Source organism: Leclercia sp. UBA7405 (genome assembly GCF_037152215.1).
Classification (GTDB): Bacteria; Pseudomonadota; Gammaproteobacteria; order Enterobacterales; family Enterobacteriaceae; genus Enterobacter; species Enterobacter pneumoniae.
Window position 1 is genome coordinate 1,478,732 of record NZ_JBBCMR010000001.1, and the last position, 114,542, is coordinate 1,593,273.

The following is a 114,542-nucleotide window of genomic DNA, read 5'->3' on the forward strand; positions in this document are numbered from 1 at the left end:
GCCGATGCCACCGAGCCGGATCTGGAGCTGGTGATTGAAGCGGGCAGTTTCGGTATCTCCCCGCCGCAGAAGTGGCATCGCATTGAATTACTGACGGACGACACCTACTTTAATATCGACTTTTTCGCTGACCCGGCAGCGACTCTCGAAGGCGCAGGACTGGGTAAAGTGGTCAATACACATAAGGAGTAAGCCATGGGCAAGGCAACGTATACCGTCACCGTGACCAATAACAGCAACGGTGTGTCGGTGGACTACGAGACAGAAGCCCCAATGGAGCTATTGATTCCGGACGTCGCCGCCGACGTGGTGAAGGATCTGGTTAACACCGTTCGCGCCTACGACAGTGAGAATGAGCATAACGTCTGCGGATGGTAATTGTTGCGCAGCGGCGCCCTCGCCGCTGCGTGAGCCTTTATTTAAGCAGGTCGAGCACGGTTTGTGGGCTCTGGTTAGCGATTTTTAGCGCCGCATTCTGCCCCTGAGAGATGATCTGCGCCCGGGCTAAACGGCTGGCTTCGACAGCGTAGTCCGCATCCTGAATACGGCTCCGGCTGGCCTGCAACGCAATACCCTGCTGTGATAATACCGACTTGTGCGATTCAAAGCTGTTGATCAGCCCGCCGTACTGGCTGCGGTAACCGCTGACTTTTTCCAGCGCCGCATCCAGGGTCGCCATACAGCTCCTGGCCCCTGCCTGGGTCGTCATTTCGCTGTTTTCCAGCTTCAGCGTTTTGAGGTCGGTCGGCGTGGGTTCGATCGTCATCTGCTGGACCTCCTCGCCAAAATTGGCGCTGGTCACCACTTCGATCGCGCGACTCTGCTTTGGCGGCACCGTCGGGGGCATGGTCGGTGTCGGCAGATTCCCCCAGGTAATGGCGCTGGTGAAAGAGCCATTACCTACCACCACCACCAGCAGATCTTCCGTGACGTTATCAAGCGTGATGCGCTCGACCATATTGCTGCCATTGGTACCGTCGTTGAACCCGCCGTTAGTGCTGTCTTCATAGCGGTCACCGTCGCCGCTATAGGTGATGTTCATACCGTTATAGTTGAGGGTTGCACCGGTAGGATCCCAGCTTGCCCCCCCTTCGACTAACTGGGAGCCGTCATAGGTGGCCCCGGCGATAAAACCGTTTTCAGGCGTCATAAAGGCGTGGGTCGCCGTGGCGGCATCGCTTATGCCACGGCTGACCCAGGTGTAATCGGCATCGACCCCTTCTAGTGGCGTCCCGACCAGATGTTTACCGTCGCGAGTAAAGAGCTGGAGATCGTCATCCTGTCCTAACGAGTTAATATTTATCGCAATCGTAGTCGAGCCCGCCGGAATATAGGCCAGGGGAATAATGCCCGAGGAAAAAGCATAACTGTTACCCTGAATCGGGAATTTTGTATTTAACGGGCTGACATCGCCGATTAATTGCGGCGGAAAAGTGGGGTTATCCGTCGCCAGGGGATATTGACCAAATATTTCCGTCGTTTCAGCAATATGCGTAATACCGGCAAGAATATGTTGGTATTCATTATTAATGCTGATGCGATCGGTTTCGGAAAGCGTATCGGTTGCTGCCTGAACCGCCAGCGTTTTGGCCCGAATCAGCATATTGCTCACTTCGCTCAATGCCCCCTCAGCGGTCTGCGCCAGGCTTATCGCATCATCCATGCCCCGCGAGATCGCGCTGTCTGCGTTGATGGAGGAGAGCATACGGTTCGTAATGGACAGACCGGCCGCATCATCTTTAGCACCGTTAATACGTAACCCTGATGAGAGTCGCTCTACCGTCTGCGCGAGTAATGATTCGTTATTTTTCCGGGATTTAAGCAAGAGCCCGGTCATTTCATTATGATTAATAGCCAGCATGATGTTGGATCGCAGAAAAGGTAATTAATGACATTATCGGCGAGGACGCAGTTTAATTTAGGGCGCGGATTGTAAAGGCATGACGATATATTCTTCAAAGAATATATAAAATATTCATAATAAAAAGCGACCGCCAGAAGGGTCACTCCTGGCGGCAAGGCAAATTAATGTTTAAACATGACGTGGCGCACCACGGTATAATCCTCCAGCCCGTAGACCGACATATCCTTGCCGTAGCCCGACATTTTCATTCCGCCGTGCGGCATCTCGCTCACCAGCATAAAGTGGGTATTGACCCAGGTGCAGCCGTATTGCAAACGCGCGCTGACGCGATGCGCCCGTCCTACGTCCTGCGTCCAGACGGACGAGGCCAGCCCGTACTGCGAGTCGTTGGCCCAGGCCAGGACCTGCGCTTCGTCCTCAAACGCCGTGACGCTGACCACCGGGCCAAAAACTTCGCGCTGGACGATAGCGTCCTCCTGTTTTGCTCCCGCCAACAGCGTGGGCTGGAAATAGTAACCCTTGCCATCATGCTTGCTGCCGCCGGTAATCACCTGCACATGGGCCAGCGCTTTCGCCTCCTCCACCGCGTGGCTTACGCGGTCAAGATGCGCCTGTGAACTGAGCGGCCCCAGCTCGGTTGTCTCCTCGTCCGGTGCGCCCATTTTCAGGCTGGCGACAGCGGCGCCCAGCTTTTCGACCAGCGCGGCGTAGATCCCCTGCTGAGCATAGATACGGCAGGCGGCGGTACAGTCCTGCCCGGCGTTGTAGAAGCCAAAAGTGCGTACCCCTTCCACGACGGCGTCGAGATCGGCATCGTCAAACACAATGACGGGCGCTTTGCCGCCCAGTTCCATATGGGTGCGTTTTATCGACGACGCGGTATGACCAATTATATGCTCCCCGGTCGCGATGGAGCCCGTGAGCGACACCATGCGTACTTTTTCGTGCCCGGTCAGGGGATCACCCACCGTTTTTCCGCGCCCGAACAGTACGTTAAGGACGCCTGCCGGGAAGATGGTTTTAGCCAGTTCGCCGAGCTTCAGGGCCGTGAGCGGCGTGATTTCAGAGGGTTTGAGTACCACACAGTTGCCCGCCGCCAGCGCCGGTGCCAGCTTCCAGGCCGCCATCATCAGTGGATAGTTCCAGGGGGCGATAGACGCCACAACCCCGACCGGATCGCGGCGAATCATTGAGGTATGCCCTTCAAGATATTCGCCTGCGGCCTGGCCGTTCAGACAGCGGGCGGCACCGGCAAAGAAGCGAAACACATCGGCCACCGCCGGGATCTCATCGCTCTTGACGCAGTGCAGCGGTTTGCCGCAGTTGAGAGACTCCAGTTCGGCGAACGTTCCGGCATTCTGCTCAATGACCTCCGCCAGTTTCAGTAACGCGTCGGCGCGCGTTTTCGGCGTGGCTTGCCCCCAGAGGGCAAAGGCGGCATCGGCGGCCTGCACGGCGGCATCGACCTGCGCCGGGCTGGCCTCGGCAATTTCTACCAGCACCTCGCCGGTGGCAGGATTGTAGACCGGCTGTTTTTCCCCAGCGCCATTTACCAGTTCACCCTTGATCAACAATTGAGTTTGCATAGCATTGTCCCGTTGAATAAACGTTATTTTCCGCTACCGGCCACGCTATCGCCGTCGCGGGTGAGCCACCAGGCTCCCAGAATGGGGATGGTTGTTACCAGCATGACCAGCAGTGCCACCACGTTAGTCACCGGCACGTCGCGCGGGCGACCCAGCTGATTCAACAACCACAGCGGTAATGTCCGTTCGTGTCCTGCGGTAAAGGTGGTGACGATGATCTCATCGAATGAGAGAGCAAAGGCCAGCATTCCGCCGGCCAGCAGCGCCGTGCCGAGGTTGGGCAACACGACATAGCGGAAGGTTTGCCAGCCGTTGGCCCCTAAATCCATCGAGGCCTCGACCAGGCTCCATGAAGTCCGCCTGAAGCGGGCAATTACATTATTGAACACCACCACCACGCAGAAGGTGGCGTGGCCAACCACAATGGTGAAGAAACCCGGTTCAAGATTGACGGTTTTAAAGGCAGTGAGCAGTGCCAGGCCGGTGATGATTCCCGGCAGTGCGATGGGCAGTAGCAGCAATAGTGAGATCGCATTTTTGCCAAAGAAGTCACTGCGCCATAGCGCCGCGGCCGCCAGCGTACCCAGCACCAGCGCAATCACGGTGGAGAGCGCAGCAATTTTAAGTGACAACGTCACGGATTCAATGATATCGCCCCGCGCTGCCGCGACGCTAAACCACTTAAGCGTTAGCCCCTGCGGTGGAAAACTGAAGGCGGCATCCTCGGTATTAAACGCATAGATAGCAATGATCAATAGCGGGAAGTGAAGGAAGATCACCCCGCCCCAGGTGGCAATTTTGAGAAACAGCGGTGCGCGTTCAGAGTGCATCAAAGGCTCCCAGGCGTTTCACGAACGCCAGGTAGACCGCGATCAGAATGATGGGCACCAGCGTAAACGCGGCTGCCATCGGCATGTTGCCAATCGCCCCCTGCTGGGAGTAGACCATCTGACCAATAAAATAGCCCGGTGGCCCCACTAGCTGCGGCACGATAAAGTCGCCCAGCGTCAATGAAAAGGTGAAGATAGACCCGGCAGCAATACCCGGGATCGCCAGCGGCAACACGATATAACGGAAGGTCTGACGCGGGCGGGCCCCGAGATCGCCGGAGGCCTGTAGCAGCGAGGCTGGCAGACGCTCCAGCGCGGCCTGCACCGGCAGGATCATAAAGGGCAACCAGATGTAGACGAAGACCAGGAAACGCCCCAGCCCGGAGGTGGACAGCGTATTGCCGCCAATGGCGGGTAACGTCAGCAGTGAGGTGAGCAGCGGCTCAAGCCCCATATGGCCCAGAAACCATTGCGCCACGCCATCTTTGGCCAGCAACAGCGTCCAGGCGTAGGCTTTAACAATGTAGCTGGCCCACATCGGCAGCATTACCGCAATATAGAAAAACGCTTTCCATTTGCCGTGGGTATAGCGTGCCATATACCACGCCATCGGAAACGCCAGCACCGCGCTGGCGAGCGTTACCGCCACTGCCATCACCAGCGTGCGGATGATGATGTCGTAGTTCGCCGGGTTAAAGAGCGCGTAAAGATTCGCCAGGGTCAGTTCCGGCGTTACCGACATGGTGAAATCGTCGAAGGTATAGAACCCCTGCCACAACAGGGTGAGCAGCGACCCTAAATAGACAATGCCAAACCACATCAGCGGCCCTAACAACAGCAGGAAGAGTCCCAGCGATGGCCTGCGCCAGAACAGGCCGGAGAGCCGATTGACCATCCCCTGCGATGCGATTCCCGGTGAGGTACTCATCGCCATCTCATCCCTCCCCATGGAGCGGCACCATCGCCGCCCGCGCCCAGGAGGCGGTGACCGGCTGGCCAATCTCCAGCCCGGCGGGTAAGTACGCATCGCTGAGATTGGCCTGGCTCACCAGCAATTTTGCCCCATCGGCCAGCCGCAGCTCAAAGCGGGTCGCGGCCCCCTGATACTGTACCGCCTGCACCACCCCCTGCACCTGGACTTCACCGCCCACGTTCAGGCGGATATGCTCCGGGCGCAGAGCGAAGAGGCCCGGCATGCCACAGACCCGCTGGGCTTGCTCGTCATTAAACAGGTTCGAGGTGCCAACAAATCCGGCGACAAACGGCGTGCGTGGGCGCATATAGAGCGCCTGGGGTGTGTCAATTTGCTCGATGCGGCCGTTATTAAATACCGCGACCCGGTCCGACATCGAGAGCGCTTCGCCCTGATCGTGGGTCACGAAGATAAAGGTTATCCCCAGCTCTTGCTGGAGCTTTTTAAGTTCGAACTGCATCTGCTCGCGCAGTTTTAGATCCAGCGCTCCCAGCGGCTCGTCCAGCAGCAATACCCGGGGCTGATTGACCAGCGCGCGGGCAATCGCCACTCGCTGACGCTGGCCGCCCGAAAGCTGAGAAGGTTTCCGGGCCACGGCGAAGCCCAGACTGACCTTTTCCAGCGCCTCATGCGCCCGGGCATGACGCGTTTTTTTGTCGATGCCCTTTACCATCAGCCCGTAGGCGACGTTATCGAGAATCGACATATGGGGGAAGAGCGCATAGTCCTGAAAGACGGTATTCACATCCCGCTCCCAGGGAGGGAGTTCGCTAGCCTCTTTACCGAAAAGGGTAATGGCCCCACCGCTCAGCTGTTCAAACCCGGCAATCAGGCGCAGACAGGTGGTTTTGCCGGAGCCCGAAGGCCCCAGCATGGAGAAGAACTCCCCGTCACGGATCCCCATGGTGACGCGATCCACCGCGCGCACCTCACCATAGCGTCGGGAGACGTCGTTAAACTCTACCGCGTACGTCATCTTCTGCTCCCGGGCGATTAACGGCCGCCCATAATGGCGATGTAATCTTGCGTCCAGCGGCTGTAAGGGACGAACTTGCCGCCCTGGGCTATCGGGGTTTTCCAGAACATGATTTTGTCGAAGTAGGTGTAACCGTTGGTCTCACACCCTTTTTCACCCAGCAGGGTGCTGGCTTTGCATCCCTCCGCCACCACCGGCAGCGAGCCGAACCACGCGGCCAGATCGCCCTGCACTTTTGGCGTGAGCGACCAGTTCATCCACTTATAGGCACACACTGGATGTTTGGCATCGCTGTGCAGCATGGTGGTATCCGCCCAGCCGGTCACCCCCTCCTTCGGAAAGACGGTAGCGACGGGCTGGTTGTCGGCTTTCAGGGCGTTAGCCTGATACGGCCAGGCGCTGGAGGCCACCACCCCTTCGTTTTTGAAATCACTCATCTGCACGGTGGTATCGTGCCAGTAACGGTGGATCAGGGCGTGCTGGTCGCGAAGCACTTTCAGCACGGCGGCATACTGTGCTTCGGTGAGTTGATACGGGTCGGTAATACCGAGATCGGGCTGAGTGGCTTTGACGAACAGTGCCGCATCGGCGATGTAAATCGGGCCGTCATAGGCCTGCACGCGACCCTGATTGGTTTTGCCGTCGGGTAGATTTTGCTTAACGAAGATCACGCTCCAGCTATCGGGCGGCGTCGGGAAGGTTTTGGTGTTATACATCAGCAGGTTTGGTCCCCACTGATACGGGGTGCCGTAGACTTTACCGCCGACGTTAAACCACTCCCCCTTCACCATACGCGGATCAACGGTTTTCCAGTTGGGGATTAAATCAGGGTTTATTGGCTGCACGCGCTTACCCATGATTAAGCGCAGGGAGGCGTCGCCGGAGGCGGTGACCAGGTCATAGCCGCCCTTCGCCATCAGGCTGACCATCTCATCCGAGGTGGCGGCAGTCTTCACGTTGACTTTACAGCCCGTCTCCTGTTCAAACGGCGTAACCCAGTCGTAGGCTTTATCGGTCTGGCCGCGCTCGATATAGCCAGGCCAGGCAATAATATCCAGCCGCCCTTCGCCTTTTCCGATCTCTTTGGGTGGCTCGGCCGCTTGTGCAGTCAGAATCGTCATGCCGAGCGCACACAGGCTGCTACGGGCAAATTTTTTGCTCATACACGTTACTCCTGTCGCAATGCAATCTGGCGGCGGCCGTGCCGTTTAAAATATCTCCTGTATTAAACGTAGACCGCGCGAATGCGGCGCACCCGGCACGCTGTAGATATTTCATCAGGTTGTGACCGAGGGCGCATTCCCCGTTAACTGGATTATAGACAAGGAGTTAGCACTGACGGGCGGTATGCAAATTTCCTATGACAGCGAAAAGAAAAACGCCGCGAATTTATCGCGGCGAGGAGAGATGAAGATGAATAAACCCGGCAGTGCGGAGAGAGAATTAATTCGGGGACAGCATGGAGCGGATTAATTTCGCCAGCTGAATAACTGCCTGCTCTTCGCGCTCCCCCCATGCCCACGAGGTGTTAAACCGGAAAAACGGGGTCCAGGCATCGGAGGTCGAAAACATTTTGCCTGGCGCAATGCTGATGTGGTGGCGCAGGGCCTGCTCACTGAGTTTACCGGCATCCAGCGTCGGGGGCAGTTCCAGCCATAAAAAGTAACCGCTGTCGCTGTGGTGAATAACCACCTCGGCAGGCAGATGACGTAATAGCGATTGCCAGGCCTGCTGTTTGCGTTCAGCCAGGGTGCGGCGAAGCCGGCGCAGATGGGCGTCGTAACGCCGGGTCGCCAGGTAATCTACCAGCGCCAGCTGCATGGGCGAGCTGGTCGACAAGGTGCTCATTAACTGCAATTGCTGAATGCGGCGGGCATGTTTGCCTGCCGCCACCCAGCCAAGACGAAACCCGGCCACCAGACATTTCGAAAATGACGAACAGTGCAGCGTCATGTCGTTGCTGTCCCACGCCTTCGCCGGTAGCGGTTTTTCCCGACCGTAGTACAGCTCGCTATAGACGTCGTCTTCGATCAGGGTGACGTTATGCTGGGTTAGTAGCGCCACCAGCCGCGCTTTTTTTTCTGCGCTGAGCGTAAATCCCAGCGGATTCTGGCTATTGGTCATTAACCAGCAGGCTTTCACCGGATAGTCGTTCAGCGCCTGTTCCAGCGCCTGAAGATCTATCCCATCGCGCACATCCGTCGCCACCGACAGTGCTTTAAGTTTTAACCGCTCCAGTGCCTGGAGGGCACCGTAAAAACAGGGATTTTCAACAATGACCCAGTCGCCCGGCTCGGTCACGGCCTGCAGACTGAGGTTGAGCGCCTCCAGCGCCCCGGCGGTGATCACTATCTCCTCCGGGGAGATGTTCATCCCCTGCTGGGCATAGCGGCGGGCAATGGCATGGCGCAGATCGCTGTTTCCGGGGGGGAGGTTTTCGATCACGCTCATGGCGGTGGCCGTTTTGCTGACGTTCGCCAGCGAGCGGTTGAGCTGTTGCAGTGGAAAGAGTCGCGGATCGGGAAAGGCAGAGGCGAAGGGAACGACGGACGGGTCGCGGCTGGCCTGCAACACATCGAAAATATAGGTATTAATGTCCACGGCTTCGTCGCGCATCACTTGCGCAGGGGGCGCAGGCTGCTGGCCCATCGGCCGTGCGGCGACGTAATAACCTGATTGCGGACGGGCAACGATGCGGCCCTGACTTTCCAGCATCTGGTAGGCATGGCCAACGGTCATAAAGCTCATGCCGCTGCTGACCACTTGCTCTCGCAGCGAGGGCAATTTATCGCCGGGTTGCCAGACACCCAACTCGATCTGCGAAATGATTTGCTGCGCCAGGCGCTGATATTTTTTCATCGTTCTCTCCTTGCTGCGAAACACTCTATATCAGCAGGAGAAAAAAGGAAGAATTAATGAACTGTTATGGTTACGAGAGGGGGAAAAGCCGGGCGTGACGGCGCCGCGGGCAATTACTTACGCAGTTCAAAAGGGACGCGCTGCGCGTGCTGTGATACGGCAATATGGTCAAACGTCATCATGGCCGACTTGCAGAAGATGCACTTGGCACCCATCGGGTTTTTTGATGAGACGTCGAAAACCGACGTGCGGTATTGCGAACCATGGCAGCATGGGCAACGAAAATGAATGTTAGTCATGAAAATCTCCAGAACGTTAAACGTTATAAACTAATGGGCCTTTAAGGCAATAAGGGTCTGAGACAAAACTAATCAGAGCGTAAAGAAAAAACCCAGGAGAGGCTGTGGAGAGGCACAACGTGATGAGAGATGCTTTAAGAAACTGCTACGATATCTTTTGGATTTCAAACCGAAGAGCCATTAACGCATGGTTGCAGTAATGTTGCAAGCTATTTTTTTAACTAAAGAAATTCCCTCCAGCAGCGCAGCCACGCTCGTCATGTTAATCGTCTCCCGCCTGGCCTTATTCAAATTATTTGAAAAGTTATGTTAAACAAATGGCATTTATTCTCATCTACTTAGGGGTAAAGTAAAGATCAATTCCGGCGGGTAGTCGCCTGTCGATGACACCTCTAACCAGGATACCCCTGTCATGAAAAAGATTGGATTTTTGTCTTTTGGTCACTGGACTCCCTCTCCGCAGTCCGGTACCCGCTCTGCCGCCGACGCGCTGTTGCAGTCCATCGATCTGGCTGTCGCCGCGGAGGAGCTGGGAGCCGATGGTGCCTATTTCCGGGTGCATCATTTTGCCCGTCAGCTCGCCTCCCCCTTCCCGCTGCTGGCTGCAATTGGCGCAAAGACCCAGCGAATCGAGATAGGTACCGGCGTTATCGACATGCGCTATGAAAATCCCCTTTATATGGCGGAGGATGCGGGTGCGGCCGATCTCATTTCGGGTGGGCGGCTTCAGTTAGGTATCAGCCGTGGATCTCCGGAACAGGTCATAGATGGCTGGCGCTACTTTGGCTATGTCCCTGCCGAAGGCGAGAACGAGTCAGACATGGCGCGTCGTCATACCGAGGTGCTGCTGGATGTCCTGCGTGGAGAGGGCTTTGCGAAGCCAAATCCGCAGCCGATGTTCCCTAACCCACCTGGCCTGCTGCGCCTGGAACCCCATTCCGAAGGGTTGCGCGAGCGAATCTGGTGGGGCGCAGGATCGAATGCGACGGCGGAGTGGGCAGCGAAGCTGGGAATGAATCTGCAAAGTTCAACGTTAAAAGACGACGAGACCGGCGAGCCATTCCATATTCAACAGGCAAAACAGATTCGTGCCTACCGCGAGGCCTGGGCTGCGGCCGGCCATACTCGCACGCCGCGCGTCTCGGTTAGCCGCAGTATATTTGCCCTGATGAATCAGCAGGATCGCGCCTATTTCGGTGCCAGCCGCAACGAAAGCGACAGCGTGGGCTATCTGGATGAGAAAACCCGCGCTATTTTCGGACGCAGCTACGCCGCTGAGCCGGATAAGCTGATCGAACAGCTTAAACAGGACGAAGCCATCGCTGAAGCGGATACGTTATTACTGACCGTACCGAATCAGCTGGGCGTGGAATACAACGTGCATGTTATAGAGTCAATACTGAAGCATGTTGCGCCGGGGATGGGCTGGCGGGATTAAGTCTCTAACGGGGCGAGAGCCCCGTTACTTGACCTATAACAGAACCATAAAAAGCGTTAACGGCATCAACTGTTATAGGTAAATTTCCCTTTTCTGCGTCTGATACTTCTCATCATCCCGCTATACCCTGTCTGCACAACGATTGACTTTGAGGTTGTGCATGTTTGGTTTAGATGCGTTTCACCTGGCAAGGATCCAGTTTGCTTTTACGGTCTCCTTCCACATTATATTCCCGGCGATCACCATCGGGCTCGCCAGCTATCTGGCGGTTCTGGAGGGATTATGGCTAAAAACCAAAAATCCGGTCTGGCGCTCGCTTTATCATTTCTGGTCGAAGATCTTTGCCGTTAATTTTGGCATGGGCGTGGTCTCCGGCCTGGTCATGGCTTATCAGTTTGGCACTAACTGGAGCGGTTTTTCGCAGTTCGCTGGCAGTATTACCGGCCCCCTGCTCACCTATGAAGTGCTGACCGCCTTCTTCCTCGAAGCCGGTTTCCTCGGGGTGATGCTCTTTGGCTGGAAGAAAGTCGGGCCTGGACTACACTTTTTCTCAACCTGTATGGTGGCGCTGGGCACGCTGATCTCCACCTTCTGGATCCTCGCCTCCAACAGCTGGATGCAGACGCCGCAAGGCCATGAAATCATCAACGGCGTGGTCGTTCCGGTAGACTGGTTCGCCGTCGTATTTAACCCCTCTTTCCCCTATCGCCTGCTACACATGTCGATTGCTGCCTTCCTGAGCAGCGCGCTATTCGTGGGTGCTTCGGCGGCATGGCATCTGCTACGCGGCAATAACACGCCGGCGATCCGCAAAATGTTCTCCATGGCACTGTGGATGACGCTCATTGTCGCTCCGCTGCAGGCCATGATTGGCGATATGCACGGCCTCAACACCCTGAAATATCAGCCTGCGAAAATAGCCGCTATCGAAGGACACTGGGAAAACCTGCCTGGCGAGCCGACGCCGCTGCTGCTGTTTGGTCTGCCCGATATGGAGCAAGAGCGCACCCGCTATGGTCTGGCGATCCCAGCCCTGGGCAGCCTGATCCTGACCCACAGTCTGGATAAGCAAGTTCCGGCTCTGAAAGAGTTCCCGAAAGCGGATCGTCCTAATTCCACCCTGGTGTTCTGGTCATTTCGCATCATGGCCGGGCTGGGCATGTTAATGCTCACCCTCGGTGCCATCGCCCTGTGGCTGCGCTACCGAAAACGGCTATATCAATCCCGGCCATTCCTGTGGTTTGCCTTGCTGATGGGGCCGTCAGGCCTGATCGCCATCCTGGCCGGTTGGGTGACGACTGAGGTTGGCCGTCAACCCTGGGTGGTGTATGGCCTGCAGCGCACCGAAGATGCGGTCTCTGCACATGGCGACCTGCATATGAGCGTCAGCCTGCTGGCCTTTATCCTCGTCTACACCTCGGTGTTTGGCGTGGGTTACAGCTACATGGTACGCCTGATCAAAAAAGGGCCGCAGGATGACGAAACCTTCCCGAGCGAAACCGATGGCCGCCCCGCGCGTCCGCTTTCAGCCGCCAGTACAGCATTTGATACAAAGGAGACACCATAATGGGTATCGATCTCTCCCTGATCTGGTTTGTCATTATCGTCTTTGCCACCCTGATGTATATCGTGATGGATGGCTTTGACCTGGGGATTGGCATTCTTTTTCCCGCCGTGCGCGATCCGGACGATCGCGACGTGATGGTCAACACCGTCGCCCCGGTCTGGGATGGCAATGAAACCTGGCTGGTCCTCGGCGGTGCTGCGCTGTTTGGCGCTTTCCCCCTGGCCTACGCGGTCATCATCGATGCGCTCACCATTCCTTTGACGCTGATGCTGATCGGGTTGATTTTTCGCGGTGTGGCCTTTGAGTTTCGGTTTAAAGCGACCCCTGCCCACCGGCCGTTCTGGGATAAAGCCTTTATCGGCGGTTCGCTGCTTGCCACTTTCACCCAGGGGATTGTGGTCGGCGCGGTAATCAATGGCTTTTCGGTTACCCATCGCGCCTACAGCGGCGGCCCCTTTGACTGGTTCACCCCTTTCAATCTTTTCTGCGGTCTGGGACTGATAGTGGCGTATGCGTTGTTAGGTGCCAGCTGGCTGGTGATGAAAAGTGAAAACCCGCTGCAGCAACGAATGCGGCAGCTCTCCAGACGCCTGCTGATGGCGCTGCTGGGGGGGATCGCTATCATCAGTCTCTGGACCCCGCTGGCACACGCGGCCATTGCTGACCGCTGGTTTACGCTACCGAATCTTTTCTTCCTGCTGCCCGTGCCGGTGTTGGTGGCGGCGCTGAGTCTCTGGCAATGGCGCTGCCTGCATAATCCGCGCAGCCACACGCTGCCGTTCGTCCTGACCCTAGGGCTGGTCTTTCTCGGCTTCAGTGGGCTTGGGATCAGCATCTGGCCACATCTCATTCCGCCTTCCATCACCCTCTGGCAGGCCGCCGCGCCGGCGCAAAGCCAGGGCTTTATGCTGGTGGGGGCGCTCCTCATTATCCCGATAATCCTTGTCTACACTTTCTGGAGCTACTACGTATTTCGTGGGAAGGTACAACCCGGGGAGGGATATCACTGATGCAGCAATCTGTCTGGAAACGCCTGTTCTGGCTGGCCGTGATCTGGGGTGGCAGCGTACTGGCACTGGCGCTGGTGGGGATGTTTTTCCGCCTGCTGATGACTGCCGCCGGATTCAAATCGCACTGAAAAAAGCCCTCTGCGGAGGGCTTTGCACGAATCCTGACAAATCCTTGCCTGGATTTGAAGAGTTGAATAATAACCTGAAGGAACTATCGGCATCATAGCCCGGAAACGTAAACCGATGGTGGCCTGATGTATACAAAAACGTTATCGATTGTGATGCTGACCTGCGCCCTCTTCTCCGGCCAGTTAATGGCCGGGCATAAAGGGCATGAGTATTATTGGGTAAAGAGTGTCGAACATCAGCTGCGTCATGAAGCCGACAGCGATGAGCTACGGGCCGTGGCACAAGAGTCTGCCGAGGGGCTGCGCGAACATCAACACTGGCAGAAGTCACGCAAACCCGACACCCATTTTCGCTAATTACACGCCCTTACGTTTCGGCAGGGTTTTCATCAACTCGTCCGGGCTGACTGAAGCCACAATGCTGCCCGGCTGCGGCATTTTGAAGATGTGATTCTTCATTTTGCCGATCACGTGCATCTCGCAGGGGCGGCAGTCGAACTTCAGGGTCAGAACCTCGTCACCATTCACCAGCTGCATCGGGGTCGCTTTCCAGCTCTTGATATTGCCCTTCGCCTGTTTCGGGCAGAGGTTAAAGGCAAAACGCAGGCAGTGCTTGGTGATCATCACCGGCACGTCGCCCTTCTCTTCATGCGCCTCATAGGCGGCGTCAATTAGCTCAACGCCATAGCGTTGATAAAATGCCCGCGCCTTGTGGTTATAGACGTTAGCCAGGAAGCTGAGATGGGTATCCGGATAGACCGGCGGCGGCACCGAGACGGGCTTACGGCTGCCGCGGGGGTAGTTTGCCAGACGCGCCGCGTCGAGCTTATCTGCCGTCTCACGGCGGAACTGGTTCAGCAAGCTGTTAGGGACAAAAAGGGCATCCGCCAGGTTGATCTCGATATTGCGCGCGTAGTAGATAGTCTGGCCCAGTTTCGCCACGCCATCCTTAAGGTTGCTCAGCGCCTTCTCGCGATGGGTTGCCACATCGAACTGTCCGTCCAGCGTATGGGTAACGGTCACCCCCTCTTCGCTGGTCATAGTCAGAATCAGCTGTTCTTCCCAGCCGCCCAGTTCAATATCCACCGCCACGCGGCGCTCGCTGGAGGTTTTCAGCAGCGCCTGCTGCCAGTTATGGTCCAGGTTACGGTTTAACGGGGTATTCGGGCGGATTTTGTGCAGATCGGCCGGCATCTCATTCGGCCAGACGCGATAGCGGTTTTCACCCGTTTTTTCCACCGTGTTGGCGCGAAAGCCCACGACTTCACGTTTGATCATCACATTCAGACCATCGCCGTTCGCCAGCGGCTCGGTCACTTCCACGTCCAGGTGTTGTTTGGACACCTTCAGCACTTCACCCACCGGCAGGCCGATAAATTTTGGCGAGTCAAACGCACCGATATCACCTTTACGCGCATTCACGAAGTAGTCTGTGCTACCGCGGTGGAAAGTCTTATCGGTAGAGGGAATGAAGAAGTGCTCGGTACGACCGGACGAGGCGCGCGCCAGATCGCCACGATCCTCAATAATGGCGTCGAGCATCTGACGATAGTGCGCGGTGATATTCTTTACGTAGCTCATGTCTTTGTAGCGCCCTTCAATTTTGAAGGAGCGCACCCCCGCGTCGATCAGCGCCGCCAGGTTTGCCGTCTGGTCGTTATCTTTCATCGACAGCAGGTGCTTTTCAAAGGCAACGACGCGCCCCTGATCGTCTTTCAGGGTATACGGCAGGCGGCAGGCTTGCGAGCAGTCACCCCGGTTGGCGCTGCGCCCGGTCTGCGCGTGGGAGATGTTGCACTGACCCGAATAGGCCACGCAGAGGGCACCGTGAATAAAGAATTCAATGGTGGCGTCGGTGGCCTGGTGGATCTCACGGATCTGATTCAGGTTCAGCTCGCGCGCCAGGACAATCTGGCTAAAGCCGGCATCAGAGAGAAATTTCGCTTTTTCGACGCTACGGATGTCGCACTGGGTACTGGCATGCAGTTCAATCGGCGGGATATCCAGTTCCATTACGCCCATATCCTGCACAATCAGCGCATCCACGCCGGTCTGGTACAGGTCGGCGATCATGCGTTGCGCCGGCTCCAGTTCATCATCATGAAGTATGGTGTTCAGGGTCACAAACACCTTCGCCCCGTAGCGATGGGCGAATGGCACCAGCTCGGCGATATCGCGCAGGCTGTTGCTGGCATTATGGCGAGCGCCAAAACCCGGGCCGCCGATATAGACCGCATCGGCACCGTGAAGAATCGCTTCACGGGCAATAGCGGCGTCACGAGCCGGGCTCAAAAGTTCAAGATGATGGGATTGCAGGCGCATACTTCGTCGTTATCCGTTATGGTCAAAATGGCGGCTATTGTAGTCAGAAGTCTGCGGCAACGGAATCGTTTTGCGTAGGTTTAGCGGGGATAATGGATAAGCGAGTGAAAGTGCACCCGCTGCTCGCTGCTGTTGCGGTAGGCGTGCGGTTTATCACCTGCAAAACGGACGCCGGTATCCGGGAGAATACGCCGCCATTCGCCGTCGATTTTCATCTCCAGCTCGCCGCTGATCACCACAACATGCTCCACTACGCCCGCCTCATGCGGCGTGGATTCACTGCAGGCGCCCGGGGCCAGGGTGATGGAAAAGTGGTCATATTTCAGTTCATCATCCCAGGGAAACAAGGGTTTAATCACCATCGCCTGCTGCTGAGGGTCGAATACCGGCTGCGCTTCGGCCTCCGGGCTAATAAAAGTCGAAAACGGGACATTCAGGCCGGTGGCGATTTTCCACAGGGTCGAGACCGTCGGACTGGATTCGTTGCGCTCCACCTGACCGAGCATCGCCTTCGACACGCCGGTCTCTTCCGCCAGCCTGGAGAGACTCCAGCCTCGCGCCTGGCGTAATGTTTTCAGTGTTGTAGCAAGATGTTGCATGATGTCCATAACCCCTCCCGTTGGCCCGAGTGTATCACTTGTATGCTATAGCGCACAGTGATACATTCCCCGTATGTTATAACGCACAAGGAGCCGTTATGCGGGCCGTTTCCCTCACTTTTCCCACGGTGTTATCCGGCTTCGTTGCCGTGCTGGTCGGCTATGCCAGCTCTGCCGCCATCATCTGGCAGGCAGCTGCTGCTGCGGGGGCGACGCCAACGCAAATCGCAGGCTGGATGACCGCACTGGGAATGGGGATGGGGATCAGCACCCTGCTCCTCTCGTGGTGGTATAAAGCCCCGGTGCTTACCGCCTGGTCGACTCCGGGCGCCGCGCTGCTGGCGACCAGCCTGCAGGGGGTGACCTTAGCGGAAACCATCGGCATATTTATCTTTGCCAATGCGCTCATCTTACTCTGCGGGGTCACCGGATTATTTGCCCGCCTGATGAAAATCATCCCCCACTCGCTGGCCGCCGCCATGCTAGCCGGGGTCTTGCTGCGCTTTGGCCTGCAGGCGTTCAGCAATATGGACGGGCATCTGGTGCTCTGTGGCAGCATGTTGCTGGCGTGGCTGGCGGCAAAGGCGGTGGCCCCACGCTATGCCATTGTCGCTACGCTGCTGGTGGGCGCAGCGGTGGCAGGTCTTAATGGTGACGTTGTCACAGAAAAGTTAACCCTGACGCTGGTGATGCCCCAGTTCATTGCCCCCTCTTTCACGTTGACAACCTTGATCAGCATCGGCATCCCTTTTTTCCTTGTGACCATGGCCTCGCAGAACGCGCCGGGGTTCGCCACCCTGAAAGCATCAGGATACCCGGTTGCCGTCTCGCCGCTCATCATCGCCACCGGCGGCCTGGCGTTGCTGCTCGCACCGTGGGGCGTCTACTCGATTTGCATTGCCGCGATCACCGCCGCGATCTGTCAAAGTCCGGATGCCCATCCCGATCCTGACAAACGCTGGCTGGCCGCCGCTGCCGCAGGCGTTTTTTATCTGCTGGCGGGGGTGTTCGGCGGGTCGATCACCGGCGTCATGGCGGCACTGCCGCTAAGCTGGATCCAGACGCTGGCCGGGCTGGCGCTGCTGGGCACCATTAGCGGGAGCCTCTGTCAGGCTCTGCACAACGAGCGGGAACGTGATGCGGCTATCGTGACCTTTCTGCTAACGGCAAGCGGCGTCACGCTGGGGGGTATAGGTTCGGCATTCTGGGGGCTGGTGGCAGGCGGGGTGTGTTATCTGGTGCTGTTACGCCCGCGCCGCGCGTAGCTGCGAGGGCGTCATTCCCATAACGCTGCGAAAGCGATTACTGAAGTGGCTGGCTGAGCTAAAACCGCAGGCCAGCGCAATCTCCGTCAGGGGAAGCTGGGTAGAGGTGACCAGCCTTCTGGCCTTATCCATCCGGCGCTGCATCACATACTGATGCGGTGCCATCTGCATCGACTGGCGGAACATGCGCGCGAAGTGGTACTCACTCAGGCTCGCCTGGGTAGCCAGATCCGCAAGGGTTAATGCGGCAGACAGGTTCTCTTCAATATAACTGAGTACATTGCGCAGCGTAAAAGGTGATAACCCCCCGGTGACGGTGGGGAGCCGCCACTGCACATTGCTGTAATGCTGTACCAGATGGGTGAGCAACAGCGTAGAGGCGCTGCTCAGGGTTAGCTGATTCGCCTTTTGCCCCCAGTCGCAGCCCAGAATGAAGTGGCGATAGAGCGCGGTAATTTTTTCGTCGTCACCAAACAGGTTTTCATCCAGGGTAAAGCCATACGGACTTTTGTCCCAGATCTTTTCACCCACCTCGCGTAGATGGGCATCGGTGCAATACAGATGCACAAAAGATAAGTCATCGCGAATATCCCAGCTCGACTCACTCTCTTTTGGCATCAGGCAAAAGCGGTCCGGCCCGCCGCCGTTTTTCCACCCGGCCGAGGTTTTATGGTAACTCTCGTAGCCGTCTGCCACGTACAAACTCAGAGTGTGGTGATCGCAATACTGGGTGATGGTATCGCGTTTGTTGGACCAGGCCGCCAGTTGGATCCCCGAATTGAGCGCAACAGCGTTATGCAGCACCGCTTTATGTCTGCGCAGATTTTCAAAGGCACCGTACATCTCAGCCATATCGCCCAACACTCCCGTTAACCAGAGCTCATCAGTTTAAAAAGAACGTTGTACCAGTGCCACCCCTCACTTCGCTATGGCGATAAAAAAGCGCAAGAATTTGCAAGTCCTGCGCAAGGCGGTGCAAGCCGCCCAGGACCGCAAGACGCATACTCAGGCCATTACAGACAACGAAGAGAGCCGTTGATGTCAGGCTCGGAGAGAGAATATGAACGCACTATTATACGGTCTGGTGGTCATCATTTGGGGAACAACCTGGATTGCGATCTATTTACAGCAAGGGCCCGTTGCGGCGCCCGTCTCTATTTTTTGGCGCTTTGCCGTCGCGACCGCTACCATCATGCTCGTTTTGCTGGCGCTGCGACGCCTGCGTAAAATTCACCTGCGCGACCACCTGTTCTGTCTATTACAGGGCTGCTGCGTCTTTTGTTTTAATTTCTGGTGTTTCTATACCGCCGCCTCCTATATCAATACCGGCCTGGAGTCGGTCATTTTCTCAATGGCGGTACTCTATAACGCGCTGAATAGTTTTCTGTTTTTTGGTCAGCGCCCGCCTGCACGCTTTTACCTGGCGGCGGCGATGGGCCTGCTCGGTATTATCACCCTCTTCTGGAGCGATCTCATCGCCAGCGGCTGGAATGCCGGTCTCCTCTTCGGTATCGCCTTGTCGGCGCTGGGTACCTACGGTTTCTCGCTGGGGAATATGATCAGCTTACGACATCAGCGTAACGGGCTCGAGACCATGACCACCAACGCCTGGGCGATGCTGTATGGCACACTGGTTATGGGCGCGATTGCACTCATTCGTGGGGATAGCTTCGCACCCGAGTGGACGCTGAGCTATATGGGCGCGCTGCTTTATCTGGCGCTGTTTGGCTCGGTGATTGCCTTTGGTGCCTATTTCACTCTGGTTGGGCGCATTGGCGCGGGCAAAGCGGCTTACAGCACCTTGCTGTTCCCGCTGGTGGCGTTGTCATTTTCAACGGTCTATGAGGGATATGTCTGGCATGCCAATGCGATTGCGGGCTTACTGTTGATCTTAACCGGAAACCTGGTGATGTTTGCGAAACCAGAAACCTGGTTCAGACGCCCACGGCTGGCGTAAAAATTCCGGCCTGCGTGCAGGCCGGAAGAGAGGCATTATTTCATCGTTTTGTGGACATCAAACATGGTGGCGTCTGTCGCCATGTCGTCCACCACCTGTTTCAACGTCGCCAGCGTCATTGGCGACTTCTCATTATTGAGCTCTTTACCCTCGCCCATACGCACCACTTTAATGACCGGTTTATTGGTCTGCGCGTCAATCAGCTCGCCTTCAAAGAAGAGATGCGTATCCATGGTGCGGTGGCCGCTGGCCATTTGCGTACCGGCAATCACCAGCGCCACAGGGACCACTTCATAGAACTGCAGCCCCTCTTTCTGCGAGCTAACACCGGTAATGGCGCCGCGGAAGATCAGACTATGCGCGCCAGGCTTGGTCACAATAGGTTTCCGCTGACCAATTGCCGTTTTCATTTTGGTATTGGTATACGCCAGAATATCATCCAGCGCGCGTTGACCTACCTGCGTGGTAGGTTTTGGCGTTGGATAATAGGTGATTGGCGTCCAGATAATGCTGTCATATTTAGATTCGTCGTAAGCAGGATCGACCCAACGCAGGGTGGGTTTACCCGATGCGGAGGTGGTTTGCTGAAGGCCGGAGTAGTCTTTTAAAAAGCCTGAATATTGATTAGGTTCTGCCACTTTTGATGCACAACCCGTCAACATGAGCAGGCCAGAGAGCGCTGCAACTTTGAATAAAGTTTTGGTACGCATAATGGGTATGTCCCTGTGGATTGTAGATATGCAATTCAAGTTATAGCAAAACTATTAATCACGCGTTGTGACAAAAAAAGGGGACGGAATGTATTTCGGAAAAAAACTGCCCGCCAGGGCGACAGGCAGTTTGTTTGGGTTACTTAATATCTACTTGCCAGAATAAATGTTTGCCGAACGGATCAATTTCGTAACCTGTAACCTCTTTACGTACGGGTTCGAATATTGTTGAGTGGGCAATCATGACCGCAGGCATCTGGTCGTGCATCATCTGTTGCGCCTCTTGATACAGCGCCGCGCGTTTACCCTGATCGGTGATCGTTTTTGCTTCAGCAATGATTTTATCAAAGGGCTGATAACACCATTTCGCCGAGTTCGATCCCCCGTTTGCAGAGGTACAGGTAAAGAGTGGCCCGAAGAAGTTATCCGGATCGCCGGTCGCGGTGGTCCAGCCCATCAGCGCCGCCTGATGCTCTCCGCTCTTCACCCGCTTCAGGTATTCGCCCCATTCGTAAGTGACGATTTTGGTCTGCACGCCAATTTTCGCCCAGTCGGCCTGAATCATTTCGGCCATCCGTTTCGCATTCGGGTTATAGGGGCGCTGTACCGGCATAGCCCATAAATCGATAGTCACACCGTTAGCAAAACCGGCCTCTTTCAGGAGCGCTTTCGCTTTTTCAGGGTCGTAATCGTAATCTTTCAGTTCGCTATCTGCGCTCCAGACGCCCGGCGGCAGCAGGTTTTTCGCGGCGGTGCCGGTACCGTGGAAGACCGCGTCGATAATCGCCGGTTTGTTGATCGCCATGGCCAGCGCCTGACGCACCTTCAGATTATCCAGCGGCGCTTTTTGTGTATTGAAGGCCAGGAAGCCGGTATTCAGCCCCGCTTTACTCATCAGGTTAAGCTCTTTGTTGTCTTTCATTCGCGGCAGGTCGGCGGGGTTCGGGAAAGGCATCACCTGACATTCGCCCTTTTCCAGCTTAGCGAACCGCACCGAGGCATCCGGAGTGATGCTAAAGATCAGTCGGTCGAGCTTCGCTTTACCCTGCCAGTATTCCGGGAAGGCAGTGAACAGGATGCGGGAGTCTTTCTGGTACTGCGCCAGTTTAAACGGCCCGGTACCGATTGGATTCATATCGACCTTCTCAGGGGTACCGGCTTTTAACATCGCATCGGCATACTCTGCCGACAAGATTGAGGCGAAATACCAGGCCAGATCGGCTACAAACGGCGCTTCCGGGTGCGCCAGGGTAAAGCGTACCGTGTTATCGTCAACGCGATCGATGGCGGTAATCAGTGTGCCAAATTCCAGACTTTCAAAGTTGGAATAGCTGCCGTTAGAGACGTTGTGATAGGGATGTTTCGCATCTTTTTGCCGCATGAATGAAAAAATCACGTCATCCGCATTAAAGTCGCGCGTTGGGGTAAAGAATTTGTTGCTCTGGAATTTCACCCCTTTGCGTAAATGGAAGGTGTAGACCTTGCCATCATCGCTCACGTCCCAGCTTTCAGCGAGGCTCGGCACCAGCTCGGTGGTACCGGGTTTGAAATCGACCAGACGGTTATAGACCGGCACCGCGCTGGCGTCCACGCTGGTACCCGAGGTATAGAGTTGCGGATTAAAGTTCTCAGGAGAGCCTTCAGAACAGTAAACCAGCGTTTTGGCGGCAACGGTGGAACTGAACGTCAGCGCGGCCATGGCCAGAGCTAAAGTTGTGAGCTTGCTTTTCATCACGTTTTCCTGTCTTTTAATTCGACGGCTAATCATTCTTTTGCCATTTCATAAATAACATTAAAGTGACCATGCAAACACCTGATAATACGAATAAAGAAGGATTCACTATGGCTTCGACGCTATCCAGACAATTAACCCATCGCTTTTTTCGCTATCTCGCCATCACCAGCCAGAGCGATGCTCAAATAAAAACCCTCCCCTCTACGCCAGGCCAACATGACATGGCGCGCGAACTGGCGAAGGAGCTGGAATCACTGGGTCTGGATGAGATTGTGATCGATGAATTTGCTACCGTTACCGCGGTAAGAAAAGGGAATGTGCCCGGCGCTCCGCGCATTGGTTTTATTACCCATATTGATACTGTAGACGTCGGATTATCACCGGATATTCATCCACAAATATTAACCTTTAAAGGTGAAGATCTCTGTCTGAATAAAGAGAAAGATATTTGGCTGCGGGTCGATGAGCATCCTGAAATACGGGCTTACCCGAATGAAGAGATTATTTTTAGCGACGGCACCAGCGTGCTGGGGGCAGATAATAAAGCCGCCGTCACCGTGGTGATGACCCTGCTGGAGAACCTTACCGCTGAACATGCGCATGGCGATATCGTGGTCGCCTTCGTGCCGGATGAAGAGATTGGACTATTAGGGGCCAAAGCCCTGGATTTGAAACGCTTCGACGTGGATTTCGCCTGGACCATCGACTGCTGCGAGATCGGCGAGATCGTCTACGAGAACTTTAACGCCGCCACGGCGGAAATCCGCTTTACCGGCGTGACCGCGCATCCGATGTCGGCGAAGGGGGTGCTGGTGAACCCGCTGTTGATGGCCATGGATTACATCAACCATTTTGATCGCCAGCAAACGCCAGAGTGCACCGAAGGACGGGAAGGTTACATCTGGTTTCAGGGGATGCAGGCCGGACAGAACGAAGCCATTCTGAAGGCGAATATTCGCGACTTCGACCAGCAGAGCTTTGCTGCCCGTAAGGCGCAAATTGCCGACGTAGCCGAGAAAATTGCGGCTCAACACCCCACCGCACGGGTGAGCTGGCATATCGAAGAGACCTACAGCAATATCAGCAATGCGTTGGGTGACGACCGTCGCGCCATTGACCTGATGTTTGCGGCGATGGAGAGCCTGGGCATTACGCCGAAACCGACGCCAATGCGCGGCGGTACCGACGGTGCTGCACTCTCCGCCAAAGGGCTGCTGACCCCGAACTTCTTCACCGGTGCGCATAACTTCCACTCGAAGTTCGAGTTCTTGCCGCTGTCGTCGTTCGAGGCCTCTTACAACACGGCGCTGCAAATCTGCCTGATGGCGGCCCGTTAAGCCGCTTTGCGCGCCAGCATAGTAGCAAAACGCAATTTAATGCGATTCCCCTCGGCGTCGGTGCGGTGTAGCTCACCGACGTCTTCGTTATATTTCAGCAGATCCCAGCCGGCATAATACGCACTCAGCTCCCCGCTTTTAAAGGCAAACGGGAAACCCACCGTGCAGGGGAAATCGTCGGTGTCCATCGCGGCCACGATCAGGTTGTACCCACCCGGTTTGGTGCACTCCTGCATGTTGGCAATCAGACCCGGAATGGTCTTCGCTTCCAGGAACATCATTACCACGGTTGAGAGGATAAAATCGTATTCGCCGTCAAAGCGCAGGGTGTTGAGATCCTTGATGGCCGTCTGCAGCGTTGTGATGCCCTCTTTGGCTTTAATGCTTTCGATGTTGCTAATGCCGGCCGGATTTTTGTCCCAGGCGGTGACATCGAAACCGTTCGCAGCCAGATAAAGGCTATTGCGTCCGTTACCACAGCCGAGGTCGAGTGTTTTACCCGGTTTGACAATCCCGGCGCTGTACAGCACCTCTGAATGGGTGCGGGTCAGGCCATATTTTTCGGTGAAGTAGTTCTCATCAATCACAGTCATTTTTTTTCCTCAGTCTGCATCAGTAAGGCTTTGTCTGTACGAATTAACAGCTTGCCCTGCATCAGCAGAATAAATGTGCGAACCAGTAACAGCGCGATTATCGCGTTGGTGAAAATAAACAGCGGAATAGCAATAACGTGGAACAGTCCGGTACTACTGCTTTGCCCCAGATGCAGGCCGGTGGTGGCGAGCGCCGAGACGCCGAACGAGAAGCTCCAGAACGAGGCATTAAAGGGTTGCGACAAATACCAGGGCATCAGGCGCAGCATAAACAGCAGTTGCAGCAGGCCGTAGCCGAACAACATTTTGGCAAAGGTATCCGCTTCGCCGCCGTTCACGCTAAACCAGGCACTACAGGCTACCAGCGCGGGGGCAAGCTGGATGCCAAGCGAAGTGCGTAGCGCCTGGGGCAGCTCTCCGGCGCTGCGCAGGCGTTGCAAAATGACCGGCTCAAGACTCAGCCACGAGAAGACGCCCGCCCCCAAAAACAGCAGCCCGGCATCGTGAAAACCCAGGGCTCCGCAGCCCATCGCGCTGATGAAGTTGTTGGCCACCGTGGGCAGATACAGCCCCGGCGTGGTGGCCTCCTCCGGATGGCGCCCGCGCCACAACCCGGCGCTCTGCCAGGCGGCGTAGCTGAGTTGCACCACTACACCGATGCTAAACAGCACCAGCGCCAACGGGCGATACCAGGGTACCACGCCAATTGACACCAGTAGCGTAGTGGCAGGAAAGAGGCTGACGAAACTGCTCATCACCGGATGGCGCATCTCCGTCAGCACGCTTTGCGGGAAGCGCACCGCACGGGTCATAAACGCCACCGTCAGCAGCAGCCAGAGGGTTATCGCCAGCCCCACGAGGATCTCCCCCGGCCAGGGCGTTACAGGCCAGATTGTTCCGGCATAACGCCAGGCGAAACCCATGCCGATGATCCCCAGCACCATGCCGTAATAGCCGGAGGGTAAGTTAAGAACTTGTTCAGATTTGTTAGTTTTATACATTTATTTTAAATTATAAAGTATATTTGAAATGCTATTTTAAGGGGTTTCATTTGTGGATGCCACTCTTTCGATCAACGTAAAGTTTGCTACGTTTAGTAAAGAGAACAACTGCGGAAACCCTGATGAATAAATACCGACTTAGCGATGAAACGCGTCTGCACCATTGGCATGACGGCGACCACAAATCGTCCGTGGCGCTCCGCCAGCTGATCGCCACCCGGGATTTTGCCGACGTCCCCTGCGGCAGCCGTGGCGGCTGGGTTGAGGACGAGGCAGCCTTATCGCAAGAGGGAGATTGCTGGCTCTACGACCAGAACAGCGTGGTATTTGCCGGGGCACAAGTCACCGGCAATGCGCGGCTCACCCAGCCTTGTGTGATCAGCCATCACGCCCGTATTGGGGACAACGTCTGGGTTGATAGCGCAGAGGTCAGCCACGGTGCCCGCCTGTGTGACAACGTCACGGTTCAGGCATCCGTAGTGCGCGGCGAATGTCATCTCTACGGTAATGCGCGCATTCTGCATAACAGCGTCGTCATAGCCGCCAAAGGGTTAACTCCGGATCGGGATCTGATTCTGCAAATCTACGGCAACGCCACGGTCAGCGAGTCGCGCGTGGTACATCAGGCGCAGATCTACGGCAATGCTATTGTGAACTGGGCGTTTATTGAGCATCGCGCTGAGGTCTTCGACAATGCGCTGCTGGAAGGCAATGAGCTGAATAACGTCTGGGTATGTGACTGCGCCAAAGTCTACGGCAATGCGCGCCTGCGCGCCGGGCGCGAGGACGATGCCATCCCCACCCTGCGTTACAGCTCCCAGGTGGCGGAAAATGCGCTCGTGGAAGGCAACTGCGTCATTAAACATCATGTGCTGATTGGCGGCGAGGCGTGGCTAAGCGGCGGGCCAATTCTCATTGATGACAAGGTGGTGATTCAGGGACGCGCGCGTATCCGTGGCGAAGTGCTGATCGAGCATCATATTGATATTACCGACGATGCGGTGATCGAGGCCCTTGATGGCGAGGCTATTCATCTACGCGGCGCGAAGGTGATTAACGGCGCGCAGCGTATTATCCGCACACCGCTGCTGGGGGCCTTATAGTTCGACAATCCGGGCGTAGATATTCTGGTCGTCGTAGTGCCCGTTGAGAAACTCAGCCTGTTTCAGGCACCCTTCCAGCTCAAAGCCATTGGCCAGTGCCACGCGATTGCTGGCCGCGTTCGCCACGCGACATTTGATGACGAAACGGCGAATCTCTTTACGTTCAGCGTAATAGCGGATAAAGCCCTGCAACGCCTGCGAGAGGATCCCCTGCCCCTGATGCGCCTCATCCAGCCAGTAGCCGATATACCCGGTTTTGTTCAGCGGCTCGATGGCGTTAAACGACAGCACCCCCACCAGCACGTTATCGAGAAAGATCAGGAACATTTTGGCGTAACCGCGCTGATGCAGCATCTGGTTACTCTGGATATTTTTTAGCGAATCTTCTGCACTCCCCACATATTGCGGCCACTCCAGAAACTGCTGCAGCCAGTCGCGATTTTTAATCACCAGGTTGTACAGCTCAGCGGCGTGACTTTCCTCTACCGCGCGCAGTTCAAGCGAGGAGGAAATGGGGATAATTTCAGGGGGGATAGCGGTCATAGGGCCTACGTTTTGTGGATTTACGTGGCGTCAGTCTACTGAACCACGACCGCGGCGGCTACGCCCAGGATTGAGGGTTTACGGCCCCTCCCGGTCAGAGAGGGGCTTCATCCTTTAGCGCATTACGCGGTCATCCACGTAGTTACGCTTGTCCGGCGCCGGCGGGAAGTATTGATACAGCCAGGTTTCGCTGATTGCATCCCCCTGGCAGCGCAGGAACATGCGCATTTCAACCGGATCGGTAGAGTCGTCGGTGGGATACCAGTCGAACAGAATGCGGTAGCCATCGAAGGGCTCGACGTAGAGGATCTCAACCTGCTTCGCTTCGCCGTTAGAGAGGGTAATGACCGGCTCGATCCCCTTTGGCGCGGCCGCTTTCAGATCGCCGCCGATAAAGTCGATGGCGAAACGGCGGGCCCAGACTTTCGGGTAGTGCTCACCGGGTGCCCAGCCTTCCGGGAAGCCCCCCATGCCGGTACGGGTGGCAAACACGTTGGCCAGCGGTGAACGCACCGGAGGTTTGGCGCTCCAGTGCAGACGATACTGGAACTCCAGTTCATCCCCCGCCTTCACCGGTTTTTCGGGCTGCCAGAAGCAGACCACGTTATCCAGGGTCTCGCCGGTGGTGGGGATCTCCATCAGGCCTACGGCCCCTTTGCCCCACTTGTTCAGCGGCTCCACCCACAGACTTGGACGCTTGTTATACCAGCCCATAATGTCCTGATAATGCGAGAAGTCGCGATCCAACTGCAGTAGACCAAAACCTTTCGGGTTCTTATCCTGGAAGGCATTGAACTGCAGCTTTTGTGGGTTATTCAGCGGACGGCATACCCACTCACCGTTGCCGCGCCACATGGCCAGACGGTCGGAATCGTGGATCTGCGGATGGATGGTGTCGCACATGCGGCGCTCATTGTTGCCGCAGGCAAACATACTGGTCATCGGCGAAATACCGAGCTGTTTAATGTCTTTGCGGGCGAAGAGATGGTTATCCACCTCCATAACAACCCGATCGTTCTCGCAGTGGATCACGAACTTATAAGCGCCGGTTACGCTCGGGCTGTCGAGCAGCGTATAGACCGTAAAGGTGGTATCGCCCGGTTTGACCGTTTCGAACCAGAACGAGGTAAAGTCCGGGAACTCTTCCGGCGAATCGGTGAAGGTATCGATGGCGAGGCCACGGGCGGACAAACCGTACTGATAGGTGTCATCCACCGCGCGGAAGTAGCTCGCCCCCAGGAAGGAGACGATATCCCGACGTGCCAGCTCAGGCGCTTTAAAGGCACGGAAGCCCGCAAAGCCTAAATCGCTCTGCCCTTCCAGCTGCCGGGTGTCCACGCCCGCGTCGTGATAGTTAAAAAGTTCCGGACGGAAGTGGATTTCGCGCGCCTGGGAGGTGGCGGAGTCCAGAGAGAACATCCGCACGCGACGGCGGAAACCCATCCCGACGTGGAAAAACTGTACATCCAGTTCACGATTATCGATGTTATTCCACAGGGAGTGTTTTGCATCATACTGAATGCTGTTGTAGGCCTGCGGCGTGAGGGTCGCCAGGGTTTCAGGCAGCGCACGCGGTGCGCCTCCCCAGGGTTTTTGCGCCAGGTCGTGGGCCATAGACTGCAACACTGAGAAGTCGAAGCGACGGCTCAGACCGTCGGCAATATCCGATTCAGCTGCGTTAGCTGCGCGGGAAAATAGCGCCGCGAAACCCGATGTGCCGCTAAGCGCGGCGACCGCCAGTGAGCCTTGTAAAAAACGTCTGCGATTCATGCCTGGAAAAACGTCCTTATGGTCGTGGATGTGAGTTTCGCGTTGATCGAAACGACGGCAAAAAAGAGCACCCTTAGAGGGGCACAGCCTAAACAAAAACGGTTAATAATCCAATTGTTGGTCGGTGTTTATCTGAACAAAGCGAGAAATATTTTCTGTCGAGGGGAAAAGGCTGAATCGGAGGTAAAGTTACGTATAAAAAGGACCCCTGCCTGACATCATCAGCAGGGGCCAGTATGGCGCACTATTATTTTACGCTGACATCGATACCCGGGAAGTACTTCTGGGCCAGTTTATCGATCGTTCCATCAGCGCGGACTTTATCGATAGCGGCATCGAGCTGCTTTCTGGAAGCTTCATCCCCTTTTCGCAACCCAAAGCCGATACCACTGCCGAGGATCGTGTCGTCAGACACGGGTTTGCCAATAAAACCAAACCCTTTACCCTGCGGCTTGCTAAGGAAACCTGCCTGCCCGGCCGCCGACATCACCAACGAAGCGTCAATGCGGCCATTCAGCAGGTCACCCCATGCCATATTCTGATCTTTATAAGACACCACGGTGACACCGTGCTTCTCCCAGTGCTCTTTCGCGTAGGTTTCCTGAATAGAACCCTGCAGTACGCCAATGGTTTTTCCTTTCAGCCCGGCCGGGGTGGCATCCACCGCCATCCCCGATTTACCCACCAGCTGGGAGGGAATACGGTAGATGGGCTGCGTGAAGTCGATACTTTCACGACGCTTTTCAGTAATGTTCATTGCCGAGTTAATGGCATCAAACTTTTTCGCCACCAGCCCAGGGATGAGCGCGTCAAACGACGTTTCCACCCAGCTGCACTTCAGCGCAGCGGCGGCACAGATGGCGTTACCCAGATCAATATCAAACCCTTCCAGTTCGCCTGAGGCATTGCGGCTTTCAAACGGCGGATATTCCGCTTCGACCCCGTATCGTAACTCGGTGGCGGCAAAGGTGGAGAAAGAACAGAGCAATCCCAGGCCGACGACGAACGCATTTATTTTCATACCCGTACTCCTTAGCGTGGTTTAACCTGGCATAGCGCCTGCGCACCTGCCCGTAATGTGGCCTCATCTTTCGCGAAAGAGAGACGAATCAGTTTGTTATCTGTGCTATCCGTGTAAAACGCCGACAGGGGAATGGTCGCGACGCCACAATCGACAATCAGCCGTTTCACCATCTCGCTGTCGCGTTCATCGCTAAAGTGGCTGTAATCCGCCAGCAGGAAGAACGAACCGGCGCTCGGCAGCAGACGGAAAGGCGAGTCCGCCAGCAGACTCACCAGCAGGTCGCGCTTACGCTGATAGAAAGCCGCCAGCGACAGCCAGGTCTGCGGATCGGCCATGTGCTCGGCAAACGCATACTGCATAGGAGTATCGGCAGAAAACATTAAAAATTGATGGACCTTGCAGATCTCATCAATCACTTCTGCCGGGGCCACACAGTAGCCTACGCGCCAGCCGGTGACGTGGTAGGTCTTGCCAAATGACGAAATAATGACGCTCCGCTCCGCCAACTGCGGATGCGTCGCCATGCCATGATGCGGCACGCCGTCAAAGACCACATGCTCATACACCTCGTCGGAAAGAATGATGATATCGGTGTTGCGCGTCAGCGTTGCCAGCTGCGTCAGGTCATCTGCTGAGAAGACCTGCCCGCTCGGGTTGTGGGGTGTATTGATGATGATCATTCGGGTGCGGGGCGTAATGGCGGCCCGCACTTCATCCCAGTTGACGGCAAAATCTGGCACCGTCAGCTTGATGGCGACCGGTGTCGCCCCCTGCAAACGGACAATCGGCGCGTAACTGTCAAACGAGGGCTCGAAATAGATCACCTCATCCCCGGGATGCACCAGCCCGCTGATAGCAGAGTAAAGCCCTTCGCTGGCGCTGGCGGTGACCAGCACTTCCCTTTCGGCATCGTAGCGGGTGCCGTACAGACCTTCGATTTTATCGGCGATGCGCGTTTTCAGCGCCGCCAGGCCAGTCATCGCCGCATACTGATTGCGATCGGCCTCCATCGCGCGGGTTACGCCGGCGATCAGTTTAGGATCGCAGGAGAAGTTCGGGGCGCCCTGAGAGAGGTTGATGGCGTTATGCTGCGCCGAAAGCTGACCGATAACGGTAAAGATGGTGGTGCCCACATCCGGCAGTTTGGAACGGGTCTGGATTGGCGTGCGTAAAGTCATCGGTAGTCCTTTCTCGTGGAGAGTGCATAACTATTCAATCTGAAGCAGATTGCGGCGACAACCGAATTGTTGTCATAATAGCCATGAGAAAAAAACATACCTGGAGGCGCTATGGCGCGTCGTACTTTTCCGCTAAATGCCGTTGAGACCTTCCTGGTCACCGCCCGGCATCTCAATTTAACCCATGCGGCGAAAGAGTTATGTCTGACCCAGGGGGCGGTGAGTCGAAAGATTGCCGCCCTGGAAAACTGGTTTGGCTTTCCCCTCTTTGAGCGCCACGCCCGCGGCCTGCGACTCTCTTCCCAGGGCAGCGCTCTGCTGCCGGATCTGCGCAGCGCCTTCGAGCACTTCCTGACGGTGGCAGACCAGGCGCGCGCCCAGCAGACGGTGGTGCGTCTGAAGGCGCCGACCTGTGCCATGCGCTGGCTCATACCCCGCCTGATTGAGGTGGAGCACCAGCAGCCTGAGCTGCAAATCGCCCTGACCACGACCATCGATCACAGCGTGAACTTCAAAACAGAATCCTATGACGCAGCGATTGTCTTTGGTGCCCAGCTGAGCGCGGGCGATCTGCTGTTCGAAGAGGCGCTAACGCCGGTGGTCAGCCCGTTGCGAGGGGGTACCGACGTCGAAAACCTGACCTTTTTACACCCGACCCGGGATAACACCGACTGGTCATTGTGGCTGGAAAAACAGGGCATGCCGCCACCTGCCATGCACAAAAATCAACACTTCGACACCATGGACCTGGCGATCACCGCCGCGATTCAGGGGCTGGGAGTGGCGATTGCCGATGAGACGCTGGTGGCAGAAGATCTCCGCACCGGGCGGCTGCGGCGGCCCTACCCCAGCAGCGTCAAGACCGGTGCGAGTTATCGTCTGGTATTGCGAGAGTCACCTGACAAAGCGACGGCGCTGACGGCGTTTCGCGCCTGTCTGCTTAATCGAGGCTGACATGGTGTTTCATCACCCGCTTAAATAGCGCCAGTCGCGCGCGCATAAAGCGGGTCTCAAGCTTAAATCCTGCATTTTTATTCAAACCAATGCGTAACAAGACGTCCCGCCCTTTAATGCAGGCAGGCCAGCGGATGGCCCCATTCAGCGTGGCACAGTCCCGGCTGGCGTGGCGGGCAAAATTAACCCAGTAATCCGCGACCCTGGCCGAAAAGGCGAGATCGCGTTCATTAACATACTCCCGCGCCGGCTCGGCCAGCGTTAGGGTATCAAACACGTAAGGCACCTCATTACCGTGCCAGGCGCCGTTGGCGTAGGTGTCATGCTCTGCTTCCGCCACGTAATCAAACCAGTAGCGCCAGCAGGGCTCGCCGACCCGCTGCTGCGCCTGCATCACCACATAGCCCAGCGTAGTAAAGGCCATATCACGACAGACCTCGCGCCCCAGGGCTTCATCTCCCTTCACGCCCGGATAGAGCAGTTTAATCAGGCCCAGCCCCAGCCGCCGCTCTTGCCGCAGCTTCTGGATCTGCCCGGCGAGATCGACGCCAAAGACCGCCATCACGCTGGCCTCATCGCTGTTGGAACCAATTATCACCGGCATCGGATGCTGGCGGGCAGCATAGAAGCACTCCAGCATCGGCTCCGGCAGAACGCAATCGCCCACGATAGGCGCAGGTGCGACATTCAAGGGTGCCGTGAGCGGCCAGAAGGATTCGGCCGGGAGGGCCCTCAGCTGCTCTGCCGTTGCGTTTTCCAGACCAAAGTGGCGCGCCAGCGCGACGCCTTTTTCCAGCGCCTGCGTGCGAGGCGTATCGGGCAAGGTATAACCGCTCTGGATAATGGCTTTACGGAACAGCCCTTTCGCCAGCGGCGAGGCCATTAATGACAACACGCTGCGCGCCCCTGCGGATTCGCCAAACAACGTTACGTTTTGCGCATCGCCGCCAAATGCGGCGATGTTGTCACGCACCCATTCCAGCGCCGCTATTTGATCTAACAGCGCGAAATTGTGCACCACCTGCCCCTCTTCCCCCTCCAGAGCCGGATGGGCAAAAAACCCGAGATGGCCGAGGCGGTAGTTGAGCGTCACCAGAATCACATCCCGCCGGGCCAGAGCCTTACCGTTATAGGGCGGTAAGCCACCAGCACCAATGGTAAATCCCCCGCCGTGCAGCCAGACCATGACGGGGAGCGGTGTAGGACGTTTTACCGGTGCCCAGACGTTCAGATAGAGGCAATCTTCCGAGAAACGCCCCGGATCGCCGCCCCCCAGTTCCTGGCAATATTCACTGTTTTGCCAGCTGGACGGGGCCATTTCCTGCGCCGGACGTACGCCCGGCCAGCTCTCAACAGGCTGCGGCGATCGCCAGCGTAGCGCACCAACGGGCGGCGCGGCATAAGGAATGCCGAGCCAGACCTGAACATTATCGTCCGTCGCGCCAAGCAGCGCGCCATGACGGGTCGTCACTATTGGGGTGGAGAGGTTTTCCATTCACGCCTTCTCTTAACAAAACACCCCAGCAGAGTAACGGTTTCAGAGCAAACCGCAACGCCGTTTACTGCGTGATTCCGCCTCTTCATAGAGGGCAAACTCATCCAGTACCGGGCAGCCCAGCGCGGTTTCAAACGCCTCACGGCTGGCATTGCCATGGCTGCGCGCCTGGGTTTCATTGCCCAGATTTGACTGGAAAATCCCGGCGGCGCTCACCGGCAGAAAATCCTCGTAGGTAATAGGTTGTGCCACCACCCAACCGCGCTCAATCAGCGGCTGCGGATCGTCACCGGGACCAAAAGCGTGGCGATGTGCTTCACCGCTCGGCGTCAGACGATAGCGGAACCATGCCAGACCCTGACGGCGCAACATCATTTCACTGTCTGGGAAGGCGCGGAACACTTCCTGCAGATGCAGCTGGTGCGTAAGGTTATCTTTACCGGTACCCGCTTCAGCCAGCAGGCGATCGTAGAGTTCACGCCCTTTCGGCGTTAACGCCACGCCCCGCTGTTCAATTTCGCCAAAACGGGCAGTATGCGTGCCCAAATGTTCCCCGGCAAAATGGACGGGCTCCTCCAGCGCTTTAAAGCTGGTCTGACGCAGCAGCAGGGGGATCTCGCGGCGTGGCGGCCCTTCGATCAGGATCTTCGGCTCAATACCGTATTCCGGCATGAGCGCCTGTGCCCGATCGATATCCAGGGTTCGCGGAGTCAGATGGTTGATATGACAGCCGGGGAAGCAGACCACGTCGGCTATCAGACGGTGTTCGTTGTGCAGCGCCATATAAGTCTCTTGATCCACGGTGGCATGGCGGTGCCAGCGGAAGGTTTCCAGTGCCTCTTGCACAAACTCATGCGCCTGGGCTTCGGTAAATCCCCCTGCCGTCTCGTACAGATCGATCAATGCCAGGCAGCGCGGGGTGAAGATGTTGCGCTGGGCCAGAATTGCCGCCGCCTTCTCGCGCAGGGCCACATTTTCAATCAGCTCCAGGCGTAACAATGAGGTAAAGACCCGAAACGGGTTGCGGCATAATGCGGCGTCATCCACCGGGCGGAACGCCGTCGAGTGTACCGGCACCCCGGCCTGCGAAAGATCGTAATAGCTGACCGGGAACATCCCCATGATGGCAAACATCCGGCGCAGGGTCGCCAGTTCCTGGGCCGTGCCCACGCGGATGGCACCGTGGCGCTCCACGTTCAGTCGCGCCAGTTCGTCGGCATTCGCCAGTTGTTCATGTAAAAGTGGGTTATTTTCCAGAACGGCCAGATTCACATCCGCCACCAGCTCTAGCAAGGTGCCGTACTGCGGAACTTCCTGCTGGTACATCCCCGACATAGCTTGCGAAAAGTGTTCCCGAATATCATCTGCCGTGATGGTGTTCGCCATGATGTCATGCCTCCAGTGAATATTACCTGGAGTGTAGAGAAGGCTGCTGCGGACGTTTGAGAGAATTTCTGAAGTGTGATCCCGATTGCTGGACGGAGAATTTATGAGCGACTCCCCTTTAATATTTCCGGGAGAAATGAAATATGACATAACAATATAAAATGTAATATTTTTTATTTCGACATTGCATCCGTGAAAAACGGTTTACGCTATCACTCACCTGAATAATACAAGACTTTTTCAGCCGTTTTTTACGCCGTTTTAATTGCTAACAATTATCATTTAAATGAGGATGTTATATTCCCTCCTCCCCCCTTGATTAATATCAATTACCCCCTTCGGGCTATAAGACAAAATACGCGCTCTTTAAAAGAGGAACAATTATGTCTGCACCTGAAAACAATGACGACAGCCTCCCGCTTGGCGTCTCCCGACGGGGATTCCTGAAAGCGAGTTCGGCCGCTGTAGCCCTCCCTTTTTTGTTCAACCAGCGAGCAAATGCCACGGGGAGTGATGCCGGTACGGTCATCAACGAGGTTCACGCAGCGGAACGCGTAGTGCAAACCTGCAGTACCTTCGATTGCGGCGGTAAATGTGACATTCGGGCCCACATTGCCGACGGCGTGGTGACCCAAATTACCACGCGTCCGGACAGCGCACTTGATACGCAAATGCCGGTAATGCGCGCCTGCGTTCGCGGCCGCAGCTACCGTAAATTCGTTTATCATCCCGACCGTCTTAAATATCCGATGAAGCGGGTAGGGAAACGCGGCGAAGGTAAATTCGAACGTATCTCCTGGGACGAAGCCACTACCCTTATTGCGGATAACATCAAACGTATTACCGCCAAATATGGTCCTGAGTCGCGTTTTGTTCATAATAATACCGCCGTCAGCGGAGGGACTTTTTCCGGCGATAAAATGATGCGCCGTTTATTTAATCTCACCGGCGGCTATCTGCAATATTATCACTCCGTCAGCATGGGCAATACAGCCGCCGCCACCCCTTATACCTACGGCACCGCTGCCAGCGGCAGTTCACTGGATACGCTGGCCGATACCCCGCTGGTCATTCTCTGGGGACATAACCCGACTGAGACCATCTTTGGCCACAGCAACCACTATTTCCAGCAAATGAAGCAAAAAGGTACGCGCTTTATTGTGGTTGACCCGCGCTATTCCGATACGGTGTCATCGCTGGCCGACGAATGGGTGCCGCTTCTGCCCTCAACGGATAATGCGCTGATGGATGCGATGATGTATGTCATCGTCAGCGAAAACCTTCATGATAAGGCCTTTATTGAACGATATACCCTCGGCTTTGATGAAGCGTCCATGCCAGAGGGGGTACCGGCCAACGAATCGCTGGTCGCTTACCTGACGGGTAAAAAAGACGGCATCGTAAAAACGCCGGAATGGGCCGAGAAAATCACCCACGTCCCGGCGCAAACCATTCGCCAGCTCGCACGTGACTATGCCACCACCAAACCGGCGGCGCTGATTCAGGGCTGGGGCCCTCAGCGCCATATCTGCGGCGAACGTACCGCCCGCGGCTCTACCCTGCTGGCCACCCTGACGGGTAACGTCGGCGTGAAAGGCGGCTGGGCGGCAGGCTACGGCGGCTGTGGCAACCGTAAGTTTACGACCGGCCCCGAGATGCCCGACAACCCGGTAAAAGAGAAAATCTCTATCATGAACTGGGTGCAGGCCGCCGACGATGCCAGCAAGGTTACGCCGCAGGACGGCCTCACCGGTGCCACACAGCTGAAAAGCAACATCCGCATGCTGGTGTCGCTGGCGGGTAACTATCTGGCAAACCAAAACCCCGACCTGCTCCAGGCAGTAAAGGTGCTGGAGGATGAATCCAAAATAGAGTTTATCTTAGTCAGCGATCTCTATATGACCCCCAGCGCCCGCTACGCCGATCTGCTGCTCCCCGAAACCAGCTTTATGGAGCGCTGGAACATCGGCGAAACCTGGGGGACCGGCAGCTATCTGATCCTTTCTGAAAAGCTGATTGAGCCAGAATTTGAACGCCGTTCGGATTACGACTGGCAGCGCGAAGTGGCCGCCAAGCTCGGCGTTGAGCCGCAATTCAGTGAAGGGCGCAGTGAAAAAGAGTGGATCGAACACATCTGGGAGCAGACCCGCCTGGCGATGCCGGATGAGCATTTGCCCACCTTTACTGAGCTGCAGCAAACGCGCCAGCATCTGTTTAAAAGCGAACCCTACGTGGCGTTTGAAGCCAACATTCGCGATCCCGAGGCGAACCCGTTCCCCACGCCGTCGGGCAAAATCGAGATTTTCTCCAAACGGCTGTACGACATGAAGCATCCCGACATTCCTGCCCTGTCGCACTACGTCCCGGCGGCGGAAGGCCCGGAAGATCCCCTGGTCAAACAGTATCCGCTGCAGCTGATCACCTGGAAAGGAAAGAACCGCGCGAACTCCACGCAATATGCCAACCCCTGGTTGCAGGAGGTGCAGATCCAAAAACTGTGGATCAACCCGCTGGATGCGCAAAAACGGGGTATCCGCCAGGGCGACCTCGTGCGCATTCACAATGCGCGCGGCGTCTGCCAGGTGCCGGCTGAAGTGACGCCGCGCATCATTCCCGGCGTCGTGGCCATGCAGGCGGGTGCCTGGTGGCAGCCGGATGCCGACGGGGTCGATCTCGGCGGTTGTCCAAACGTACTAAGCTCGGCGCGAATTACTCCGCTTGCTAAAGGTAACGCGCATCAAACCCTGCTTGTGGAGGTCGTCAAGTATGAGTCAGCAGTATAAAGAGTTCCCCGCGGTCAGCGATAAACAGCTGGGATTTTTCATCGATTCTTCGCGCTGCTCGGGCTGTAAAGCCTGTCAGGTGGCCTGCAAAGACAAACATAATCTTGAGGTGGGTCGACGCTTTCGTCGGGTATACGAGGTGAATGGCGGCGGATTTATCCCGACCGGTCAGGGGGGCGTGATCAACTCGGTATTCGCTTATACCCTCTCGATCTCCTGTAACCATTGTGCCGATCCTATCTGCACTAAAAACTGCCCCACCACCGCGATGCACAAACGGCCCGGCGACGGCATCGTGCGCGTCGATACCCGCAAATGCGTGGGTTGCGGCTATTGCGCCTGGTCCTGCCCGTACGGCGCACCGCAGATGAATGAGGAGACGGGACAGATGTCGAAATGCGACCTGTGCGTAGATTTACTGGCGCAAGGCGAGCAGCCCATCTGCGTAGCAACCTGTCCGCTGGGGGCCATTAAGTTTGGGCCCATCGATGAGCTCCGCGCCCTGTACGGTACGGTTTGCGATGTTCAGGGGCTGCCGGATTCGTCCATTACGCAGCCGAACCTGGTGATAAAACCCCACGCTGGGGCAGAAAAAGAGGAGCCGCCGCATGCATGAGTTGCCATTACTGATTTTCACCCTGCTGGTGCAAGGCTCGGTCGGTATCACGCTGTTTTTAACCCTCGCCGTCAGAAAGGCGAAAACGCTGCCTGCGGCCCAGCGTCAACTGCTGCCGGCCATGCTGCTGGCCTGCATTGCCGGCGGGCTGGGTCTGGTGGCCTCGACGCTGCACCTGGGTTATCCGCTGAATGCGTTTAATGCGCTGCGCCATGTAGCCAGCTCGTGGTTAAGCCGTGAAATCGTCTTCGCCAGTCTCTATCTCGCGGTGCTTGGTCTTTGCACGCTCAGCATGCTGGTAAGAAAATCACCGCTGGCGCTGTTGTTGCCGGTTGCCACGCTGCTAGGGTTGATCGACGTCTGGTGCATGAGCGCGATCTACGCCAGCAGCACGGTGGTGACCTGGATGCATTTCAACACCTGGCTGATGTTTTATGGCGCGGTGGGCATTCTCGGCGCGGTGGCGATGGCCTGGCTGCCCCTACTGAATACCCCTGGCGTGATGCAGGCCCGCACGCGACTTCTGCGTCTGGCGGCGATGCTGGTTATCGCGATTGTGGCGGTGCGTCTGCTGGCTCAGCCAGCCTACGTGCACTATCTGGCCAGCGCGCCGCTGAATGGCGTCGTCACCCTGCCGCATCAGCCGGTTGAGGCCTTCAATCAGCATGGCGGGCTGCGACTGTTTAGCTGGGTTGCCAGCGTCCTGGGCGCCATTCTGTTTGCGTTCAGCGCCTGGCGTCACCGTAGAAACGGCGTGCTGTTCGGAGGGCTGCTGCTGATCCTGGCAGAGATCCTCTTCCGCTTTGTTTTCTTTAGCATCGGCTGATTGTGATGCGTCCTTTCTCCATAAAGCCCTCACCGCCCCCCGGCGTGGGGGCTTCTTGCCTGCGTAAAACGTTCTCGCGCCGCCGCTGCCAGGCCTGTGCAGATGCCTGTCCGGTGGCGGCAATCACCATCGGTTCTGACGGGCCGCACCTCGACGCTGACGCTTGCCTGCGCTGCGGTAATTGTCTCTTCGTCTGTCCGACCGATGCGCTGACTCATCTTCAGCCCCCCAGACGCAACCTGCGTAACAAACGACTGGTCGGCCCCTTTTCGACCACCATTACCCCAGAAGAGCTGCTGCTATGGCACCGGCAGTACGCGATAATAGGCGTGGAATTGGATTACGCGGCCCACCCCGCCTGGTTGCGTGCGGTGGCTGCGCTTAATGTGATCCTGAGGGAACTGAACGAGGCGGAGTGGCAGATTTTTCCACCTCAGTCGCGCCCTGTGGATGGCTTTCGTCGGCACTGGCTTCGCGTACCTGATGATGCGCACCAGACCGCAAGCGTCACGGCAGATCAGCCCACACGCCTGCAGGCTTACCACCCTTTTACCCCTTACGAACTGGACTTTTCGCTATCACGCTGTGTGGCCTGTGGGGCCTGCGCCCGGGCATGCGCGGAAAAAGCGCTGCGCTTCACCCAGACCGCGCTGGAGTGGGATTCTTCTGCCTGCTCCGGATGCCATGCCTGCACGGCGGTCTGTTTTACCGGGGCAATCACTCTCCGGCGAGAGATCGCCGCAGCGCATGCGCAGCGGTTTCCGCTGATGCAGAAGGTCTGTTCCGTCTGTCGCCACCCCTTTTCTACCTTTTCGCCTCAGGCTGAGCGCTGTCATATTTGTCAGCAACATCGCTACGCCATGCGCGAAGCATAACCTCTCTTTATGTTCTCGCCCCGTCTCCCGGCTGTGCCGGTTCGGGGTAAGGATCCTCTTTTCGTTTACTGCCGCAGATTTAATCCTGTCGAAACAACAGCCTGGTGGCACGCGCTTTTTACAAGGCGGCAAACTGGCACTTTGCATAAAATGAGTAAATGTTAATGATATTTTGCTAGCAGGTTATCAAAATTAAACAACTTTTCTTGTCTCTCTCATCGCTCTGCTTTAAACATCGCCTATGGAAAAAAATGGTCTGTTTAGTCAGCGCATTCGCTTGCGCCATCTGCATACATTCGTGGCCGTCGCTCAACAGGGAACGCTGGGGCGAGCGGCTGAAACGCTTAATTTAAGCCAGCCGGCGTTATCAAAAACGCTCAATGAGCTGGAGCAACTTACCGGTACCCGCCTGTTTGAGCGCGGGCGGCTGGGGGCGCAGCTTACGTTGATGGGCGAACAATTTCTGACCCATGCCGTTAAGGTGCTGGACGCCCTGAACACCGCCGGGCAGTCGTTGACGCGCAAAGATGAACACACCCCGGATGTGGTGCGTATTGGCGCCCTGCCCACCGCCGCGCTGGGCATATTACCTGCGGTCATAGGCCAGTTTCATAAGCAGCAGCGCAACATTACGCTGCAGGTCGCAACCATGAATAACCCCATGCTGCTGGCGGGGCTCAAATCTGGCGAGCTGGATCTGGGCATTGGCCGCATGTCAGACCCCGAATTGATGAGCGGTCTGAATTATGAGTTGCTGTTCCTCGAATCCCTGAAGCTGGTGGTTCGCCCCAATCACCCCTTGCTTAACGATACCGTGACTCTGAGCCGGGTGATGGAGTGGCCGGTGGTGGTGTCGCCCAAAGGCACGGTGCCGCGTCAGACCGCCGAAACCCTGCTTCAGGCACAGGGCTGCAAACTTCCGCCGGGCTGTATCGAGACGCTATCGGCCTCGCTCTCTCGTCAGCTTACGGTTGATTTCGACTACGTCTGGTTTGTGCCCTCTGGCGCCGTTAAAGAAGATTTACGCCAGGGCACCCTGGTCTCACTCCCTGTTCCCTCCACCGGCGCGGGTGAACCTATTGGTGTACTGACGCGGGTGGATAGCCCTCTCTCTTCCGCCGCACAAACGCTACTAAGCTCGATACGAAAATCCATGCCGGTCTAATCACCCTACCTCAGGCCCGTCTTGTCGACGGGCTTTTTCTCGCCTTAATCAAATAATGCGAAATCATTCATTAACAATTGCGTAAAACAATTTAACAGATTTATCATACCCGCCAATTCACCAAATGGTTCGTTAAAACTGTAAAAGGGTGAATTACACGGCCCGATATCTGGCTAATAGTGCATTATTTATGATAACCCTCCACCTCTGTTATCCATTTGGTACGCAAGCCATTGGCAATGGTTTAAAGACGTTGAGGTTGTTCAGGAGATAGAAATGGCTTTAGGTAACACGCCACGCGGGATCCCCCGATTCCTGCTGTGGTTACTGGTCGGACTGATGGCAATTATCGGTCTGGCCGTAGGGGGGCTGGGCTTAAAGCTCGCCACCGTGGGGGGAACGTTTTACTTCCTGATTATGGGCGTGGTGATGCTTATCGCCGCGTTCTTAATTGCACGCCATCGCGTCAGCGGCATCGTCCTGTACGCTGTGGCATTCATCGCCTCGCTGTTCTGGGCGGTAAGCGATGCGGGCTGGGACTTCTGGCCGCTCTTCTCACGCCTGTTCACCTTCACGGTGCTGGCGTTCCTCGCGGCGATTGTCTGGCCGTTCCTGCGTGGTAGCCGTAAAGGCCCGGCTTTTGCGATTGCAGCCGTGCTGGCAGTGGCGATGCTGGTCAGTTTCGGCTGGATGTTTAAACCACAAACGCTGGTTGCGGCCAACGAGCCGGTACCGGTGAAACCGGTCGCCGAAGGGCAACAGCAGAAAAACTGGGCGCACTGGGGCAATACCACCCACGGCGATCGCTTTGCGGCGCTCGACCAGATTAACAAGCAAAACATCAGTGAGCTGAAAGTCGCCTGGGTCGCCCATACCGGGGATACCCCGCAGAGCAACGGCTCTGGTGCCGAGGACCAGAACACCCCGCTACAGATTGGCGATACGCTTTACGTGTGTACCCCGTACAGCAAGGTACTGGCGCTGGATGTGGATTCCGGTAAAGAGAAATGGCGTTACGATGCCAAAGCGACCGCGCCAAACTGGCAACGTTGCCGTGGTTTGGGTTACTTTGAAGATAACCCCTCTGTGACAACGTCACAGAACGAGCCGCAGCCGGCCGCCTGTTCACGCCGTCTGTTCCTGCCCACGACCGATGCGCGCCTGATTGCCCTTAATGCCGATAACGGCAAGGTGTGTGAGGAGTTTGGCGAGCACGGTGTGGTTGACCTGAGCGTGGGCATGGGTGAGATCAAACCGGGCTACTATCAGCAAACCTCGACGCCGCTGGTTGCGGGTAATGTCGTGGTGGTAGGCGGCCGCGTAGCGGATAACTTCTCTACCGGCGAGCCGCCGGGTGTTGTGCGGGCCTATGACGTGCATACGGGTCAACTGGCGTGGGCCTGGGATCCGGGTAATCCGGAGATCACCGGCCTGCCGCCGAAAGGCCAGACCTATACGCGCGGGACGCCGAATGTCTGGTCGGCGATGTCTTACGACGCGAAGCTGAACCTGATCTACCTGCCGACCGGTAATGCCACCCCCGATTTCTATGCGGGTAACCGCACCGCGCTGGACGATAAATACAGCTCCTCCGTGGTGGCGGTAGATGCCACCACCGGTAAAGTACGCTGGCATTTCCAGACCACGCACCATGATTTGTGGGACTTTGACCTGCCTGCTCAGCCGCTGCTGTACGATCTGCCTGACGGCAAGGGCGGGACCACGCCGGTGCTGGTCCAGACCAGCAAGCAGGGCATGATCTTTATGCTCAACCGCGAAACCGGCGAACCGGTGGCGAAAGTGGAAGAGCGTCCGGTTCCGGCGGGCAATGTCGAAGGCGAGCGTTACTCACCTACCCAGCCGTACTCCGTGGGTATGCCGATGATTGGCAACCAGACCCTGACCGAGTCCGACATGTGGGGCGCAACGCCGGTTGACTTGCTGCTGTGCCGTATCCAGTTCAAAGAGATGCGCCATCAGGGGGTCTACACCCCGCCTGGCCTCGATCGCTCCCTGCAGTTCCCGGGGTCGCTCGGCGGCATGAACTGGGGCAGCGTGTCGGTTGACCCGAACAACGGCCTGATGTTTGTGAATGATATGCGTCTGGGGCTGGCCAACTACATGGTGCCGCGCGCCAACGTTGCGAAGGACGCCAGCGGTATTGAGATGGGCATTGTGCCGATGGATGGCACCCCGTTCGGTGCGATGCGGGAACGCTTCCTCTCGCCGCTGGGGATCCCGTGTCAAAAACCGCCCTTCGGGACCATGTCGGCGGTGGATCTGAAGTCCGGCAAGCTGGTGTGGCAGGTTCCGGTCGGCACGGTGCAGGATACCGGTCCGCTGGGTATCCGAATGCATATGCCCATCCCTATCGGGATGCCGACCCTGGGTGCATCGCTCTCAACCCAGTCTGGCCTGCTGTTCTTTGCCGGCACTCAGGACTTCTACCTGCGCGCGTTTGACACCGCCACCGGTAAGGAGATCTGGAAAGATCGTCTGCCAGTGGGCAGCCAGTCCGGCCCGATGACCTACGTTTCGCCGAAGACCGGCAAACAGTACATCATTATCAATGCAGGCGGCGCGCGTCAGTCTCCGGATCGCGGCGATTACATTATCGCCTACGCCCTGCCAGACAAGTCGTAACCCGTTTCAACCCGCAACCGGCCACCTTTGTGGCCGGTTTTTTTACAGCGAATTCTCCTGCCAGGTGACCTCTTTGCCATTGCTGTAGCTCACCACCAGATTCTGCCTGACCCCCTCTGGCCAGCAGCTGCGAAGCACGGCGCGTTTCGTCTCCTCGAAGAAGGCCTTATCTCCTGCCGCGTTGTAGTCTGCTGCTCGCCCGTTCAGCTTGACGTTAAATGACACCGTGACCCGGCCCGAAAACTGCTGCGCCGCGGCCTGCTGCGGATAGCGTGGGGTGATCCGGTAAACGTCTCCCTCGCAATCTGCCAGGGCATCGTTATCCGCCGTACTGCCGCCCACCGGAAACGAGAGCCCGACGCCCACCCCGTTACTGCCGCCGCCAATGCCAACGCCGCCGATCCCGACGCTGCCTCCTGACGAACAGCCCCCCACCAGCAGTGCCATACAGGCAACCTGCATAATTTGTGTTGATAGCTGCATCTTTGCGCTCCTCATCATCTCTTACACAGAGCATAGCTGTTGCTGACCACAGGCGAAAAAAAAGGGCTCATGCTGACGCATGAACCCTCTGGCGACTTACCGCGATGGGATTAGAACGTTTCCCAGTTATCGCTGGAAGTGGCGTTCACCGCCGCCGGGCGTAACGGCGTCGATGGCGCGCTGGGGGTGAAGGCCGCGCTGCTGCGCGTTTGCGCCGCGCCGTTAAGACGGAATGCGCCTACGGCTTCGGTCAGACGCGCGCCCTGCTCTTCCAGCGAGGCGGCGGCGGCAGAAGCCTCTTCCACCAGCGAGGCGTTCTGCTGGGTGACTTTATCCATCTCGGAAATGGCCTGGCTTACCTGCACAATGCCGCGGCTCTGTTCATCGGATGCGGCAGCAATCTCCAGCATAATGTCGGTGACGCGTTTCACCGCCTCAACGATCTCATTCATGGTGTTACCTGCAGCAACGACTTCACCCGAGCCCTGATCGATCAGGGTAACGGACTCGTTAATCAGCCCTTCAATCTCTTTGGCCGCATTCGCGCTGCGGCTGGCCAGGGTACGGACTTCGCTTGCTACTACGGCAAAGCCGCGCCCCTGTTCACCGGCACGCGCCGCCTCTACCGCCGCGTTCAGCGCCAGGATGTTGGTCTGGAAGGCAATGCTGTTAATCACCGCGGTGATCTCAGAGATTTTCTTCGAGCTGGTGGAGATGTTACCCATGGTTTTCACCACCCCGGAGACCATCTGGCCGCCACGGCTGGCTTTACCTGAGGCATCTTCCGCCAGCTTGCTGGCGTGGTGGGCGTTGTCCGCGTTCTGTTTCACGGTGGCGGTCAGTTGCTCCATGCTGGCGGCGGTCTCTTCGATTGCCGCAGCCTGCTGTTCAGTACGGGAGGAGAGATCGGTATTGCCGGCGGAAATTTCGCTGGTACCGCGATAAATCTCTTCTGCCCCCTGACGCACGGTGCCGACGGTTTTCACCAGGGAGTGCTGCATGGTTTGCAGATCCTGCGTCAGACGACCAATCTCGCTGCGCCCGGTCAGGTCGTCGGCCAGCGTCAGATCGCCTTTGGCGATATGCGCAATACGATTAGCGGCGCGCTGCAGCGGATTGATTACCGTGCGGCGCAACACCAGGAAGGTGATGGCAGTTAAGATCAACGCCAGCGCGAAGGCACCCACCATAAACATCAGCCCGAGCTGCGTACGGGAATGCGCCTGTTCGGCAAGCTGATTCGCGCGATCGGTACGGATTTTAATCGCTTTCAGCAAGATTTCGTTGTACCCGTCATCCAGCGGGCGGGCGCTCTCATTTTCATGATTGATGATGGCTTCAAACATGCCATTTTTGGCAAATTTCAGCATCGGCTGCAGCCCATTAATATAGGCCTCGTAACGTGCTTTGAGGTCGTTATCCAGCGCCTGGTCGGCAGGAGTACGCACCGCACGGTTCATATAGATTTTAAAGCTCTCTTGCGACTGCTTAATACGGCGCTCTGCTTCCGCGATGTTTTGCTTCATCGCCTCCATTTCAGCGATACGGCTGGCCGCACCCGCGTGGATCATATTAATACGCGCGGTGCGCAGATGGTTCGAGCTGTTCGACAACCCGGTGCGCACTTCGATTTCTGATGTCACGTCCTGCTGGTCGGTATCTGCCTGTAACAGGAAATAGCCAGCCAGACCTGAGCTCAGGGCAAACAGCAAAATAATGCCGCCGAGAATGGAGGAAAACAGCGGAAGCAACCTGATGTGATGCAGGAAGCTCAACTTGTGTTGCGCCCGCATCGTTGATGAAGTATCCATGACCGTCGACTCTCTTATAAGTAAGATGCGCAAAAAACACGCCCGTAATAGAGTCATCGGCACGGCAGAGAATTAGCTTATGGCTAAAATCGCCAGCCACGTCACACTTTAGAAAAGATTATTAAAGAAATGCCAGCGGCAGAAACCGCTGGCAGAATAATCAGTTATCGCCGAAATGGATAACCGTACGGATGGATTTACCCTCGTGCATCAGATCAAAGGCCTCGTTGATCTGTTCCAGCGGCAGACGGTGAGTGATGAACGGGTCGAGATTGATTTTCCCCACCATCGCATCTTCAACCATGCCAGGCAGTTGCGTACGGCCTTTTACCCCACCGAAAGCGGAACCGCGCCAGACGCGACCGGTCACCAGCTGGAATGGACGGGTTTTGATCTCCTGACCTGCGCCCGCCACGCCAATGATGATGCTCTCGCCCCAGCCTTTGTGGCAGCACTCCAGTGCCGAACGCATCACGTTGACGTTACCGATACATTCGAAGCTAAACTCCACGCCGCCGTCGGTCAGTTCTACGATCACATCCTGCACCGGCTTGTCGTAGTCTTTCGGGTTGATGAAATCGGTCGCGCCCATTTCACCCGCCAGCTTGAATTTCTCTGGGTTGGTGTCCACGGCAATAATGCGCCCCGCTTTCGCCTGGACTGCCCCCTGAATCACCGCCAGACCGATACCGCCCAGGCCAAAGACCGCGACGTTATCACCCTCTTTCACTTTTGCGGTGTTGTGAACCGCACCGATACCGGTGGTCACGCCGCAGCCCAGCAGACAAACTTTATCCAGCGGTGCCTGTGGATTCACTTTTGCCAGCGAGATTTCAGCCACCACGGTGTATTCGCTGAAGGTACTGGTGCCCATGTAGTGGTAAATCGGCTCACCATTATAAGAGAAACGGGTAGTGCCGTCCGGCATCAGCCCTTTACCCTGGGTGGCGCGAACCGCCTGGCAGAGGTTGGTTTTACCGGATTTACAGAACTTACACTCACCACACTCCGCGGTGTATAACGGAATAACATGGTCGCCCGGCTTCAGGCTGGTCACCCCTTCGCCTACTTCCACCACTACGCCGCCGCCTTCATGCCCCAGCACCGCCGGGAAGACCCCTTCCGGATCTTCGCCCGAGAGCGTGAACGCATCGGTGTGGCAAACGCCGGTATGGGTGATTTTGATCAGCACTTCGCCTTTTTTCGGCGGTGCGACATCAATCTCAACGATTTTCAGCGGCTGACCAGGGCCAAATGCAACAGCAGCACGTGATTTCATAACGCTTTCCTTTTAGTGATGTCTGATTTTTATTTTAGATAAGAGCGCAGCAAATGGCCGACTTCTGCCATCCGTACTGCCCGCTGGTCCGGGGTGGTTTCACCCGTGACCAGCTCATCTTTGAGATGAATTTCGACCATTTCGCCCATCAGCCCGTTCGCAGCACCGCGCACCGCGGCAATCTGTTGCAGGATGGACAGGCAGGGCTCCCCGGATTCCAGCGCGCGCTCAAGGGCATCAACCTGCCCACGAATGCGGCGAACGCGGGTAAGGACACGTTTTTTATCTTCGGGTGAATGTGGCATACGCCCTCCATATACTGTAGGGGGGTATACTATATAGGTTATGAACGGCTGTAAACCGTAACTTTTTACCGGTTTTAATGTGGGAGAGATGATTTATGAGGGGGGAGCTGGCGTTCCAGAGAGGCCTCTCGTGAGGCCTCCATTTACGGCACTTGTTTTGGCCACCGCCGGCGGCGGAGTTTTGGCACACATGAATGCGTGGTGAGTCGGGTTCCACAGATGGAGCACACTGCACCATGAGGTTGGTTATGTAACGAGCCGCCAAAAGAGGTGAAATAGAATCTCTTGCTCGTGCAAACCGGACATTCAAACTTGATGTTGGGGATAGGCCCCTCCAGTCAGGCGTATTGAACCTCTACCTTAACGTAAATTTCAGGCCTTGAGGGATATATCGTCTGATTGCGCGGCCATAATCATAAATATTATGAATATTTAGCGAAGTTATGGGACTTTCTTATTACCGCTTTATCCATATAGACGCCTGGCATTCCACTCATCGCGGGTAATCTCCCATATTTCAGAGTCCAGAAGTCCGCTGACATATTGTTTCTTTTCGGTTTTAATCAGCCGCATACCGCTTCGAATTGATATTTGCCTTGAGCGGCTATTAACTACGGCTTTTGGTGCGCGTAATATCGGCTTATTCAAGATATTAAACCAGTAATCCGTTGCGGCCTCGCTGGCTTCACGCATATATCCCTGCCCTTGCCATTCAGGGACCAGCCAAAAGCCCCGGTTATTATCCTCCACATCATATAAACAGATCAGCCCGATAAGCGTATCGGGATCTTCACGGCGGCGGATTGACCAGAACCAGGCAATACCCTTTGCCACGTCAGGGAGGGCAACCTGATTCACATAATACTCCGCGCCATTATCGGGGTAAGGCCAGGGCACCGTTGAGACCAGATACTGCACAATTTCCCAACGGGGAAAAGCATGCTGAATTTGCCGGGCATCATCTTCGACCAGCGGTTTTAATAGCAAACGCTCTGTGGTTAACGCGGGTATCTGCATGCGTGTTCTCCTTAAGGCTAAACATTGTCCGGATGAGACCACCCTACACCTCTCCCGAACATGAAGAGAACTCATGTTGTCGTGAAATTTAGTCGCTTTCACTCCTCCCGAGGCTCTGGCATAAAATATCCCTATTAACCAATTAATAACAAGAAGATCGCATTGAGCTAACTTGCGCACAGTCAAGGCTCTTCTCAATGTCCTTTTCTTACGACGTCCAGGATACCGAATTGCGATGAATACTGATTTCACCTTTACGATTAAAAGCAGCCGTTTCGATGAGAACTATAACCCCTCTGAGAATACGCGTATTACCACTAACTTTGCCAATCTCGCCAGAGGGGATAATCGTCAGGAGAATCTGCGCAATACGCTGGTGATGATGAATAATCGTTTTAATACTCTGGCGCACTGGGATAATCCAAAAGGCGATCGCTATTCCATCGAACTGGATATTATTTCCGTTGAGATGAATCTGGGGCCAAACGGCGAAAGCTTCCCGGCAATCGAAGTTTTGAGAACCTGGATCCTCGACCATAAAACGCATGAACGCACAGAGGGCATTGTGGGGAATAACTTCTCCTCGTATGTCCGCGATTATGACTTCAGCGTCGTGCTGCTGGATCACAACAAAGACAAGCCCGGCTTCAGCATTCCGGACAATTTTGGCGATCTGCACGGCAATATATTTAAGCACTTTATCCATTCAGACGCGTATAAAGCGCACTTCAAAAAAGCGCCGGTGATCTGCCTGAGTGTATCGAGTAAAGATATTTATCACCGTACGGGAAATGAACATCCGATTCTGGGTCATGAATATGCGCAGAATGGCGTGTCACTCACTGAACAATACTTCAATAAAATGGGGCTGCAGGTTCGCTATTTCATGCCCAAAAATAGCGTCGCGCCGTTAGCCTTCTATTTTACCGGTGATTTACTGCGTGATTACACCAATCCGGAATTGATCGGCACCATCAGTACGATGGAGACCTTTCAGAAAATCTACCGCCCCGAAATTTACAATGCGAACTCCGCGGCAGGCCAGCTCTATCAACCCAGCCTGACTCACCAGGATCACTCATTAACGAAAATTGTTTATGACCGGGAAGAGCGGAGCCAGCTGGCTATTGAGCAAGGCAAATTTACTGAAGAGCACTTTATCAAACCCTATAAGCATGTTCTTGAGCAGTGGTCTGCGCATTACGCTCTTTAATTAACCGAAAGTACAAGGCGATTTATTATGACAATCTTGCTACCCACTTCAACGGCTGGCAGCTTACCGAAACCTTCCTGGCTGGCGGAGCCCGAGAAACTGTGGTCCCCCTGGAAATTGCAAAATGAAGAGTTAATCGAGGGGAAAAAAGATGCGCTGAGCCTGGCCCTGTTTGATCAACTCCGTGCCGGGATTGATATCGTCAGCGATGGTGAGCAGACGCGTCAGCACTTTGTCACGACCTTTATTGAACACCTGAGCGGCGTAGATTTTGAAAAACGCGAAGTCGTGAAAATTCGTAACCGCTATGACGCAAGCGTTCCTACTGTGGTAGGGGCTGTTGCGCGCCAAAAACCGGTTTTCGTGGAAGATGCCCGTTTTTTACGTCAGTTAACCCATAAGCCCATTAAGTGGGCCCTGCCCGGCCCGATGACCATGATCGATACGCTTTACGATGCCCATTATAAAAGTCGCGAAAAGCTGGCTTGGGAATTTGCGAAGATCCTGAATCAGGAAGCGAAAGAGTTAGAAGCGGCTGGCGTCGATATTATCCAGTTCGATGAACCTGCTTTTAATGTTTTCTTTGATGAAGTGAATGACTGGGGTATCGCGGCATTAGAAAGGGCCGTTGAAGGGCTGAAATGCGAAACTGCAGTGCATATTTGCTACGGCTATGGCATTAAAGCAAACACCGACTGGAAACAGACGCTGGGTTCCGAGTGGAGACAATACGAAGAGGCCTTCCCTAAACTGCAAACCTCCAGCATCGATATTATCTCCCTGGAATGCCATAACTCGCGCGTACCAATGGATCTGCTCGAACTGATCCGCGGTAAAAAAGTGATGGTCGGGGCAATCGACGTCGCAACCCATACGGTCGAAACGCCGGAAGAGGTGGCGGATACGTTGCGAAAAGCGCTGCAGTTTGTTGATGCCGATAAACTTTATCCTTCGACCAACTGCGGGATGACGCCTCTCTCCCGCCGGGTTGCCAACGGCAAACTCAATGCCCTAAGCGCAGGTGCCGACATCGTACGCGCTGAGCTCGCCGGAAGATAATTAGCCACCATCGTGGGCAAAGGTGAATTAAAAGCGGTTTTCTCTACCGCACAGCATTCTCCTTCTGCCCCCTTTTCGGTTATCGTGGTCAGCAAATTTATTACCACAGGTAACATCTGCCATGGCGCTGATCCCAAAAAACTACACGCAGCTGGAAAGCGGCTACCGCGAAAAAGCCTTAAAAATTTATCCCTGGGTATGTGGACGCTGCTCGCGCGAGTTTGTCTACTCCAACCTGCGCGAGTTAACCGTCCACCATATCGACCACGACCATACCAATAACCCGCCCGATGGCAGCAACTGGGAGTTGCTGTGCCTGTTTTGCCATGATCATGAACACTCGAAATACACCGAGGCAGACCAGTACGGCTCCACGGTAGTGGCGGGTGAAGATGCGCAAAAAGATATCGGGGCGGCAACATACAATCCCTTTGCCGATTTAAAAGCGATGATTGGCAAGAAAAAATAGTCGAGGAGGCTCGCAGCATGCTCAGAATTTTGGGAAAAAAATCATCCATCAATGTGCGTAAGGTGCTCTGGACCTGTGAAGAGGCGGGCATCGACTATCTTCAGGAAGATTACGGCAGTGGTTTTGCCTCAACCCAAACGCCTGAGTTCAAAGCCCTTAACCCCAATGCCATGGTGCCGGTCATTGTTGATGAGGGGTTCGTGCTGTGGGAGTCCAATTCGATTTGCCGCTATCTGGCGCGCAAAGCCAGCCGCGATGACCTGCTCCCCCTTGAAGCGCAGGCGGCAGCGAATGTTGAGCACTGGATGGACTGGCAGGCGTCAGAGTTTAACAACGCCTGGCGCTATGCCTTTCCGGCGCTGGCCCGCAAAAACCCCGCCTTTAACGATCAAAATGCGATTGCCAACGGCATTACCGAATGGAATCACTGTATTGATATCGTCGAACAACAACTTCAGCGTACCGGCGCCTGGGTCACGGGTGACACCTTTACCCTCGCGGATATTGTGCTCGGATTATCGGTAAATCGCTGGAAAATGACGCCCTTCCCCCATCCTGATGTTCCCGCTATCGACGTATGGTTTGAAAAACTGAATCAACGTCCGGCTTTTTTGCGGCATGGTAACAATGGCATGGTGTAAATCCGACCGCTATGGCGATGAGGTCGTGGTTTAGCTGTGTAGTAGATCGGTGTTGAGCGGGGAATGGGTGTTTCTCATAAGATAAACTGAATCCCTTTTGAGAAAGCCACGCCCCCTCGACAGTCATTAACTTCCCTTGCTCGCGCTATCCCGTATTAACCATTTTGCCCGGGGCACATGACGACGAATACGGTACCGTGGTTTGTAACTCAGAGAGTATTTCTTCCAGAATTGTTAATTTTCAAAGAATAATAACTCACTGCGTTGTCCCTTATGAGTCCAAAGGGACAATGTTTAAACTGGCACGGCAATTCACGATCGCATACCTGACCCACTTCCCGGCGGTTACCCGGACATTCATTCTTCATCCGAAAACCCAGCCAACGTATTGATGAATAAGGCATTGCATGTGCAATCCATACGCGTTTCCGTCGATTATCAATCAGGATCCCTTTCTCAGTCATCGTGACGACTTCCCCGGTACTTACGTAATAATCCCCTTTGAACCACAGGATATAATTCAGACCATAGGGTGTCTCTACCTTTCCAAAAATCGTACCCGTATCCGGGCTGGCAACAATCTCAACTATCTTCCACTCCATAAAACCCCTTTCATTGCTTTTCTGATACTCTCTTGTGCCTGTCATAAGGCTTCTATGAGCCCCTGCGTAATTTCGCGATGAAAAATAAGAGTAGATTTAAAAGCCGTGAACTTCAAATAACCTTACAAAGAAAGTATGAATATTTACAATTGCGATTTGCGTTATGTAAACATCCCTCGCGGGATGGGGGTTCTGTGGAGAGGCGTTCGGTAAGGGGGTTGCAGTACGTTATGGGGCTGCGCGTAGAAAAGGTATTAACATAAAAGAATATAACGTCAGGTAATGGTACCAGTGGGACAACTGCCTGAAGCTGAAGGTCTATAATGAGTGAGAAGCAGAAATTTAAGTTTCTACTATTTCCTTAACTCCCTGATTCAGGAAAAATAGCATCTGGCATAACTTTTTATTATCCCAACCAGTGCTTTGGGTATATCGATCATATGCGTAAATTACAAAAATTAATTGCGGCCGAGCGCACCACCTTTTCACCATACTCTCGCCTCCCTTCGTGTGCGATATCTCGTATTGCAGCTAAATGTAGAAAGGATGAAATTGCCGATGCGCATATCTTGCTAAAGGAGCTCAAAGCTGAATTGGCGACAGTTCCTGAATGGGATGGGGATACACATGATGACATCTGGAGAACCATCGAACTGTTCAGAGCCATCCTTGAGAAGGTAAAATAATATATGTGTTTGTTGTCCATTTCAGGTACAAGGCAAGCATGCACTGGCATTGAAGATCCGTTATGAGCGAGAAATGGATAAGGATCTTATTCACGATGTCTGCACCAACGCCACTATGGAATATCGAAGCCCAAAGCATTATCGTTCGAGATGAAGTAAATGTGTGGCAATCCCCCATCTTACAGCAATACATCGTCCATTTATCAACTCGAAAACGGAGTAGCTCGCGTTGGGTTGAGCGTACCAGGAGAAATTATCGACAGCACCTTCTTTGAAGGTGGCAAGAACGCCCTGACTGACGTGCCCGTGAGACACAATACATATCGTTTGATGAGGTGAGGCTGCCTCCAGACTGTGTAAAAAACTAATGACTCGCTGAGAAGCATGCGCAAGAGACTCTCCACCATGTGGGCAGTACGCGGCATCAAACTTGAATAACGCCTCTGCGTCATCAGGATGATTTTGTAGGAGATGATTTGCTGACATCCCCTCAAACTGCCCGAATGCCTGTTCTTTAAGGGCTGCTTCTGCCAGCAACGAGCAGTGAAAGCACTCAGCCAGGCGCTGCCCCATTTGCCAGGCACGCCCAAGCGGAGACGCGTAAATGCATTCTATCTGGTAATCACTTGCTGCAAGCGCTGCCAGTAAGGCAGATGTTTCGCGCAAACCCCGATGGGTCAGTGCGCTATCACTGTGCCCCTGAATAATTCCTCTCGAATTCCACTCTGTTTCCGCGTGTCGAACAAAGATCACTTTCATCGTTAAAGGGCCATGCACCTTGTTGGTTTAAATGCTCCAGACTTCGCGATATCAAATCCAAGTGGCTGATGCAGTGGAATGCTTTTCTGCTAAGGACGAATCAATAAGTGTAGTTGAATGCCGTTACGCTGTGTTCCCGCAGGAATGCCTGAGGCCATCTGCGGATGACGCCTGTGCCCGGCACAAAGCGGACAAACTCACTGCGTTGCAGGTCCGCTATGAGCGAAGAGCGGACCTTTTCTGGGCTAAATGTTTAAGCCGTGAATACCCTGATCAGGAAAATATGGCTAATGCAAAAGGATCATTCCATGGCCGTCGGGCGAACAACTATCTCATTAATATCGACTGATTCCGGCTGGTTGATTGCAAAAGCGATTGTTTCAGCGAGAGTTTCTACAGAAATAGCCATTTCATGTATCTTCCTGACCTCCTCGGCAACTGCGGTATCAGTTACGCTGGATGGCAAATCGGTATCAACGGGTCCCGGAGAAATAATGGTGCTGCGAATGTTGTATGGGGTCATCTCCATGCGCAGGCCTTCTGAAATTACCCGCACAGCAAATTTGGTCGCTGAGTAAACGGCGGTTGTCGGACGCACGCGGTGCCCTGCAGTTGAGGCGACATTAATGATGTGACCGCTTCTCTGTTCTTTCATAAAGGGAAGCGCGGCAGCAATACCGTAAAGTGTGCCTTTCAGATTGATATCAATAGCACGATCCCAGTCATCGACCTGCAACTGATCCAGGCGGGAGTTTGGCATAATACCTGCGTTATTAATCAAAACATCTATTCGTCCATATATATCAACTGCTTTTGCCACCAGGGCTTCTACATCCTGACGCTTTGATACATCCGTCTGTACGACTTCAGCTTTTCCACCTGCAGCCTTAATCTCATCTGCCAGAACAGTGAGTTTGTCCAGGCGGCGTGCTCCAAGCACTACGCTGGCTCCAGCTGCGCTCAAAATGCGAGCTGTGGCTTCGCCGATACCGCTGCTGGCGCCGGTGATGACAACGACTTTTTCACACATATTGTTGATCATAAAAGATTTCCTTTACGTGAATACACATAAATAATCATAACGAGTGAGGCAGAAAACGAATGATATCTGTCTCATCTGCCATCAGGTTGCCGCGATTATAGACAGGTGGAGAGTTGTGCAATATTCCGCATAGGCTCAGTTCAATTATGCAAATATTCACAAGCCGTAAGCAGGCTCAATACAGCTGATGAGGAAATCCACCACGGCACTAATATGCCTAGCATGACGCACATCTTCGTGAACGCTCAGCCAGATATCCTGAGTCAGAGCGGGACCGCCGGGTTCAGCAGGCACAAGGTTGTATTCCTTTGCCAGATAATCGGGCAGCAGGGCGATACCGGCGTGACCTGCTGCCGTAATAGCCTGTATTCTGAGATCATTACTGAAGAAAACGACAGGTCGCCCAGCACATTGCTTTTTCAGCCAGGCCTGCTGTGGGGTAATTGTTACTGATTCATCGTAAGCGATAAAGCTCAGCTCGCACCCTGATGCGAGATATTCGGCACTGCCGTAGAGCATAAACTTTACCCGGCCAAGCCGTCTTGCTACAACCGCCGCTTCGACTGGCCGCACCATGCCAATGGTAATATCTGCTTCACGCCGGGTGAGAGAAAGTCGTTCTTTGGTTCCCGTCAGGCTCAGACGAAGACGTGGATACCGTTTGTAAAAGCTGCCGATATGCGGCGCAATGAGATTGCCAATGAAAACGTGGGGCGCAGCGATGACAACATCACCTTCCACTACATTTTGTTCAGCACCGGAAAAGCGCTCTAATGAATATGCTGACGCGCTCATTTGCTCACCGTAGCGGGCTACCTGGCGTCCATCTTCTGTCAGGATATAAGATCGGGGTCTGCGGTCAACGAGCTTCAGATTAACCGACGCTTCAAGGGAAGCGATCCGCCTTGCCACCGTGGCATGATCCACGCCCAATTTTTTAGCCGCAGAGGCCAGCGAGCCTGTTCTGGCAAATGTTGAAAAATAACGTAAATCTTCCCAGTCAAACATAAAACCTCAAAATTAGCTTAGATACCTGGCTATGATGACGGTACCTGCATTCCGGTTTATACCTGATGCGGTTCTTCATATCAAAAGAGAAACGCGCTACTGATTTACGTTGAATTAACCACTTTCCTTAAGACATTTCTTTAACGGAGTAATAATGCACCTCGTAAGGTAAAAATGGGGCTGTATTGTGATTTTAGAATAAGAACGTCTGCCTTTGGCACACAGCGGACGCGCAGGGGCATAGCCCGCTTTGTGTGAGGAGCAGACATTGCTACCAGCATTCTGTGCAGAGCAACAGGGTACATATCAATGCTTGTCTGTCTGAACCTGAACAAAGGGTCTGATGTATAGATACTGTTTATGACACTTGATTCTAACTACTATTAAAATAACATTTTTCCTCGTTATGAGATGCTATGTGCCGCCTAACACTGATAAGGAGTTCAAATGTCTATCTGGCATCCAAAGAGCCATGAAAATAGCCTTAAATTGCTACTGAGAGATATTCCTGATTGTAATTGGGAACCTTGTATCGAGATGGCCGTAGGGGGTTTAACCGAAGTCGCTTTTTCACGCATTTATCCCCACTTGCTCCTAATAATTTCCTCCTCCGGAAGAGGGGTGCTTGATTGCCGGAGTGGAGAGATTATTGCCAGAGATCATGAAGATTATGGTGACTGGTACGACTCAGTTGGCCTTGCATGTACAGGTATAGGACCGTTAAGCAGTGAGACTCTTTCCACTGCAGGTCTGTGTGGCGGTGGTTTACCTATGTATAACCGGTATGGAGAGACTCTTGAGCGAGTGTCGCCAGAGTGGCCTCTGGAAATGTTAATCTGGTGCCCACCGGGTAAGAGTGCATTAATTGCCTCCCATAAAGAAGGGTGTCTCAGACTTGCAAATGATTACTTTCGCTGTGTTGGCTTCTCATGGGATGGTGAGTTAATTCTATCGGCAACAAGCAGCGACATTACTGTCTGGAAAAGACAGGGCTGATTAATCTGGCTGCTCCATGATGTTAAAAATCTCGAAAATGGGCGATGACTTTTTGAATATGATTTGGACGCGTTTTTATCCCGCCAGGAATGGTGAGCCCAGAGAGAATCATCACCCCCTACTCCCATCCCATTTCCCTATATGTCTTATTATCTTGCTCAGGAAAAGCAGAGGTATACTGACCCCAACCGCGAAATTAATAATACGTTGTCACTGACTCAACGTGTGAATCTGCCGCGCGGGGCCGCAAGGCAAAATAGATCGGTTCCCTCGCTGTTTGTCCATAGTTCGTGCAGCATAACTCAACCTTTCTTGTCTCTCTTCCCTAAAACACGCTTTGCACCGGCGTGAACAAGCGAAACGTAGCGAATGGCTAAAACAAAGGTTATACATACCGACGACCGGACATTTTAATACACATGCACTTTCAGTATACGCACACCCTTTATAAATTTTATATCCACACCCGGTTATACGTGCCCTGCAGGCCTTATTTATTAAAAATCCTTACACCATTGTCAGCCCATCTCTTCAGTTTCTGCCTGCACAAATTAAAACTGCGAGCCAAAAGACTCGCAGTATTTTATCTGATATCACTATCAGTTCAGGGAATTATGACTTACCAGAGCTACGGCCACCGCTGTGGCTGTTCTGCCCCCCTTTTTTCCCTGCTTCCGACGCACGTTGCGGATCGTCCTTGAAACTCCCTCCGCTGTGCTGACCGCCTTTACGTCCGGCCTCAGATGCCTTTTCACGGTCTTCAGCGAAATTACCGGAACCACCACGATGTTCTGCCATATCTTAAACCTCTTTCGTTTCGTTTATGTCAGTAGATACAAATAAACCTGCTTATTTGTATCGCTCGTCGTTCGATAGTTAAATTTAGCCCCTATCTATCTACAGTCAACTCTATATTTCGCTAAGACGCACCAGACTTTTCTTATTATATTTCGCATTACCGCATCGCTTTAATAAAATGCCGCCAGCAAGGTTCGCTCGTTGCCAGAATATTAGGATTACTCTCATAGCCGGAATGCTTAAATTAAAAGGGAAGCGGTAATATCCCCAAACTCAATCTGCGCTTCGCTTAATACTTCCATATTACCGCTGCGTTAATAACCGATTATTTACGCTGCAGAAAGCCATTGAATACAAAGAGGTTAATCTCTCCCGTCAGGTTTTTTAGGTGAATGCGTAACTTTTGCTCTAGGCTTTATAGTTAATAAGATTCATTCTGCCAGCATCCCTGAATGAATATTCCTCCTGAACTCGCTATCGAATATTCACTGGAGAATCATTAATGAAAGCACTTACCTACCATGGTCCTCATCATGTCAGCGTCGACAATCAGCCCGATCCTGGGCTGCAGGCAGCTGATGACATTATCCTTCGCGTGACGGCGACGGCCATCTGCGGTTCAGACCTTCACTTGTATCGCGGAAAAATTCCCGGCACCCACCATGGCGATATCTTTGGCCATGAATTTATGGGTGAAGTCGTTGAAACCGGGTCACAGGTCACTGCGGTGCGAAAAGGCGATCGGGTGGTGGTGCCGTTTGTTATCGCCTGCGGCGATTGCTTCTTCTGCCATCTGCATCAATACGCGGCATGTGAAAGTACCAACAGCGGCAGGGGCGCAATACTAAATCGTAAGGGCATTACCCCGCCCGCCGCGCTGTTTGGTTATAGCGATATGTATGGTGGCATCCCCGGCGGTCAGGCGGAATATGTCCGGGTCCCGAAGGCTAATACCGGGCCATTTAAAGTCCCTGACACCCTGTCCGATGAAAAAGTGCTTTTCCTTTCAGATATTCTGCCTACCGCCTGGCAAGCGGTTAAGAATGCCGAAATCACGCAGGGTTCAAGCGTGGCGATCTATGGTGCCGGGCCTGTCGGGCTCTTAAGCGCAGCCTGTGCTCGTCTCAGTGGCGCAGAGCAGATTTTCATCATCGATCATAACGACTACCGGCTCGAATTTGCGAAACAGCGTTATGGTGCCATTCCTGTCAATTTCGATAAAAACGACGATCCGGCCCAGTGGATTATTGAGAACACCGCGGGCCATCGTGGCGTCGATGCCGTAATTGACGCCGTTGGTTTTGAAGCGAAAGGCAGCCTCACCGAGACGGTGCTCAGTAACCTGAAAATTGAAGGCAGCAGCGGGAAAGCGATAAGACAGTGTATCGCCGCGGTTCGCCGGGGCGGGATCGTCAGCGTGCCGGGGGTATACGCCGGTTTCATTCATGCGTTTATGTTTGGCGATGCGTTCGATAAAGGGCTGACCTTCAAAATGGGGCAGACGCATGTGCATGCCTATTTACCGGACTTATTAAATCTGATTGAGCAAGGCTTGCTGACGCCAGAAGAGATTGTTACCCATCATCTTCCTTTGGAAGAGGCGGCACGCGGGTATGAGATCTTTGAAAAAAAAGAGGAGATGTGTCGCAAAATCATTCTGGTGCCGGGCATGGCAACCGGAAAGGCGACAGTCTGAGGCCTGTCGGCCCTGTCATGGATAAGCCCTACGCCAGTACCGGGCGTAGGGCTTTGAGTATCGTCTTCTTACGTCCGCCTTTACGGCGAACCTGGATGGCACTCATCGATTTAACGACAGCGCAGCAAATCCCCTATTCGGGTGGTATACCGCGGTGAGAGCATCTCCCGCTTCATCTGCCACTGCTGCTGAATCCCCTGCCCGGCAAAATAGAGCGTGCCGCGCCCTTTCTCATTCATCTTATCCATTATCGTCATTAGCGCTTCGCTGTTATGCCGGGGCGGCGCTTCATCAAAGAGATTCAGTTGCGCCACGCCAATGCTGAAAAAATCGCCCAGCATCACCCCCGCTTTTTGATAGCGATGCCCTTCTCGCCAGATTTTATCCAGACAGCGGGTCGCCGCGTTGATGATGTCACGGCTGTCCTGGGTGGGCGTCAGCAATTTTACCGAGGCGCTGTTCCCGTAATAGGGCTCGTTCAGGGCAAAGGGCGAAGTTTTCACAAAGGCGGAGATAAACCGGCAGTACTGATGCTCTTTACGCAGCTTTTCCGCCGCGCGAAAGGCATAGCTGCATATCGCCTGGCGCATTGACTCATAGTCGCTCACCCACTCACCAAAGGAGCGCGAGCAGACGATCTCCTGCTTGTCGGGGACAAATTCTTCAAACCCCAGACACGATTCCCCGCGCAGCTCCCGCACGGTACGCTCCAGCACCACGCTGAAATGTTTGCGGATCACCCCGATGTGGGTATCGGCCAGATCCAGCGCCGTGCGGATCCCCATCGCCTCCAGCCGTTTGCCGATGCGTCGCCCCACGCCCCAGACCTCCTCGACTGGCAGCGCGGCCATTAGCCTGCGCTGACGATCAATATTCGACAGGTCCAGCACGCCGCCCGTCTGGGTCTGCCATTTTTTTGCCGCATGATTCGCCAGCTTGGCGAGCGTTTTCGTGGGTGCAATTCCGACCCCGACGGTCAGGTGAGTATGCTGTTTCACGGTGGCGCGGATCTCCTTGCCAAATTCCGTGAGGTCACGGCAGTTACGTACCCCCGTCAGGTCGCAAAAGGCTTCGTCGATGGAGTAGATCTCTACACGCGGCGTCAGCAGCTCCAGGGTATCCATCACCCTGGCGCTCATATCGGCATACAGCTCGTAGTTGCTGCTGAAGGCCACAATGTTATGCCGGCGAAAAATCTCTTTCTGCTTAAAGTACGGCGCTCCCATTGTTACCAGCCCCTTTGCTTCGGCGCTGCGGGCAATCACACAGCCGTCATTATTCGACAGCACCACCACCGGCCGTCCCTGAAGATCCGGGCGGAAGACGGTTTCACATGACGCGTAAAATGAATTCACATCACAGAGGGCAAACATGCTAGTGGGTCGCTTTGATGATATAGGTGACCACGCCGAAGATATCGAGCGACGCTTCGCTGCCGATCACTATCGGTGAGTAGGCACTATTCATGGGGTTGAGCTGGATCCGGGGGCGCAGCTGCAGGCGCTTCACCGTAAATTCGCCTTCAATGGCGGCAATCACGATATCTCCGTGGTCCGCCTTTCTGGCGCTATCAACCACCAGCAAATCGCCGTCGCCAATCCCGGCGTCAATCATCGAATCCCCCGCTGCTTTCACAAAATAGGTCGCGCTGGGGTGCTGGATTAAAAGTGCATTCAGATCGATACGCTGCTCGACATAATCTTGCGCCGGGCTGGGGAAGCCACACTGAACTAAATCACTAAAAAGGGGGAGCGCTATTACTTCGCGCAACTCTGCGGGTCTGTACAACATCATTATACACGCCTCTTATACTGTTTTTATATACAGTAGTTTCAATGACGAAGACGATCAAGCGGCATTTTTGCCGCGGCTGGTTATGCTTTCGCCAGGCCGCAGCTAACTGTTTCTCTTTGCAGAAAATTAAAATTTGTAAATCCGGGGCAGAATAAAAAAACAGCAGGCTAATCATGACAACTGAAATGAATAAGAAAACGGCTATAAGGGGTAGCAAAGAGAAATTGCCTCCTACGCATTTATCAATCCGTTCAGATTTTCGACAGATTTATCCATGCGTTGTACACCGCGGCCTGGCGCGTAATTGACAGTTCAGCCTAAGAAAATGTCACCCTGCGTGCCTCCGGAATCGGCGTTAGCACATCCAGGACAAATCTTAATTTTCCACAAAACCTTCACTTTTGTCAGGTTTTCCACTCCTCCCCTACGGCGGTAAACCAGGCGAAAATTATATTTCCTGCGCTAACTCCTTTATCTACAGCGATATATTCTTAGAATATTTAATGCGCACTAAAATAATGCCCTGGCTGGCTTACTTGATCATTTCGCCGTTCGGTCTACATTTATTTCTGCAACCTTGCGGAGTGTTTCATTCCCTACACTGGAATATCTATATTGAAAACAGGAGAACGTTTATGACAACACATCGAGGCGGTTCCGGTAATTTTGCAGCAGACCGTGAGCGTGCGTCCGCGGCCGGGCGCAAAGGTGGACAGCGCAGTGGTGGCAACTTTAAAAACGATCCACAGCGCGCATCTGAAGCGGGCAAAAAAGGCGGACAAAATAGCCGCGGCGGTGGTCGTAAAGCTGCAGAATAACAGTTCCAATATATTCTTTGGCCGCTCTTATTGGTAGCCAGAAATAAATTAAGCACCGTGCGTAAATATGCGTAAATAAATGCCCTGAGACCTGATTGAATTTGCGGAGGTTGATTATGCTGCATTTAAGACGACGAGTTCGTAATGTGCGTAACAGTCATCGTTGCGGTGACGATGTTGGCTGGATGATGGCGGGTGATAGCGAGTTGCTCCGTTCGCCGGAAAGTGGCCCCGGGATGCAGGTCGCCAGAAAGCTGGACGACCCTACCCACGAATCTACGCTGGAGCTCGACCCGCTCCAGAACTGGCTGGTAGACACCATGGCCAGACGTGAAATCAAGTAATCAGCTGTTGAGTAGTGAAATGCGTTTTGTGTTTTTTGCTTAGCCCGGAGCGTCACTCCGGGCTTTTTTTATGGCCTTAGCGGCGCAACGGCAGCCCTGCCGTCTCTCTGGCGCGCAGTACCGTCAGGAAGGTGATAAGCGCCGCGCCCATCACATACAGCGCTGGCGAGAATGGATTGCCGGTCGCGGTCATCAGGTAGGCAGAGAACCACGGCGTGATGCCGCCAAAGAAGGCCACCGCCAGGTTGTAAGCAATCGCCATCCCACCGTAACGAATACGGGTAGGAAATAGCTCGGCCATTGCCGCGCTGCAGGCGCCATCGAAGGCGGCGATAAAGGCCCCCAGCAGCAGCATGGCCAGCACGGCAGAGAGCATATCGCCATTGGCCATTACCATCATTGCCGGGTAAGTAAAGAGGATAAAACCGGCGCACCCGGCCAGCATTAGCGGCTTACGGCCAAATTTATCCGAGAGATACCCCATAAAAGGCACCATGACCGCAATGCCAAACAGCCCGAGGGTGGTGATGGCATAAGAATCCAGCTTCGAATAGTGCATCTCGGTAGAGAGATAGCTGGGCATAAAGGTTTGCAGCGTCCAGTGCCCTACCGCTTTGATCACCACAAAACCGACGCAGAAGAAGAGCGCGCCCCAGGCTTTGGTTACGGCAGCATGCAGCGGTGCGGCTTCGGTTTTACCGCTCTTGAGCGTTTCGAGAAATTCGGGGGAGTCTTCAAGCTGGTTTCGCAGGTACAGCCCCACCCAACCCAGCGGCCCGGCGATCAAAAACGGAATGCGCCAGCCCCAGTCGTTCATTGCCGCCTCACCCAACCCTGCGGTAAGCAAGAACACCAGCCCGGAACCGGCAACAAAGGCCATGAATCCAAAGTTGTCTATCCAGCAGGTAAAGTAACCGCGGCGCGCGTCAGGCGCATATTCCGCAAGGAACGTGGTCGCACCGGCGCTTTCGCCCCCGGCGGCAAATCCCTGAATCAGGCGGGTGATCACCAGCAGCACCGTGGCGGTGATGCCAATCTGCGAAAAGGTGGGCAGCAGCCCCATTACAAAGGTTGCGCCAGAGGTCAGCAGGATCACCGTCGCCAGTACCTTGCGTCGGCCTATGCGATCCCCAAGCGAGCCGAAATAGAGTCCCCCAAGCGGGCGCATGACAAACCCGGCACCAAATACCGCAAACGACGACAGCAGCGCTACCGCGGGGCTCTCCGCATGAAAGAACTGCAGGCCAATAATCGCGGCCAGCGTACCGTAAAGCCCAAAATCGAACCATTCGACAAAATGGCCAACGCCGGTGGCGAGCAGCACCTTACGGAGTTTGCGGGCCACGGGGATCTCCTTTTCGGATACCGCGCGATCTAATGAGGGCTGAGCTGAGGGGTTCATACTCTCTCCTTTGCAGGGTGCCGACTGGCGGGCGGTGGAACGCGAAGCGGCCTGACGATCATACCAGCAAATGCCGGACAGGATGAACGCGCGACAGTGTTTCTATTATAGATATACCCTTTAGGCGTAAAATACCCAGCGCGAAAGATGAAAATGTGAACTGGCGCGAGAAAAACAAAAACCCGCTACGGGGAGCGGGTTTGAACGGCGCCTGGTGTGCGGTCAGGAACGCTTTTTCGGCATCATACGCAGCAGGGTGTTGTCTTTCCAGTAATAGTGGTGCAGCAGCGCGGCAAAGGCGTGAATGCCAATAATAAAGTAACCCGCCTTCGCGAGGGTGACATGCCAGCTCTTCAGCAGATCCACCACCTCAAAATTGGACTCTGCCGCGTGCGGCATACCCAGCCCAAAAGCAAACCAGGTATTGCCACGGTTATACATCATCACCAGCCCAATCAGCGGCAGCGCAATAAACAGCAGATAAATGAGGAGATGCCCCAGATGCGACAGCCCGATATACATCGATTTCGGCTTCGGCACGATAGGCGGCGCCGGGTATTTCAGGCGCACCAGCAAGCGCGTCACCATCAGCACCAGAATAGAGATGCCGCAAGAGACGTGAACCATGTTAATGACTGGGCGGGCCGAGCGCGGAAACAGGCCGCGGAACTCCATGGCGCAGTAGGCCACGATCACCAGCAGAAAGACCAGCCAGTGAATGCTGATTTGCAGGCCGGTATATTTATTGCGCATACATTTTCCTGAACGAAACGTCGAAAGCGTCAACATAACCACCTTTACTTAAAAATTCATTAAGTTTTCTCTATGCGTTTTCAAAAACTTCCCGTCACATGAAGCATATTCAGTTGCCCTGGCAAGATTCATAGTCTAATCCTGGAGAGGTTCAACGTATCGTTACGTTCATTCAGGAGCACACCATGAGTAAAATTGGCATTAACGGATTTGGACGCATTGGACGCCTGGTACTTCGCCGCCTGCTGGAGACGAAAGACAGCAACACCGTGGTCGCAATTAATGATTTAACCTCCCCCAAAGTTCTGGCCTACCTGTTAAAGCACGATTCAAACTATGGCCCCTTCCCCTGGAGTGTGGATTTCACCGAAGATTCGCTGATTGTCGATGGAAAATCGATCTCGGTGTATGCCGAAAAAGAGGCGAGCCATATTCCGTGGAAAGCGGCCGGGGTCGATCTGGTGGTAGAGTGCACCGGTTTTTACACCTCTCAGGAAAAATCACAGGCACATATTGAGGCGGGCGCGAAAAAAGTGCTGATCTCTGCGCCGGCCGGGGAGATGAAAACCATCGTCTTTAACGTCAATGACGACACCATCGACGCCAGCGACACCATTATCTCCGTCGCCTCCTGCACCACCAACTGCCTGGCGCCGCTGGCCAAAGTGCTGCATGACGCATTCGGCATAAAGGTGGGCACCATGACCACCATCCACGCGTATACCGGCACCCAGGCGCTGGTGGATGGCCCGCGCGGTAAGGATCTGCGCGCTTCCCGGGCGGCGGCAGAGAATATTATTCCCCATACCACTGGCGCGGCGAAGGCCATTGGGCTGGTGATCCCGGCGCTAAGCGGCAAACTGAAGGGTCACGCCCAGCGCGTACCGGTGAAGACCGGCTCCGTGACTGAACTGGTCTCGATTCTGGAGAAAAAAGTGACCGTGGAGGAGATCCACCAGGCGCTGAAAAAAGCCACCGAGGGCAATGAGTCCTTCGGCTATACCGACGAAGAGATTGTCTCTTCCGACGTGATCGGCTCGCATTTTGGTTCGGTATTTGATGCCACCCAGACCGAAGTGACCGAGGCCGGTGATGTGCAACTGGTAAAAACCGTTGCCTGGTATGACAACGAATATGGCTTTGTCACCCAGCTGGTGCGCACGCTGGATAAATTTGCCGCACTGTAATCGCATCGCGGGCAGCCCTGCTGTCCGCGCCTTGTGAATAGGTGCAAGTTTTCCCTTTCGTGACTCTGTTATAACAACCACTTACTTCAGAAGGAGCGTTGTTATGGAATCACTCAGCCGCGAAACACTCGAACGCCAGATGGCGCAGGCCGTCAGCCAGGCCACGACCTTCCACATCTGGCCCGAAGGCGAAGCGCCGGGTGCCGCCGCCAGCGATGCGGTCTTTACCCCCGAACCGAAACATACTGGCACCTCTGACTACGATCGTTCCGTGACCGGGGTGCGCGCTCCGCAGATCACCGTCTATGCCCCTGCCCGGCCGAACGGTGTGGGGATCCTGGTTGCACCGGGTGGCTCTTATCGCCGCGTGGTGCTGGATAAAGAGGGCAGCGCCCTCGCCTCGTCCTTTAATCAGCGCGGTTATACCCTGTTTGTAATGACCTACCGGATGCCCGGCGACGGCCACGAGGAGGGTGCCAATGCGCCGCTGGCCGACGTGCAACGCGCCATGCGCACCCTTCGCGCCAGAGCGGCCGAGTGGAAGCTCGACGCAAGCCGCATCGGCGTACTCGGCTTCTCGGCGGGGGGGCACGTCGCCGCGAGCCTCGGTACACGGCATGATGAACCGGTCTACACACTGCGGGATGCCATCGACGAGCATGACGCCCGCCCGGCCTTTATGGCGCTGGTCTACCCGGTGATCACGATGCACGCAGATATCGACCATCCCGGTTCGCGCCATGAGCTGATTGGTGATACGCCAACCGCGGAACAGATTCGCCATTACTCGCTGGAGGATCGCGCCAGTGCCGACGCCCCGCCCACGTTTTTGCTGCATGCCGTGGACGATCCGGCAGTAAAAGTGGAGAACAGCCTGGTGATGTTTAACGCCCTGCGTCGGCTGGGCGTACCGGTGGAGATGCATCTGTTTGAGCGCGGCAAGCATGGATTCGGCATACGCGATGCGCAGGGATTGCCGGCGGCCATCTGGCCGGAGTTGATGATGAACTGGATAGCGACAAAGGTATAAGTAAAACGGCAACCTGGCGATTGTCATGCCCGTCAGTTAAGCAATTCGGCGTTTCTACGTCACTCAAGTGGAAAGATTCCGTTCACTCAGGCATCTCTTCTGCGTTGAACGGAACCCTTCCACCGTGCTTAACTATCAGGCATAACTAACTTCGGGTTGCCGTTGCTATCAGGACTGCAAATAGACCACCTGCGTCTGCAGATACTCATGCAGACCATGTTTGCCATCCGCCCCGCCGATCCCCGATTTCCGCCAGCCGGCGTGGAAGCCCTGCATCGCCTCGAAGTTTTCGCGGTTGATGTAGGTTTCGCCGAACTTCAGCCCTTTGATGGCTTTCATCGCCACGTTGAGATCCTGGGTGTAGATAGACGAGGTCAGACCGTAGTCGCTGTCGTTCGCCATGGCCAGCGCATCGTCCAGGGTGTCGAACACCACCACCGGCAGCACCGGACCGAAGGTCTCTTCGTGCATGATGGTCATCTCCTGGCGCACATCCAGCAGCAGCGTCGGCGGGTAGTAATAGCCCTTGCCCGCTACCGCTTTACCGCCGAGCACCACTTTCGCCCCCTCCTGCACCGCGCGCGCCACTTTCTGCTCGACGCGCTCCAGCGCCGCGGCATTGATCAGCGGCCCCATAGCAATATCGTTGCGCTCGGCCGGATTGCCGAACTGTACGGCTTTCATCGCCTCGCCCAGGCGATTGACAAAGCGGTCGTAAATCCCTTTCTGAACATACACGCGCTCGGCGCAGTTACAGACCTGCCCGGTGTTGATCACCCGTGAATCGACGATAGCCTTCACCGCCAGCTCCAGGTCAGCATCATCCATCACGATGGCCGGGGCTTTACCGCCCAGCTCCAGGCAAACTTTGGTGATGTTTTTCGCCGCTGCGGTCATGATCTTCTCGCCCGCCCCTACGCTGCCGGTCATGCTGACCATCGCCACTTTCGGGTTGCCCGCCAGCTCCTGACCCACGGTTTCACCGCGCCCCAGCACCAGGTTAAAGACCCCTTTCGGCAGGCCGATCTCATCCACAATTTTAGCGAAGGCGATGGCGTTATTCGGCGTGAACTCGCTCGGCTTGATGACAATGGTATTACCGGTCAGCAGCGCCGGCGCCAGTTTGCGGGCAATCAGGAAGAACGGGAAGTTCCACGGCAGAATGCCGGTGGTGACACCGAGAGCACGTTTGAACAGCAAAATGTTCTCACCCGGGCGATCGCTTTGCAGGATCTCCCCTTCGTAGCGACGCGCCCACTCGGCCATATAGTCGATATAGTCAGCGGTAAAGTTCACTTCAACGTCGGCCAGCTGCTGGATCTTGCCGCCCTCGGCGACAATCAGGGCGCTAATTTCGCTGGCGCGCTCACGAATGCCTGCTGAAATTTTACGTAACCAGCCAGCGCGTTCGATAGCAGGCAGCGCTTCCCAGCCAGCCTGAGCGCGTTCAGCCGCGTCGATCGCCTTGCGGGCATCTTCAGCGCTACCATCGGGAATACGGGAAATGACCTCTTCGGTAGCCGGGTTGATCACATCAATCCAGGCATCACCCTGCCAGGCTACAAACTGTCCATCGATATACATAGGATGTTGTACGGGTACTGTCATGACCTGCTCCTGTAATTACACTGTTTTTAACAAGTAAAATTATTGTTAAAAACTACAGATACAGACCCGCATTCCTACTGTATCGCGCTGTTTTTGTGAGACATCTCAAAAAAGAATCGCGTCAGCAACCCATTGTCATTACATTACGGTAACAAAGAATGCCCGTTTGCGAAAAAGCCATCGCAAACGGGCAGAAAATTACAACAGTGAGCGACTGGTCAGGGCGTCGGTGAGAACGGCGTCGTTACGCAGGATCTGCCAGGCCGCCTCCACATCCCGGGGAATATCAACGTGCGCGATAAAGTCGTGTCCTGTCGGGCCATAGCCATTGATATCATCGCGCAGGCGCGGCAGCTCGCCCAGCACCAGCGATAGATAGCGCTCTACCGGCCACAGCCCTTCGCCACCGCCGCTGAATACCAGGCCATCTTCACTGTTCTGCAGCTGCGGTACGAGGCCCGGATGGCTGATCCACTGGGGCGCAGCCGGTTCATCCCGACAGACGCGAGCGAAGGTCGCCATGGTGCGGCGCTGCATGGTGGGGTCCTGCACTACAATCACCCGGCTCGCCGGCAGCGGATGATGCTGCATCAGCGCCCAGCTAAAGCGCGCATTCTCACCGCAGTTGGTGGACTGATCTTCTATCACCACCCGTTCAGCCGGAATATGCCAGAACTGCTGAGCGATCTCCGCCAGGATGGCGGCCTCGGCCTTACCGGTGGTCCGCACCCTGTTATAAAGCGGGTGCTGCGCAATGGCGGCGTATAAAAAGGTAGTGGAGTGGCCAATACCGCCGCTTATCAACAGCGGAACGTTGAGATCGGCTGCCAGACGGCAGGCCGCATCGATTGAGGGGATCACCGCATTCCCTGCCAGCACCACCAGATCGGCCTGTGGAGGCGCCGCCGAGTGCGTTAAGTGCTCTTCCGCAAGCCACACGCCAAGGGTATTTACCGCTGCCAGCGTTTTATCCGGCAAACACGGGAAGATTGTTAGCGTCATCGTTACCTCCTTCCATCTCTTTAGCTCAGGGTAACGTGCAGGTCGGCCATGAATAGAGGATCTCTCTGAAAGCCGAAACGAGAGTTACCTTATGAAACGAGAGTTACCTTATAAGGATAGTGGAACGGGCATAGCCTCGGCTTATTTACCTGAGTTGCTCCAGGTATGATTCTCATTCTTCGATGCTGATCTAAATTCGGGTCTATGCTTAATCCTGAACATCAAAGGAGAATGCTATGTCAGACCAAAATATCGATAATGACGCAAAGTATGCGGGCGAAAAAGCCAAAAACAAACTGGATGAAGCAGCCGGCGCTGCGCAGCAGCAATTTGGTAAAGTTTTCGACTCCCCTGAGCATGAGTTCAAAGGCGCGGGTCGTAAATACGCTGCGAAAGCCAGCGATGTCCTGACTGACGTGACGGATACCGTGAAAAATAATCCACTGAGTGGCTTAATTGCCGCGGGTGCAGTGGGTGTCGTACTGGGCCTGCTGTTGGGCCGTAAGTAAGACTAAGGGCCTTCGGGCCCTTTTTTATTTATTCGTTAGTCATCTCTCCGCCATATCAGGCTTTTCTTCCTCCGCTGGACATTCTGACTCTTCATTATTGACGTCGGCACGCTGCGCCAGCTCCAGCGAACTCGCGCTGGCTGGGTCAAAAAGCGCCAAACTCTCAACCTGATCGAGCATAATCACCCTTCTGAAGGCCATCGCGCTTTCGGGTTCTGAATCCAGGGTAATGTCATGATCTGCATACCAGCGACTGTAGTTATGCTCAATACACAGACTCATCGTTTTGCCATCGCGGTAGCCGCTTAACATCGGGATCAGAACGATATTGGCCGTTTTTTCATATTCCAGACTCGCGGTATGCACCATCCCGACATAGATTCGGCGCGACTTGAGGGTCACCAGTGCCAGCTCCCCCGCCTCCATACATTGATAAAGCAGCTGCTCAATCCCGCTGGATTGCGCCAGCCGTTTATAGAGCATTTTCCTGCCTTCACCATCGAGCCGGGCGCTACCGGCCCAGTTTGAGCGGTAGAGACAAAAGAGGATGGCAAAAGCCAGCATCACCACCACCGGCGCCTGGATACCGAGAAAACTCCAGTTCATAAAGTCCACTTGCCAGTCGGCATAGCGTTCAGATGTGAAGTGGAATTTGTTGGCGAGGAAGGAGAGCATCAGCAGCAGTAACCAGAGCAGCCCTGTCGCCAGAACCCCTTGCAACACGAAGATACAGCCGTAAAGGGCGACAAGGAAATAGACATCCCAACCGAAAGAGCGCTTGATCTTAAATCGGGTGGAGAGGTCGCGGCTGGTGTACCAGTATCCACAGACCATCAACACCATAAATATCGCCGTTCCCACGTTACGCCCTCTTCAGCGCGGTCACATGGCGCAGAAAATCCTCGCGCACCGCTTTGCTTTTGAAATTAACCGATGCGTTACCATCTTGATCGATAATAATACGATCGCCGTCTTCGACGGCTTCGATGATCTCTTGTTGGCTCATGACCTGCAGTAAAGATTCCGGACTGGAAAAGAGGGAGCTGAATATGCGTCTCATATTATGGCTATCCTTATAGTGAAAACGATAAGCGTGGTAGAGGCTTGCCGCCGCTGCATTAAGGATATGCTGAAAATGAGGGGAAAAGCGTGCCTGGAAGAGAAATAGCGGCAGACCGGCCCGCTAATCATGTAAATTGCAGCACATTTGATTAACTGACTCGTATCATCTTCACTTGAATTTGTAATTGCGTCAGACATAGAATCATTAGCCCTCTAACTATTCAACAAAACTATAGGTAACAACCCTTATGCGCCTGCCTCAACGCGACCCCTATGCTCCTCGCGAGTGGCAGCCCCATGAAAAACCGATGCTGCTGGGATCGCCGTCAACCCCCGTGCACAGCACCCCCAAACGCGTGGCTTACGGCATTGTCGGGCTGTTGGTATGCCTGACCGGGGCGCTGGGCAATGCGATGGTTTCGGCAAACCTGCAAAACCTGCAGGGCACCTTTGCCGCCTGGTCAACGGAGATCGCCTGGCTACCTGCGGTTTACGTCATGACGAACGTCTCGATTAACTTGCTGCTGGTGAAGTTTCGCCAGCAGTTTGGCTTACGCGCATTCACCGAAGGTTTTTTGGTGCTCTATGTGCTGGTGACATTCTTTCACCTGTTTGTGAATGATCTTAGCTCTGCGCTGATGGTGCGCGCCGCTCACGGCATGGTAGCGGCGGCGCTGAGTTCGCTTGGGATCTATTATCAGATTCAGGCCTGGCCCGCCAAACACCGCTTAAAAGCCCTGACCATCGGCATCACCGGTTCGTCACTGGCCATTCCTATCGCCCGCCTCTTCTCTACCGAGCTGTTGCAGCTAGAAGAGTGGCGCGGCCTGTATCTGTTTGAACTGGGGCTGGCGCTGATTTCGCTGGGCTGCGTTATCGCCCTGAAGCTGCCCCCCGGCGATCGGCGAAAAGTTTTTGAGAAGAAAGATTTCATCACCTTTATTTTGCTGGCGCCGGGTATGGCGCTGCTGTGTGCGGTGCTGTCGCTGGGCAGGCTTGAGTGGTGGTTTGAAACCCCCTGGATCGGCTGGTCTCTGGCGCTGTCCCTGGTGCTGATCGTGACGGCGATTGTCTTTGAGCACAACCGCAGCAATCCGCTGCTGAACACGCGCTGGCTCTCCAGCGGCAGCATTGTGCGTCTGGGGCTGATTATGCTGCTGATCCGCATTGTGCTGGCGGAACAGAACACCGGTGTGATCGGCTGGCTGCAATATGTGGGACTGCAAAACGAGCAGATGACCCACCTGGCCTGGTCGATCTTCGCCGGTATCGCCTGCGGCATCACCGTCAGTTGCCTGACCATCAAACCCACAAAGCTCGCCTGGCCGATTGTTACCTCGCTGGTGTTAATGATTGTGGCCTCGCTGCTCGATAGCCAGTCCACCAGCCTGACCCGCCCGGATCAGCTCATGCTGAGCCAGTTCCTGCTCGGCTTCGGTAGCGCCTTCTTCCTTGCCCCTGCGATGCTGGCCGGCATTGGCGGCGTCATTGCCGATCCACGTAACCTGGTGAGCTTTTCGGTGCTGTTTGGAATGAGCCAGAACATTGGCGGCTTGCTGGGCTCGGCGATCCTCGGGACCTTCCAGACCTGGCGCGAGAAGTACCACTCCAGCATGCTGGCCGATCAACTCACGACCCTGAATCCGCTGGTGAATGAACGGTTGCATCTCTACAGCCAGATGTATCGCAGCCTGATTGGCGACAGCGCATTGCTGAGCACCCAGGCCGCCACCCAGCTACAAACTGTCAGCACGCTGCAGGCAAATATTCTGGCTTATAACGATACTTATCTTCTGACGGCGGGAATTGCGACCGTCACCCTGCTCTGGATTTTATGGCGATTGCTGCGGCTGCGTATCACGGCCAGGCTGGCGCTGAAAAGGGCAACAGGCAGTAAATAATGGATGTTAAAACAATGATCAATGCGTTATTTCAGGAGTGGTTATGAGTCAGCAGGATGCCGCCAAAGAGCAGGCCAATACCCGTAACAATTTGCGCGTGGTATCCGTGTTCGCCGCCGCCGCCATCGTCATCGTTGGCGTGCTGGTAATTCTCTACGCGTGGCAATTGCCCCCTTTCACTCGCCATACGCAGTTTACTGATAACGCCTACGTGCGCGGGCAGACCACCTTTATCAGCCCACAGGTCAACGGCTATATCACCGAGGTGCATGTACAAGATTTTGACCGGGTGAAAAAAGGTCAGCTCTTGCTGCAGATTGATGACCGCATCTATCGCCAGCGCGTACATCAGGCTGAGGCGCAGCTGGCGATGAAAATCGCGGCGCTGAAAAATAACCAGCAACAGCGTAAAAGTGCCGAAGCGGTGATCCTGCGTAACGACGCGGCGCTGAAAAACGCCCGGGCGCAGAGTCTGAAAACTCAGGCCGACCTGAAGCGGGTGAAGGATCTTACTGCCGACGGCTCGCTCTCGATTCGTGAGCGCGATGCTGCCCTGGCGAGCGCGGCACAGGGCAACGCCGATATCGACCAGGCCAAAGCGACGCTGGAGATGTCACGTCAGGATTTGCAGACGGTCATTGTGAATCGCGGCTCGCTGGAGGCCGATGTCGAAAACGCTAAAGCGGCGCTGGAACTGGCGCAAATCGATTTACAAAACACCCGTATTGTCGCCCCGCGCGATGGTCAGCTCGGGCAGATTGCGGTGCGGCTGGGCGCCTACGCGACGGCCGGCACCCACCTCACTACCCTTGTCCCACCGCAACACTGGGTCATTGCCAATATTAAAGAGACGCAGCTGGCCAACCTGCGGGTGGGTCAGTCGGTGAAGTTCACGGTGGATGCCCTGAACGGCAAGGCCTATGAGGGCCGCGTCGAGAGCATCTCCCCGGCGACAGGGGTCGAGTTCAGCGCCATCACGCCGGATAACGCTACCGGCAACTTTGTGAAGATTGCACAGCGGATCCCGGTGCGCATCGAGGTGCTGGGTAAACCGGAGGCGTCTGCCCTGCTGCGCCCGGGAATGTCGGTCCAGGTGACGATCAATACGGAGGAGGAGAAATGACTCTTCGTCCAATGGCGGCGCTGACGATCGCCGTGGCCCTTGTTGCCTGCCAGTCGGTGGACGTCACGCCGGCCAAACCCTCGCTGCAGATCCCGGCCCAGTGGCGCGCCACGACTGGCCCCGCCAGCCCGGCAGAGCAGCTCTGGTGGCGCAATTTTCATGATAATCATCTCAACCAGTATGTGGATCAGGCGCTGCGCAATAATAGCGATGTGCTGATCGCCAGAGAGCGGATCAATGAGTATCAGGCGCAGGTGTATGCCTCCGAAGGAAGCCTGTTCCCGTCGCTGGATGCTGGCGTCAGCGGCACGCGGGCGCGGTCACAATCTGCCGCGACCGGCCAGCCTGTTTACGGCGCGCTCTATAAAGGCAGCCTGACGGCCAGCTATGACGTGGATATCTGGGGCGTGAACCGTAACAACGCCCGGGCTGCCGAAGCGTCGCTGGCAGCGCAGAAAGCAGCGGCTGCGGCCGCCGATTTGACGGTCGCCTCGTCGGTCGCGTCGGGGTATGTCACCCTGCTGGCGCTGGATGAACAGCTGCGGGTGACGCAATCTACGCTGAAATCCCGCGAAGAGGCGTACAACCTGGCGAAGCGGCAGTTTGAGACGGGCTACAGCTCGCGGCTTGAGCTGATGCAGTCGGACTCCGAGTTGCGCTCAACGCGGGCGCAGATCCCGCAGTTGCAACATCAGATAGTGCAGCAGGAGAACGCGCTGAGTTTGCTGCTGGGGGGAAATCCGGGAGAGGTGGCCCGCAGCGCAGAGTTCGACACGTTGACGCCCCTGCGCCTGCCGTCGCAGCTTCCTTCAACCCTGTTAAATCGCCGTCCTGACATTGTGCAGGCCGAGCGTCAGCTTATTGCGTCTGACGCAACGCTGGCCGCGTCGCGCGCCAGCCTGTTGCCATCCATCAACCTGACCGCCACCGGATCAGTACAGGATCGTACCCTGCCGGGCCTGCTGGATAATCCCCTGCAGCTGTGGAGCATCGGCGGCAGCATTCTGGCGCCGCTGTTGAACCGCCAGGCGTTGAATGCACAGGTGGACATCTCCCAGTCTCAGCGTAACCAGGCGCTCTATCGCTATGAGAAAGTGGTCCGTAACGCCTTTGCCGAGGTAAATGACAGCCTGGACGCCATTACCCGCTATCGCGAGCAGCTGCAAGAGCTGCTGGCACAGCAAGAGGTGGCGCAAGAGACGCTGCGCATTGCCCGGAACCGCTATCGCAATGGGTATTCCTCGTATCTCGACGAGCTGGATGCCCAGCGCACGCTGTTCTCGGTGCAGACCAGCGTGGTACAAGCCAAAAATAACCTGCTGCTGGCGCAGATCGATTTGTATAAAGCGTTGGGCGGCGGATGGTCTGATAAAAACTAAGGGGTCAGTCTATGCAGCAGCAGTGGTCGGCAGTAGATAATTATATGATTTCTGAGCTTATCCCCCAGGATGAGGTGCTGGAGAAAGTGCTTGAAAACAACCAGCGCGCGGGCTTGCCCGAACACGATGTAGCCGCCAACCAGGGGCAACTGCTGGCCCTGTTTGTGCGTATGACGCAGGCCCGGCGCATACTGGAAATTGGCACGCTGGGGGCGTACAGCAGCATCTGGATGGCGCGCGCCCTGCCTGCTGACGGCAAGCTGACAACGCTGGAGGCCGACCCGACCCATGCCCGGATTGCCCGGCAAAACATCCACCTGGCCGGTCTGGACGATCGCATTGAGCTCATTGAAGGCCCGGCGTTACGGTCTCTGGAAAATTTCGGCGACGTTGCGCCCTTCGACATGATCTTTATCGATGCCGATAAACCTAACAACCCCGGCTATCTGGAGTGGGCGTTGCACTACTCGCGCCCTGGCACGTTAATCGTCGGAGATAACGTGGTGCGCGACGGCGAAGTGATTAACCGCCAAAGCGACGACGCGCGCGTACAAGGGGTGAGGCGCTTTATCGAGATGATGGGCGATAACCCTCGCCTGAGCGCCACCGCGCTGCAAACCGTAGGGGTTAAAGGCTGGGATGGGTTTACGCTGGCGCTCGTGAACGGTTAATGAGGAGAGCCCCTTATGCAGAGCATTGATTCCCTGAGCGCACCGGGCGGAGTCTGGATTAACCCGCCAGCTGATCACCGCCTCGACGGTGAGACATTACGCCTGACCAGCGACGCCAATACCGACTTCTGGCAAGGGACCTGGTATGGCTTTCACCGACACAGCGGGCATGCGTTCGGCTTTTATCTGTCGGAAGATTTCACGGTTCAGGTCAAGGTCGAGGGTGAATTTTCCCGGCTGTACGATCAGGCTGGGCTGTTCATCTGTGAAAGTGAAACCTGTTGGGTGAAAGCGGGCATTGAGTTTAATGACGCCCAACCGGCGATCGGCAGCGTCGTAACCCGCGGCACCTCTGACTGGTCGACGGGCCTCTTTCCCGGCGATCCAACGACTTTCTGGATGCGTGCCACCGTACAGAATGAGGCCCTGCGCATTCAGTACTCTACCGATGGTCAAACCTGGCCGCTGCTGAGACTCTGCCCCTGGCCACGCGGTAGAAAACAGTTCGTCGGAGTAATGGCCTGCACCCCGGAAAGAGCGGGTCTGGAGGTGATGTTCAGCGATTTCATACTGGGCCCCCCTAACGGGAAAGCGCTTCACGATTTGACGTAGCAGCCCGCGAAGCGGAGCGCGTTCAGGCAATGAGCCTGGGCGCCTGTCTGGACGAGGTGACGAAGTCCGGCGCGGAACGGTATCGACTCGCTGGCTAAGCATTTCTGCGCAGACCAAAAACCTGTCCCGAGCGAAGAATAATGAAAAAGATTGTGCTGGTTCTCTTTGTATTGGCCGCCTTTGCGGCCAACTCGGTGCTCTGTCGTATCGCCTTAAAACAGGGCTACGCCGACCCCGAAACCTTTAGCCTGCTGAGATTAATCGAGGGGGCAGCCGCGTTGTCTCTCTGGCATGGTGTTCTGGGAAGAGTCAAAGAGATCCGCTGGAACATCACCGATGCACTACTGCTGTGCGCCTACGTATTATTTTTCTCCATCGCCTATGTCCGGCTCAATACGGCCACCGGCGCATTGCTGCTATTTGGCGCGGTGCAGGTCTGCATGATCGGCTGGAGCCTGTTAAAAGGGGAAAAACTTAGCCGTTTCAAATCTGTCGGGATCGTGATTGCCGTCGGCGGGCTTATTATGCTGCTGCTTCCTGGCGCTACCGCCCCTCCCCTTATTCCGGCCTTGACGATGGTCGTTTCAGGTATGGCCTGGGGGGCATACTCTGTGCGCGGGAAAAATATCACCTCTGCGGCCGGGAGTACGGCGGGCAATTTTATCCTCAGCGTGCCCATCGTTTTGATTCTTAGCCTGTTTCGACAGCAACCCGCTCATATCGAGAGCCACGGTGTTTTCCTTGCGCTGCTCTCAGGGGCCCTGGCGTCGGGTATCGCCTATGTACTCTGGTATCAGCTGGTGGCCCGCCTCTCTTCTGTCACCGCCAGCACCCTGCAGTTAAGCGTCCCATGCCTTGCGGCACTCGGCGGCGTGCTGTTTCTGGGGGAAGTGCCGGACGGGCGCCTCTTACTCTGCACCCTGATCGTGCTGGCAGGCATCGCCATGGTGATCGCGTCCGATCAAAAAACGCGTAGCAGCGTCGATTAACAAAAAAGGAGCCGCTATGTCAGCCGGGGATTTATCAAGGATGGGCAGCGCTGTTTAACGACCAAACGCCCCTCTTCCTGACTGGCTGAATAGCGTCGTTGAGATGCTCTGATAATGCAGCGCACAAGAAAGCGAAAAAGGGCGAAATGCCCTTTTTCGCTTCGCATGCTTAAGGTGTGATTTGCTCCATCGCCTGTAGGATACGCTTATCGGATATGGGATAAGGCGTGCCTAATTGCTGGGCGAAGAAGCTGACGCGCAGCTCTTCAATCATCCAGCGGATCGCCTGCACGTCTTCATCATCGCGGCGCGCTGGCGGCAGCTTGTTCAGCCACTGTTGCCACGCCTGCTGCACGCTCTCCACTTTCAGCATCTGGGCGCGATCCCGGTGCGGATCGACGGCCAGCTTCTCCAGGCGCTTTTCAATCGCATTGAGGTACCGCAGCGTGTCGCCCAGGCGCTTAAAGCCGTTGCCGGTAACGAAGCCACGATACACCAGCCCTGCCATTTGCGCTTTCACGTCAGACAAGCCCAGCGCCATGGTCATATCCACGCGACCCTTCAGCCGTTTGTTGATATTAAAGACCGCGGTGAGGATCTGCTCGACCTGTTTCGCGATCTCTACCACGGTGTCGTTCAGCTCTGCGCGTACTTTTTCGTGCAATTTCGCAAAGCCCTCTTCGCTCCAGACCGGGCCGCCCGCTTCGTCGATAAGCTTATCCACACCACAGGCGATACAGTCATCGATCAGGTCCAGCACTTTGCCGTAGGGGTTGAAGTAGAGCCCCAGCTTGGCCTTGTTAGGCAATTTCTCGTGCAAGTACTTGATAGGCGACGGAATGTTCAGCAACAGCAAGCGACGCAGCCCGCGCCACATCTGCTGTTGCTGTTCCTGCGGATTATCAAACAGCTTGATGGCCACGCTGTCACGCTCATCCACCAGCGCCGGCCAGGCTTTTACCTTGTAGTTACCGCGTTTCTGCTCGTAGCTTTCCGGAAGCTGACCAAAGCTCCAGATATGCAGCCCGCTCTGCTCAATACCGTCGTCGGCCACCGCAGAGAGCGTCTCCTGGACCTTGCCTTTCAGCGCCTCTTTCAGCGCCGTCAGGGAGCGACCTTCCTGCAGCTTTTTGTTTTTGTCGTCGACCACGCGGAAGCTGATTTTCAGGTGATCGGGCACCTGATCCCAGTTCCAATCGTCCCGGTCGATGGTGGTACCGGTCATGCGGCGGAATTCACGCTCCATGGCATCCAGCAGCGGCAGCTCCAGCGGCGTGACGCGGCCTAAAAACGCCTCGGCGTAGTTTGGCGCGGGCACAAAATTACGCCGTACCGGTTTTGGCAGCGATTTGATCAAGGCAATCACCAGCTCGCGGCGCAGGCCAGGGATTTGCCACTCAAACCCGCTCTCTTCCACCTGGTTTAACAGCGGCAGCGGAATGTGGACGGTGACACCATCCGCATCCGTGCCCGGTTCGAACTGGTAGGTGAGACGCAGTTTGAGATTGCCCTGATGCCAGAAGTTCGGGTAATCGAGCTTGCTGACCGACTCCGCCCCCTCTTTGATCAACATGCTCTTCTCAAAGTTGAGCAGGTCCGGCGTCTCTTTACTCGCCTTCTTCCACCAGCTGTCGAAGTGGCGGGCAGAGATCACGTCGTGGCTGATGCGCTGGTCGTAAAACTCAAACAGCGCCTCGTCGTCCACCAGAATGTCGCGGCGACGCGATTTATGCTCCAGCTCTTCCACTTCGGCGCGCAGCTTCAGGTTCTCGCGGAAGAACGCATGGCGCGTCTGCCAGTCGCCTTCCACCAGCGCATGACGGATGAACAGCTCGCGGCTGAGGGCCGGGTCAATCTGGCTGTAGTTCACCTTACGTGCAGCGACAATCGGCAGGCCGTAGACGGTGACCTTTTCGGTTGCCATCACCGCCCCCTGCGCCCGCTCCCAGTGCGGCTCACTGTAGGAGCGTTTCAGCAGGTGCTGAGCGACTGGCTCAACCCATTCCGGGTCGATGCGTGCCGCGATGCGCCCCCACAGGCGGCTGGTTTCGACCAGTTCTGCCACCATGGTCCATTTCGGCGGTTTCTTGAATAAACCAGAACCCGGGAAGATGGAGAAACGCGCATTGCGTGCACCGGTAAATTCTTGCTTATCCGCATCCTTCATCCCGATGTGGGACAGTAGCCCGGTCAGCAGCGCAATGTGAATCTCACGGTACTCCGCCGGCTCGCTGTTCACAGGAATGCCCAGCTCTTTCACCACCTGACGCAACTGGGTATAGATATCCTGCCACTCGCGCACGCGCAGATAGTTGAGGAAATCCACCCGGCACTGGCGGCGGAACTGGTTCGAGGAGAGCGCTTTTTGCTGCTCACCCAGGTAGTTCCACAGGTTCACGAAGGCGAGGAAATCGGACTCTTTATCGTGGAAGCGGCGATGTTTTTCGTCGGACGCCTGCTGCTTATCCATTGGGCGTTCGCGCGGATCCTGAATCGACAGCGCCGAGGTGATAATCATCGCCTCACGCACGCAGCCATGTTTTTGCGCTTCCAGCACCATACGCGCCAGACGCGGGTCGACCGGCAGTTGGCTGAGCTGGCGGCCCAGCGGCGTCAGTTTATAGGCGGTTGCCTGCTCATCGGTGGTAATGGCGCCGAGCTCTTCCAGCAGGCGCACGCCATCCTGGATGTTGCGTTTATCCGGCGCTTCAACGAACGGAAACGCGGCGATATCGCCCAGCCCCAGCGCGGTCATCTGCAGAATAACGGACGCCAGGTTGGTGCGCAGAATTTCCGGGTCGGTAAACTCCGGGCGCGAGAGGAAATCGTCTTCCGAATAGAGACGAATACAGATCCCTTCCGACACACGGCCGCAGCGGCCCTTACGCTGGTTGGCCGACGCCTGGGAGACCGGCTCAATCGGCAGACGCTGCACTTTGGTGCGGTAGCTGTAGCGGCTGATGCGCGCCGTACCCGGATCGATAACGTATTTAATGCCCGGCACGGTGAGCGAGGTTTCCGCCACGTTGGTAGCCAGCACGATGCGGCGCCCGCTGTGCGACTGAAACACGCGGTTTTGCTCGCTGTTCGACAGGCGGGCATACAGGGGCAGAATCTCGGTATGGCGCAGGTCGCGCTTGCTCAGCGCATCGGCGGTGTCGCGGATTTCGCGCTCGCCGCTCATAAAGATCAGGATATCGCCCGCGCTTTCGTTACCCAGTTCGTCAACGGCGTCGAAAATCGCCTGCAGCTGGTCGCGTTCGGTATCGTCTGCCTCTTCAACAATGGGACGATAGCGTACTTCGACCGGATAAGTGCGGCCCGACACTTCGATGATGGGCGCGTTGTTAAAATGCTTAGAGAAGCGCTCCGGGTCGATGGTCGCGGAGGTAATAATGATTTTGAGATCCGGACGACGCGGCAGCAACTCTTTCAGGTAGCCGAGCAGGAAGTCAATGTTCAGGCTACGCTCGTGGGCTTCATCGATAATGATGGTGTCGTACTGCATCAGCAGGCGGTCCTGCTGGATCTCCGCCAGCAGGATACCGTCGGTCATCAGTTTGACCATGGTGTTATCGCTGACGTGATCGCTAAAGCGCACCTTATAACCGATGCAGCCGGCGGGCTCCGTTTGCAGCTCTTCGGCAATACGGTTCGCCACGGTACGCGCCGCCAGACGGCGCGGCTGGGTGTGGCCTATCAGCCCTTTTACCCCGCGCCCCAGCTCCATGCAGATTTTGGGCAACTGGGTGGTTTTACCGGAGCCCGTCTCCCCCGCCACGATCACCACCTGGTGGTCGCGTACGGCCTCGAGAATGTCCTGTTTCTTCTGGCTGACCGGCAGATTTTCCGGATAGGTGATGGCCGGACGCGCGGCTTCGCGCAGCACGACCTTCCCGGCCGCCTGTTCAATCTCTTTCGCCATCTCCTGATAGATGGCCTGTTGTGCATCAGGATTTTTAACCTTTTTCACACCGTGCAGGCGTCGCGCAAAGCGCTGCTTGTCGCGCAGCGTTAAAGCGTCGAGCTGCTGCTGGAGCATCGGGAAGGTCAATTTCTGTTGTTCTGTCATAGCGTTAAGGGGCAGTGCACTGCCGGATAAAATCTCATTTTAATGATTGTTATAGAGTACCACACCGAGGCATTACGCGCCTTATTCAAAAAATTCGAACATAGGCTTCGATATATTGCGCTATCCCTATGGCAGGATTGTGAATAGAGTGTCATCAAGCAACGGGGTTACCCCCCTTCAATCAAACAAAAACAGGAATCACCCATGAGTAAAGTATTAGTTTTGAAATCCAGTATTCTGGCAGGGTACTCTCAGTCTGGTCAGCTTTCTGATTACTTCGTTGAACAGTGGCGTGAACAGCACACCGCTGACGAAATCACCGTGCGTGACCTGGCTGCAAACCCGATCCCTGTGCTGGATGGCGAACTGGTGGGCGCACTGCGTCCGAGCGATGCCCCTCTGACGCCACGTCAGCAGGAAGCGCTGGCGCTGTCTGATGAACTGATTGCTGAACTGCAGGCGCACGATGTTATCGTGATTAACGCCCCAATGTATAACTTCAACATCCCAACCCAGCTGAAGAACTACTTCGATCTGGTGGCGCGTGCTGGCGTAACCTTCCGTTATACCGAGAGCGGCCCGGAAGGTCTGGTGAAAGGTAAACGTGCGATCGTGCTGACCAGCCGCGGCGGTATTCACAAAGATACCCCAACCGACCTGGTTGCTCCGTACCTGACCGTGTTCCTGGGCTTTATCGGTATCACCGACGTGAACTTCGTGTTCGCTGAAGGTATCGCTTACGGTCCGGAAGTGGCGACCAAAGCGCAGAATGACGCCAAAGCGGCAATCGACGGCTTTGTCGCAGCCTAAGTTTCTCCCCTCTCACCGCCCGGTGGGGGGGGTTCTTTTCTGCCTGATTTACTTCAGACCCTCTGATAACCACGCGATAACAAAGCACACGAGCGCCACAAGCGAGACGACGACGGGCCATGTCATAAAAGCATGCACTGTCATCTCTTCTTCTTTTTTAATATCCGCCAGACGGGCAAGCGCCCTCTTCTCATCCCGCGCATTGACCTCTTCAAACAGTTTTTGATATCCCTGCTGCTTTAATTGCGTCGCGCCCTGAAGATCGCTTTTTGGCAATGCTTTAACGGTATTCCCTTTTCTGAAAAAGAAAAACTCAGGCATCTCTGTTCCTTTATTGCAAAGCTGCGTGACCTTCAACATTACGGGGGGCGGCGTACTATTTCCATCATTTTCAGGCGAGCAACAGCTACCGCTGCCCTGGTAGGTTTCAGCACACGATTTGAACTGAGGGCTTCCGTCAGTTAACAACGCAGCATGACAGCCCGATTCCTGAGCCGCTTGTAGAGCTAACCAGGCGGCAAGTTGAGTGACGATTTTGCTTTAGCCGTTCCGTTATAACGAACATGGAACCTTATCAGGGTCCGCAGAATGTAATTGAATAATGTCAGCTTAGAGTGAACCACCCACGTTATGTGTATAAATGAAAAAAATCTGTTTTCCCCTTCAAGCTCTGTTAACTTGAATGAATATGAAAACACACTCCGCTCTATTCCATTCAATTATTATCACCTGTCTGACTCAGGTGGGATAAAGTTCGCCATTTTCCCGCCGGTAAGGCGGGCCTTACCGGAAATTAACCAGTGAGGTAAACAATGGACACCGCTACAGTAACTCCATCAGAACAACCTACTTTGCATCTGTTATGTGGAAAAATTGCATCAGGTAAATCCACACTGTCAGCAAAGCTGGGAGCCTCACCCGGCAACGTCGTTGTCAGTGAGGATCATTGGCTGGCTGCTCTCTTTGCTAAAGAAATGCACTCCATATCTGATTATGTCCAGTATTCCTCAAGGCTGAAAAATGCTATGAAGCCTCATCTGGTATCACTCCTCAAAGCAGGGTTATCGGTTGTTCTGGATTTTCCGGCAAACACACAAGCTAATCGTGAATGGATGATGCACATCATTAAGGAGTCAGGTGCCAGGCATAAGCTGCACTATCTGAACGTATCAGATGAGGTATGTAAATCCCGCTTACGCGTGCGTAATACGGAAGGCGGGCATGAATTTTCGGCTACAGATCAACAATTTGAAACTATAACGCGTTATTTTTCAGAGCCAACGGCAGATGAAGGTTTTGATATTGTTGAATATCACTAAATTTATTTTTCAACTAATAAGCCGCCCACTGGCGGCTTATTAGTTTTCCCTCTTTTTAGATCACATACGGTATTAAAGCGCACTTAACTTCCGGTTTGTGATACTGCATCCTCGGCATCGCCCAATGTGGAGGCAAAAGCCAGGATAAGCTCATTCACTTTTTCAGGCCGTTCTTGCTGTATCCAGTGCCCCGCGCCTTCAATGATGACCGAATCACGCAGGCGCGGAACGAGCCCTGGCATATCGGCGATGATTTGATCCATACCGGGCATCGCAAGCCCGACATCGCGAGACCCAACGGCAAACAGCGCTGGTATTTCGATTCGCATACCTTGCAGACTGGCCTGTAGTTGCCAGTTGCGATCCAAATTTCGGTAATAATTCAGGCCGCCACGAAAACCACTGCGTGTAAACGAGGTAACGTACGACTGAAAATCACTTGTCGAGAGCCATTCGGGCAGACTGCCTGGCTCGGGAAGGTCTTCCAGCATTCCACGCGCAGGCGTGATCATGCCAAAAGGATTTGGGGTGCCGTCTCCCGGCAGGCGTTCACCTGCCTCCCCCGACGCAGCATGGTATATCTTGCGCAACGACGTCGTCACGTCTTGTTCTAACTCCTTCTCAGCGACCCCTGGCTCCTGAAAATACAGCGTATAGAACAGCGCGTCGGCCGTGCGTGGAAAAATCTGCGTTGGGGACATGGGCGGGCTCGCCATCATTGGCACTCCAAATGCGACAACGCCACTGACACGATCTGGCCGCATGAGTGCTATCTGCCATGCGATGGTAGCGCCCCAATCGTTACCGACAATAACGGCACGTTTAATCGAGAGCGCATCCATTAAGCCAATCAGGTCACCTACAATATGAAACAATGTGTACTCGTCCGTCGCGAGATGCGTGGATGAATCACCGTAACCACGCATGTCAGGCGCAATGGCGCGGTAGCCTGCCGCTGCCATTGCTGGGATCTGGTTATGCCATGAATGCGACGTCTCTGGAAAACCATGACAAAACAGTACAACCGGCCCTTCACCTGCTTCGAGATACGAAAGTGTTATTCCGTTCACATTGACTGATTTGCGCTGCATGACATTCTCCCGAGTTAATAAAGTGTTCAGGGGCTTTGTAAGCGTACAAGTAGCATACACGTGGTATTACAGATTCCGCCAATGCACGAAGCAGACCGTTTGAAGAGACGGGGGGACTGCTAAAAGCGAAACGCGGACATTCAGGTTTTTATCTGCCCACGTTCAGCCACCCTGGCCATCGTATCCATGGTCAGGTAGCCGTTTGTCAGTCCCTGCGAAAACGCGGCCGGCGCCGACGAACAGGGCAAAATCATGAAACCCAGGATAACAATGTCTCTGATACGAAATGTGTTCATTTTTATGACAATGAGATAGTTGTTCATAACCAGCCAGTATTGCCCTGATTTGCAGAGAATAGTGGCCGGGCTGCAACGACCTGTTCCAGGGCAATGTTTAGTACACTCTCCGCTCCTTGCACAAAGCGGAAATCAAAAGCAAGCGAAGACACCCCTACAACTCAAGACAGGCAGTGCGCAGCCCCTGCTTGCGCCATGGCTGCTCTCTCGTGCCGTTCATCTATACTGACTATTGCAGCGATGGTTGGCCTACCCGTGCTCAACAGAAAACGCTTAAATCAGGCGATCGTATCGATGCGTTAATCAAACAGGGGCTCCCTGGTCTACACACTCATCAGGCTTCAAAATTGAAAAGCGTCTATTTCTCCGGGAGATAATTAATGAAAGTCACTGAGTTTGTCTATTCTGCCTTAATCGGCATTGTTGCTAGCTGCCGTTCCATGACGCCGATGGCATCTATCGCTGCAGCACGCATTGCCGGGCGCAACACGTCGGGCCGTCTTTTACTGCTGGATCGTCCGCTATTCAAATTCGGCGCGTTAGCGATGGGTATAGGTGAACTCTTTGGCGACAAGATGAAGTCAGCGCCAGACCGCACCGTGTTTTTGGGCTTGTCAGCACGCGTAGCGAGTGCCGGGATTGCAGGCGCCGCATTGGCACCCCGCGGAAAAGAGAAAACCGGCGCAGCCGTCGCGATTTCTGCCGCTGTGCCACTTGCGTATGCCACCCTTGCGGCACGTAAAAAGGCCATCGCCGGGATGGGGCAGACCAGAAGTGGTCTGATTGAAGATACGCTCATCGTTGCTCTCGGAGCCGCGGTGGTCTTCATGGCAACGCGCCCAAATCGCCATTAAACACCCTCCTGCTTCAAAGGATGAGATCGGCAAGTCATCATGAAGCTGTCGGTTATCGATTCTGGCAAAAGCGGATGATGAGGTGAGCCATTTATGCTCATCAAATTTGCGGCGGAGCAGACTATAACGCGACGCCACACAACAATAGCACCTACCGGGTAGGTGCTTTGGTCTTAATAAAATGAATCAAACTCTGCCAAGCAGAATATTTAACATGCGGCGCAAAGGTTCGGCCGCGCCCCACAAGAGCTGATCACCTACCGTGAAAACCGAATAAATCGGGTCATTGTTTAGCGACATTTTCTTGTAACGGCCAATGCCCACCTGGAGCGAACCGCTGATATAAGCAGGTGTCAATTTGCTGACACTCTCCTCCTTGTTATTAGGCACATAGTTAACCCAGGGATGAGCATGCGCCACTAAATCTGCAAATTCCGCTTCGCTAACTTCTCGCTTGAGCTTCAGGGTTATGGCAGCACTGTGGCAGCGGATCACGCCGACCCGTATACACAAACCGTTTACCGGGATCGTTCCGGGAGACAGGCCAAGGATTTTGTTCGTTTCTGCCTCACCCTTCCACTCTTCACGGCTGTTGCCATCGCCTAAATCGCTATCAATCCATGGAATGATGCTACCCATTAGAGGCGCGCCGAAGTTCTGGGTCGGCATTTCAGCGCTATTAATCAGTTCACTGACCTTATTGACCAACGGAAGTACTGAACCTGAGGATGCCAGTTCATCGGCGGACAAATGGCTGCTTATGTAGGCGCATTGCGTGATTAATTCCCGTACATACTGAGCTCCGGCACCCGATGCGGACTGATAGGTCATCACGCTCATCCATTCAATGAGATCTGCCTTTATCAGCCCGGCGAGCCCCATCAGACTAAGCGTGATCGAACAATTGCCACCGACAAAGAGCTTGATACCTTCTTTGACGGCACGATCGATATGGGTGCGATTCACGGGATCGAGAATAATGCAGGCTCTTTTATCCATCCGCAGCGCTGAGGCCGCATCAATCCAGTAGCCCTCCCAACCATGAGCCATCAAGGCCTGGTAAACCGCTTTAGTATAATCGCCGCCCTGACACGTTATGATGATGTCCATTTCCGCAAGCGCATCAATGGAGTACGCATCTTTAAGCGTATAGCTTATGCCGTCAATGACAGGTCCCACAGCCCCTACGCTGGAGGTACTGTAAAAATGCGCAGAAATGTCCTTAAAATCATTTTCTTCCAGCATCCGCTGCAGCAAAACAGAACCGACCATTCCTCGCCAACCCACAATGCCAACTTGCTTCATATGCTTAACCTCAACAACGTTATGAGAATGTTAATTATTTTCGAAGCTCGTTATATCTCATCCCTAAATAAAGGTCATTACGAAGTGCATGGGATCAGGTGATTATTAAAATGTTTCATAAGGCATCAGCTTTTTTTATCCCTCTCACAGATGAAATACCTTATTAACTCTATGATATTGATGAGTATTATGTTAGAGCCATCTTAAAAATAGATGCAATTAAAGGAGAGAATACGCATTACTAACGTAGAAGAAGAGGCTCCCTTATGTCCGCTTTTGGCACGCAGCGGAGATCCGGGCATCTAGCCCAGGAATACGCCCAGGCTTTGAAAACCTGGGAATTGATAGCGTTTCAACGGGTATGGAAATCATCGACACCCTGGCGAGCGTAAACCCTGCCGGGGTGCCGAATCTTGCAGTAACAGGAAGATGTGTCTCATCGTCTGGTCGGTAATAAAAGAACCATGACCGGATCAATAAGTCAGATTCAGGGACCGGAATCGTCTCTGTTTGAAGATTAACGCACCATACACGGGCGTTTGTTATTAAACGTCCAGTCGGGGATCAGAAACTGCATACCCATAGCGTCATTCCGCGCGCCGAGACCGTGTTTTTGATAGAGCTCATTGGCTTTGATTACCTGATCCATATCCAGCTCTATCCCCAGGCCCGGGGCTGTGGGCACTTGTACCATGCCCCCTTTAATTTCAAACGGCTCTTTGGTCAGGCGCTGGTTGCCTTCCTGCCAGATCCAGTGTGTATCAATGGCCGTAATGTTTCCCGGTGCGGCGGCGGCCACGTGGGTGAACATGGCAAGCGAGATATCAAAGTGGTTGTTAGAGTGCGAGCCCCAGGTAAGACCGAAGTCATGACACATCTGCGCCACGCGCACCGAGCCCTGCATAGTCCAGAAGTGCGGATCCGCCAGCGGTATATCTACGGATTGCAGCGAAAGGGTATGGCTCATCTGACGCCAGTCGGTGGCGATCATATTGGTCGCGGTTTGCAGGCCGGTGGCACGTCGAAACTCCGCCATGACTTCACGCCCGGAATAGCCCTGCTCTGCGCCACATGGATCTTCCGCATAGGCCAGGGTGTCTTTCAGGTATTTACCAATGCTAATAGCTTCATCCAGTGACCATGCGCCGTTCGGATCCAGCGTCACGCGGGCCTGTGGGAAGCGTTTTGCCAACGCCACAATTGTCTCTGCTTCTTCTTCACCCGCAAGAACACCCCCTTTGAGTTTAAAATCGTTGAAGCCGTATTTTTCATACGCTGCTTCCGCCAGTCGTACGACCGTTTGTGGCGTCATGGCTTCATCGTGGCGTAATCTGTACCAGTCGCAAGCATCGTCTGGCTGACTCTGATAAGGCAGCGGCGTACGCTTGCGATCGCCAACAAAGAAAAGATACCCCAGCATTTCCACTTCGTTGCGCTGCTGACCCTCACCTAACAGCGACGCGACGTTAACCCCCAGGTGTTGGCCTAACAAATCCAGCAATGCCGCCTCCATCGCCGTTACAACATGGATAGCGGTGCGCAGGTCAAATGTCTGCAAACCACGGCCATCTGCATCAAGGCCAGAAAAATGACTGCGCGCAGCCTTCAGCACATTTTTATATTCACCTATGCTCTTGCCTATCACCAGCGTAGCCGCCTCTTCCAGGGTCTGACGGATCTTTTCGCCACCCGGAACTTCGCCCACGCCAGCATGACCAGAGTTATCTTTAATAATGACGATGTTCCGCGTGAAGAATGGCGCATGAGCGCCACTCAGGTTCATCAGCATACTGTCATGGCCCGCTACGGGGATGACTTTCATTTCGGTCACTACAGGCGTTGAATTAAAGATATTCATAATAATTTCCTTTCGGGTACAGACTAAACCGCGCTTAATATGCGCTCGATGTCAGCATTGAAATTATTCTGCGCTATTATCGGTAGCGCAGCGAGGGGCCAACAATTAAGACGTTGATACCTGAACGCGTTCAAATTGACGCGCCACAATTAGATAGCTGATCACCGCCAAAATACCGTGCGCAGCAACAAACCAGAGCGCGTTATTGAAAGATCCCGTTACTGCAACGACATAGCCGATAACAACAGGCGTTATAATACCGGCAATATTTCCGATACCGTTAAATACCCCGCCACACAAACCAATCATATTTTTGGGTGCGATATCAGATAATACGGCCCATCCAACGGCGGCAAAGCCTTTACCGAAGAACGCCATTGCCATCAGAAAAATAACGGCACTATTGGCATCGACAAAATTGGCGAACACCAGCATTGTTGAAAGCATCATCCCGATAATAAATGGAATCTTACGCGCTCTGGAGGGATGGACGCCTCTGGCAATGAGCCTGTCGGAGAGAAAACCGCCCAAAATACCGCCACTGAAACCACAAATTGCCGGTAAAGCGGCCACCCATCCAGCCTCCATGATGGTCATGCCGCGACCCTGAATTAAATACACCGGGAACCATGTGATAAAGAAATAGGTCAAGGCGGTGATACAATATTGTCCAAGATAAACAGCCCATAAATTACGATGCATAAAGAGTTGCTTCGCTTCCTGCCAGGTCACCCCTTTTTTGCCTTTTCCACGCTCGGCATCCAAATCAATCAGGGCCCCGCCTGATTTCATAAACGCCTTCTCCTCGTCGCTCAGGCGCGGATCCTTATGCGGTTCCTGATAAAAGATGAACCAGTAGACTGCCAGGACGAAGCCAACGCCCCCCATCCACAGAAAAACGTGTTCCCATCCCCACGCATGCGTCAGCCAGGCCATAATAGGGGCGAATACAACCACAGCCATATATTGACCCGAGTTGAACAATGCAGAGGCGAGCCCACGTTCACTTGTTGGAAACCAGCTTGAAACGATACGTGAATTAGCCGGAAACGCAGGCGATTCTACCAATCCGAGCATGAATCTCATGATGAAAAGCGTCATGGCGGCGGCTGCCCCTGTCATTCCCATCCAGCCGACAGTGCCCTGTAGCGCCGTAAAAAGTGACCATAACACCAGACTTGTGCCATAAACCCGTTTAGCACCGAAGCGGTCCAGCAACCACCCTCCAGGAATCTGCCCCAGCGCATACGCCCATGCAAATGCTGAAAAAATCATACCCAGCATGAGAGGATCCAACTGAAGCGCTTTTACCACTGACGTACCGGCAATCGACATCGTGGCACGATCGGCATAATTGATTACGGTGATAATAAAAATCAGCCCTAATACCCGGTAACGGTAACGCGGAACGCTGTACGTTACCGCCCCGGTGAGATCAGCGTCTTTACTTGTCATGATGGCTCTCTTTTATATAGATGTAGGGAAAGAGGTGGACATGAACTTAAACCTGATGCGGTGGTTGCTTACCGTTAAAGCAGGCAGCCAGGTTTTCCAGCACGATCTCGCCCATTGCAATACGGGTCTGTAAGGTGGCGCTGGCCCGATGTGGCTGCAAAGTGACATTTTTTAAAGCTAAAAAACCCTCAGGAACATGAGGTTCGTGAGCGAAAACATCCAGTCCTGCGCCGGCGATACGCCCTTGCGTGAGAGCGGCAAGCAGTGCGTCTTCATCCACCAGCTTGCCGCGGGCAATATTGATGAAATAACCGTCCCGGCCTAACGCATCAAGAACCGCATCGGTGATAATGAGTTGCCCGCCGTCTGCAGATGCGGCCAGTATAAGAACATCAGCGTCGCGCGCGAGCTGATTGATATCACTTATAAAACGGTACGCGAGGTCGGGGACAGGATTATTGCTGTTATAAAGGACCGTCATATTAAAGGCCTCAGCCCGGCGGGCAATCGCCTGCCCTACTCGCCCCATACCGACGATCCCCAGGGTTATGCCGGTGACTTTTCTGGCAAGAGGCAGGTTGGTCTGTGGCCACAGACCGTTTCGGACGACCTGCTCCGCTTCTCCCATCTGACGCAGCGTGGAAATCAGTAAACCAAAGGCCATATCCGCTACGTCGTCCGTGAGTACGCCCGGCGTGGTCGTCACGCTGATGCCCCGCTGCGCAGCATAATTCAAGTCCACCGCATCCGTGCCAATGCCGCTAATGGCGACAATTTTAAGCTGCGGCAGCTTTTCCATCATGTTGCGGGACAATCCTTTTGCGCCACCGGTGATGACACCAGAAATGTACGGCCCGACCTGCTCCAGCAGCGATTCAGGGTCAGCGTCCAGGTATAAACGGTGAACAATATAATCCCGGGTGAGAACCCTGTCGGTTTCCTCAGGAACAGGCTGTGTCAGGAGAATATGAGGAGGGTCGATGTAGTCTGTCATGAAATATCTCTTTGTGAGGTGAATTAACATTGAGCATGAACAGACCAGTAATACCTGTATAATATAAATACGGCATACTTTAATTCAAAAATTAAATCATGGATCTTCACCAGCTTCGCTGCTTTGTAGTACTCGCGGAAGAATTGCATTTTGGGCGCGCTGCCAGGCGTCTTAACATGACGCAACCCCCTTTTAGCCGACAGATACAGCTGTTAGAAAAAAGCCTGGGAGGCGCGCTTTTTGAACGTGACAACCGTCACGTCAGACTGACATTTCTTGGCGAACAATTGTTGGGAAGAGCGAATCAGCTTTTGCAGCAGGCTGAGCAATTCACGTTTACTGCGCAATCATGTTTGAATGGCGAAAGTGGGACCTTATCTATTGGATTTACAGCAGTTTTCTCGTGGGCATTTATCCCTGCATTGCTCAAGAATTTACATGCCGCGTTGCCTGGACTGAATATTCAGCTGCACGAGAATGTGTCTAACAAACAAATCATCGCGATTGAAAATGAGTCTATTGATGTGGGATTTGTGCGCAAAGTCCCACTAAATCCTTCACTTGACTACCTCCCATTAAAAAGTGAAGCACTGGTGGGCGCTTTCCATATCGATCATGAGCTGGCCAGAAAACGTAAAATTCAGCTCAGCGCTTTTGCCGGACAGCCCTTCTTTTTGTACAGCCCGGATGAGGCGCGTTATTTTTTTGACCGCATCACCGATCTTTTCGCGTTCCATAACATCGTGCCAGATTATAAGTATCAACTGGCGCAGACTCACACCATACTCGGACTGGTAAACGCAGGTTTAGGTTGTGCCATTGTTCCGGCGTCAGCCAGAACGCTGGGCTTTCCGAACGTGACTTATATGGCTCTGGATGACGTGGATATACAGGCACATAATTTTTTGGTGTATTCGCGTGTGAATACCAATCCAGTTCTGCCCGTTTTTTTACGATTGCTCACGCAATGGATTGGGGATGAAAGCCTTGGGTAAATCCTGCCCCGCTCCCCCTTTGCTAGCGATCTGGACCACTTGCCATGTGCCTGTGTGCTTCATCTATGTTCAGCTGAATCGACTTGCGCAGAGGCGAGTCTGCGGGTAAGACGTTCAATACGCGCTGCCAGAGTTCAGCAGCATGTGAGTATCTTTCCTGCCGCCACGCGCTCAAAGCCTGTAATTCCAGCAACGCCGGGCTTGAAGGCTGTGATTTGAGCATATCCTCCGTAAGCAACTCTCCCTGGCGCACCTGCTCCCGATCCCCCAGACGGATCAAGACGCTGGCATAGTCGAAGGCTATTTTTCTGTCCTCTGGCGAGAGTTGATAGGCGCGCTCAAATGCACCTTTCGCCGTTGCCGCATCGTTCAATACCATGCCAAGCCGTCCAAGCATCTGCCAGCCGGCAATAAAATCGGCGTGTGTTTGTAAATGCGCACGCAACCCCATGCTGAGCGTTGCCATTTCTGACAGGCTAAGAGGTTTTGCGTCAGCAGTTTCAGCCCGCTGGTACAGCGCCGGAAACTGGCGTTCAGCTTGCTCCAGCTGGCTAACCTGCTGGATACCGCTGGTCTTCATAAATATACCCGTGCTCAGAATCACCAGCCCCAACACGCCGGGCAGCAGCCATCCACGGCTTAGCGGACGCGAGGCATGGACGTTTTGCGACGGGATATCGGCCAGCAGGTTACGCTGAAGCTCCACCATCAGTTCGTCGCGACCGCTTGCCTCGCGCTCCAGTTCCTCCAACCGCGACTGGTAAAAGATTCTGTTGAGAGTATTACGATCTACTTCCCCGTTAGCCTGCCAGGGAAAACAGAAAACGACCAACGCCGCGACCAGTATCGCGACGGCCAGTACCCAAAAAAGCGTCATTGTTCCGATCCTTTTTTCAGTAATTCATTCAGCCGTGCACGTTCATCGTCGCTCAGCCTTTCGTATCCCGCCTCCCGCCGCCGGACGCGCAGCACCAGAAATGCGATGCCCGCGAGGATAAACAGCCCTGGTACCAGCCAGAGCGGCAGAGTACTGGCAGTGACCGGTGGCCGATAGCTGACAAAATTGCCATAGCGGGAAACCATGTAAGCGGTAATTTGCGAGGGAGATTGCCCCTGCTGCAACAGTTCAAAGACTTTTTGCCGCATATCCGCGGCAATCATCGCGTCAGAATCTGCAATACTCGTGTTCTGGCATTTGGGGCAGCGCAGTCCTGAGGTGATATCGCGGAATTGCTGCTCCTGCGTCTCGTTTCGGAAATGCCACGCTTCTATTGCCGCCTGCGCGTGGCCTACCAGCAACAGGCACATCAGCGCCATTGCCAGGTGCCTCATGATGTTGCCTCCTGCGAATATTTTTTCCACAAAGGCTGTAACTGCTCGCGCCAGACTTTTTCATTTAGCTCTCCGGCATGACGCCAGCGGATAATGCCGTGCCCATCAATTAAAAATGTCTCCGGTGCGCCATAGACGCCAAGATCAAGGCCAAGCATGCCACTACCGTCGAAGAGGCTTAGGGCATAGGGGTTGCCGAGGCTGTCCAGCCAGTTTACTGCCTTCTGGCGATCGTCTTTATAGTTCATACCGACGATGCGTACACCTTGCTCCGCCAGCCCTTTGAGATACTGATGCTCGGCCCGGCAGGTCGGACACCAGGTGGCCCAGACATTTAGCAATAGCGGCTTACCGCTTATCAAAACAGAGCGGTCATAGATTTTTCCAGGATTTGTCAGCGACTCCAGGCGAAACGCAGGCGCTGGTTTACCCACCAGTGCCGATTCAAGCGCAGTGGGGTCTTCGCCGTCGGCATTGCGCATCAACTGCCAGAAAAGCAGCGCAAACAGCATTAAAAAAAGAGCCAACGGGATAAAAAGTAACTTTCGTTTCATGAGGACTCCTGCAACTTCTTACGCATCCGGTAGCGCGGGTCGAGCATGCAGCATAACCCGCCGAGCGCCATCAGCACCCCGCCGTACCAGATCCAGCGAACAAAGGGTTTGTAGTAAAGGCGCAGCGCCCAGCTGCCGTCATCCATCTCTTCGCCCAGCGCGGCGTAGAGATCGCGTGTCAGCCCACCGTCGATCGCCGCTTCGGTCATCATTGTCCGGCTGGCGGGATAAAATCGCTTCTGGGCATGCAGCATGGCTTCAGGCTTGCCGTCGCGCGTTACCCTGATGATCCCTTCGCCACCGCTCCAGTTTGGGCCAATGGCATCACGCACGCCTTCAAAGACAAAGTGGTAGTGATGAATATCGAGGCTGTCGCCCGTCTTCATTCTTACATCCCGCTCCAGGCTGAAGTTCTGGCTAAAGGCGATGCCGGTCACCGTCACCGCGACGCCAACGTGACCAAGCACCATCCCCCACTGACTACGCGACAGTGAGCGCAGCCCGCGCCAGAAGCCATGCCGGTGGGTGGCTCGCTCATGGAGTTCGAGCAGAGCGAAGATAAATACCCAAATCGCCATCATCAGGCCGATAAAGGACATGGCCGTGATACTGTCCTGCAGCAGCCACGGCAGCACCGCGGACAACAAAAGCGTCAGCAGAAGCGAGAACATCAGGCGTTTGATCTGCCGCCCCGCATTATCCCGCCGCCAGCGAATCAGCGGCCCCAGCCCAAGCAGCAGCGCAAAAGGCGCCATCAGCAGAGTGAACATGGTGTTGAAAAAGGGCTCGCCGACGGAGATGCTGCCAAGCCCAAGCGCTTTATGCGCAAGCGGCAGCAGAGTCCCCAGCAGCACCACCAGCATGGCGGCGATCAGGAAAATATTATTGCCCAGTAAAAAGCTTTCCCGCGACCATAGACTATGTTCCACACGGGCTTTAACCTGCCCGCCTTTGATCGCGTAAAGGATCAGTGAACCGCCAATCGCCAGGCTCAACAGCAGAAGAATAAAGATCCCGCGGGAGGGATCGGAGGCAAATGAGTGCACCGAAACCAGAACGCCGGAACGAACCAGAAACGTTCCCAACAGGCTGAGGGAGAAGGCGACTATAGCCAACAGCACCGTCCATGAGCGGAAGCTGCCGCGTTTTTCCGTAACCGCCAGCGAGTGCATAAGCGCCGTTGCGGCAAGCCATGGCATAAACGAGGCATTTTCAACCGGATCCCAGAACCACCAGCCGCCCCATCCCAGTTCGTAATAGGCCCATGCGGAACCCAGAACGATACCCAGGGTAAGGAACATCCACGCGGCCTGCGTCCAGGGGCGCGACCAGCGCGCCCACGCGGTATCCAGCCGTCCTGCCAGCAGGGAGGCAATGGCAAAGGCGTAGGCGACGGACAAACCCACGTAGCCCATATAGAGAATCGGCGGATGGAAAATCATGCCAATGTCCTGCAACAGGGGATTGAGATCGCGCCCATCAACAGGATAGTTCGGCAGCCCCAGGGCAAAGGGATTGGAGGTAAAGAGCAGGAAAAGTAAGAAACCTGCGGCAATCATGCCCATAACGGCCAGCACCCGCGCCACGGCATCAAGAGGCATACGTCGGCTAAAGAGCGCCACCGCAAACATCCAGCCGCTTAACAACAGCACCCACAATAGTAACGATCCCTCGTGGCCGCCCCAGGTGGCAGCAACCCGGTACCAGACCGGCAGTGCGCTGTTGGAATTGTCTGCCACGTAGCGCACGGTAAAATCGTTTCCGACAAAGGCACAGACCAGCAGCAGAAACGCCCCCAAAATAGCGGCAAAGAGCGCCCAGGCCAGAGGTCTGGCAAGCGCCATCAGCCGCGCATCCTGCCTGACGGCGCCCCACATAGGGTAGATACTCAGCAGCAAGGCCAGCCCCGCAGCCAGCGAAAGGAGGTAATTTCCCAGGAGCGGCATCATGGCTGTGCCTCCTTTTGCGCGGCGTGCATTGCGTTTTTCACTTCAGGGGGGGTGTAATTTTCATCATGCTTCGCCAGCACCTGCCGGGCGGTAATATGTCGGCTGTTATCCAGCACGCCCTGGGCGACCACGCCCTGCCCTTCGCGGAACAGATCCGGCAATATGCCTCTGTAACTCACCTCAATAACGCCGCGCGCGTCATACAGTTTAAAGCGCACATCAAGGGTGTGCTTATCGCGGATCACGCTACCCGGCTGGACGTAGCCCCCGATACGCAGACGCTGACCCACGTGCGGTTTCGCCAGGGACTCGGTTTTGCCGTAGATAATCTCTCCCGGCGTATAGAAGAGATCGATGTTAGAACTGAGGGCATAAAGCGTCAGGCTGATGGTTAGCCCAAGGCCGCCAAGCACCGCCAGCACAATATAGAGGCGAGTTTTACGACGCGTTTGCATCAGCACTCTCCTTTTTAAGACGGGCGGCGGCCATACGCAACTCGCGTGCCTGCTGACGCCGCACCTCCCTGAACAGTACCCGGCGCTGCCAGATTGTATGCAGCGTCAGCATGCCCAGCGCGGCCAGTGACACGGCGCAGGCAAGCCAAACATAAAAGGCGTAACCGCCCATCGCCAGGAATGCGGCAAATGAAGAGAACGCTGGCGTCATTGGGTAGCTCCTTTGATCAGCGCGACCACCCAGGGGCGTTTGCGTTCCTGACGCAGGATCAGATTACGCAGGCGCATCAGAGTCAGGGTAGCCGCCAGGCTCATAACACCGAAGATACAGATGCGCAGCGGCATTCGCATTGAGGGATCGATGGTCTGCTGCATATTGGTAGACCCCTGATGAAGGGTATTCCACCAATAGACTGAATAGTGGATGACGGGCAGATTAACGACCCCGACCAGAACCAGAATCGCCGTTGCACGCCCGGCGAGGCGGCGATCGTCAAAGGCGTGCCATAGCGCGATAATTCCGGCATAAAGGAACAGCAGCACCAATTCCGAGGTCAGCCTGGCATCCCAGATCCACCAGGTACCCCACATCGGTTTTCCCCATGCCGAGCCACTGATCAGCGCGATAAAGGTAAACACCGCACCCACCGGTGCCATAGCGCTAATCGCGAGTTCGGCCATTTTGAGTTGCCAGACAAGGCTGGCGAAAGCCGCCACCGCCATCGCGAAATAGAGACCCATCGACCACATTGCGGCCGGTACGTGCAGATACATAATCCGGTAGCTTTCGCCCTGCTGATAATCGGCTGGCGCATAGACGAAGCCCCAAACCAGCCCAACCGCCAGCAGTAGCGTGCTCAACGCCGCCAGCCAGGGAATAAGCTGGCCGCACAGTCCGTACAGACGCTCGGGTATCGCCAGCTGATGTAACCATTTCCACATAAACTTGCTCACACTCTTCTTACAGCAGCGCCAGAAGGCGCGGAAATTATTGAACCGTTAACCGCAGCGCGGCGGCCGTTGCGAAGGGGCACAGGGTGGCGCTGGCCGTCAGGAAAGCCCCCAGAATCGCCATGTATCCGGCAACCGGTAGCCCCTGAGCGGCAGCCTGCACCGCCGCCGTGCCAAAAATAAGTACCGGCACCGCCAGCGGCAGTACCAGCAGGCTCAGCAATACCCCGCCACGCTTAAGGCCCACCGTCAGCCCGACGCCGATCGCCCCAAGAAAGCTCAGCGTCGGCGTGCCCAGCAGCAGGGTTAACGCCAGCACGACCGCATCATGAATGTTCATCCCCAGCAGCAGCGCGGCCAGCGGCGACACGATCATCAGCGGTAATCCGGTCATCAACCAGTGGGCAATAATTTTAACCAGCACCACGGCAACCAGCGGCGTCGGCAGCAGTAGCATCTGCTCCAGCGAACCATCCAGCCAGTCGTCGCGGAACATCCGATCCATCACCAGCAAGGCCGCCAGCAGCGCTCCAACCCATACCACTCCCGGCGCGATCTGCGCCAGCATTTGCGGATCGGTGCCCACGCCAAACGGGAACAGCGTAATGACGATTAAAAAGAACCAAAGCGGATTGAGGATCTCAGCGCCGTTGCGCCAGGCCAGCCGCAGCTCGCGTATCAGTAAGGGCATCACGGCACTACCTCCGCGTCATCTGCCAGCCGTATTACTCTTTGTGGACAGCGCAGCGTCCGCAGGGGCTGGTGTGTCGTCAGGATAACGCTCCCACCCGTCAGGACATGCTCTTCAAGCCGGCGGGTTAATACCTCAATCGCCGAAGCATCAAGCGCGGTAAAAGGTTCATCGAGGATCCAGAGGCTGGCGGACGTGAGCCACAGGCGCGTCAGGGCGACCCGACGCTGTTGCCCGGCCGAAAGCTGTCCCAGGGGAATATCTTCATAGCCAGCCAGGCCGACTTCGGCCAGCGCCGCCGCACGCTCATGCTGCGAGAGGCGAGGAAAAAAGAAGCCAAGATTTTCATCGGCGGTTAGCGCCTGCTTGATGCCCGGCTTGTGGCCGAGCCATAACAGCTGGCGATGATAGGCATCCCGCACCCGGGTTATGGGCTGACCGTCCCAGAAAACCCCTCCGCTTTCTGGCCGTGCGAGGCCGCAGAGGATACGCAGCAGCGTGGTTTTTCCCGCTCCATTCTCCCCGGCAATCTGAACGAATTCGCCCTTTTTCAGCCGGAGAGAAAATGCATGAAACAGCACTCTGTCATCAAAGCTAAAAGCGAGAGAATCTGCTTCGATCATAGTATTTTTGTATTCCTGAAAAGATCAAAACTGAAGCGCACACCCGATCGGAACAGACTGAAGTTATCTGCTGCGATCGGGGGTGATACACCACAAAAAAAATGCTGATAGCAAAGGCTATCAGCAGGGTGTTTACTTATCGGTATGCAGCTTTTCACGCACCTCTGACACCTGTTTTTCGCTGACGGCGGAAGCATTGTTACTCCAGCCCTGACGAATAAAGGTTGCCAGCTTAGCGACTTCGTCATCGCTGAGGCGGTTTGCAAAGCCAGGCATGGCCAGCTCTGAAGGCGCCTTCGCGGTTGACGGGAGCTGCGCGCCCGCAAGGATAGTGTGGATCAGCGCGCCAGGATCTTCAGCATTAACAATGGTAGCCTGATCCAGCTCGGGGAAAGCCCCCGGCGCGCCCTTACCGCTGACAAAGTGGCAGGCGCCGCAGTTATCGATATAGAGGCGCTCCCCTTCGGTCAGATTGCGTCCCGCAGTCAGCTTCGCCTCGGTTTTCTGCCGGGCTTGCTCATCGCCTTTCTGCAGCCCCGGGTTTCCGCCGAGGAACTTAAGATAGGCCGCCACCGCCTGCAAATCGTCACGGGTCATATGGGAAGTACTGTGCTCGATAACGGCAGTCATCTCGCCACCCACCGCGGCTTTGTCGTTACGCCCGGTCTCGAGGTAGTCGACAATTTCCTCGTTGCTCCAGCGCGGCAGTCCGCGCAGGGAAGGCACTTCCCAACCGTTCAGATTTCCGCCCGCCAGGAACTTCGCTTCGCTGCTGTCGAGGGCTTTTTCCTGCATGCCAATGCCGCGCGGGGTATGGCAGCTGCCGCAATGTCCCAGACTCTCCACAATATAGGCCCCGCGGTTAACCTGTTCAGAGGCGCCGCCAATGGGCTGGAAGGGTTTGTCCGACGTAAAGAACAGGTTCCAGAAACGCATTCCCCAGCGCTGGTTAAACGGAAAAGAGAGATCCGTTTCCGCAGGTTGTTCGCTGCTGGCCTTAACGCCATGCATAAAATAGGCATAAAGGGCGTGAATATCCTCGTCGGTGATTTTTGCATAATCCGGATACGGCATCGCCGGGTACAGACGGGTGCCATCAGGCAAAACGCCTTTACGCACCGCGTTCGCAAACTGTTCCTCGGTGTAGTTACCGATACCGTGCTCTTTATCCGGGGTGATATTGGTTGAATAAATCGTGCCTAAATCAGACTCGATTGCCAGCCCGCCGGCGTAGTCCGGCTTACCTTTCACGGTATGGCAGGCCATGCAGTCGCCGAGACGCGCCAGATATTCCCCTTTTTTGATCAGCGAAACATCGTCCTGGGCCTGCGCCTGGAAGGAGAGCGCGCTGAACGCCAGTGCAGCATTAAGGAAGAAAACGCGTTTTTTGTTCAAGAGCTTCATAACTTATACCTGTACCAATGGGCCTGGGTTTTTCAGATACTGTTCTTTAATCGCCTGAGCGGACATCAGCGTAATCGCGCCAATGGTATCCGTCGGGTTAGCCTGGAAGTTCTGCGGGAAGGCATTTCCTCCGGGCACGAACACGTTATGCACGTCCCAGCTCTGCAGATATTTATTCAGGGCAGAGGTTTTAGGATCGTCCCCCATTACGGCACCGCCCACGTTATGGGTAGAGACATATTTGGTCAGATCGAAATTGGCATCCATCGGCAGGAAGCTCATGCTGGAGCTGTCCGGTTTCAGTTCGTTAACCAGATTGCCAACGATGCCTTTAAGGTACTGCTGAAGCTTCAGCTCATTCTGTTTCCAGTTAAAGGTGAGGCGCAGCAGTGGTTGCCCGTGTTCATTGGTATAGGTGGGATCGAGATCCAGATAGACATCGCGATAGGACATACAGGTTGTGGTAATGCTGACCTTCATGGAGTGTCCATACCACTCCTCTAGCCCCTCTTTCCAGCCTGTGCCCCAGCTCGGCGTGCCTTTCGGCAACGCGGTACCAATTGGTGTGCCGGTTGCCTGCGAACTGTGGATTTTCGCGCCGCCAAGGATACCGAGCCCCGGACCGTCGAAGTTACCCGGAGAGATGTCATTAAACATCTGGCCTGTCGGGCCTGCGGCCACAAACGGGTTAAAGTGCTTATCCTTAAAGAACAGCGTGGCACCGCCGTTTGACAGGAAGGCGTAGTTACGGCCAACCACCCCCTCTTCGGTGATCGGGTTATAAGGTTTACCGATACCGGAGAGCAGCATCAGGTGTACGTTGTAGAGCTGGAAGCTGCTCAGCACCACAATTTTTGCAGGTTGGAAGCATTCGTTGCCCTGCTCATCAATATAAATGACCCCTTTCGCCGTCTTTTTATCGTCGTGCAGCACCACTTTGAGGACATTGGCATTCACTTCGTAGGAGAAGTTTTCCATGCGCTTGAGCGCGTCCATCACGGCGGTTTGCGGTGACGCTTTTGAGTAGTTCAGGCAGGGATACTTACTGCAGTAGCCGCAGTAGTTGCACGGCGCAATCTGGTTACCGTAGGGGTTCTTCCAGGCGCGGGACACCGCTGCAGAGGGGTTCGGGAAGGGATGATAGCCAAGCTTTTTAGCCGCTTCTGCAAACATCACGTTATTAAGCGTGTCTTCCAGTGCTGGCAGAGGGTAAGGCGCGGAGCGCGGACCTTCAAACGGGTCGCCCCCTTCAAGGATCTGGCCACGCAGGTTACCGGTGTTGCCGGACTGACCGCAAATGCGCTCAAACTTGTCGAAATAAGGCTCTATTTCGTCCCAGCTGAAGGGGAAGTCCATGACCCGCATATCATTCTGAAGCACGCCAGGCGGATAGGCTTGATCGGCGTAGGTTTTCAGCTTGATATCAGTAGGTGTAGGGCGAATCAGTACTCCCGTCCAGTGCAGACCAGAACCTCCCACGCCGCCGCCCGGGACGAATGCACCCCATTTTCGCGTCGGCAGCGCGGTATCATTCATGGTGTAACGGACGGTGACCGCCGACTCCGCAGGGGTGGTCATTACACGGTTACGCACCGCGTAGGCATATTCATCTGCAGGCTTTGGGTAGGCGAACTCGTCATAGCTACGATCGGGCCCCTTCTCAAGCGCTCTGACGGTCAGACCCGCCATCGCCAGTTCAATACTCATCAACGAACCGGCCCAGCCGAGGCCGCAGACGACGACGTCAACTTCTTTTTTTGTGATTTGTGCCATGATAACTCTGTCTCAGATACGTTTGATTTTTGCCCTTCAGGCGCGTTCGCCTTTGATGCTCACGGGACCGAGAGGATAAGGAATGTTGTGCTGTTTAACCCACTCCAGATAGCTGGCGCGGGCCCCAGGGAAGCCGATGGCTATCCAGGCCTTCATTCCTTTGTTCCCGCCATACATAGGGTCGGCGAGGTAACCGTGTTTGGTATCGGAGAGCAGCTGGCTGAAGAAGTGGGAGGCGTGCATATTGCTTTCGCCAAGGCCAACAAAATCAACCTCATTCTTTTGCAATTTCGTCAGGACGTCGTCTTTTTGTTCCGTCGTTAACGCATGGAAGGGTTTATTGAAATGTTGCTGACACCACTGTTCGGTCAGCTCAATGCCGCGATGGTAGATATTCTGCGGATAGAATGGAATCTGATACCCCATAGACGCCGGGGCATTCGGGCTGAAGGGACCCTGCATATAAATTTCTCGACCAAAATCGCCGTGCAACTGCTGATCGATAAAGATAGGAACATTGGTCTCAAGCGCACCTGGCGCTTTGCCTGCTCCACCCGCTGGAATTAGCCGGTCTGTCGCAGCAAGAATAAATTGCCATTCATTTGCTGAAAAAAAGATGGGGTTATAGTCTGACAGTTCAGGAGCTGCCATTTCAGCCGCCTGTGCTGCCGTAAGACCTTTTGCAATTAGTGTCGTAACTGGTAGTGCTACCAGAGCGCCTAATAAAAACTTACGCCTGGTTGTTGGTTTATTAAACACAATCTCTCAAACCCTTAAGCCAAATAAAACAATAGAACTCACATTGTAATTTACAAAACTATCACAAACACAATATTAAATTTACACAGGATGTGCTTTTTCTTTACAAAGAAAAGTTCGCAATGGAAAATATTGCGTTTAAAAACAACCAGTTAATGATATCCATGGTGTTTTGTTACAAGAAATGAATTTTTAAGTAAGCGACTATTGCAACAACGGACAATCAAAAGAAGTTAAACATATGTTAAATTCCGTTTTGTTTATTATCTTCTCTGAGAGAAATGCAATTCAATTGCAGGGGGTGGTTCAACGCAAAATGCAGGTAGAAACCCAAGGTCCGCTTTGAGCGAGGAGCGGGCATCGTTGAGGCCAGAGAATTGTCCATGATGATTTATTCTCTGCATTAGAACCTGAAAAACGTTTTAGTATCCTGGTAATTAAGACAGCACTATCTGAACTGGCTTGCTGACATCGTCAAATTATATTATCTGTAACCAGCCGACAGTCATCTTTATTTATTAACGGATACAGTTAAAAATCTCGACTTGAACCAGGACCAGCCACTAACAATAGTTATGCCACTCAGGATTAGCATCGTTCCTAATACAAACCCTGACTGTAGTTGTTCTCTCAAAATAAATACTGCCGTAATGACCCCAAATACAGGCGTCATGAATGAGAGAACGCCGAGCTGCGATACCATGTATTTGCGCATTAAACTGAACCAGGCTAAATAACTGGCAAAGGCAATTATTGCGCTTTGAAAGACTAAACTAACAATCCCGACGGTACCAGGGGCAAAGTGATTCTGACCAGAAAAGTACGAATAGGCTGATAAAAGTAAAAAACCTCCTGCAAGTTGACAGAAGAGTGTATGTGAGGCTGGAGACTCACTAAGAGAAGAGCATCTGACAATTATGGTAGTGGCCCCCCATGATAATCCTGCAAGTAACCCCATTATGTCTCCTGCCAGAACCTGACTGGCGCTACCAACTGGATCTTTACCTGACAGAAACGCGACACAAATGCCTGCAAATGTTATTGCTATCCCTAACCATTGTGGCGCACACAGTCGTTCATCGGGCCTAAAAAACTGTAGTCCCATGGCAGCAAAAATTGGAGCGGTATAAAGGAATACTGACATGTGCGATGCCGATGTATATCGCAGGCCTTCAGCAACAAACAGGAATTGCAAACCAAAAAGTATGCCCACTGCTCCCCCGGGAACTAAGCAATTAGCAAAGTTTCTTAGAGGCGTTTTTTTAAAAATAATTAATAAACTTATAAAGCCCGCAGCAGCCCCACTCCTGATTGCTACCTGTAGAACTGGAGATATTTCATCGGCTACCCCTTTAATTGCGACCTGCTGAATTCCCCAAGCTATACACAGTGACGTCATGGCCAGTATGGCATATGTGTCAATCTGTTTTCGTTGTACTGTCACTTAATTCTCCCTCAGATCGATTTATTTTAGGTTCCCAGGCCATTGTGTAATCTGCTTGCAGCGGGTCTTATAGTTTATGCTTTGAGCATATAGATACATGATTGCACTGTCTGACCGGTAGAGAGGGTTACCTCTACCGGAATACGTTCATACTCATAACCTTCGAACTCATCGAGTATGTGCCAGTGATGATGTAGATTCTCTGACGTGAAAAGAAAGCCCTGCACACGATTCCCTGAGTCATCCAGCACTATTCCCGGATAACCCATTTCTGCTCCCCAACCTTTGGCGAGAAGGGATCCCCCACGTGACCCTCCTGCCATGTTCCCCCAATATTTTCAAGAATATGAGCATTAGGCCGGCCAGGACCGAGAGTCCCGTAAACAAACAAACTTTCCATTATTCCTCCGGTATCGCTATGAAAATAGTAATGTTCTTTATATTAATTTTGATTTTCGGACTCTGACCTGACAAATTATTTGTTCTCACAACATGCGTGAATTATTATCACGCGTATGATTTTCGATCGCCTCCCCCCATTGCAGACTCTGCGCGCTTTTGAAGCCACTGCCCGCCTCTCAAGCATGACGCTGGCGGCAGCGGAGTTGCACGTCACGCATGGCGCGATAAGCCGGCAAATCCGGAAGCTCGAAGAGCATCTGGGGTTTAAACTATTTTTCAGGCTGACACGGCAGATAATTCTGACGGAGCAAGGGGGTGAATTTCACCAGGTGGTGACCCGTCTTTTGAGTGATTTAATGAAGGAGTCTGAGCGTCTACGTGGTGGAAACCTGATAAAGAATTTACGTATAAGCACAACGGTTTCATTTGCCAGTAAGTGGTTAGCCCCTCGTCTCAACCTGTTCAGGCAGAGATATCCAGAATTTGATATTCAGCTGGATGTTACTGACATCAATGTGGATCTTAAGGATGGTCAGGTAGATGCTGCAATTCGTTACGGCCCTGGCAATTATCGCGATGTTTCGTCTGAACGTATGTTTGATGAGTCAGTCACCCCTGTCTGTAGTCCAGGTTTTCTTGAGAAACATAATGGTCTGACAGAGATTAAGGAACTTTTTAACTGCGTTCTTCTTCATGAGTACAGAATGCAGGCGAACTGGCAGGCATGGTTTGAGATGGCCGGAGAAAAAAATTTCAGTGGCCATCAGGGGCCCTTATGGACTCTTGGCAGCATGGCGACAGAGGCTGCTATACGTGGCGAAGGTGTTGCTCTCGGACGCAGTCTTCTAATTGCAGATGATGTAGCGGCTGGAAGGCTTATTGTTCCGTTTCCACAGTACAAGCTTAAGGCTGAACGGGGGTACGATTTAGTCTACCGTCCAGATTATCAGGATTCATTTAAAATAAGCATCCTAAGACAATGGCTCTCTGAAGAAATGAGCTTGCTAAAGGATTAAATGGCGCTTCAGGAAAGGTCCGCTTCTGGCACAAAGCGGACATTCAATTTAACAGCCTGTGGGCCTCCTCCAGCTTCCCGATATAGCCAGGTCGTCAGCCCCATCCGCTAACCTGCATGGTCGGCAAGCGTCGCGGCTGGCTCCGCCCAGACGTCGGGAACGATCTTCATCGCCTCGCTGACGGCGAAATTCATCGTCATGCCGGGCTTCCACAGCATCACGATCATCTGGCTCAGCGCCAGATTGCCCACCTCCACATCAATCGCTTTCACGTCACGCCAGCTGGCGGCAGCAAAATGCTTCGGCAGAAAGGCCCATCCCTGGCCGCTCTCGAGCATATGGCGCAGCAGCGTACGGTCATTGGTGTAGAAGGTACGATCGGCGATGCGTCCCTGCTTCGCCGCCACGCCGTCGGGCGCCGGATGCATCACCAGCTGCGGCTGCGAGGCGAGATCGAACAGCGATACGGGCTGATCGACCGCGAAGAGCGACGCGGCGGCGTAAAAATCGAGTTCGATCAGTCCCACCGAGCGCCACGCCATCTCGCTGCCCAGACTGCGGTGGCGCGCCTGGCAGAGGGCCAACTGCACCTCGCCGCTGGCGAGTGCCGCTTCCGCCTCTTCGCGCGACGCGCTCCAGGCGCTGACGCGGATATTGCTCTCTGCCAGCGTCTCAATCAGACGGCAGAGAAAAGGGCGCGGCACAAAGGGATCGTAGACCAGGCTGATTTCGTCGGAGATACCTTGACAGACGTGGCGCGCAGCCGCGTCGAACGCCTGCGCCTGGCGCATCAGCAGCGCCGCCTGCCGCTTCAGCCGCTGACCCTCTGGCGTCAGCGCCAGCGTGCGGCCCTGTCGAGCAAAGAGCGCATAGCCCAGCGCCGCCTCCAGAAACTCGATTAGCTCGCTGACCGTGGCGCGATCCTTGCCAAGCTGTTTCGCCGCCTGCGAAACGGTGCCGAGCGCGGCGACGGTCGAGAACGCCTCTATCTGCGCAAAAGTAAAACTGAGATAGGCCATATCTGCTCCCTGATGCAACTGGTTGAGGGGATTTCCCCACATATGCTGATTTTTGCACAGAGCAGGCCAAATCTATACTGCGGCTTGTCAATGTTAAGGCGTGTTACGAAGGAGACAGAACGATGAAAAGTAAAAAAAACCTGCTACTGGCAGCATCGCTGGCGACGACTGCGCTGCTGTCGTGTTCAGCAACAGCCGCGGAGTCTGCGCCCTGCGGCGGCGTACCGCTGAGTGTTTGTCCGACGCCGTTCGATCGCACCCTCCCCGATCCCAAAACCATGCTCAGCTGGGATCAACAGGATCGCGTGGTGGGCTTTCGCAACGACTACCGCAACTATCCCGCCGATGTTTTTCATCACCACGGTACCGCCCAGCCGCTGCCGCTGGCAAAGCATCAGCTCGGCGAGGTTAGCTACCGCGTCAACGGCCATCGCTACAGTATGGCGGACTACCTGAAGCGTCAGAACGTGGCGGGGATGTTGGTACTGAAAAATGGCCAGATCGCCTACAAATATCTGGCGCACGGCAACAGCGATAGCACACTCTGGACCTCGCGCTCGGTGGGTAAATCAGTGGTGTCGACGCTGGTCGGCGTGGCGCTGAAACAGGGGAAAATCCACTCACTGGATGACAAGGTCACCGATTACGAGCCGGAGCTGAAAGGCACAGCATGGCAGGACGTGACGCTGCGACAACTGCTCACCCACACCTCCGGCGTGGCGTGGAATGAAGATTACACCCAGCCCGACTCCGATTTTGCGCAGCTGACCCAGTGCGAGGCGCGTCCTGGCACCTATGATTGCGTGCGCGGGCTGATTACCGGCCTGAAGAAGGCGCATCCGGCGGGCCAGCACTGGTCCTACTCGTCGGGCGGCGCATGGCTGCTGGGCGACGTGCTGGAGCGCGCCACCGGCATGTCGCTCGCCGCGTATCTGCAGCAGAGCATCTGGCAGCCTTACGGTATGGCGAATGACGGTGTCTGGCACGCCTATCAGCCCGGCAAACATGACGTCGGCGCGCACGGCTTCAACGCCACGCTGGAGGACTGGGGGCGCTTCGGCGAGTTTGTACGCCATGAGGGGCGCCTGCCAAATGGCGATAAAGCGCTGCCGGACGGCTGGCTGAAGCTCGCCTCTGACTGGACGCAGGCACAGGGCTCGGTTTCCGCCGCGCATCCGCAGGGCATTTACGGCTTCCAGTGGTGGAACAACGAGGTGCCAGCGAACGCGAAAAATGTCGAGCCTACGCCGCAGCAGTCGCTGAAGGGGTCGCTCTGGGCGCTGGGCATCTATGGTCAGATGATTATGGTTAATCCCGACGAGCAGCTGGTAATTGTGCAGTGGTCGACCTGGCCGCAGGCGGAACCCTCGTTCAGCGCCCAGCCGCTGGAGGCGTCGCTTATGTTTAGCGCAATCGCGCAGCAGCTGCGCGACTAAGAAAAATCGGGATGGGGGCTGTCAGTTGGCGGAACCGTAAGGATATAGCAGCGTTTATCCAGCAGCGATTCAACGGAGGCGCGATCGCCCTTATCCCCGCCGCGCCGCGTGGTCAGCAGGATATATTCTTTCTCGCCCGAGAAAGTAGTATGTACCAGCGCCACGTCATACTCCGCCAGCTGCGGCGTAATACCGGTAGCCTGCATCAGTGGTTCTTCCTGAGGACAACGGCCTGGCAGAGCATGGCTTACTTCTCCGGCTCGGCGCCCTTTACAGCGCAGCGCGCCGGGCTCGGAGATTTCCCCTGCTCACCCCTTTGCTGTATTTGCGCATTAGACAGCCGACTTCTCTGGCTCGTGACTGCTCTGCGGAAGCCGATAACGATTAGGTGGAAACCGAAGGTCCGCTTTGTGCGAGGAGCGGACGTTCACAGTTGTTCTCGCAATGTTAGAAGTATTACTTACATCGTGGTGTCTTAATCTGCATGGACGAGGTTATTCGCCCTGCATGTTGGTGAATTGATGTTTTAAGTTCATGCTTAATGACCAGTGCTCATCAACAGACACAACAGCTCGTGAACGCTGCTCTATAGCCAATTGTGGCTCGGTCCACAGGAAGGGATAAAAGGAGTAAACTGCGTCACCATTCATTTCAGATGTTTCTTCACGCCAGCCTGTCCAGCGTACGCTTTGATAGAATCTATCTAAATTGCCGCAGAGAGCCCAGTGCAGAAAACCTGAATAGTTAGTATCAAGGCTCTCCCATTCCAGAGAATCTGGTGCGAAATAATATACGCCGCCTCGATCTTCACCGAATTCACCACCGTTAAGTGCAAAAAAGCCCCCCGATACATCATCAGCAACCAAGAGCGCATGAAAATTCCGGCCTGTTGTTACATATTGCGTCCAGGAAGCAGGAGCTCGTGCCAGCCTGGGATGACCAGAGCCTAAAATCCGCAACCAGCCATTATCAACCAGGATGCCACCCGTTTCGTATAACACAGCGCCTAGCGGGGAGAGCGTTGTAACCTGAAGCTGATGTAAGGCAGATCTTGCGAGCGTCGGATCACAGGGAAGCACTTCATAATTATTGTTCGCTTCTTTCAGCCATTGCTGCACCATAAGCCAGCCAGAGCTTTGCTGATCAATTAATTCAGTCAGTTCCCTCATACCTTATCCTTTATCGCACTTCGCATCTTAAGCATATATATCGGACGACTAGCCGATAACCTGAGCATGGTCAATTACATGCTCCGCAAGATAAACATAGCATTAGATTAGCAACGTCTGCTTCTGACACGGAGCAGACAGCAAGATCAACCGCTGATGCGATCAGCTTTATTTTTCGCGAAAGAAAAAATGCACTTTCCCTTGCTGTAATACAACGGCAGGTAAACCCTTATCTTCTTTGGGCGAGAGATAGATCATTACCCACGCTGGAAGATGGCGGCTAACTTGTTGCATGAAGGCATAATTCATACGCTGATTTTTTGCATCCGATTGTCCGGCGCTGTTTATAAATACCGGGCTGAGGTGACTTCCATTTAACCCATCGCGGCTTACGAGATAACTTTTCCCGGTCGCATTCACACCTATGAAGTCAGGAGTGCGAACAATTTTTTCTGCGTCGTGGAAGCTGGTGTAAAAGCCGCAGGTCGGACTATTCTGGCTTGCAGGATCATAATATTTATTTTTTGGAAGCTCACACCCCGCATCTTTATCTGCGAATTTAACGACCAGATAGCGGGATTCATTGATCTGAAACACGTATTTTCCTAGCCAGTCATTATATCCCTCTCCCTTACGGACATCGCCATGTTTGCGTTTAGATTCTTTTAAGGTCGCTAGCACAGCAGATTCAATTTTATCTGAGAGCAACAGTGATGCCGCCTCAGGGGTAGGGGCCAGTTCAGTAGGGATCCACGCCAGAATTCCATCGGTTTGCCACTCTTCCACGCCCATACTCGTTGGTCGATACTGCAGTAACGGGGTTAAAGGCAATGACGCTTCATTTAATTTATCATTTTCAACTATCGGAAAAGTAAAATCGTAATCCGTGCGGCTGAACATTTCGCTTTGAGAGTGGCTGACCTGGGCATCGCTAAAAGGATCCATACCCGATGCGTTGCTGATATTCCAGGCGATGCTATGTTCAGCGTGGTATGTGTACGGCTTTGCAGAATTGTCGCGAACGCCCGAGCAGGCCGTCAGTAGCAGAGTTGTAAACACAATTGAAAGTGATCTCGATAACAAACTATTCATTCATACTTCCCGTTGTTTAATCATAAGAAACTAATATCGGCAACACCGGCCAATAACTTAATTTTTATGGGTACATAAAAAAGGGAAATTGGCTGGAAACCTCTCGAAAAGAATAAACTGGAACGACAGCCGCTCGGGGAGCGGACGAACTCAATGAGCGGAAGTTCTGCTGAGAGCGAGAAGCGGACCTATTAATGTTCATGGTATGACTAGCCCTGCAAATCAAAGCGAGATTTTTGAAAATCGCGGTACACCGCCTCATTAGTGAAGGCCGGAAATGTGGCTTTCTGGGCTGCTGATTTTACCGCTTCGCAATATGCTTTATTACCATCACTGGTTGATATGTTTAAAGCCGTGCCATTCTGCGCAAACTCGATATGCAACCGACACTTCTTCCCTTTCCAGTTTTGTGGCTCAGCAAGTTTTGCATTTATCGCTGCTCTTATCGCCCGCGCTTGCAAGCCCCACTCATCCCGATCATCCCAATTGCCAGAACCGCAATTACCCAGTGCAGTGGTTTTATGGCATCCTGATGGTTGTAATGGTGCGCAACCCATTGCCAGGCTGGCCACAAATGCCAGCATAGACACTTTAATTGCCATTCGATTCGCTCTCACTCCTTGCTCCCTCATTCGATTAATACCTTCATACACACTGAGATATTGTTCCGTCATTACTGGCGCATTTTCAACTACTCGTAATGGTAATGACGTGGTCGCCATTACGTTGTCACTCACTTCCTATTGATAACTTCAAACAATTTTTTAAATGTCCGCTCCTGCCACAAAGCGGACATTTAGCCACGGCAGATGTGTCATAAAAGAAAAGAGTCGTGCAGTGCAATGCTGCAGGCAGCCTGGCTGAGATCAAGAAAGCAGATCCAGGGTACAAATATCAGGCTGAAGAAATACCGGGGCAGTTAATCCAGGGCAAAAAGCATCCCTCTCTGCCCGAGCAAAAAGAGACCATAATCACCCAAAGGAGACATGACTCTGGACCCGATAGTGACAGAGATAAGAATTAAAGATTTCTCAAAAGCCTGGCGGGATTGCCCGCGTACACCCCTTTTATAAGCACAGGTTTGGTCACCACGCTGCCTGCACCAATCACCGCCCCACTGCAAATCTCCGTGGTTAAAATGGTTGCTCCACTGCCGACTGTTACTGCGTCGCCTAAGACAATATCTATCCAGCTTTCTGCAGACGCATCCGGACCGCCACGCTTGAAAAGATCATTAGCAAAGGTTACACCATGGCCAATAAAGCAGTCGCTGCCTAAGGTAACGTTCTCACAGATGAACGAGTGGGACTGTACCCGGGTTCTATCGCCTATAACGCATCCCTTTTGTATTTCGACAAAGGGTCCCACGAAAACATCGTCTCCCAGTTCACATTCATAGATGTTTACCGGCATAACGACTTTCACATTTTCACCGTATTTTACGTCACGAATGCCGCTTTCAAGCACTTTCATATCCGCGGGCTCCTTTCTCAAAATGATTCGGCACAGTATGAGCAATGGCTCGTCCCTCTCCTGTTCAAACATGCCGGGCGAGGTTATTACTCAAAACAGGAATAAACCCTAAGGCAATAAAACCCAGGCGTCCAGACAGGCAGGTCGATTCTGCTTATCCTATACTCAGTAAAAAATGTTTAGACTGAATTTCGGCTATGTACCGCCTGCGAAATTCACAGAAGTTATTGAGGTCGTATGAAATTCCCCGGCGTACCGGAAAATGAAGAAGAAAGATTAAAATCGCTTTATCTCGCAGACCTGCTTGATACCCGAGACGATGAACGTTTCGACCGTCTGACCCGTCTCGCCCGGAAAATCTTTCAGGTGCCGGTGGTGCTTATCAGTCTGCTGGATCGCGAGAGACAATGGTTGCTTGCCTGCGAGGGACTCGGCATCCGGGAGACGCCACGTAATATCTCATTCTGCGGCCATGCCATTTTGCAGGATGGGGCATTCATCGTAAACGATGCCACCACGGACGATCGTTTTCATGATAATCCTCTGGTCACCGGTGAACCTTACATCCGGTTTTATGCCGGCTATCCGGTGCATCTGCCCTCCGGTGACGTCGCTGGCACGCTTTGCCTCATCCATACCCACCCTCGCCCCTTTAACGATGATGATATTGCTTCCCTGAAGGACCTGGCATTCATTGTTGAAGATGAGTTTCAGGTCATTGGTATGGCAATGACCGACAGCCTGACGGGCATAACCAATCGCCGGGGTTTTTACCGTACTGGAGAAAAACGCTTCCGTAATCTCAATGAGCGTAATGCGGCGTTCAGTCTTATCTTCTTTGATCTGGATAAATTTAAACCTATCAACGATCTCTGGGGGCATGCTGAAGGCGATGAGGTGCTGAAAGTCTTTTCAAAGTTGCTGCTACAGTTCCTGAAACCCGGTGACATTGCAGGTCGGTTGGGTGGCGATGAATTTGCCGTGCTCATTACCCACCGCAGCGATACGGATGCCTTTCTGCATGCCCTGCGTCAGGGGGTGGAGGAATACAACGAACATTCCGGTAAACCGTACAATATCAACTTCTCATCGGGCGTTCTGCACAATGACCCGAATAAGTACGCATCGCTGGATGAAATGGTTAAAAAAAGTGACGAAGTTATGTACTCCGTGAAGCGCAGGAGACAGCTTTAAACGCCCTGCCCTTTACTCATAAAGGCCTACGCACCAGGCCCGGGGCTTAGACATGCGAAAGGTGGGCCCCCTGCCCCTCAGGACTGCACGCTTAACAGCCGCGATTTGCCAATCCGGATAGCGTCATCAATACAGGGTTGAGGTTTACCAAACAGATACCCTTGCGCGAAGTCGCAACCCAGCGCCTGCAGGCTTTCCAGCTGCTCCTGCGTTTCAACACCCTCTGCCACCGCTTTCATATCCAGTGATTTGGCCATGCCGGTGATCAGTTTGATGATATTCAGCGCATCCTCCTGGGCGGAGAGGGAGTGCACGAAGGATTTATCAATTTTGATTTTATCGAAAGCCAGCCGGCTCAGTCGTGAAAGAGAGGAGTAACCCGTACCAAAATCATCGATGGAGATTTTCACCCCCAGCGCTCTGAGCTTGTTAAGGGTATTCATCGGCGTATTGTTCTCTGTAAAGAGAGACGACTCCGTCACTTCCAGTTCAAGGCGCTCGGCCGTAAGCCCTGTCTCTTTCAGAATGGCAAGCACAACCGAGGCAAAGCTTTTACTGCCAAGCTGGACCGGTGAAACATTGACTGAAATTTTAGCCGGAACCGCCCACGAAGCGGCTTCCCGGCAGGCCATTTCCAGCACGGATTTGCCCATCTCATTAATCATTCCCGTTTTTTCGGCCAGCGGAATAAAGGTATCCGGCGACAGCAACCCTTTCTGCGGATGTATCCAGCGAATAAGGGCTTCGTAGCTGTAGATTTCACGGGTGAACGAGTCAACAATAGGCTGATAATAGACCACGAACTCTTTATTGGTTAATGCCAGCGCCATATCATGCTCGAGGGTGCGGCTTTCTTGCAGCTTATCTAGCATGCGTTGGCGGAAGACTTTAATCTTACCTGAGCCCTCATTTTTAGCTTCATACAGGGCCAGATCGGCAAATTTGTACAGATAATCGGAGCGGCGTTCCGTTTCGGAAATAACAATACCGACGCAGGAGGTAATATTGATAATCGTGTTATAGATTGTGTAGGGCTGATTAATAGACTCACTTATTTTTTGCGCACGCGATATCGCACGGCTTTCCGTCAGGCCACTCGAGAGCAAGGCAAACTCGTCTCCACCCAGGCGATAAAGGGTATCTGTCGTGAGGCTCATCGACATCAAACGGTGCGCGATCTGGCGTAATAACATATCGCCCGCATCGTGGCCGTAAGTATCATTGACCTCTTTGAAGCGGTCTAAATCAAATAACATCACCGCCACGGGAACATTATTTTTCTGCGCCAGAGTGATGGCT

Annotated in this window: 107 protein-coding genes and 3 pseudogenes (2 of these 110 running past the window's edge); 43 read left to right on the plus strand and 67 right to left on the minus strand. The window is 54.5% G+C overall.

All coding sequences use genetic code 11. From position 1 onward, the window contains the following. Positions 1–192 carry the 3' portion of a DUF1971 domain-containing protein gene (locus tag WFN75_RS07275; RefSeq protein ID WP_040075566.1) on the plus strand. The gene continues 162 nt to the left of window position 1, outside the view, so the window shows 192 of its 354 coding nt (coding positions 163–354); its start codon lies beyond the left edge, outside the window; the stop codon is at positions 190–192. 3 nt (positions 193–195) lie between these two features. Then, the gene (locus WFN75_RS07280; RefSeq protein WP_040075565.1) at positions 196–378 is read left to right on the plus strand and encodes a DUF1869 domain-containing protein; all 183 of its coding nucleotides are present in this window, start codon (positions 196–198) and stop codon (positions 376–378) included. A gap of 37 nt (positions 379–415) precedes the next feature. Here WFN75_RS07280 and WFN75_RS07285 read toward each other — a convergent pair whose 3' ends face one another. From WFN75_RS07285 to ymcF, 8 genes are all read right to left on the minus strand, one after another. After that, positions 416–1,861: a flagellin N-terminal helical domain-containing protein gene (locus tag WFN75_RS07285; protein WP_336995931.1), complete on the minus strand. Its 1,446-nt coding sequence runs from the start codon at positions 1,859–1,861 to the stop codon at positions 416–418. A 164-nt stretch (positions 1,862–2,025) separates the two neighbouring features. After that, the gene (patD, locus tag WFN75_RS07290; protein ID WP_233802294.1) at positions 2,026–3,450 is read right to left on the minus strand and encodes an aminobutyraldehyde dehydrogenase; all 1,425 of its coding nucleotides are present in this window, start codon (positions 3,448–3,450) and stop codon (positions 2,026–2,028) included. A 23-nt stretch (positions 3,451–3,473) separates the two neighbouring features. Continuing rightward, positions 3,474–4,280 (minus strand): ABC transporter permease, encoded by an 807-nt coding sequence (locus WFN75_RS07295; protein ID WP_263617632.1) that lies wholly within the window; start codon positions 4,278–4,280, stop codon positions 3,474–3,476. Further along, positions 4,270–5,208: an ABC transporter permease gene (locus WFN75_RS07300; protein WP_336996229.1), complete on the minus strand. Its 939-nt coding sequence runs from the start codon at positions 5,206–5,208 to the stop codon at positions 4,270–4,272. The genes WFN75_RS07295 and WFN75_RS07300 overlap by 11 nt, the downstream gene beginning before the upstream one ends. 7 nt (positions 5,209–5,215) lie before the next feature. Then, on the minus strand, positions 5,216–6,229 hold the full coding sequence (locus tag WFN75_RS07305; protein WP_336995932.1) for an ABC transporter ATP-binding protein: 1,014 nt from the start codon (positions 6,227–6,229) through the stop codon (positions 5,216–5,218). Between the two features lie 17 nt (positions 6,230–6,246). Further along, a complete protein-coding gene (gene ydcS, locus WFN75_RS07310; RefSeq protein WP_040075558.1) occupies positions 6,247–7,392 on the minus strand; it encodes a putative ABC transporter substrate-binding protein YdcS in 1,146 nt (381 codons plus the stop codon). A gap of 280 nt (positions 7,393–7,672) precedes the next feature. Then, positions 7,673–9,088 (minus strand): aminotransferase-like domain-containing protein, encoded by a 1,416-nt coding sequence (locus WFN75_RS07315; protein WP_212475944.1) that lies wholly within the window; start codon positions 9,086–9,088, stop codon positions 7,673–7,675. Between the two features lie 113 nt (positions 9,089–9,201). Beyond that, entirely contained in the window at positions 9,202–9,387 is a 186-nt protein-coding gene (gene ymcF, locus WFN75_RS07320; RefSeq protein ID WP_046885369.1) for a cold shock small protein YmcF, read from the minus strand. Positions 9,388–9,799: 412 nt separating this feature from the next. On the opposite strand from ymcF, the gene WFN75_RS07325 reads away from it, so the two are divergent. The 5 genes from WFN75_RS07325 to WFN75_RS07345 all read left to right on the plus strand — a co-directional run bounded on the left by WFN75_RS07325 (position 9,800) and on the right by WFN75_RS07345 (position 13,887). Beyond that, on the plus strand, positions 9,800–10,825 hold the full coding sequence (locus WFN75_RS07325; RefSeq protein WP_040075554.1) for an LLM class flavin-dependent oxidoreductase: 1,026 nt from the start codon (positions 9,800–9,802) through the stop codon (positions 10,823–10,825). 160 nt (positions 10,826–10,985) lie between these two features. Continuing rightward, positions 10,986–12,392: a cytochrome ubiquinol oxidase subunit I gene (locus WFN75_RS07330; RefSeq protein ID WP_263616923.1), complete on the plus strand. Its 1,407-nt coding sequence runs from the start codon at positions 10,986–10,988 to the stop codon at positions 12,390–12,392. Further along, positions 12,392–13,402: a cytochrome d ubiquinol oxidase subunit II gene (gene cydB, locus WFN75_RS07335; protein ID WP_336995933.1), complete on the plus strand. Its 1,011-nt coding sequence runs from the start codon at positions 12,392–12,394 to the stop codon at positions 13,400–13,402. Before WFN75_RS07330 ends, cydB begins: the two co-directional genes overlap by 1 nt. After that, the gene (locus WFN75_RS07340) at positions 13,402–13,530 is read left to right on the plus strand and encodes a DUF2474 domain-containing protein (protein WP_046885363.1); all 129 of its coding nucleotides are present in this window, start codon (positions 13,402–13,404) and stop codon (positions 13,528–13,530) included. Before cydB ends, WFN75_RS07340 begins: the two co-directional genes overlap by 1 nt. Before the next feature lie 126 nt (positions 13,531–13,656). Continuing rightward, a complete protein-coding gene (locus WFN75_RS07345; protein ID WP_046885362.1) occupies positions 13,657–13,887 on the plus strand; it encodes a DUF2554 family protein in 231 nt (76 codons plus the stop codon). Here the strand turns inward: WFN75_RS07345 and WFN75_RS07350 are convergent, their stop codons facing one another. Then, on the minus strand, positions 13,888–15,852 hold the full coding sequence (locus tag WFN75_RS07350; RefSeq protein WP_336995934.1) for a peptidase U32 family protein: 1,965 nt from the start codon (positions 15,850–15,852) through the stop codon (positions 13,888–13,890). A gap of 80 nt (positions 15,853–15,932) precedes the next feature. After that, the gene (locus WFN75_RS07355; RefSeq protein ID WP_336995935.1) at positions 15,933–16,460 is read right to left on the minus strand and encodes a helix-turn-helix domain-containing protein; all 528 of its coding nucleotides are present in this window, start codon (positions 16,458–16,460) and stop codon (positions 15,933–15,935) included. 89 nt (positions 16,461–16,549) lie between these two features. On the opposite strand from WFN75_RS07355, the gene WFN75_RS07360 reads away from it, so the two are divergent. Further along, complete coding sequence (locus WFN75_RS07360) at positions 16,550–17,716, plus strand: benzoate/H(+) symporter BenE family transporter (RefSeq protein ID WP_263616919.1); 1,167 nt, start codon at positions 16,550–16,552, stop codon at positions 17,714–17,716. Here the strand turns inward: WFN75_RS07360 and WFN75_RS07365 are convergent. Continuing rightward, positions 17,696–18,568: a helix-turn-helix domain-containing protein gene (locus WFN75_RS07365; protein WP_046885358.1), complete on the minus strand. Its 873-nt coding sequence runs from the start codon at positions 18,566–18,568 to the stop codon at positions 17,696–17,698. The genes WFN75_RS07360 and WFN75_RS07365 overlap by 21 nt on opposite strands. A 208-nt stretch (positions 18,569–18,776) precedes the next feature. On the opposite strand from WFN75_RS07365, the gene WFN75_RS07370 reads away from it, so the two are divergent. Beyond that, the gene (locus WFN75_RS07370; RefSeq protein WP_046885357.1) at positions 18,777–19,673 is read left to right on the plus strand and encodes a DMT family transporter; all 897 of its coding nucleotides are present in this window, start codon (positions 18,777–18,779) and stop codon (positions 19,671–19,673) included. A gap of 35 nt (positions 19,674–19,708) precedes the next feature. On the opposite strand, the gene WFN75_RS07375 is transcribed toward WFN75_RS07370, so the two are convergent. Next, entirely contained in the window at positions 19,709–20,383 is a 675-nt protein-coding gene (locus WFN75_RS07375; protein ID WP_288820410.1) for a DUF3313 domain-containing protein, read from the minus strand. Positions 20,384–20,522: 139 nt separating this feature from the next. Further along, complete coding sequence (locus tag WFN75_RS07380) at positions 20,523–22,115, minus strand: ABC transporter substrate-binding protein (protein ID WP_336995936.1); 1,593 nt, start codon at positions 22,113–22,115, stop codon at positions 20,523–20,525. A gap of 110 nt (positions 22,116–22,225) precedes the next feature. On the opposite strand from WFN75_RS07380, the gene pepT reads away from it, so the two are divergent. Further along, positions 22,226–23,455, plus strand: a complete 1,230-nt coding sequence (gene pepT, locus WFN75_RS07385; RefSeq protein ID WP_336995937.1) for a peptidase T — start codon at positions 22,226–22,228, stop codon at positions 23,453–23,455. On the opposite strand, the gene tehB is transcribed toward pepT, so the two are convergent. Further along, entirely contained in the window at positions 23,452–24,048 is a 597-nt protein-coding gene (gene tehB / locus WFN75_RS07390) for a tellurite resistance methyltransferase TehB (protein ID WP_212475922.1), read from the minus strand. The two genes, pepT and tehB, sit on opposite strands and share 4 nt — an antisense overlap. Further along, positions 24,045–25,049, minus strand: coding sequence for a dicarboxylate transporter/tellurite-resistance protein TehA (gene tehA / locus WFN75_RS07395; protein ID WP_212475919.1), 1,005 nt, complete (start codon positions 25,047–25,049; stop codon positions 24,045–24,047). Before tehA ends, tehB begins: the two co-directional genes overlap by 4 nt. 122 nt (positions 25,050–25,171) lie before the next feature. Between tehA and ydcK the strand changes: the two genes are divergently transcribed. After that, the gene (gene ydcK / locus WFN75_RS07400) at positions 25,172–26,152 is read left to right on the plus strand and encodes a YdcK family protein (protein WP_336995938.1); all 981 of its coding nucleotides are present in this window, start codon (positions 25,172–25,174) and stop codon (positions 26,150–26,152) included. Here the strand turns inward: ydcK and rimL are convergent. The 4 genes from rimL to WFN75_RS07420 all read right to left on the minus strand — a co-directional run bounded on the left by rimL (position 26,147) and on the right by WFN75_RS07420 (position 30,667). Beyond that, positions 26,147–26,686: a 50S ribosomal protein L7/L12-serine acetyltransferase gene (rimL, locus tag WFN75_RS07405; protein WP_154298827.1), complete on the minus strand. Its 540-nt coding sequence runs from the start codon at positions 26,684–26,686 to the stop codon at positions 26,147–26,149. The genes ydcK and rimL overlap by 6 nt on opposite strands. 123 nt (positions 26,687–26,809) lie before the next feature. Beyond that, complete coding sequence (locus WFN75_RS07410; RefSeq protein ID WP_040075534.1) at positions 26,810–28,465, minus strand: glucan biosynthesis protein D; 1,656 nt, start codon at positions 28,463–28,465, stop codon at positions 26,810–26,812. Between the two features lie 247 nt (positions 28,466–28,712). After that, on the minus strand, positions 28,713–29,486 hold the full coding sequence (locus WFN75_RS07415; RefSeq protein WP_212475911.1) for an ABC transporter substrate-binding protein: 774 nt from the start codon (positions 29,484–29,486) through the stop codon (positions 28,713–28,715). Between the two features lie 11 nt (positions 29,487–29,497). After that, complete coding sequence (locus tag WFN75_RS07420; RefSeq protein WP_336995939.1) at positions 29,498–30,667, minus strand: pyridoxal phosphate-dependent aminotransferase; 1,170 nt, start codon at positions 30,665–30,667, stop codon at positions 29,498–29,500. 111 nt (positions 30,668–30,778) lie between these two features. Between WFN75_RS07420 and WFN75_RS07425 the strand changes: the two genes are divergently transcribed. After that, the gene (locus WFN75_RS07425) at positions 30,779–31,621 is read left to right on the plus strand and encodes a LysR family transcriptional regulator (RefSeq protein WP_263616909.1); all 843 of its coding nucleotides are present in this window, start codon (positions 30,779–30,781) and stop codon (positions 31,619–31,621) included. Here WFN75_RS07425 and WFN75_RS07430 read toward each other — a convergent pair. Together WFN75_RS07430 and hglS are read right to left on the minus strand one after the other, a co-directional pair. Continuing rightward, positions 31,608–33,116, minus strand: a complete 1,509-nt coding sequence (locus WFN75_RS07430; RefSeq protein WP_336995940.1) for a carboxylesterase/lipase family protein — start codon at positions 33,114–33,116, stop codon at positions 31,608–31,610. The two genes, WFN75_RS07425 and WFN75_RS07430, sit on opposite strands and share 14 nt — an antisense overlap. A 42-nt stretch (positions 33,117–33,158) precedes the next feature. Next, positions 33,159–34,502, minus strand: a complete 1,344-nt coding sequence (gene hglS, locus WFN75_RS07435; RefSeq protein ID WP_233802264.1) for a 2-oxoadipate dioxygenase/decarboxylase HglS — start codon at positions 34,500–34,502, stop codon at positions 33,159–33,161. A 383-nt stretch (positions 34,503–34,885) separates the two neighbouring features. Between hglS and WFN75_RS07440 the strand changes: the two genes are divergently transcribed. From WFN75_RS07440 to WFN75_RS07465, 6 genes are all read left to right on the plus strand, one after another. Then, positions 34,886–37,285: a DMSO/selenate family reductase complex A subunit gene (locus WFN75_RS07440; RefSeq protein ID WP_336995941.1), complete on the plus strand. Its 2,400-nt coding sequence runs from the start codon at positions 34,886–34,888 to the stop codon at positions 37,283–37,285. Next, complete coding sequence (locus WFN75_RS07445; RefSeq protein WP_336995942.1) at positions 37,269–37,901, plus strand: DMSO/selenate family reductase complex B subunit; 633 nt, start codon at positions 37,269–37,271, stop codon at positions 37,899–37,901. The genes WFN75_RS07440 and WFN75_RS07445 overlap by 17 nt, the downstream gene beginning before the upstream one ends. Continuing rightward, on the plus strand, positions 37,894–38,727 hold the full coding sequence (locus WFN75_RS07450) for a dimethyl sulfoxide reductase anchor subunit family protein (protein ID WP_046885343.1): 834 nt from the start codon (positions 37,894–37,896) through the stop codon (positions 38,725–38,727). Before WFN75_RS07445 ends, WFN75_RS07450 begins: the two co-directional genes overlap by 8 nt. Before the next feature lie 5 nt (positions 38,728–38,732). After that, positions 38,733–39,602, plus strand: coding sequence for a 4Fe-4S binding protein (locus tag WFN75_RS07455; protein ID WP_336995943.1), 870 nt, complete (start codon positions 38,733–38,735; stop codon positions 39,600–39,602). 241 nt (positions 39,603–39,843) lie between these two features. Further along, entirely contained in the window at positions 39,844–40,767 is a 924-nt protein-coding gene (locus WFN75_RS07460) for a LysR substrate-binding domain-containing protein (protein WP_040075523.1), read from the plus strand. A 276-nt stretch (positions 40,768–41,043) separates the two neighbouring features. Beyond that, the gene (locus tag WFN75_RS07465) at positions 41,044–43,410 is read left to right on the plus strand and encodes a glucose/quinate/shikimate family membrane-bound PQQ-dependent dehydrogenase (RefSeq protein WP_336995944.1); all 2,367 of its coding nucleotides are present in this window, start codon (positions 41,044–41,046) and stop codon (positions 43,408–43,410) included. A 42-nt stretch (positions 43,411–43,452) separates the two neighbouring features. On the opposite strand, the gene WFN75_RS07470 is transcribed toward WFN75_RS07465, so the two are convergent. From WFN75_RS07470 to WFN75_RS07490, 5 genes are all read right to left on the minus strand, one after another. Next, positions 43,453–43,893 (minus strand): energy transducer TonB, encoded by a 441-nt coding sequence (locus WFN75_RS07470; protein ID WP_336995945.1) that lies wholly within the window; start codon positions 43,891–43,893, stop codon positions 43,453–43,455. 110 nt (positions 43,894–44,003) lie between these two features. Then, positions 44,004–45,704: a methyl-accepting chemotaxis protein gene (locus WFN75_RS07475; protein ID WP_325945721.1), complete on the minus strand. Its 1,701-nt coding sequence runs from the start codon at positions 45,702–45,704 to the stop codon at positions 44,004–44,006. Positions 45,705–45,864: 160 nt separating this feature from the next. Next, positions 45,865–46,983 carry an S-(hydroxymethyl)glutathione dehydrogenase/class III alcohol dehydrogenase gene (locus WFN75_RS07480; protein WP_040075519.1) on the minus strand — a complete coding sequence of 373 codons (1,119 nt, stop codon included), beginning with the start codon at positions 46,981–46,983 and terminating at the stop codon, positions 45,865–45,867. Between the two features lie 29 nt (positions 46,984–47,012). After that, positions 47,013–47,288 (minus strand): metal/formaldehyde-sensitive transcriptional repressor, encoded by a 276-nt coding sequence (locus WFN75_RS07485; RefSeq protein ID WP_040075518.1) that lies wholly within the window; start codon positions 47,286–47,288, stop codon positions 47,013–47,015. Between the two features lie 465 nt (positions 47,289–47,753). Continuing rightward, positions 47,754–48,305: a GNAT family N-acetyltransferase gene (locus tag WFN75_RS07490; protein WP_336996230.1), complete on the minus strand. Its 552-nt coding sequence runs from the start codon at positions 48,303–48,305 to the stop codon at positions 47,754–47,756. A gap of 235 nt (positions 48,306–48,540) precedes the next feature. On the opposite strand from WFN75_RS07490, the gene WFN75_RS07495 reads away from it, so the two are divergent. The 5 genes from WFN75_RS07495 to WFN75_RS07515 all read left to right on the plus strand — a co-directional run bounded on the left by WFN75_RS07495 (position 48,541) and on the right by WFN75_RS07515 (position 52,975). Next, positions 48,541–49,518, plus strand: coding sequence for a DUF1852 domain-containing protein (locus tag WFN75_RS07495; protein WP_336995946.1), 978 nt, complete (start codon positions 48,541–48,543; stop codon positions 49,516–49,518). Positions 49,519–49,545: 27 nt separating this feature from the next. After that, positions 49,546–50,577: a methionine synthase gene (locus WFN75_RS07500; protein WP_286809021.1), complete on the plus strand. Its 1,032-nt coding sequence runs from the start codon at positions 49,546–49,548 to the stop codon at positions 50,575–50,577. Between the two features lie 121 nt (positions 50,578–50,698). After that, a complete protein-coding gene (gene yajD, locus WFN75_RS07505; protein ID WP_040075514.1) occupies positions 50,699–51,046 on the plus strand; it encodes an HNH nuclease YajD in 348 nt (115 codons plus the stop codon). Positions 51,047–51,063: 17 nt separating this feature from the next. Continuing rightward, a complete protein-coding gene (locus WFN75_RS07510) occupies positions 51,064–51,687 on the plus strand; it encodes a glutathione S-transferase family protein (protein ID WP_286809022.1) in 624 nt (207 codons plus the stop codon). A 1,042-nt stretch (positions 51,688–52,729) separates the two neighbouring features. Next, positions 52,730–52,975, plus strand: coding sequence for a hypothetical protein (locus WFN75_RS07515; RefSeq protein WP_336995947.1), 246 nt, complete (start codon positions 52,730–52,732; stop codon positions 52,973–52,975). Positions 52,976–53,113: 138 nt separating this feature from the next. On the opposite strand, the gene WFN75_RS07520 is transcribed toward WFN75_RS07515, so the two are convergent. The 3 genes from WFN75_RS07520 to WFN75_RS07530 all read right to left on the minus strand — a co-directional run bounded on the left by WFN75_RS07520 (position 53,114) and on the right by WFN75_RS07530 (position 55,784). Then, entirely contained in the window at positions 53,114–53,734 is a 621-nt protein-coding gene (locus tag WFN75_RS07520; RefSeq protein WP_336995948.1) for a histidine phosphatase family protein, read from the minus strand. A 301-nt stretch (positions 53,735–54,035) separates the two neighbouring features. After that, a complete protein-coding gene (locus WFN75_RS07525; protein ID WP_212475889.1) occupies positions 54,036–54,776 on the minus strand; it encodes an SDR family oxidoreductase in 741 nt (246 codons plus the stop codon). Positions 54,777–54,932: 156 nt separating this feature from the next. Beyond that, positions 54,933–55,784, minus strand: coding sequence for a LysR family transcriptional regulator (locus WFN75_RS07530; RefSeq protein WP_212475886.1), 852 nt, complete (start codon positions 55,782–55,784; stop codon positions 54,933–54,935). 447 nt (positions 55,785–56,231) lie between these two features. Between WFN75_RS07530 and WFN75_RS07535 the strand changes: the two genes are divergently transcribed. Continuing rightward, positions 56,232–56,780, plus strand: coding sequence for a hypothetical protein (locus tag WFN75_RS07535; RefSeq protein WP_336995949.1), 549 nt, complete (start codon positions 56,232–56,234; stop codon positions 56,778–56,780). 612 nt (positions 56,781–57,392) lie between these two features. Here the strand turns inward: WFN75_RS07535 and WFN75_RS07540 are convergent. Next, positions 57,393–57,578, minus strand: a complete 186-nt coding sequence (locus WFN75_RS07540; protein ID WP_046885327.1) for a general stress protein — start codon at positions 57,576–57,578, stop codon at positions 57,393–57,395. Between the two features lie 502 nt (positions 57,579–58,080). On the opposite strand from WFN75_RS07540, the gene WFN75_RS07545 reads away from it, so the two are divergent. Beyond that, entirely contained in the window at positions 58,081–59,274 is a 1,194-nt protein-coding gene (locus WFN75_RS07545) for a zinc-dependent alcohol dehydrogenase (protein WP_233803420.1), read from the plus strand. A 110-nt stretch (positions 59,275–59,384) separates the two neighbouring features. Here WFN75_RS07545 and WFN75_RS07550 read toward each other — a convergent pair whose 3' ends face one another. Continuing rightward, a complete protein-coding gene (locus WFN75_RS07550; protein WP_336995950.1) occupies positions 59,385–60,647 on the minus strand; it encodes a Y-family DNA polymerase in 1,263 nt (420 codons plus the stop codon). Position 60,648: 1 nt separating this feature from the next. Further along, complete coding sequence (locus WFN75_RS07555; RefSeq protein WP_040075493.1) at positions 60,649–61,068, minus strand: translesion error-prone DNA polymerase V autoproteolytic subunit; 420 nt, start codon at positions 61,066–61,068, stop codon at positions 60,649–60,651. Between the two features lie 635 nt (positions 61,069–61,703). Here WFN75_RS07555 and WFN75_RS07560 point away from each other — a divergent pair. Further along, complete coding sequence (locus WFN75_RS07560) at positions 61,704–61,886, plus strand: general stress protein (RefSeq protein ID WP_040075491.1); 183 nt, start codon at positions 61,704–61,706, stop codon at positions 61,884–61,886. Between the two features lie 146 nt (positions 61,887–62,032). Continuing rightward, a complete protein-coding gene (locus tag WFN75_RS07565) occupies positions 62,033–62,230 on the plus strand; it encodes a hypothetical protein (protein ID WP_207291795.1) in 198 nt (65 codons plus the stop codon). A gap of 76 nt (positions 62,231–62,306) precedes the next feature. On the opposite strand, the gene WFN75_RS07570 is transcribed toward WFN75_RS07565, so the two are convergent. Beyond that, a complete protein-coding gene (locus tag WFN75_RS07570; RefSeq protein ID WP_052452747.1) occupies positions 62,307–63,632 on the minus strand; it encodes an MFS transporter in 1,326 nt (441 codons plus the stop codon). A gap of 222 nt (positions 63,633–63,854) precedes the next feature. Next, entirely contained in the window at positions 63,855–64,385 is a 531-nt protein-coding gene (gene cybB / locus WFN75_RS07575; RefSeq protein ID WP_040075490.1) for a cytochrome b561, read from the minus strand. Between the two features lie 185 nt (positions 64,386–64,570). On the opposite strand from cybB, the gene gap reads away from it, so the two are divergent. Further along, a complete protein-coding gene (gene gap / locus WFN75_RS07580; protein WP_325945701.1) occupies positions 64,571–65,572 on the plus strand; it encodes a type I glyceraldehyde-3-phosphate dehydrogenase in 1,002 nt (333 codons plus the stop codon). A gap of 103 nt (positions 65,573–65,675) precedes the next feature. Continuing rightward, positions 65,676–66,602 carry an alpha/beta hydrolase gene (locus WFN75_RS07585; RefSeq protein WP_336995951.1) on the plus strand — a complete coding sequence of 309 codons (927 nt, stop codon included), beginning with the start codon at positions 65,676–65,678 and terminating at the stop codon, positions 66,600–66,602. 168 nt (positions 66,603–66,770) lie between these two features. Here WFN75_RS07585 and aldA read toward each other — a convergent pair whose 3' ends face one another. Both aldA and WFN75_RS07595 read right to left on the minus strand, forming a co-directional pair. Further along, positions 66,771–68,210, minus strand: a complete 1,440-nt coding sequence (gene aldA, locus WFN75_RS07590; RefSeq protein ID WP_336995952.1) for an aldehyde dehydrogenase — start codon at positions 68,208–68,210, stop codon at positions 66,771–66,773. A 198-nt stretch (positions 68,211–68,408) separates the two neighbouring features. Continuing rightward, positions 68,409–69,212: a YdcF family protein gene (locus WFN75_RS07595; RefSeq protein WP_336995953.1), complete on the minus strand. Its 804-nt coding sequence runs from the start codon at positions 69,210–69,212 to the stop codon at positions 68,409–68,411. Positions 69,213–69,448: 236 nt separating this feature from the next. Here WFN75_RS07595 and WFN75_RS07600 point away from each other — a divergent pair, with 236 nt between their 5' ends. Then, positions 69,449–69,721 (plus strand): CsbD family protein, encoded by a 273-nt coding sequence (locus WFN75_RS07600; protein ID WP_040075486.1) that lies wholly within the window; start codon positions 69,449–69,451, stop codon positions 69,719–69,721. 39 nt (positions 69,722–69,760) lie between these two features. On the opposite strand, the gene WFN75_RS07605 is transcribed toward WFN75_RS07600, so the two are convergent. Together WFN75_RS07605 and WFN75_RS07610 are read right to left on the minus strand one after the other, a co-directional pair. Next, on the minus strand, positions 69,761–70,582 hold the full coding sequence (locus WFN75_RS07605; protein WP_336995954.1) for a hypothetical protein: 822 nt from the start codon (positions 70,580–70,582) through the stop codon (positions 69,761–69,763). A 1-nt stretch (position 70,583) separates the two neighbouring features. Beyond that, a complete protein-coding gene (locus WFN75_RS07610; RefSeq protein WP_046885321.1) occupies positions 70,584–70,781 on the minus strand; it encodes a hypothetical protein in 198 nt (65 codons plus the stop codon). A 250-nt stretch (positions 70,782–71,031) separates the two neighbouring features. Here WFN75_RS07610 and WFN75_RS07615 point away from each other — a divergent pair, with 250 nt between their 5' ends. From WFN75_RS07615 to WFN75_RS07640, 6 genes are all read left to right on the plus strand, one after another. After that, a complete protein-coding gene (locus WFN75_RS07615; protein ID WP_442913273.1) occupies positions 71,032–72,684 on the plus strand; it encodes an MFS transporter in 1,653 nt (550 codons plus the stop codon). A 43-nt stretch (positions 72,685–72,727) separates the two neighbouring features. Then, positions 72,728–73,807, plus strand: a complete 1,080-nt coding sequence (locus tag WFN75_RS07620) for an HlyD family secretion protein (RefSeq protein WP_336995955.1) — start codon at positions 72,728–72,730, stop codon at positions 73,805–73,807. Next, positions 73,804–75,186, plus strand: a complete 1,383-nt coding sequence (locus WFN75_RS07625) for an efflux transporter outer membrane subunit (RefSeq protein WP_286931788.1) — start codon at positions 73,804–73,806, stop codon at positions 75,184–75,186. Before WFN75_RS07620 ends, WFN75_RS07625 begins: the two co-directional genes overlap by 4 nt. 11 nt (positions 75,187–75,197) lie before the next feature. Next, entirely contained in the window at positions 75,198–75,857 is a 660-nt protein-coding gene (locus WFN75_RS07630) for an O-methyltransferase (protein ID WP_286809031.1), read from the plus strand. 15 nt (positions 75,858–75,872) lie between these two features. Beyond that, positions 75,873–76,469, plus strand: a complete 597-nt coding sequence (locus WFN75_RS07635) for a DUF1349 domain-containing protein (RefSeq protein ID WP_336995956.1) — start codon at positions 75,873–75,875, stop codon at positions 76,467–76,469. A 140-nt stretch (positions 76,470–76,609) separates the two neighbouring features. Continuing rightward, the gene (locus WFN75_RS07640) at positions 76,610–77,458 is read left to right on the plus strand and encodes a DMT family transporter (RefSeq protein ID WP_336995957.1); all 849 of its coding nucleotides are present in this window, start codon (positions 76,610–76,612) and stop codon (positions 77,456–77,458) included. Between the two features lie 169 nt (positions 77,459–77,627). Here the strand turns inward: WFN75_RS07640 and hrpA are convergent, their stop codons facing one another. Beyond that, positions 77,628–81,530: an ATP-dependent RNA helicase HrpA gene (gene hrpA / locus WFN75_RS07645; protein WP_336995958.1), complete on the minus strand. Its 3,903-nt coding sequence runs from the start codon at positions 81,528–81,530 to the stop codon at positions 77,628–77,630. 204 nt (positions 81,531–81,734) lie between these two features. Here hrpA and azoR point away from each other — a divergent pair, with 204 nt between their 5' ends. Beyond that, entirely contained in the window at positions 81,735–82,340 is a 606-nt protein-coding gene (azoR, locus tag WFN75_RS07650) for an FMN-dependent NADH-azoreductase (protein WP_040075472.1), read from the plus strand. A 48-nt stretch (positions 82,341–82,388) separates the two neighbouring features. Here the strand turns inward: azoR and WFN75_RS07655 are convergent, their stop codons facing one another. Continuing rightward, entirely contained in the window at positions 82,389–82,661 is a 273-nt protein-coding gene (locus tag WFN75_RS07655; protein ID WP_040075470.1) for a hypothetical protein, read from the minus strand. A gap of 126 nt (positions 82,662–82,787) precedes the next feature. Continuing rightward, positions 82,788–82,865: pseudogene (locus tag WFN75_RS07660) on the minus strand (DUF523 domain-containing protein); the annotation flags it as partial. A gap of 287 nt (positions 82,866–83,152) precedes the next feature. Here WFN75_RS07660 and WFN75_RS07665 point away from each other — a divergent pair. After that, positions 83,153–83,659, plus strand: coding sequence for an AAA family ATPase (locus tag WFN75_RS07665; protein WP_336995959.1), 507 nt, complete (start codon positions 83,153–83,155; stop codon positions 83,657–83,659). 83 nt (positions 83,660–83,742) lie between these two features. Here WFN75_RS07665 and WFN75_RS07670 read toward each other — a convergent pair whose 3' ends face one another. Further along, entirely contained in the window at positions 83,743–84,750 is a 1,008-nt protein-coding gene (locus tag WFN75_RS07670) for an alpha/beta fold hydrolase (protein WP_336995960.1), read from the minus strand. Between the two features lie 676 nt (positions 84,751–85,426). On the opposite strand from WFN75_RS07670, the gene WFN75_RS07675 reads away from it, so the two are divergent. Continuing rightward, positions 85,427–85,900 (plus strand): hypothetical protein, encoded by a 474-nt coding sequence (locus WFN75_RS07675; RefSeq protein WP_336995961.1) that lies wholly within the window; start codon positions 85,427–85,429, stop codon positions 85,898–85,900. 186 nt (positions 85,901–86,086) lie between these two features. Here the strand turns inward: WFN75_RS07675 and asd are convergent, their stop codons facing one another. From asd to WFN75_RS07695, 4 genes are all read right to left on the minus strand, one after another. Then, complete coding sequence (gene asd, locus WFN75_RS07680; protein WP_336995962.1) at positions 86,087–87,205, minus strand: aspartate-semialdehyde dehydrogenase; 1,119 nt, start codon at positions 87,203–87,205, stop codon at positions 86,087–86,089. A gap of 517 nt (positions 87,206–87,722) precedes the next feature. Next, a complete protein-coding gene (gudD, locus tag WFN75_RS07685) occupies positions 87,723–89,063 on the minus strand; it encodes a glucarate dehydratase (protein ID WP_336995963.1) in 1,341 nt (446 codons plus the stop codon). 105 nt (positions 89,064–89,168) lie between these two features. Then, on the minus strand, positions 89,169–90,518 hold the full coding sequence (locus tag WFN75_RS07690; protein WP_046885298.1) for an MFS transporter: 1,350 nt from the start codon (positions 90,516–90,518) through the stop codon (positions 89,169–89,171). 46 nt (positions 90,519–90,564) lie between these two features. Further along, the gene (locus WFN75_RS07695) at positions 90,565–91,542 is read right to left on the minus strand and encodes a 2-hydroxyacid dehydrogenase (protein WP_336995964.1); all 978 of its coding nucleotides are present in this window, start codon (positions 91,540–91,542) and stop codon (positions 90,565–90,567) included. Positions 91,543–91,610: 68 nt separating this feature from the next. Between WFN75_RS07695 and WFN75_RS07700 the strand changes: the two genes are divergently transcribed. Then, positions 91,611–92,507, plus strand: coding sequence for a LysR family transcriptional regulator (locus WFN75_RS07700; RefSeq protein ID WP_212475850.1), 897 nt, complete (start codon positions 91,611–91,613; stop codon positions 92,505–92,507). A gap of 22 nt (positions 92,508–92,529) precedes the next feature. Here the strand turns inward: WFN75_RS07700 and ccmI are convergent, their stop codons facing one another. The 14 genes and pseudogenes from ccmI to WFN75_RS07770 form a co-directional block, all read right to left on the minus strand. Next, positions 92,530–93,384 (minus strand): c-type cytochrome biogenesis protein CcmI, encoded by an 855-nt coding sequence (gene ccmI / locus WFN75_RS07705; protein WP_336995965.1) that lies wholly within the window; start codon positions 93,382–93,384, stop codon positions 92,530–92,532. After that, positions 93,381–93,839, minus strand: a complete 459-nt coding sequence (locus WFN75_RS07710; RefSeq protein ID WP_336995966.1) for a cytochrome c-type biogenesis protein — start codon at positions 93,837–93,839, stop codon at positions 93,381–93,383. The genes ccmI and WFN75_RS07710 overlap by 4 nt, the downstream gene beginning before the upstream one ends. Beyond that, the gene (locus WFN75_RS07715) at positions 93,836–94,393 is read right to left on the minus strand and encodes a DsbE family thiol:disulfide interchange protein (protein ID WP_263617076.1); all 558 of its coding nucleotides are present in this window, start codon (positions 94,391–94,393) and stop codon (positions 93,836–93,838) included. Before WFN75_RS07715 ends, WFN75_RS07710 begins: the two co-directional genes overlap by 4 nt. Beyond that, a complete protein-coding gene (locus WFN75_RS07720; protein WP_336995967.1) occupies positions 94,390–96,342 on the minus strand; it encodes a heme lyase CcmF/NrfE family subunit in 1,953 nt (650 codons plus the stop codon). The genes WFN75_RS07715 and WFN75_RS07720 overlap by 4 nt, the downstream gene beginning before the upstream one ends. After that, positions 96,339–96,797 (minus strand): cytochrome c maturation protein CcmE, encoded by a 459-nt coding sequence (gene ccmE / locus WFN75_RS07725; protein ID WP_212475841.1) that lies wholly within the window; start codon positions 96,795–96,797, stop codon positions 96,339–96,341. The genes WFN75_RS07720 and ccmE overlap by 4 nt, the downstream gene beginning before the upstream one ends. Further along, positions 96,781–97,008 (minus strand): heme exporter protein CcmD, encoded by a 228-nt coding sequence (ccmD, locus tag WFN75_RS07730; protein ID WP_046885290.1) that lies wholly within the window; start codon positions 97,006–97,008, stop codon positions 96,781–96,783. Before ccmD ends, ccmE begins: the two co-directional genes overlap by 17 nt. Then, positions 97,005–97,739, minus strand: coding sequence for a heme ABC transporter permease (locus WFN75_RS07735; protein WP_336996233.1), 735 nt, complete (start codon positions 97,737–97,739; stop codon positions 97,005–97,007). Before WFN75_RS07735 ends, ccmD begins: the two co-directional genes overlap by 4 nt. Positions 97,740–97,785: 46 nt before the next feature. After that, positions 97,786–98,439 carry a heme exporter protein CcmB gene (ccmB, locus tag WFN75_RS07740; RefSeq protein WP_336996234.1) on the minus strand — a complete coding sequence of 218 codons (654 nt, stop codon included), beginning with the start codon at positions 98,437–98,439 and terminating at the stop codon, positions 97,786–97,788. Continuing rightward, on the minus strand, positions 98,439–99,062 hold the full coding sequence (gene ccmA / locus WFN75_RS07745; RefSeq protein ID WP_336995968.1) for a cytochrome c biogenesis heme-transporting ATPase CcmA: 624 nt from the start codon (positions 99,060–99,062) through the stop codon (positions 98,439–98,441). Before ccmA ends, ccmB begins: the two co-directional genes overlap by 1 nt. Before the next feature lie 132 nt (positions 99,063–99,194). Further along, a complete protein-coding gene (locus tag WFN75_RS07750; protein ID WP_336996235.1) occupies positions 99,195–100,457 on the minus strand; it encodes a c-type cytochrome in 1,263 nt (420 codons plus the stop codon). Between the two features lie 12 nt (positions 100,458–100,469). Next, the gene (locus tag WFN75_RS07755; protein ID WP_046885286.1) at positions 100,470–102,239 is read right to left on the minus strand and encodes a GMC family oxidoreductase; all 1,770 of its coding nucleotides are present in this window, start codon (positions 102,237–102,239) and stop codon (positions 100,470–100,472) included. Between the two features lie 36 nt (positions 102,240–102,275). After that, the gene (locus WFN75_RS07760) at positions 102,276–103,001 is read right to left on the minus strand and encodes a gluconate 2-dehydrogenase subunit 3 family protein (RefSeq protein WP_336996236.1); all 726 of its coding nucleotides are present in this window, start codon (positions 102,999–103,001) and stop codon (positions 102,276–102,278) included. Positions 103,002–103,509: 508 nt separating this feature from the next. Beyond that, positions 103,510–104,442: a DMT family transporter gene (locus WFN75_RS07765; RefSeq protein ID WP_336995969.1), complete on the minus strand. Its 933-nt coding sequence runs from the start codon at positions 104,440–104,442 to the stop codon at positions 103,510–103,512. A 74-nt stretch (positions 104,443–104,516) separates the two neighbouring features. Then, positions 104,517–104,842: pseudogene (locus WFN75_RS07770) on the minus strand (gamma-glutamylcyclotransferase family protein). A 115-nt stretch (positions 104,843–104,957) separates the two neighbouring features. On the opposite strand from WFN75_RS07770, the gene gcvA reads away from it, so the two are divergent. Continuing rightward, the gene (gene gcvA / locus WFN75_RS07775; protein WP_336995970.1) at positions 104,958–105,860 is read left to right on the plus strand and encodes a transcriptional regulator GcvA; all 903 of its coding nucleotides are present in this window, start codon (positions 104,958–104,960) and stop codon (positions 105,858–105,860) included. A 107-nt stretch (positions 105,861–105,967) separates the two neighbouring features. Here the strand turns inward: gcvA and WFN75_RS07780 are convergent, their stop codons facing one another. Then, a complete protein-coding gene (locus WFN75_RS07780) occupies positions 105,968–106,921 on the minus strand; it encodes a LysR family transcriptional regulator (RefSeq protein ID WP_336995971.1) in 954 nt (317 codons plus the stop codon). Positions 106,922–107,001: 80 nt separating this feature from the next. Between WFN75_RS07780 and WFN75_RS07785 the strand changes: the two genes are divergently transcribed. After that, entirely contained in the window at positions 107,002–108,315 is a 1,314-nt protein-coding gene (locus WFN75_RS07785) for a serine hydrolase domain-containing protein (RefSeq protein WP_336995972.1), read from the plus strand. Here the strand turns inward: WFN75_RS07785 and WFN75_RS07790 are convergent. The 5 genes and pseudogenes from WFN75_RS07790 to WFN75_RS07810 form a co-directional block, all read right to left on the minus strand. Continuing rightward, a pseudogene (locus WFN75_RS07790) lies at positions 108,312–108,500 on the minus strand (CDP-diacylglycerol diphosphatase); the annotation flags it as partial. The gene WFN75_RS07785 and the pseudogene WFN75_RS07790 overlap by 4 nt on opposite strands. Before the next feature lie 309 nt (positions 108,501–108,809). Then, positions 108,810–109,484 carry a DUF2625 domain-containing protein gene (locus WFN75_RS07795; RefSeq protein ID WP_336995973.1) on the minus strand — a complete coding sequence of 225 codons (675 nt, stop codon included), beginning with the start codon at positions 109,482–109,484 and terminating at the stop codon, positions 108,810–108,812. Positions 109,485–109,652: 168 nt separating this feature from the next. Then, entirely contained in the window at positions 109,653–110,576 is a 924-nt protein-coding gene (locus WFN75_RS07800) for a hypothetical protein (protein WP_212475817.1), read from the minus strand. A gap of 209 nt (positions 110,577–110,785) precedes the next feature. Beyond that, complete coding sequence (locus tag WFN75_RS07805; protein ID WP_336996237.1) at positions 110,786–111,178, minus strand: cell envelope integrity TolA C-terminal domain-containing protein; 393 nt, start codon at positions 111,176–111,178, stop codon at positions 110,786–110,788. A gap of 418 nt (positions 111,179–111,596) precedes the next feature. Beyond that, positions 111,597–112,049 carry an acyltransferase gene (locus tag WFN75_RS07810; protein ID WP_046885275.1) on the minus strand — a complete coding sequence of 151 codons (453 nt, stop codon included), beginning with the start codon at positions 112,047–112,049 and terminating at the stop codon, positions 111,597–111,599. 237 nt (positions 112,050–112,286) lie between these two features. On the opposite strand from WFN75_RS07810, the gene WFN75_RS07815 reads away from it, so the two are divergent. Next, positions 112,287–113,243: a sensor domain-containing diguanylate cyclase gene (locus tag WFN75_RS07815; RefSeq protein WP_212475813.1), complete on the plus strand. Its 957-nt coding sequence runs from the start codon at positions 112,287–112,289 to the stop codon at positions 113,241–113,243. A gap of 77 nt (positions 113,244–113,320) precedes the next feature. Here WFN75_RS07815 and WFN75_RS07820 read toward each other — a convergent pair whose 3' ends face one another. After that, positions 113,321–114,542: the 3' portion of a putative bifunctional diguanylate cyclase/phosphodiesterase gene (locus WFN75_RS07820; protein WP_046885273.1), read on the minus strand. The gene runs 734 nt beyond the window's last position; 1,222 of the gene's 1,956 nt are visible here — the last part of the coding sequence; its start codon lies off the right edge, out of view; its stop codon occupies positions 113,321–113,323.

What these genes read in the sequence shown, in the direction of transcription:
- WFN75_RS07430 (WP_336995940.1), bottom strand. Translation starts at nt 33,116, where the DNA reads ATGGAAAACCTCTCCACCCCAATAGTGACGACCCGTCATGGCGCGCTG.
- WFN75_RS07570 (WP_052452747.1), bottom strand. Translation starts at nt 63,632, where the DNA reads ATGAACCCCTCAGCTCAGCCCTCATTAGATCGCGCGGTATCCGAAAAG.
- WFN75_RS07295 (WP_263617632.1), bottom strand. Translation starts at nt 4,280, where the DNA reads ATGCACTCTGAACGCGCACCGCTGTTTCTCAAAATTGCCACCTGGGGC.
- WFN75_RS07665 (WP_336995959.1), top strand. Translation starts at nt 83,153, where the DNA reads ATGGACACCGCTACAGTAACTCCATCAGAACAACCTACTTTGCATCTG.
- ccmB (WP_336996234.1), bottom strand. Translation starts at nt 98,439, where the DNA reads ATGCCCTTACTGATACGCGAGCTGCGGCTGGCCTGGCGCAACGGCGCT.
- WFN75_RS07300 (WP_336996229.1), bottom strand. Translation starts at nt 5,208, where the DNA reads ATGAGTACCTCACCGGGAATCGCATCGCAGGGGATGGTCAATCGGCTC.
- cydB (WP_336995933.1), top strand. Translation starts at nt 12,392, where the DNA reads ATGGGTATCGATCTCTCCCTGATCTGGTTTGTCATTATCGTCTTTGCC.
- hrpA (WP_336995958.1), bottom strand. Translation starts at nt 81,530, where the DNA reads ATGACAGAACAACAGAAATTGACCTTCCCGATGCTCCAGCAGCAGCTC.
- azoR (WP_040075472.1), top strand. Translation starts at nt 81,735, where the DNA reads ATGAGTAAAGTATTAGTTTTGAAATCCAGTATTCTGGCAGGGTACTCT.
- tehA (WP_212475919.1), bottom strand. Translation starts at nt 25,049, where the DNA reads ATGTATAAAACTAACAAATCTGAACAAGTTCTTAACTTACCCTCCGGC.
- WFN75_RS07340 (WP_046885363.1), top strand. Translation starts at nt 13,402, where the DNA reads ATGCAGCAATCTGTCTGGAAACGCCTGTTCTGGCTGGCCGTGATCTGG.
- WFN75_RS07370 (WP_046885357.1), top strand. Translation starts at nt 18,777, where the DNA reads ATGAACGCACTATTATACGGTCTGGTGGTCATCATTTGGGGAACAACC.
- WFN75_RS07355 (WP_336995935.1), bottom strand. Translation starts at nt 16,460, where the DNA reads ATGGACATCATGCAACATCTTGCTACAACACTGAAAACATTACGCCAG.
- WFN75_RS07450 (WP_046885343.1), top strand. Translation starts at nt 37,894, where the DNA reads ATGCATGAGTTGCCATTACTGATTTTCACCCTGCTGGTGCAAGGCTCG.
- WFN75_RS07620 (WP_336995955.1), top strand. Translation starts at nt 72,728, where the DNA reads ATGAGTCAGCAGGATGCCGCCAAAGAGCAGGCCAATACCCGTAACAAT.
- WFN75_RS07805 (WP_336996237.1), bottom strand. Translation starts at nt 111,178, where the DNA reads ATGGCAATTAAAGTGTCTATGCTGGCATTTGTGGCCAGCCTGGCAATG.
- WFN75_RS07475 (WP_325945721.1), bottom strand. Translation starts at nt 45,704, where the DNA reads ATGGATACTTCATCAACGATGCGGGCGCAACACAAGTTGAGCTTCCTG.
- WFN75_RS07515 (WP_336995947.1), top strand. Translation starts at nt 52,730, where the DNA reads ATGCGTAAATTACAAAAATTAATTGCGGCCGAGCGCACCACCTTTTCA.
- WFN75_RS07415 (WP_212475911.1), bottom strand. Translation starts at nt 29,486, where the DNA reads ATGAAAATAAATGCGTTCGTCGTCGGCCTGGGATTGCTCTGTTCTTTC.
- hglS (WP_233802264.1), bottom strand. Translation starts at nt 34,502, where the DNA reads ATGGCGAACACCATCACGGCAGATGATATTCGGGAACACTTTTCGCAA.
- WFN75_RS07425 (WP_263616909.1), top strand. Translation starts at nt 30,779, where the DNA reads ATGGCGCGTCGTACTTTTCCGCTAAATGCCGTTGAGACCTTCCTGGTC.
- WFN75_RS07545 (WP_233803420.1), top strand. Translation starts at nt 58,081, where the DNA reads ATGAAAGCACTTACCTACCATGGTCCTCATCATGTCAGCGTCGACAAT.
- WFN75_RS07690 (WP_046885298.1), bottom strand. Translation starts at nt 90,518, where the DNA reads ATGACAAGTAAAGACGCTGATCTCACCGGGGCGGTAACGTACAGCGTT.
- WFN75_RS07600 (WP_040075486.1), top strand. Translation starts at nt 69,449, where the DNA reads ATGTCAGACCAAAATATCGATAATGACGCAAAGTATGCGGGCGAAAAA.
- WFN75_RS07285 (WP_336995931.1), bottom strand. Translation starts at nt 1,861, where the DNA reads ATGCTGGCTATTAATCATAATGAAATGACCGGGCTCTTGCTTAAATCC.
- aldA (WP_336995952.1), bottom strand. Translation starts at nt 68,210, where the DNA reads ATGACAGTACCCGTACAACATCCTATGTATATCGATGGACAGTTTGTA.
- WFN75_RS07510 (WP_286809022.1), top strand. Translation starts at nt 51,064, where the DNA reads ATGCTCAGAATTTTGGGAAAAAAATCATCCATCAATGTGCGTAAGGTG.
- WFN75_RS07325 (WP_040075554.1), top strand. Translation starts at nt 9,800, where the DNA reads ATGAAAAAGATTGGATTTTTGTCTTTTGGTCACTGGACTCCCTCTCCG.
- WFN75_RS07810 (WP_046885275.1), bottom strand. Translation starts at nt 112,049, where the DNA reads ATGAAAGTGCTTGAAAGCGGCATTCGTGACGTAAAATACGGTGAAAAT.
- WFN75_RS07375 (WP_288820410.1), bottom strand. Translation starts at nt 20,383, where the DNA reads ATGCGTACCAAAACTTTATTCAAAGTTGCAGCGCTCTCTGGCCTGCTC.
- WFN75_RS07480 (WP_040075519.1), bottom strand. Translation starts at nt 46,983, where the DNA reads ATGAAATCACGTGCTGCTGTTGCATTTGGCCCTGGTCAGCCGCTGAAA.
- WFN75_RS07630 (WP_286809031.1), top strand. Translation starts at nt 75,198, where the DNA reads ATGCAGCAGCAGTGGTCGGCAGTAGATAATTATATGATTTCTGAGCTT.
- ccmD (WP_046885290.1), bottom strand. Translation starts at nt 97,008, where the DNA reads ATGACGCCAGCGTTCTCTTCATTTGCCGCATTCCTGGCGATGGGCGGT.
- gap (WP_325945701.1), top strand. Translation starts at nt 64,571, where the DNA reads ATGAGTAAAATTGGCATTAACGGATTTGGACGCATTGGACGCCTGGTA.
- WFN75_RS07640 (WP_336995957.1), top strand. Translation starts at nt 76,610, where the DNA reads ATGAAAAAGATTGTGCTGGTTCTCTTTGTATTGGCCGCCTTTGCGGCC.
- WFN75_RS07755 (WP_046885286.1), bottom strand. Translation starts at nt 102,239, where the DNA reads ATGGCACAAATCACAAAAAAAGAAGTTGACGTCGTCGTCTGCGGCCTC.
- WFN75_RS07525 (WP_212475889.1), bottom strand. Translation starts at nt 54,776, where the DNA reads ATGATCAACAATATGTGTGAAAAAGTCGTTGTCATCACCGGCGCCAGC.
- WFN75_RS07410 (WP_040075534.1), bottom strand. Translation starts at nt 28,465, where the DNA reads ATGAATCGCAGACGTTTTTTACAAGGCTCACTGGCGGTCGCCGCGCTT.
- WFN75_RS07360 (WP_263616919.1), top strand. Translation starts at nt 16,550, where the DNA reads ATGCGGGCCGTTTCCCTCACTTTTCCCACGGTGTTATCCGGCTTCGTT.
- WFN75_RS07495 (WP_336995946.1), top strand. Translation starts at nt 48,541, where the DNA reads ATGAATACTGATTTCACCTTTACGATTAAAAGCAGCCGTTTCGATGAG.
- WFN75_RS07465 (WP_336995944.1), top strand. Translation starts at nt 41,044, where the DNA reads ATGGCTTTAGGTAACACGCCACGCGGGATCCCCCGATTCCTGCTGTGG.
- ccmE (WP_212475841.1), bottom strand. Translation starts at nt 96,797, where the DNA reads ATGCAAACGCGTCGTAAAACTCGCCTCTATATTGTGCTGGCGGTGCTT.
- WFN75_RS07795 (WP_336995973.1), bottom strand. Translation starts at nt 109,484, where the DNA reads ATGAGGGAACTGACTGAATTAATTGATCAGCAAAGCTCTGGCTGGCTT.
- WFN75_RS07445 (WP_336995942.1), top strand. Translation starts at nt 37,269, where the DNA reads ATGAGTCAGCAGTATAAAGAGTTCCCCGCGGTCAGCGATAAACAGCTG.
- WFN75_RS07785 (WP_336995972.1), top strand. Translation starts at nt 107,002, where the DNA reads ATGAAAAGTAAAAAAAACCTGCTACTGGCAGCATCGCTGGCGACGACT.
- ccmI (WP_336995965.1), bottom strand. Translation starts at nt 93,384, where the DNA reads ATGACGCTTTTTTGGGTACTGGCCGTCGCGATACTGGTCGCGGCGTTG.
- ymcF (WP_046885369.1), bottom strand. Translation starts at nt 9,387, where the DNA reads ATGACTAACATTCATTTTCGTTGCCCATGCTGCCATGGTTCGCAATAC.
- WFN75_RS07350 (WP_336995934.1), bottom strand. Translation starts at nt 15,852, where the DNA reads ATGCGCCTGCAATCCCATCATCTTGAACTTTTGAGCCCGGCTCGTGAC.
- ccmA (WP_336995968.1), bottom strand. Translation starts at nt 99,062, where the DNA reads ATGATCGAAGCAGATTCTCTCGCTTTTAGCTTTGATGACAGAGTGCTG.
- WFN75_RS07315 (WP_212475944.1), bottom strand. Translation starts at nt 9,088, where the DNA reads ATGAAAAAATATCAGCGCCTGGCGCAGCAAATCATTTCGCAGATCGAG.
- WFN75_RS07500 (WP_286809021.1), top strand. Translation starts at nt 49,546, where the DNA reads ATGACAATCTTGCTACCCACTTCAACGGCTGGCAGCTTACCGAAACCT.
- WFN75_RS07780 (WP_336995971.1), bottom strand. Translation starts at nt 106,921, where the DNA reads ATGTGGGGAAATCCCCTCAACCAGTTGCATCAGGGAGCAGATATGGCC.
- tehB (WP_212475922.1), bottom strand. Translation starts at nt 24,048, where the DNA reads ATGACTGTGATTGATGAGAACTACTTCACCGAAAAATATGGCCTGACC.
- WFN75_RS07460 (WP_040075523.1), top strand. Translation starts at nt 39,844, where the DNA reads ATGGAAAAAAATGGTCTGTTTAGTCAGCGCATTCGCTTGCGCCATCTG.
- WFN75_RS07330 (WP_263616923.1), top strand. Translation starts at nt 10,986, where the DNA reads ATGTTTGGTTTAGATGCGTTTCACCTGGCAAGGATCCAGTTTGCTTTT.
- WFN75_RS07535 (WP_336995949.1), top strand. Translation starts at nt 56,232, where the DNA reads ATGTCTATCTGGCATCCAAAGAGCCATGAAAATAGCCTTAAATTGCTA.
- WFN75_RS07815 (WP_212475813.1), top strand. Translation starts at nt 112,287, where the DNA reads ATGAAATTCCCCGGCGTACCGGAAAATGAAGAAGAAAGATTAAAATCG.
- WFN75_RS07595 (WP_336995953.1), bottom strand. Translation starts at nt 69,212, where the DNA reads ATGACGCTAACAATCTTCCCGTGTTTGCCGGATAAAACGCTGGCAGCG.
- WFN75_RS07530 (WP_212475886.1), bottom strand. Translation starts at nt 55,784, where the DNA reads ATGTTTGACTGGGAAGATTTACGTTATTTTTCAACATTTGCCAGAACA.
- WFN75_RS07470 (WP_336995945.1), bottom strand. Translation starts at nt 43,893, where the DNA reads ATGCAGCTATCAACACAAATTATGCAGGTTGCCTGTATGGCACTGCTG.
- WFN75_RS07585 (WP_336995951.1), top strand. Translation starts at nt 65,676, where the DNA reads ATGGAATCACTCAGCCGCGAAACACTCGAACGCCAGATGGCGCAGGCC.
- ydcK (WP_336995938.1), top strand. Translation starts at nt 25,172, where the DNA reads ATGAATAAATACCGACTTAGCGATGAAACGCGTCTGCACCATTGGCAT.
- WFN75_RS07720 (WP_336995967.1), bottom strand. Translation starts at nt 96,342, where the DNA reads ATGATGCCGCTCCTGGGAAATTACCTCCTTTCGCTGGCTGCGGGGCTG.
- WFN75_RS07800 (WP_212475817.1), bottom strand. Translation starts at nt 110,576, where the DNA reads ATGAATAGTTTGTTATCGAGATCACTTTCAATTGTGTTTACAACTCTG.
- WFN75_RS07655 (WP_040075470.1), bottom strand. Translation starts at nt 82,661, where the DNA reads ATGCCTGAGTTTTTCTTTTTCAGAAAAGGGAATACCGTTAAAGCATTG.
- WFN75_RS07540 (WP_046885327.1), bottom strand. Translation starts at nt 57,578, where the DNA reads ATGGCAGAACATCGTGGTGGTTCCGGTAATTTCGCTGAAGACCGTGAA.
- WFN75_RS07280 (WP_040075565.1), top strand. Translation starts at nt 196, where the DNA reads ATGGGCAAGGCAACGTATACCGTCACCGTGACCAATAACAGCAACGGT.
- WFN75_RS07675 (WP_336995961.1), top strand. Translation starts at nt 85,427, where the DNA reads ATGAAAGTCACTGAGTTTGTCTATTCTGCCTTAATCGGCATTGTTGCT.
- WFN75_RS07345 (WP_046885362.1), top strand. Translation starts at nt 13,657, where the DNA reads ATGTATACAAAAACGTTATCGATTGTGATGCTGACCTGCGCCCTCTTC.
- WFN75_RS07520 (WP_336995948.1), bottom strand. Translation starts at nt 53,734, where the DNA reads ATGAAAGTGATCTTTGTTCGACACGCGGAAACAGAGTGGAATTCGAGA.
- yajD (WP_040075514.1), top strand. Translation starts at nt 50,699, where the DNA reads ATGGCGCTGATCCCAAAAAACTACACGCAGCTGGAAAGCGGCTACCGC.
- asd (WP_336995962.1), bottom strand. Translation starts at nt 87,205, where the DNA reads ATGAAGCAAGTTGGCATTGTGGGTTGGCGAGGAATGGTCGGTTCTGTT.
- WFN75_RS07305 (WP_336995932.1), bottom strand. Translation starts at nt 6,229, where the DNA reads ATGACGTACGCGGTAGAGTTTAACGACGTCTCCCGACGCTATGGTGAG.
- gcvA (WP_336995970.1), top strand. Translation starts at nt 104,958, where the DNA reads ATGATTTTCGATCGCCTCCCCCCATTGCAGACTCTGCGCGCTTTTGAA.
- WFN75_RS07365 (WP_046885358.1), bottom strand. Translation starts at nt 18,568, where the DNA reads ATGGCTGAGATGTACGGTGCCTTTGAAAATCTGCGCAGACATAAAGCG.
- gudD (WP_336995963.1), bottom strand. Translation starts at nt 89,063, where the DNA reads ATGAATATCTTTAATTCAACGCCTGTAGTGACCGAAATGAAAGTCATC.
- WFN75_RS07440 (WP_336995941.1), top strand. Translation starts at nt 34,886, where the DNA reads ATGTCTGCACCTGAAAACAATGACGACAGCCTCCCGCTTGGCGTCTCC.
- WFN75_RS07420 (WP_336995939.1), bottom strand. Translation starts at nt 30,667, where the DNA reads ATGACTTTACGCACGCCAATCCAGACCCGTTCCAAACTGCCGGATGTG.
- WFN75_RS07615 (WP_442913273.1), top strand. Translation starts at nt 71,032, where the DNA reads ATGCGCCTGCCTCAACGCGACCCCTATGCTCCTCGCGAGTGGCAGCCC.
- patD (WP_233802294.1), bottom strand. Translation starts at nt 3,450, where the DNA reads ATGCAAACTCAATTGTTGATCAAGGGTGAACTGGTAAATGGCGCTGGG.
- WFN75_RS07380 (WP_336995936.1), bottom strand. Translation starts at nt 22,115, where the DNA reads ATGAAAAGCAAGCTCACAACTTTAGCTCTGGCCATGGCCGCGCTGACG.
- WFN75_RS07695 (WP_336995964.1), bottom strand. Translation starts at nt 91,542, where the DNA reads ATGTTAATTCACCTCACAAAGAGATATTTCATGACAGACTACATCGAC.
- WFN75_RS07490 (WP_336996230.1), bottom strand. Translation starts at nt 48,305, where the DNA reads ATGCAGATACCCGCGTTAACCACAGAGCGTTTGCTATTAAAACCGCTG.
- WFN75_RS07710 (WP_336995966.1), bottom strand. Translation starts at nt 93,839, where the DNA reads ATGAGGCACCTGGCAATGGCGCTGATGTGCCTGTTGCTGGTAGGCCAC.
- WFN75_RS07560 (WP_040075491.1), top strand. Translation starts at nt 61,704, where the DNA reads ATGACAACACATCGAGGCGGTTCCGGTAATTTTGCAGCAGACCGTGAG.
- WFN75_RS07625 (WP_286931788.1), top strand. Translation starts at nt 73,804, where the DNA reads ATGACTCTTCGTCCAATGGCGGCGCTGACGATCGCCGTGGCCCTTGTT.
- ydcS (WP_040075558.1), bottom strand. Translation starts at nt 7,392, where the DNA reads ATGAGCAAAAAATTTGCCCGTAGCAGCCTGTGTGCGCTCGGCATGACG.
- WFN75_RS07555 (WP_040075493.1), bottom strand. Translation starts at nt 61,068, where the DNA reads ATGATGTTGTACAGACCCGCAGAGTTGCGCGAAGTAATAGCGCTCCCC.
- cybB (WP_040075490.1), bottom strand. Translation starts at nt 64,385, where the DNA reads ATGCGCAATAAATATACCGGCCTGCAAATCAGCATTCACTGGCTGGTC.
- WFN75_RS07485 (WP_040075518.1), bottom strand. Translation starts at nt 47,288, where the DNA reads ATGCCACATTCACCCGAAGATAAAAAACGTGTCCTTACCCGCGTTCGC.
- WFN75_RS07700 (WP_212475850.1), top strand. Translation starts at nt 91,611, where the DNA reads ATGGATCTTCACCAGCTTCGCTGCTTTGTAGTACTCGCGGAAGAATTG.
- WFN75_RS07550 (WP_336995950.1), bottom strand. Translation starts at nt 60,647, where the DNA reads ATGTTTGCCCTCTGTGATGTGAATTCATTTTACGCGTCATGTGAAACC.
- WFN75_RS07635 (WP_336995956.1), top strand. Translation starts at nt 75,873, where the DNA reads ATGCAGAGCATTGATTCCCTGAGCGCACCGGGCGGAGTCTGGATTAAC.
- WFN75_RS07610 (WP_046885321.1), bottom strand. Translation starts at nt 70,781, where the DNA reads ATGAGACGCATATTCAGCTCCCTCTTTTCCAGTCCGGAATCTTTACTG.
- WFN75_RS07455 (WP_336995943.1), top strand. Translation starts at nt 38,733, where the DNA reads ATGCGTCCTTTCTCCATAAAGCCCTCACCGCCCCCCGGCGTGGGGGCT.
- pepT (WP_336995937.1), top strand. Translation starts at nt 22,226, where the DNA reads ATGGCTTCGACGCTATCCAGACAATTAACCCATCGCTTTTTTCGCTAT.
- WFN75_RS07670 (WP_336995960.1), bottom strand. Translation starts at nt 84,750, where the DNA reads ATGCAGCGCAAATCAGTCAATGTGAACGGAATAACACTTTCGTATCTC.
- WFN75_RS07735 (WP_336996233.1), bottom strand. Translation starts at nt 97,739, where the DNA reads ATGTGGAAATGGTTACATCAGCTGGCGATACCCGAGCGTCTGTACGGA.
- WFN75_RS07715 (WP_263617076.1), bottom strand. Translation starts at nt 94,393, where the DNA reads ATGAAACGAAAGTTACTTTTTATCCCGTTGGCTCTTTTTTTAATGCTG.